The sequence below is a fragment of the Streptomyces sp. NPDC050439 genome (assembly GCF_040655335.1).
In the GTDB taxonomy this organism is placed as follows: domain Bacteria; phylum Actinomycetota; class Actinomycetes; order Streptomycetales; family Streptomycetaceae; genus Streptomyces.
In genome coordinates this window covers 179,208-292,411 of sequence record NZ_JBFAJT010000002.1, presented here as the reverse complement: position 1 = coordinate 292,411, position 113,204 = coordinate 179,208, and the positions used below count along the sequence as shown (strand labels likewise).

Below are 113,204 nucleotides of genomic sequence, written 5' to 3'. Positions count from 1 at the left end.
CCCGCTCGTAGAAACGGTCCGACAGCTCGTCACTGATCGCCCGCAGCCTCTCGGCCGTGTCCTGCGCTTCCGGTGCCCCCACCAGTTCCCCTTCACTTTCCGTACGGCCCGTACGGCCCGTACGGCCCGTTCGCCCGAGCACGATAGCCGTGTAGATCTCTCCCAGTGGGAACCCGGGGGCGTTGAACGTGCGTCCGGCCGACTCCGGGAGGCGTGTGGTCCTGCGCGCCGTTACGTTGAGCGTGGCCGGTCATCTATCGGAAGGAACAGCCATGGGCGACCCCGAGGTGCACCCGGCCTCACCCGCCGAACCACCCTCCGACGCCGAACTGCAGGAGCTGGCACGGTACTGGCGGGCGGCGAACTACCTCTCGGTGGGCCAGATCTACCTGATGGACAACGCCCTCCTGCGACGCCCCCTCGCCGTCGAGGACATCAAGCCACGCCTCCTCGGCCACTTCGGCACCTCGCCCGGCCTCAACCTCGTGCACGCCCACCTCAACCGGGTCATCAAGGCGCGGAACCTGGACACCATCTGCGTCTGGGGCCCCGGACACGGCGGGCCCGCCGTCCTGGCCAACTCCTGGCTCGACGGCACGTACACCGAGACCTACCCCGACATCACCCGCGACGAAGAGGGGATGACCCGCCTCTTCCGCCAGTTCTCGTTCCCCGGCGGAGTGCCGAGCCATGTCGCCCCCGAGACGCCCGGCTCCATCCACGAGGGCGGCGAGCTCGGCTACTCCCTCTCGCACGCCTATGGAGCCGCTTTCGACAACCCGGACCTGCTGTCGGTGTGCGTCATCGGCGACGGAGAGTCCGAGACCGGGCCGCTGGCCGCCTCCTGGCACTCCAACACCTTCCTGGACCCGGTGCACGACGGCGCGGTGCTGCCCGTCCTGCACCTGAACGGCTACAAGATCGCCAACCCGACGATCCCGGCCCGGCTGCCCCAGGAGCAGCTCGACGACCTGATGCGCGGCTACGGGTACGAGCCCGTGCACGTCACCGGCGACGACCCCATGGCGGTCCACCGCGACTTCGCCGTCGCCCTCGACCGCTGCCTGGACCGCATCGCGGCGATCCAGCGCGAGGCCAGGGCCGCCGGGGACGCCGAGCGAGCCAAGGACGCCCCCGCACCCCGCTGGCCCATGATCGTGCTGCGTACCCCGAAGGGCTGGACCGGCCCCAAGACGGTGGACGGCAAGCCGGTGGAGGGCACCTGGCGCGCGCACCAAGTGCCGCTCTCCAACGTCAGGGAGAGCGCCGAACACCGCCGGCAGCTGGAGGAGTGGCTGCGCTCCTACCGCCCCGAGGAACTGTTCGACGCCCAGGGGCGCCCGGCGGCCGGACTCGTCGACATCGCCCCGTCGGGCAAGCTGCGCCTGGGCGCCAACCCGCACGCCAACGGCGGGCTGCTCCTGCGCTCGCTGCCGCTGAAGCCGCTCGAGGAGTTCGCGGTCGACGTGGAGAAGCCGGGCGCCACCCTGAACGAGCCGACGCGGGTACTCGGCGGTTATCTGCGCCAAGTGATGGCCGACACCGCAGAGCGGCGCGACTTCCGGCTCGTCGGCCCGGACGAGACGGCGTCCAACCGGCTCGACGACGTCTACGGGGCGTCCGGAAAGGCCTGGCAGGAAGAGATCCACGACGTCGACGAACACCTCACCCGGCACGGGCGGGTGATGGAGATCCTCTCCGAGCACACCTGCCAAGGCTGGCTGGAGGGTTATCTGCTGACGGGCCGTCACGGGCTGTTCTCCTGCTACGAGGCGTTCGTGCACATCGTCGACTCGATGGTCAACCAGCACATCAAATGGCTGCGCACCACCCGCGAGTTGCCCTGGCGGGCACCGATCGCCTCGCTCAACTACCTGCTGACCTCCCACGTGTGGCGCCAGGACCACAACGGCTTCTCGCACCAGGACCCGGGCTTCATCGGACACGTCCTCAACAAGAGCCCGGAGGCCGTACGCGTCTACCTGCCCCCGGACACCAACACGCTGCTGTCCACCGCAGAGCACTGCCTCGCCTCACGTGACTACGTGAACGTGATCGTGGCCGGCAAGCAGCCCGGCTTCGACTGGCTGAGCCTCGACGACGCACGCGCCCACTGCGCGCGGGGCGCCGGGGTGTGGACCTGGGCCGGCACGGAAGCCCCCGACCAGGAGCCGGACGTCGTCCTTGCCTGCGCCGGGGACGTGCCCACCCTGGAGGTGCTCGCCGCCGCGAGCCTGCTGCGCAGCCACCTGCCGGAGCTCGCGGTGCGCGTGGTCAACGTGGTGGACATCGCGCGGCTGATGCCGGAGGGCGAGCATCCGCACGGCATGCCGGACGCGGAGTTCGACGCGCTGTTCACCCGCGACAAGCCGGTCATCTTCGGCTTCCACGGCTACCCGTGGCTGGTGCACCGCCTTGCCTACCGTCGTGCGGTCCACCCCCACCTGCATGTCCGCGGCTACAAGGAACGCGGCACGACCACCACGCCCTTCGACATGGTCGTCGCCAACGACCTGGACCGCTTCCGCCTGGTCATGGACGTCGTCGACCGGGTCCCTGGCCTGGGCGTGCGCGCGGTCGAGGTACGCCAGCGGATGCAGGACGCGCGGCTGCGCCACCACGCCTACGTCCGTGCGCACGGCGTGGACCTGCCGGAGGTACGGGACTGGTCCTGGCAGGACTGACGAGGTCGCTGCCCGGCTGATGGAGGATGGGGCGGGTCGGCATCGGCATCGGCGTCCGGTGCGACGGGGCGAGGGGTACATCAAGCATGCGAAGAGCCACGCGCACAGTGACGGCTGTCGCCGTCGTCGGCCTGCTGGCCGGCTGCTCGGCTCAGGACTCCGACTCCGCGCGGAACGAGGAGCGGCGGCACACCTACTGTTCCGCGCTGGGGAGTTGGCAGCAGGAGAAGGGCGAGGCGGCAGGCAGCGAGGGTTTCGGCGGCCCCACGGTCGTCGCCGCCGCCAAGCAGCTGAACCAGAACGGGCTCGACCGGGACGGCAGCCGCATTCTCGAAGACACCACGCGGGCGGTCGGCGGCGACACGGACGCCGAGTGGCGCGCCGTCTCCTATTGCGACGACGTGGGCTACGAGACCTTGATGAAGGCGGGCCGGGCAGGCTGATCAGCCGTCGAATATCGCGTGCCGTGGCGTCGACGACGGTGCAGACTCGCCCCATGGCTGACATGGGGGCGTTCCGGGATGCGGTCACCGACTGGGCGGCCGGCGGGCCCGGCGAGACGGCGCGTGAGCTGGCCGTGCGGGCCGGGGTGCGGACGGCGGTGCTGCTCGAGGGCCCGAGCGACCGCGAGGCCGTCGAGGCACTGGCCTCGCGGCGCGGTCGCGACCTGGCCGCCGAGGGGGTGTGCGTCATCGCGATGGGCGGCGCGATGAGCATCGGCCGCTACACCGAGCTCCTCGGGCCGCCCGGTCTCGGCCTGCGCTTGGCAGGACTGTGCGATGTGGGCGAACAGGGCTTCTACGACCGCGGTCTCGAGCGGGCCCGCGCGCCGCGCCAAGGTTTCTTCGTCTGCGTGGCGGACCTGGAGGACGAACTCATCCGCGCGCTGGGCACGGCGAGGGTCGAGGACATCGTCCGGGACGGGGGCGACCTGCGGGCCTGGCAGACCTTCCTGCGCCAGCCGGCGCAGCACGACCGCCCCCGGGAACAGCAGTTGAGGCGCTTCCTCGGAACGAAGAAGGGCCGAAAGATCCGCTACGGCCGCCTCCTCGTCGAGGCCCTCGACCCGGCGCTGACACCAGCCCCGCTCGACGACCTCCTGGCGAGCTTGTGAGCCGGGTCAGAAGGGCATGCGGCCGCGGGTCCGTCGGCCGGCCGAGCCACTGCGGCCCACGGCCTTGGAACTGCTGCGGAACGGCTTGCTGAAGATCCGGCCCAGGATGCCGGGAGCCTTGCTCCCGGCGCGCGAACCGGCTCCCAGAGTGCGCTGGGTTCCCCGCTCGGGGTGCCGGGAAAGACGCGGCACGAAGAACGCGAGAACGGCCAGAACGATACAGACAGCGACTATGCCGACAATGATCACGAAAGGCTCCCTGTGTCGAGGCGTGAGTGCCGTGTGCCCGGCAGGGCGCGGTGTATGCGCGGGGGCCCGACCGGCCCGGCGCGGCGACCGGTACAGTCGGCTCGCCGCTCAGCCCGTGCCGGACCGGGCGCGGCCTGATGACTCCCTTCGCGTACCGGCCAGGTGACACCATGACCAGCACGCAGGAACCGCCCGAGCTGACCCCGGACACGCGGGGTGAGGCAGGCGCGCCGTCCGTGGAGGACCGCGTCACGCGCATACGACGGCGCCTCGAGCGGCTGATAGGCATCGCGGCGACCGAGGGCAACTCGCTCACGCCCCTGCGCAACGGCGACGAGATCTTCGCGGCCATGCTCGCCGGTATCCGCCGGGCCGAGCACACCGTGGACATGATGACCTTCGTGTACTGGAAGGGTGACATCGCTCACCAGTTCGCCGAGGCGCTCGCGGAGCGGGCCCGTGCCGGGGTGCGGGTGCGGTTGCTCCTGGACGGGTTCGGCAGCCGGCTGATCGAGAGCGAGCAGCTCGAGGAGATGGACCGGGCGGGGGTGCAGGTGGCGTGGTTCCGCAAGCCGCTGTACCTGTCCCCGCTCAAGCAGAATCACCGCTGCCACCGCAAGGTTCTCGTCGTCGACGAGGAGAGCGCGTTCACGGGCGGTGTGGGAATCGCGCAGGAGTGGTGCGGCAACGCGCGCAACGAGAACGAGTGGCGCGACACCCATGTCGAGGTCCGCGGGCCCGCGGTGGATGGCATCGCCGCGGCGTTCGCGCAGAACTGGGCGGAGAGCCACGACGAACTCTTCGACGAGCGCGACCGGTTCATCGAGCAGCGCCCGCAGGGCGACGCCATCGTGCAGGTGGTGCGCGGCTCGGCCAGCCTCGGCTGGCAGGACATGCAGACCCTGATCCGGGTGATGCTGGAGTCGGCCGAGGAGCGTGTCCGGCTGTCCACCGCGTACTTCTCCCCGGACGCGTACTTCATCGAGCTGCTGTGTGACACCGCGCGGCGCGGCGTCGTGGTGGAGATCCTGCTGCCGGGACCGCACACCGACAAGAGGGTGAGTCACCTCGCCGGCCAGCACTATTACGAGGACCTCACCGCGTGCGGGGTGAAGATCTTCCAGTACCAGCCGACGATGATGCACGCCAAGATCATCACGGTGGACGGCGTCGCCTCGCTCATCGGCTCGACGAACTTCAACCGCCGCTCCCTCGATCACGACGAGGAAGTCATGCTCGCGGTCCTCGACCCGGAGGTCACCGCGACGCTCGACGGGCACTTCGACGACGACGTGACGGTCAGCGACCTGATCCGGCCGGGCCGCTGGAAGAGACGCTCGGTGCTGCAACGGGCCCGCGAACTCTCCGTACGCCCGATCCGCCGCTTCCTCTGACGAGCCCGAATCAGGGCGCCGGGGTGCCGCGGGCCCGCCGCTTCAGGTCAGCCGGTGATGGCTCCGGTGTACTCCGGGAAGTCCAGGTTCGCGGCCTCGCTGCTGCGCTGCACCGTGACGATGATCTTCTTGCCGTACTTCGTCTCCAGCACGTTGTCGTTGGTCTTCGTCGCGGAGACCCCCGGGGCCAGGCGCCCTTCGAGCGGTTCGGCCCCCTTTTCGAACGCGGTCTGCGCGGCCTCGCCGCCCTTTGTGGCGCCCTCGACGATGAGGGAGATGTCGTCGAGGGCGACGGCCGACTTGCCGGAGTTCGTCAGCTTCAGCCGCACGCGGAAGTCGGTGTTGCCGGGCTCGGCGGACTCCATCAGCTCGGCGTCGTGGTCCGTGAACACCTTCGCCTCGGTGACGGACACCTTCAGGCCGTCGGGCCACGTGTAGGACTCGCCGAACTCCAGGCCCGTCGCCTTCTTTTCGGCTCCGTCCGCTTCGGCGTCCGCGCCCTCGTCGGAGCAGTGCTTCGTCCAGTCGGCCTGACTGATGTTCTCGTCCGCGCAGTCGACCTTCTCGGCGGCCGAGTCCTTCGAGCCGTTCACCGACTTCGAGTCGGCCTTGTCGCCGTCCCCGCCGCCGCACGCGGTCAGAGCGGCCAGCAGCATGGCGGCCACAGCCGCAGTAGCGCGAACGCGCATATGTCCCCCCAAAGTTGTGCCAGGCGGAACACGGTAGATCACCCGCGGTTGAAACGTGGAGTACGTGATCAGGTCGTGACGCGTGTCGCCGTAGCCTCGAGGAGGCAGAACGGTTCCGCCCGCGTCAGCGGGGTCACCGAGGTGAGGGTCAGGTCCGCCCTGCGGCACAGATCCTCGAAATCGCGTCGTGTCCGCTCCCTGCCGCCCACGTTGACCATCATGTTGAGGTCGGTGAGATACGTGAGGCCGGCGGTCTCCGCGTCGACGACCTCGGGCAGGACCGGCTCCACGATCAGCACGCGTCCCGAAGGCGGCAGCACCTCGCGGCAGTGGCGCAGGATCGCGACCGCCTGCTCGTCGGACCAGTCGTGCAGGATGCTCTTGATCAGAAAGGCGTCGGCGCCTTCGGGAACCGAGTGGAAGAAGTCCCCGGCCACCAAGGAGCAACGCCCCGCGACCCCTTGGCGCTCCAGCGTCGCCGGAGCCTGCGCCAGACCCTCCTCCGTGTCGTAGATGACGCCGGTCAGGGAGGGGTGCTCGCGGAGCACCGCGCTCAGCAGGGTGCCGTCTCCGCCGCCTACATCCGTCACCGTGGTGAAGCGCCCGAAGTCGTAGGCGTGCGGCAGGACGGCGGCGGTCGCCCGGACGGCCTGGCTCATGGCCGCGTTGAACTCCGCGGACAGGTCGGGGGAGTCCTTGAGGTGGGCGAAGAAGTCCTTCCCGAAGATCGCGTCGAACGCGACGTCTCCGGTGCGGACGCTGTCGTCCAGGTGCTCCCAGGCACGCAGCATCGTCGGCTCGGTGAACATCCGTACCAGCGAGGTGATCGAGTCGGGGCGCCCGGGGTCCAGCGTCGCGCCCGCCGGGGTCACCGAGAACGAGCCCGCGGTGTGTTCGCGCAGCAGCCCGAGGCTCGCCAGGGCGCGCAGCAGCCTGGTCATGGGCTGGGGGCGGGCCCCGGCCTCGGCGGCCACTTCGGCTGCCGTCCGCTCCTTGTCGCCGATCAGTTCCATCACCCGCAGCCGGACGGCGGCGCGCACGGTCTGCGCGGCGAGGCTTCCGAACACGAGCTGGGCGACCAGCTCCCGGGCGCCCTCGTCCCGGACGCCCTCGGAGTCGCTGTCGTTCGTCGTGGTGTCGTCGTACGCCATCGTTGCTTCCCTTCGACTGATGCTGACGCCCCTTGGTCGTGCGCCCTCAGCCTCGCCGAAGCGGGAAGCGGCCGTATTGGACGAATGTTCCCTCCGGCGCACGACCGGAAGTGATGTCCGGATGCGATGTCCGGATGTGACAGAGAACCGTCATTGCGGCCATCGGCCGGCGCCGTGAGGATGGGGGCATGCCCACTCCGCACCGTGTCGTCATCGCGGTCTTCCCCGATGTCGACCTCCTCGACGTCACAGGACCGGCCGAGGTCTTCGCCCTGGCCGGCCGGGAGACCGCGGGCCGCGCCGGCTACCAGGTCCGCCTCGCGGGGCCGGTCGCCGGTGAGGTCCGTACGTCGGCGGGGGTGCGGCTGGTGGCCGACCTGGGTTTCGACGAGGTCCGCGGGCAGGTGGACACCCTTCTGGTGCCCGGCGCGGTCGACATGACCGACAAGGGCCCGGTCGCCCGCATCGACGCGGACGTCGTGGACTGGGTGAAGGCGACCGCTCCGCAGGCCCGCCGGGTGGCTTCGGTGTGCGTGGGCGCGCACGTGCTCGCCGCAGCCGGACTCCTCGACGGGAAGACGGCGACGACCCACTGGTCGACGGCCGCCCAGCTCGCCGCCGAGCACCCGGCCGTCGTCGTCGACCCCGACCCCATCTTCGTGCGCACCGACCGGGGCCGGTTGTGGACCGGGGCCGGGATCAGTGCCTGCCTGGATCTCGCCCTGGCGCTCGTGGCCGAGGACCAGGGCGAGGAAGTGGCCCTCGCGGTGGCCCGGCAACTGGTCATGTACCTCAAGCGCCAGGGCGGTCAGAGCCAGTTCTCCGTGCCCCTCAGCCGCCCCGCCTCCGCCCGCCGTGACATCGACGAACTGCGGCTTTGGATCGCCGAGCACCTCGACGGGGATCTGTCGGCGGCGGCACTGGCGGCCCGGATGTGCCTGAGCGAACGGCACTTCGCCCGGGTGTTCAAACAGGAGACGGGCACCAGCCCGGCGGACTACGTGGAAGCCGCCCGCGTCGAGGTGGCGCGCCGCCTCCTGGAGACCACCGACGGACCGCTCGACCACATCGCGACCGCCGCCGGGCTCGGCTCGGTGGAGACGCTGCACCGCGCGTTCAACCGGCAGCTCGCCACCACCCCGGCGGCCTACCGCCGCCGCTTCCGCATCCAGCCCACCTGATCGCACCACCCCTCAGGCACACCAACACACAGGCACACCAACACACAGGCACACGGGCGAGCCCCGCGGCTTCGCCATGCCTCATTCACGAAAGGTTCCGCACCTCATGAGCACACACACGAACCAGCCCTCCACCACCCTGCGCGCCGTGATCGGCCTGGACGTCCAGCCGCCGCGGCTGAGCGAATCCGCACTGATCCTGATCGACTTCCAGAACACCTACCGCACCGGCGTCATGGCTCTGCCCGGCGCCGAGGAGGCCCTCGCGGCAGGGGCCCGCCTCCTGGAGCGGGCCCGTGCCGCGGGCACCCCGGTCGTCCACGTCCTCAACGACGGGGGCGAAGGCACTCCCTACGACATCCGCGCGGACATCGGGGCCATCAGCGACGAGGTCGCCCCGGTGGAGGGCGAGGCAGTCGTGGTCAAGCAGTTCCCCAACTCCTTCCACGCCACCGACCTGGAGAAGACGCTGACCGATCTGGGCATCGCCCCGGGCAGCGGCAAGGACCTGGTCCTCGCCGGCTTCATGACGCACATGTGCGTCAACTACACCGCTCAGGGCGCCTTCAACCTCGGCTACCGCCCCACGGTGGTCGCCGAAGCCACCGCCACCCGCGCGCTCACCGCCCCGGACGGCACCGTCCTGCCCGCCGCCGCGCTCCAGAGTGCCGCGCTGACCACCATCACCGATCTGTTCGGCATCGTCGTGCCCACTGTCGAGGCGCTCCCCGCCTGAGTGCGGGGCCTGCGGGGCGCGGGATGACACAGGGGGTTCACATCGTGTCGTAGGACACGTCATTACCCGGCTTCGTCCTGGGTAGGGAGTGCGTGATCGCCTGGGCTCGCGCCCGGGAAGCAACACCGGAACCACGGAGGTACCCATGTCCTCGAAGCGACGTCGCAAGAAGAAGGCCCGCCGCAAGAACGGCGCGAACCACGGCAGCCGCCCCCAGTCCTGACGACGGGCGCGGCGATCGGGGGCGGCACCCTTTGGTGCCGCCCCCGAAGCATGTCCTGACCAGGCCGACCACGACCTGACCGCGGACCGGACCGGTCAGGAATCGAGAAGCGCCGGCCGTCGAGCCCCGCCTAGCGTGAACTCCATGGACGTCACCATTCACGCGAGCTTCCTCCCGCACAGCGACCCGGACGCCTCCCTGGCCTTCTACCGCGACTGCCTCGGCTTCGAGGTCCGCCACGACATCGGATACGACGGGATGCGCTGGATCACCGTCGGCCCCGCGGACCAGCCCGGCACCTCGATCGTCCTGCAGCCCCCGGCCGCCGACCCCGGCATCACCGATGCCGAGCGCCGCACCATCGACGAGATGATGGCCAAGGGGACCTACGCCGGCATCCTCCTGACCACCGCCGACCTGGAAGGCACCTTCGCCCGGCTGCGGGCCGAGAACGCCGAGATCGTCCAGGAGCCGACCGAGCAGCCCTACGGCGTACGCGACTGCGCCGTCCGCGACCCCGCCGGCAACATGCTCCGCATCCAGGAGCTGCGCTGAGGGCGGCGGCCCCGCGATCGTGCGGCCTCCGATCGCGCGGCCCCGATCCGGCGCCGCAAGCGGAAGGGCAGCGACCCGTTGCCGCGATCACGCCGACGAAGTAGAACCTGACGTAGTGCTCGACGAAGATCGGATCGAGCCAGGCGACAACGACGGAGACCGCGCGGGCGGCTCCGCCCGACAGATGGAGAGACCATGAGCCCGGCCAAGAGAAAGACCACGCAGTCGCCTGCGCTCCACGCCGCCGACAGCCACGACTTGATCCGTGTGCACGGCGCGCGTGTGAACAACCTCAAGGACGTCAGCATCGAGCTCCCCAAGCGGCGCCTGACGGTGTTCACCGGCGTCTCCGGGTCGGGCAAGAGCTCACTGGTGTTCAGCACGATCGCCGCGGAGTCACAGCGGATGATCAACGAGACGTACAGCGCCTTTGTGCAGGGCTTCATGCCGACGCCGGCGCGCCCCGAGGTCGACGTACTCGACGGTCTGACGACGGCGATCATCGTCGACCAGCAGCGGATGGGCGCCGACCCCCGCTCCACGGTCGGCACCGCCACCGACGCCAACGCGATGCTGCGCATCCTCTTCAGCCGGCTCGGCAAGCCGCAGATCGGCCCGCCCAGCGCGTACTCCTTCAACACCGCGTCGGTCAGGGCGAGCGGCGGGATCACCGTCGAACGCGGCGACGCCAAGACCAAGACCGTGAAGGCCACCTTCAACCGCACCGGCGGCATGTGTACGCGCTGCGAGGGCCGGGGCAGCGTCTCCGACATCGACCTCACGCAGCTCTACGACGACTCCAAGTCGCTCGCCGAGGGCGCGTTCACCATCCCCGGCTGGAAGTCCGACAGCCAGTGGACCGTGCAGGTCTACGCCCAGTCCGGCTTCGTCGACCCGGACAAGCCGATCCGCAAGTACACCAAGAAGGAACTGCGGGACTTCCTCTACGGGGAGCCGGTCAAGGTCAAGGTCAACGGCGTCAACCTCACCTACGAGGGGCTGATCCCCAAGATCCAGAAGTCGTTCCTCTCCAAGGACAAGGAGGGGATGCAGCCGCACATCCGGGCCTTCGTGGAGCGCGCGGTCACCTTCACGACCTGTCCCGAGTGCGATGGCACCCGTCTCAGTGAGGGGGCCCGGTCCTCGAAGATCAAGAGAATCAGCATCGCCGACGCCTGCGCCATGGAGATCCGCGACCTCGCCGAGTGGGTCCGCGGCCTCAAGGAACCGTCCGTGGCGCCGCTGCTCACCGCGCTGCAGCAGACCCTCGACTCGTTCGTGGAGATCGGCCTCGGCTACCTCTCGCTCGACCGGCCCGCGGGCACGCTGTCGGGCGGCGAGGCCCAGCGCGTCAAGATGATCCGCCACCTCGGCTCCTCGCTCACCGACGTCACGTACGTCTTCGACGAGCCCACCATCGGCCTGCACCCCCATGACATCGAGCGAATGAACAAGCTGCTCCTCCGTCTGCGGGACAAGGGCAACACGGTGCTCGTCGTCGAGCACAAGCCCGAGGCCATCGCGATCGCCGACCACGTCGTCGACCTCGGGCCCGGCGCCGGCACGGCGGGCGGAGCCGTCTGCTTCGAGGGCACCGTCGACGGGCTGCGGGCCAGCGACACCGTCACCGGCCGTCACCTCGACGACCGTGCGTCCCTCAAGGAAGCCGTCCGGGAGCCCACCGGCACGCTGGAGATCCGCGGTGCCACCCGCCATAACCTGCAGGGCGTCGACGTCGACATCCCGCTCGGGGTGCTGTGCGTGGTCACCGGCGTGGCGGGCTCCGGCAAGAGCTCCCTGATCCATGGCTCCGTCCCCGCGTCGGCGGGGGTGATCTCGGTCGACCAGGCGCCCATCAAGGGCTCGCGGCGCAGCAACCCGGCGACGTACACCGGGCTCCTGGAGCCGATCCGCAAGGCCTTCGCCAAGGCCAACGACGTGAAGCCGGCGCTGTTCAGCGCCAATTCCGAGGGCGCCTGCCCGACCTGCAACGGCGCGGGCGTCATCTACACCGACCTGGGGATCATGGCCAGTGTCGAGACCCCCTGCGAGGACTGCGAGGGGAAGCGGTTCCAGCCCGCGGTCCTCGAATACACCTTCGGTGGCCGGGACATCAGCGAGGTGCTCGCGATGTCCGTGGCCGAGGCGGAGGAATTCTTCGGCGCGGGTGAGGCGCGCACCCCGGCCGCGCACAAGATCCTGGAGCGGCTCTCCGACGTGGGGCTCGGCTACCTCAGCCTCGGCCAGCCGCTCACCACGCTGTCCGGCGGCGAGCGCCAGCGGCTCAAGCTGGCCACCCACATGGCGGAGAAGAGCGGGGGGCAGCAGATCTTCGTGCTGGACGAGCCGACGACCGGCCTGCACCTCGCCGACGTGGAGCAGCTGCTCGGGCTGCTGGACCGTCTCGTCGAATCGGGGAAGTCGGTCATCGTCGTCGAGCACCACCAGGCGGTCATGGCGCACGCCGACTGGATCATCGACCTCGGCCCCGGCGCGGGACACGACGGCGGCAAGATCGTCTTCGAGGGCACGCCCGCGGATCTCGTCGCGGAGCGCTCCACGCTCACCGGCGAGCACCTCGCGGCTTACGTCGGCTGACGGCTGACGGCTGACACCCGGGCCGGGCGCAGAGTATGGACCGGCGAGCTGCCGCGCGGCCGACTCGCACCGATCTGTCACTCAAACGTGTGCCGCACTTTCAAGAGCGACACTGACGCCGAAGGTCGGCGTTGAATGGGTGCGAGCACCAATTCGAGGACCGCGCCCAGACGATCCATGGAGTCAGTGACCTGCCTCCGACGCTCCATTAAGCCCGTGGCATAGGCATGCCGCGGGCTTAATGCCGGACACGGGCGCATTCCTGAAGTGCCGGGAGCGGAAAGGATCGTTGGACTGCGCATGAGCGATGCGGGGAACGGGGTCCCTTCGCCGCGGCCGCCCCGTGCCGAGACCAGGACCGGCGGCGGCGGGGAGCCTGCTTCGCAGTCCCCGATCTATGACGCGCTGGTACGTGAGTGGCAGGCCCAGAACCGTGAGGTGCCGCGTGCTCCCGCCCCGCGCTCACGCTGGGAGCGCGTCGACCCGCAGGACCTCTTCCACCGGGGCTGAGCGGCTGTGCTGTCGTCGCCGGGGGCGGGGCGCGATGAACTGCCGTGCCCCGTCACGTGAGAGGCGTCGCCGGCTGGGCATGGGTGCTGAGCCAGCGGCAGATCGCGAGGGCGACGGTGTCGTCGAGCGTGCTCAGCGCGTCGATGGCCTTGGCGTCATCGGGGTGGGGAGGGATGCCGGCCGTGGTGAGCGTCGCGTGCAGGCTCAGGCGGTGTCGGTCGCGGGGCGTGAGAACGGTCGGGGCGGCCATGTCCAGGCGCTGCGCCGGGTCGGGCGGCGGCAGCAGGAAGTCGGCCTCCGCGTCCCAGTCGACGGTCGGCAGGATGGTGGCGGGTGAAGTCATGGCGGCTTCCTCACGACGTGCGGGCAATGCCTGTGCCGGTGAGGAAGCGGTCGGGCGGCCATCTGGTTGCACCGGGCCCCTCACGACACCCGAACGCGGTAATCGCCGGGCGCCGGGCCATATGAACTGCTCGCGAGGTCCGTTGAGCACTCCTACCAACGGAGTAGACACAAGTCCCCTACATGGCACGTGAGTTGGAGACGTTCGGACCTTCCGGATGAGTCGCGGGCAGGGCCCACCAGGACAAGATCGGTCACGTCCCGCAATGCCGCATTGTCCATCGGAAGGATCGTCCGCATGCAAAGACGACCGCTCGTACCGCTGTTGGCGGTGAGCGTGATGGCGGCTCTGGCGCCCGGCCTGGCCGCGACCCCGGCAAGCGCGAGCCCATCGGCCCGCTCGGCACCCGCCGCCGCGGCAGCCGAGGCCCTGCGTCCGTACACCCGGCAGAAGCTGGTCTGGAAGGCGTGCGGCGACGGCGCCCCCGCCGCCCTGCGGTGCGCGACCCTGAAGGTTCCGCTGGACTACCGCGCCCCCGGCGGCCGGCAGATCGACGTCGCGATATCCCGGCTCAGGACCAGCGCCCCCGGCAAGCGCCACGGCGTACTGCTCTCCAACCCGGGCGGCCCGGGCGGCCCCGGCCTGGAGATGCCGCTCGAACTGGACCGGCAGCTGCCCCAGCGGGTGAAGGACCGGTACGACCTCATCGGGTTCGACCCCCGGGGTATCGGCAGGAGCACACCCGTCCGGTGCGGGATCAGCGCCGAGGAGAACACGCTGCTGCGCCCGCTGCGGACGTTCGACAAGAACGTCGTATGGGCCAAGACCGTGGCCGACAAGTGCCGTTCGAAGGCGGGGGACACCCTTCGGCACATCACCACCCGCAACACCGCGCGCGACATGGACGTCCTGCGGGCAGCCCTGGGCGAGCGCAGGATCTCGTACTACGGAGTCTCCTACGGCACCGCCCTCGGCGCCGTCTACACGCAGCTCTTTCCCCGGCGCGCCGACCGCTTCGTCCTCGACAGCGCCGTCGACCCCGAGCGGATGTGGCGCGAGATGTTCCGGGTCTGGACCACGGAGGCGGAGCGGGCGTTCGCGCGGTGGACGAAGTGGACCGCCGCGCGCGACGCGACCTACGGCCTGGGTGACACGCCGGCCGCGGTGAGCAAGACCTTCTGGGACGTGGTCGACAAGGCCGACCGGGACCCGATCGTCGTCGACGGGATCCCGCTCGACGGCGCCGGTGTGCGGGACCTGGTGCGGGCGGAGTTCTTCACCGTCCGCGACGCGGCCGAGCGGGTCGTGCGGCTGAAGGAGGCAGCCGGTGGCGGCGCGCAGGGCGCGGACCTCGCCGAGCCTCCGGAAGAGCCCGACATCTCGGCCACCCTGGCCGTGGTGTGCGGTGATGCGTCCTGGCCGAGCGACCCCGAGACGTACCGCGCGGACTCGGTCCGGGACGCGGCGCGGTATCCGCTGTACGGGGACTTCGCGGCGGGCGTCATGCCGTGTGCCTTCTGGGGCAAGCCAGTTGAGCCCGCCACCGAGGTGAACAACAAAGTCCCGGCGCTGATCGTCCAGAACGAGTGGGACTCGCAGACCCCGCTGGTCACCGCCCGCGCCATGCACCGCCAGCTGAAGGGCTCGCGCATGGTAACGGTCGACGAGGGCGAGGGTCATGGCGTCTACTCGACGAATCCGTGCGCGGATGCCACTGCCGACACCTATCTGGCCACCGGTAAGCTCCCGGCTGCCGACGTGACATGCCGGGCGACCCCGGGCGAGCGTCGCGCCGCGTCCTCGCTCCCGGCTCCCGGGCCCCTCGGCTGACCGCCGAAACCGCGTTCTGACAACGCCCGGAGCGGACGGCGGCGATTGTCTTCCGCTCCGGGTTATTTTGCCTGTTCCGGTGGAATTGTGGTGCGTGGAGCTGCGGCGGAATGAATCATTCCATGCCTATTCGACTAAAGCTTTACTTGTGAGTTAAATCACATCTCGCCAAGCAAATGATCATGATTTTGCATATCCACACGGCTGTGACCCGTGTGACAGGATGCGACGAGTTGCTTGGCTAGCTTTATTTCGGGGAGACAAGCATGCCGACGATGATTGTCATCGGTTACAGAGATGACCTGGACCAAGTTCTCCGGCGCAGGGGATTGGATCCCTGCTATATCGTGCAGGCGCCTTTCGGTGCTCCGAAGGGGCGACGCTTCAAGCGGGTCGCCGACATCGAAAACATCCAGGAAGTATGGCGTGCGGTACTTTCCGCGCAGGTCGACGATGTGGCGGGAGTGCTCACCGTCCACGAAATGGGCGTATTCAGTGCCACCTATTTGCGGCAGCAGCTGAATCTCCCCGGTAACATCGACTCGCGGTCCGCCCTGAATTTCCGGGACAAATATCTCCAGAAGAGCATGCTGCCGCCGCACGTAAAGCGGGCCCGCTGTCGGTACGTATCGAAGGACACTTCATTCCTGGAGCTCTCCAGGGAACTGGGTGACGTCTTCGTCATCAAGCCGGCGATCGGCGCCGGATCGCTGCGCACGAGCATCGTGCGATCTCCGGAAGAGCACGCGCGAGCCTTGGAACTCTTCCCGGGCCAGTCGGACGTCGAGATCGTCGCCGAGTCCTTCGTCGATGCCCCCGAGGTCTACATGGACGGCATCTGGCGAAACGGCCGTCTCCAGTGGTCGTCCATGAGCAGCAACCACATTGCGCCGCTCAGCGCCGTGCAGGGCGGCATCCTGTCCGCGCACATCCTGGACCGCAGACTGCATCCGGACCTGTTCCGGCAGGCCGAGCAGCTCGCCGGGGAAGCACTTGGCGGCCTCGGCGCACCGGACTGCGTGTTCCACATGGAGGCCTTCGCGCGGGAAGCCGGGCTGACGTTCGGCGAGTGCGCCATCCGGCTTCCGGGGGCGCTGTCCCCGCAGGTCAATCAACTGACCTTCGGTGTCGACCTCTTCGACGTGGAAATCAGCCTCGCGCTCGGCGAGGAGCCGGCGCGGATCCCGGACGGCCGGGTGCCCGACCGGTTCTATGGATACATTCTCCTGCGCCGCTCCGGCGACGGCACATTGACCCAACAGGATTTCGAGCGCAACTTCTCCTTCGACGAAATTACCTACCCCTTGTCGCCCGACGCGTCGATCGGCCCGTACGGCCGATACGGGCAGGCGATCGTCTCCGACCCGGACGAACTGAAGCTGCAGAAGACGATCGACGAGATCGTGCGCTTCAACGAGGTCGGCGCCTGACGATATCCGCCCACAGTCATGGTGATTTTCTCTGATCGGAGGTCGTCATCCCCATGCCGAAACCTATGTCGGAACCAATGCCGCAACCTATGCTGGATCAACGTCATGCTTCGACGCTCCCGCAATTGCTCGAGAGTGCGGCGCGGGACGCATCGCGAGGCATCACCTTCATCGGCGGGTCATTCCTCTCGTACGCCGAGTTGCGGGAGTGTGCTCGCCGGATCGCCCAAGGACTGCGCGACCATGGCACCGCACCGGGCGAGAGGGTATTGATTTCCGCCCACGATCCCGAGAATTTCTTCCGCGCTTTCTGGGGGTGCGTCCTGGCCGGTGTCGTGCCCTGCCCGGTCGCGCCGCCCGCCGACCCCGCCCGGTGGCGTACACAACTGGAGCACCTCCGCACGCTGTTGGCCGACCCGCTGGTGATCCTCTCCAAGGAGTCCCAGGGCGACCTGCCCGAAGTCGGGCTGCGAGCGCTGACGGTGGAGGAGCTGAGCCATGCCGCCGCCGACGACGACCAACCCCACGCGCCCGCCCCGGACGATCTCGCCGTACTGATGCTCACCTCCGGGTCCACCGGATCGAGCAAGGCGGTCAGGCTCACCCACGCCAACCTCCTCGCCGCGCAGGCCGGGAAGGCGGGGGCGCTGGACCTGGGGCCCGAGGACACGTCACTGAACTGGATATCGGCCGACCACATCGCCGCGATCGAGGCGAACCTGCTGCCGATGTTCAACGGAGCCGACCAGGTCATGGCGACTCCGGCCACGGTGCTCGCGAACCCCGTCGAATTCCTCCGGCTGCTCGCCGCCCACCAGGTGAGCGTCACGTTCACGCCCAACTTCCTGTTCGGGCAGATCAACCAGGCCCTCGCGCAACGCCCGCTCCCGCCGGGTGAGTTGGACCTGTCACGGGTGCGGCACATCATCTCCGGCGGCGAGGCCACCGTGACCGGTACCGTCCGGGCGTTCCTCGACGCCCTCGCGCCGCACGGCCTGCGCCAGGACGTGATCGTGCCCGCGTTCGGCATGACCGAGACCTGCGCGGGCAGCGTCTTCAACCGTAAGTTCGCCGCCCGCGACCTGGACACGGAATTCCCTCCGCTGGGCCGTCCCGTACGGGGCCTGCGCATCCGCGTCGTGGACGGCGACGGCACGGTCCTTTCCTCCACCGACGGGCCCACCACGGACGGGTCCGGCGAGGTGCAGCTGCGCGGCACGATGGTCACCGACGGCTACCACGGCAATGCGCAGGCCACCGCGCAGGCCTTCACCCCCGACGGCTGGTTCCGCACCGGGGACCTGGGCCGCCTGGACCTCGAGGGACGGCTGACGCTGGTCGGCCGGACGAAGGACTCCGTCATCGTGAACGGCGTCAACTACTACAGCCACGACCTGGAAGCGGTCATCGACGAACTGGACGGCGTGCGGCGCGGCCAGGTCGCCGCCTTCCCGATCCGGCCCGAAGGCGCCGATTCGGAGCAGCTCGCCGTCGTGTTCGTCCCCGCGGGCGACCCCGCCGACGACTCGGCCGTCTACCGGGCCCTGGTCGCGATCCGCAGCTCCACGGTGATGCACTGGGGCTTCCGACCCCAGCTGATCCTGCCCGTCGCCGAGGCAGAGATCCCCCGCGGCAACCTCGGCAAGATCCAGCGGTCGAAGCTGCGGGCCGCCGTCGAGGCGGGTGACCTCGACGCCGCCATGCGCCGCTCAGAGCAGGTGAGCACCCGCTTCCTCGGCGCATACGTGGCGCCACGGGGCGACGTCGAGATCACCCTGGCCGACGTCTACGCCCGCGTCCTGAACACCCGGAGGGTCCCGGCGACCGCCAGCTTCTTCGACCTGGGCGGCACCTCGCTCGACGTGCTGCGGCTCAAGCTGGAGATACAGACCGAGTTCGGCATCGACGACGTACCGATGTCCACGCTCCTGCAGGCCCCCAGCGTGCGGGCGCTGGCCGGCCGCCTGACCGCCGCACGCGGCGCCGGCGGAGACTCCGCCTACGACCCGTTGGTGCCGCTGCAGGTCACCGGGGACGGCACGCCGCTGTTCTGCGTCCATCCCGGCCTGGGGGAGGTGCTGGTGTTCGTCAACCTCGCCAAGTACTTCACCGGCGAGCGGCCCTTCTACGCGCTGCGTGCCCGCGGATTCGGGCAGGGCGAGAGCCACTTCGCCTCCTTCGACGAGATGGTCACCACCTATGTGGAGGCGATCCGGAGGACCCAGCCGAGCGGGCCGTACGCCGTGGCCGGCTACTCCTACGGCGCGGCCGTCGCCTTCGAGATCGCCAAACGCCTCGAGGCCGACGGCGACGAGGTCAAGTTCGTGGGCGTCTTCAATCTGCCGCCGAGCATCTCCGGCCGCATGAACGAGATCACCTTCACCGACGGCGCGATCAATCTGGCACTGTTCCTGGAACTCATCGCCCCCGCCGACATCGAGGGCCTGACCGCCACCCTGCGCCCGCTGCCCGAGGCCGACCAGCTCGCCCACCTCGTCGACCACGCGCCCAAGCGGCGCCTGATCGAACTCGACCTGACCGTCCAGCAGTTCACCACCTGGGTGCACCTGGCGCAGAACATGGTGCACCTGGGCCGCACCTACGAACCCGCGGGAACGGTCCAGGACGTACGCGTCTTCTACTGCACCCCGCTCAAGGGCACCAAGCAGGAGTGGCTGGACGACCAGCTGCGTCACTGGGACGACTTCACCCGCGACCCCAACCGGTACATCGAGGTCGACGGCGAGCACTACACGCTGATGAGCCCGCAGCACGTACAGACCTTCCAGGCAACCTTGCGGCACGAACTGAGCCAGGCGCTCGGCTAAGGACGGACACAGGAATGCACGGCAAGAAGATTCTCGTCACGGGTGGCACCGGGCAGGTCGCGATGCCTGTCGCCGAAGCGCTCGCAGCGGACAACGAGGTGTGGTGTCTGGGCCGGTTCGGTGACCCGGACGCCCGCAAGGCCCTGGAGGAGATGGGCGCGCACACCTTCACCTGGGACATGGCCACCGATGAACTGACCGGTCTGCCCGGCGACTTCACCCACGTACTGCACTCGGCGGTGCACCGGGGCGACGGCAAGGACTTCGCGGAGACCGCGCGCGTCAACGCCGCGGGCACCGCACGCCTGATGACCCACTGCGCCACCGCCGAGGCGTTCTTGTACGTCTCGTCCGGAGTGGTCTACAACCGGGCCGACCGCACCCATCGCTACCGCGAGGACGATGCCGTGGGCGGCGCGGTGCCCTGGCTGCCGACGTACCCCGTCGGCAAGCTCGCCGCCGAAGGAGTGGCGCGGGGCCTGGCCGAAGCGCTCGGACTGCCGACGGTGATCGCACGGCTCAACATCGCCTACGGGCCGTACGGCCACGGCGGCGTCCCCATGATCCTGTTCCGGCAGATGCGCGCAGGGCAGCCGTGCGCGGTGCCGCGGCAAGGGCAGAACCACTGCAATCTGCTGCACACCGATGACCTCGTCCGGCAGGTGCCACTGCTGTGGGGCGCGGCGCGGACACCCGCCCGGGTGGTGAACTGGGGCGGGGACGAGGAGGTCGGCATGACCGACCTGCTCGAGTACATGTCCGCGCTCACGGGCGTGCCGGTCCAGCTGGACCGCAGCGACTACAGCCGCGAGACCGCGATCTTCGACCACGAGGTCCGCCGGAGTCTGATCGGCGACTGCTCCGTCGACTGGAAGGCGGGCATCGCCCGCACCCTGGCCGAGCTGTTCGAGGAGTACCGCGACCGCGTCGAGGCCCACGTCGGCCCGCACGCGACGGAGCGAGGAGGGGAGCACTGACATGCGCAGGCCCACAGACACGGAGGCACTCCAAGAGGCGCTCGGTGCCGCCCTCGGAGGCCGCGAACCGGTGGGGGCCCTGGCCCGACTGGCCGGAGCGAACGGCGCCTTCGGCACCTTGAGCGCCGAGATCATGGAGCGCCCCACCCTGATCGGCGGCTCGGCCCTCTACCACCCGACCAGCCCCGCTCCCTCCGCCCACGCCGTCGAGGAGCTGGTGCGCCGCGCCGAGGCGCTGGACGTGCGGCAGATCCTCGTGCCCAACGTGCGCCGCACCGACGACTCCCGCACGCTGCGCGCAGCCGGCTTCGTGCCCCTGGCCGCCGATTCCGAGTGCGTCGTACGGCTGACGGGGGACGTGGACGACGTGCTGCGTGCCCGTCTGGGCGGCGGGCGACAGCGCGCCCTGCGCCGCCGCCATGAGGCGCTCTCCCGCGACCTCACCTGGGAACGCATCCGCCTGAGCGAGCTCGGCGGGGCGCTGTGGGCGCGCGATGCCTTCGTGGAACTGCACCGGCGGCTGGCGGAACGCAACGGCGGCGGCCACAACCCGTACGACACCGGGGCCCTCGACGCCCTGGCGGGCGGCGCGTTGGCCGACCGCACGGAGATGCTCGTGCGCCGCCGGGGCACCACCGTCGTCCAGGTCGCACTCACCACCAGGTCCCACAACGGCCGTGGGCTCTACCACCTGACCCAGGCCACCGATCCCGACGCCTATGCTGCCGCGCCGAGTGATCTCCACGCCGCGGCCCTGTACGGGCTGTACCTCGACGCCAGACGTGCGGGCCTGCACTGGGTCCACCTCGGCCCGGGGGATGCCGACGACAAGCGCGGCCTCGGAGCCGACCTGTTTGTGCCCCTCGACCATTGGCTGCTGGCCGAGAACAGCAAGGCCCCGGAGGCGGCAGGGGCGGAGCCGGCTCTGTCGCGCTTCGCGGCTGCGCCCGTCACGACCGTGCCGGTCCCGGGCCCGGCCCGCGCCCGCCGTCAGCCGCGGTTCGACACCATCGACCTGTCGAGCAACACCAACCCGTTCCTGGGCGCCACGGGCCAGTACCCCCATCTCGACACGGCGGAACTCGCCCGCACCTACCTGGACACGGTCTCGCAGCTGCCCGGCCACGCGGGCACGGACACCCTGACAGCGGACCATCTGCTGTTCTCCAGCGGTTCGGTCGACGGCGTCATGCTGCTCCTGGCGGCCCTCGCCTCGCCCGGTGAGAGGGTGTGCGTCACGCCGCCCACCTTCCCGCTCTACGCCCACTTCGCCCGCCTGCTGCGCCTGCCGCTGGTCGAAGTGCCGCTGCGCGGCGACGACTTGTCCGAGCTCGACACGGAGCGAATCCTGGCCGCCGATCCGCGGGTCACCATCCTGTGCGATCCGAACAACCCCGTGGGGACCAGGCTCGACCCGGAGCGGGTGCGGGCACTCGTCACCGGCACGCGAGGCCTTGTCGTGATCGACGAGGCGTATGTCGAGTTCAGCGAGAAGCCCTCGTACGCCGGTCTCGTCGCCGAGCACGACAACCTCATCGTGCTCAGAACGCTCTCCAAGGCCTGGGGGCTCGCCGGCGCGCGGTGCGGGATCGCCCTGGCGCACCCCGGGATCATCGAGGCGCTGCGGCGGGTGCAGGTGCCCTTCGGGTTCACCGACGCGTCGCAGGCCGCCGTGCGGGACCGGCTGACCCACACACGCCGGGTGCTCGCCAGCATCCGGCACATCCGGGCCGAGCGCGACCGGATGGCCGGGAGGCTGGCCGAACACCCCGCGGTGGAGCGGGTGTTCCCCTCCGAGGCCAACTTCCTGCTGGTGCGGCTGCACAAACACCAGCGGGTCATGGAGCAGTTGCACCACGCGGGGATCGTGGTCGCCGACGTCGGTTTCCTCATCCCCGACACCTGCCGCGTCTCCATCGGCAACCGGCGCGCGAACGACGCGCTGCTCGCCGCGCTCTCTGCCGCTCTGTGAGCCGGATCAGGCGTCGGCGAGACCGTCCGTCAACGGAAGGGGCTTGTTGGCCCCCTCCTTTATCTCGACGACAAGGAACGACAGAACAGATTCGCCGATGTTCTTCAGGTCATGGAGGTGATGGCGCTCCTCGGCAAAGCTGAAATGCTGGGTCTGCCCGCGGACATACGAGATCTCCCGGCTGCTGCCGTCGCTCGCGTGTTGGCGGGCCAGACCATCGGTGAGTGCTGTCCAGGAATAGTCAAGTACATGCCGGTGAACAGGAATGCGTTCTCCCGGCTGGAGATGCGTTTCCCAGATGCGCGCCGATTCGGTCTCTTTCACCAGCGTCTGGCCCACGTGTCCGTTCTGGGTGTTGGTCTCGAATTCCTTGTGCAGCGGAGGGCTCCAGCGGTCAAAGCCTTCGGCAACGACAGTGCTGGTCAGAGGGGTTGCAGAAGCATTGTTGCCCACGAACGGATCCTTTCGGTCACGGGTGTCCGGCCCAGGTTATGACCGCCCGAATTGCAGTGGCAAGGTGTTTCGACAAGGAGGATGAACGCCCGTGATCGTGCTCGGTTACAACGGATTCACCAGAGGTGCGGAACTCTTCGGACGTCTCTACGGGGCGACCGGTGTCGGCCGTAATCTCCTGGTGGGTCACGACGCGGCGGCTGCCCTGTCCATCGACGGCGAAGTGGTTGCCGCCGTCGAGGAGGAACAGCTGAGCCGGGTCAAGAAGACCTCCGATTTCCCGGCCAACGCGATCAGATGGTGCCTGGAATCCGCCGGAGTCGTACTCGACCAGGTCGACGTCGTCGCTTTCCCCTGGCGCTTCACGCCGACCGTGGCGGAGGAGATGATCGCGAAGATATCCGACTCCGACCTGCCGGTCGCGGAGAAGTTCGACTCACTGCGGCGCACGGGCGAGCTCTACACCGGGATGCTCAGCCGCGACGCGGTGTACGGCGACTTCGTCCGGCGCACCGGCCACGCGCTGGACCCCAACAAGCTCACCCTCGTGCCGCACCACCTCGCCCACCTCATGTGCGGCGCCTACCTGGCAGGCGGGGGCGACGCCGCCTTCCTGGTGAGCGACGGCCGGGCCGAGACCCTGTCCTCCGTCATGGGAGAGCTCCGCGACGGCGTGGTCCACCTCTTCGACGAAGCCACCGTCGACATGGCCAGCTCGCTCGGCGTGGTCTACGGAAGGATCACCCGCTACCTGGGCTTCGTGCCCAACAACGACGAGTACAAGGTCATGGGCCTGGCCGCCTACGGCCCGCCGCCCCAGCACAACCCCCTGCTCGAACACGTCGTGCGCCTGCACGAGGACGGCTCGTACACCCTCTCCGTCCCCGCGGACGTCGCCGCCTATCACGCGCTCTTCGACGAACTGTTCGGCGGCGACAGCGAGAAGCGCGAGGAGTTCGACTTCCGGGTCAAGGTCGCCGGGCTCGCCCAGCACATGGTCGAGGCCGTCACCGCCCACCAACTGCGGAAACTGACCGCAGCCTCCAGCCTGGACAATCTCCTCTTCGAGGGCGGCCTCGCGCTCAACTGCGTGGCCAACACGAAGATGCTTCAGCGCTCGTCGTTCACCGGCATGGAGGTCAGCTTCGGGGCCAGCGACCCGGGCGTCGCCATCGGCGCGGCCGTCCACGGCGCCGGCCTCAGGAACCGGCCCGCGGACGCGGTCACCACGCCCTACCTGGGGCCTTCGTACGACGAGCGGCAGATCCTCGAAGTACTGGGGGAGTACGCGGACCGTGTGGAGTGGCAGGAGGAGCCCGATGTCTCCGCCGTCTCGGAGAGGACGGCAGAGCTGCTGGCCGGGAAGAACGTCGTGGGCTGGTTCCAGGGCCGCGCCGAGTTCGGACCGCGCGCCCTGGGCAACCGCAGCATCCTCGCCAACCCGGCCTTCCCCGACATCAAGGACATCATCAACCTCCGGGTCAAACACCGGGAACCCTTCCGCCCGTTCGCCCCGGTCGTCCTCGCGTCCGAGGCACCCCGCGTCTTCGAGATGGGCAAGAAGACCTCGTCCCCGTACATGACGTTCGTCTTCCCGGTGCGCAAGGAGTACCAGGAGCGAATCCCCGGGGCCTGCCACGTGGACGGCACGGCACGCGTCCAGACGGTCGACGACCGGCAGAATCCCGCGCTGGCGCAGTTGCTCAGCGCCTTCACGGCGAGGACGGACGTGCCCTGTCTGCTCAACACCTCGTTCAACGTGGCCGGAGAGCCCATCGTCTGCTCGCCGCGGGACGCTCTGGAGTGCTTCCTCGCCACCGAGATCGACTACCTGGTCATCGACCGGTTCGTGGTGACCAAGAAGTCCCGCTGAATGGCGGCCATGATCCCAGAGGAATGACACGCCCCGCTTCTGACCAGGAGGTCGCGTACAACCCTTGTGCCTCATCCGGTGTCGAACAGGGCGCCGGACAAGGAACGGGCCCTTTCCGGACACCCTCGCGCCTGCCCGGCCACTTTCCTTCTCAGGAGCCGCTCGTGCGCAAGAACCGTTCGGCCGCCCTCGCCGCGGCCTCATTCCTTCTTCTCTCCGGAGCGGGCATCGTTGCCGCCCCCTCCGCCGTCGCCGGCACCCCCGGGGGTACGCACGCCGACGACCGCAACAGTGACTTCAACGGCGACGGATACGAGGACGTGCTGGTCGGAGCCCCTGGGGCGACGGTGAGCGGCCAGAAGGGCGCCGGTCTCGTCACCGCCCAGTACGGCTCCTCCAGAGGCATGAACACCACCTCCGTCGACCGGTTCAGCCAGTCGACGGGCGGTGTCGCGGGCGCCGCGGAGGCGGCCGACGGCTTCGGGACGGCCGTCGCCACCGGTGACCTGGACGCCGACGGCTTCGACGACGCGATCGTCGGCATCCCCGGCGAGGACATCGGCGACACGGTGGACGCAGGTGGGGTGGCGATCCTGTGGGGCTCGAAGGACGGCCTCAGCGGTGACGCCAGCGACTGGCTGGAGACCCAGGAGCCCACCAAGGGCGAGCAGTTCGGCCTGAGCCTCTCCGCCGCGCGCCACACCGACGAGACGCCGGGCGACATCCTCGGCGTACTGGACCGCGACGACCTGGAACTCTTCGCGTACGACGCCGCGCCGCAGGCCGACGGGCAGGCCCCGCTGCGGCGCCAGGAGACCAAGCGGCTCTCCGCGGCGGCCGAGGAGCGCGACATCACGCCGAAGTCGCTCACCACCGGCGACTACGACAACAACGGATACGCGGACCTCGTCGTGTCCGGCGTGACCGTGGGCGAGGAGCCGGGGCACGGCTGGTCCGCGTACTTCTCGGGCAACGCCGACGGCCTCAAGTACGAGCACGACCTGCGCGGCGGACCCGTCGCCGCGTCCGGCGACATCAACCACGACGGCTTCGACGACCTGGTGACCGGCGAGCCCAACTCCCCGGACGACGGGGGCGAGACCATGACCGGCGGCCTGGTCGGCGTCCGCTACGGCGACGCGGGCGGCCTCAAGGACGAGGCCAAGTGGTGGACGCAGGACAGCGTGGACGTGCCCGGCGTCGCCGAGCGCGGTGACGGCTGGGGCGCCGACCTGTCCGTGGCGGACACGAACGGAGACGGCTACGCGGACGTCGCCATCGGCGCACCCGGCGAGGACATCGGCACGGTCGCGGACGCCGGGGCGGCCTGGGTGCTGCGCGGCTCCGAGCACGGCCTGACGGGGGTCGGCGCCAAGTCGTGGGACCAGAATTCCACGGACATTCCCGGCGCGGCCGAGAAGGGTGACAAGTGGGGTGCCCAGGTGCGTCTGACGGACCCGAACCGCGACGGCCGCTTCGGTCTCCTGGCCGCCGCACCGCGCGAGAACGCCGGTGACGGCATCGTGTGGGTCCTGTCCGCGGGGTCGGGCGGCATCACCGCGTCCGGGTCGTGGACCTACGGCGCGGACTCGCTGGGCGCGCCGGGCACGGGCGCGGCGTTCGGCGCGGCGATCGACGAGTAAGGGCCGACGGCCCGCGAGGGCCTTCGGGCAGGTCGACCGAACGCGGTCGTGAGCGGCCTACGTATGATCGCCGCCAAGTGCTCACGACCGCCTTCGGAGGCTGAACAGACATGACGGAGAGCCGAGTTGTCGTCGTCACGGGCGGCGGGACGGGCATCGGTGCCGCCACCGCCCGGCAGTTGCGTGCTGCCGGGCATCGCGTCGTCGTCTCCGGACGGCGCCCCGAGCCGTTGCGCCGCATCGCCGAGGAGACCGGGGCGCTGGCCCATACCGCGGACACGGGTGAGCCCGCGGAGGTCGCCGGACTCGTCGCGGCGGCCGTCGAGGCCTACGGCCGCATCGACGGGCTCGTGCTCAACGCCGGGGTCGGGCGCAGCGGCGCGGTCGGTGACCTGTCCGACGAGGACTGGGACGCCGTGCTGCGCACCAACCTGACGGGCCCCTTCCTGCTGATGCGGGCCGCGCTTCCCCATCTCCTTGAGGCGCGCGGCTCGGTGGTCGCGGTCGCCTCGGTCGCCGCGCTGCGCAATGGCGTGGCCAACGCGGCGTACGCCACGTCCAAGGCGGCGCTGCTCCAGCTGTGCCGCTCCCTCGCCGTCGACTACGGCAAGGCCGGTCTGCGCGCCAACACCGTGTGCCCCAGCTGGGTGCGCACCGAGATGGCCGACCGGCGGATGACCCGGTTCGCCGAGGAGGCGGGCCTGGGGGACGGCGGGGCCGACGCGGCGTACGAGGAAGCGACGCGGCTCGTCCCCGCGGGCCGGCCGGGGCAGCCGGAAGAGGTCGCCGAGGCGATCTCCTGGCTGCTTTCGCCCGCCGCCTCCTTCGTCAACGGCGCGTCGCTGACGGTCGACGGCGGGGTGACGGCGGTGGACCCCGGCACCTCCGCCTTCGACTTCGGCATCACGCCGAGAGGCTAGGGCCCTTCTCCGAAGCGTTCCACGCGGAGCTGGGCGGGTGGGTATGGCGAGAAGGAGGTCGTGCCCACCGACCAGTGACCGCCGTCCGTGCCGGGGATCGGGGCGATGGCCTGGGGCAGATAGGTGGACGGCGTCTCCGGCCCGCGCTCGCTGAGCCAGGCCGCCCCGTCCCAGCGCAGGTAATGGGCGCGCTTCTGGTCCCAGAAGTCCCAGCCGCAGATCCGGTCCGGCCGCCCGGCGGCGTCGCCCGCGATGCCGCTCAACAGGCCGACGGTGAACGGCGCCCGGACGTTGTTCCACTGGGTGCCGTCCCAGTGCTGCAGGGTGACGCCGGGCGGTTTGCCGGGCGGCCCGCCCACGCCGTACGCGAATCCGGTGAGCCAGATGTCGTCGTGCGCGACCGGGAGCAGTCCCGTCACCGAGGCACGGATGCCGAGCGTGCGGGGCACCACCGTCCAGGCGCCGTCCCAGCGGGCGATGATGTCGCCGTAGACCCACACCTCGCCGCCGGGCGTCACATGGACGCCGGTCGGCGTGGGCGCGGTCTCGTCCGGCAGCGGCCGGCACCAGCGCCACGTCGTGCCGTCGGTGCGCATCAGGCCGGCGCGGTCACCGTGCCGCCCCGAGACCCAGAACCGGCCGTCGGGGGCAGCGGTGACGTCCGTCAGCTGTGTCCCTGCTGCACCCCGCCCGGGAAAGTCGGTCTCGCGCCAGGTGGCTCCGTCCCACGCGAGGAGCTGGTCGTGCCCGGCGGTGTCCGTGCCGATGGCCCAGGCGGAGCCGTTCGCCGACGTGCCGTCCGGTGAGGCGGCGACCGCGCGGAGTCCGCCTCTGTACGTCAGGTGGGAGAGGTCGGTCCGCGACCAGGCGGAGCCGTTCCAGCTGAGGGCGAGTGGGGTGCCGAGCGTGCCTCCATAGCGGCCCTGTTCGCCCACGGCCCAGGCGAGTTGCGGGCCGGCGGCGGTCACCGCGAGCAGGTGGGCGGCCTCCTGGGCGGCCGGTGCGGCGACTTGGTGCCAGGCTGCGGCCGCGGTGGCGGTGGCGGATCGTGCGGTGGCGGCGCCGGATAAGGGGATGGGCAGGGTCAGCCCCGCGCCGGTGATGGCCAGACCGCGGACAAAGACTCGTCTTCGCATGAAGGAACCCTTCCTGAGGCTTGAGGCTTGAGGGTTGAGGTTTCAGGCTTGAGGCCTTTCGGGAGGCAACACCCTGAACCGGGCGTCGTGGGCCGTCAATGCACGGGGGTGCGCAATTCCCGGCGGGTTCGGCGGGGACCAGCGGGAAATCGGGATCGGCGGGAACCGATCACGCATTCGGTTCGTCGTCGTGGTGACAGCTGTGGCGCGAGGAGGAGCATGGCCGAGGAACCGTCCGCATGGGAGCTGCTCCTGCTCTTCCTCCTCATCGGGGGCACCGTCACTCTCGCGGGCGGGGCGGTGGTGCTGTCGCTGGTCGGGCTCGTGGTCTGGGTGAACCACCGTCTGCGCAGGCGGCGCCGGCTCGGCCCGGACACATCCACGAGGGGGAGACACGACACATGACATCGAGCACCTTCCGCATCGGCGGGGAAATCCCTGTCCACCGCATGGGATTCGGGGCGATGCGCCTCGCCACCGAGGCCGGAGAGGCCAGGAACGCCTCCATCAGGGTGGCCAGGCAGGCCGTGGAGCTGGGCATCACGCTGATCGACACGGCGTTCATGTACGGGTGGGGCGCCAACGAGGAACTTCTGGTCGAAGCGCTGTATCCCTACCCCGACGACCTGCTCATCGCGACCAAGGTCGCGATCGAGCGCCCGAGGCCCGGCGAGGAGGCGCGGACCAACGGCCGGCCGGAGTTTCTGCGTGAGCAGGTCGAGCAGGCGCTGCGCCGACTGCGCGTCGAGCGGATCGGGCTCCTCCAGATGCACCGTCTCGACCCGAAGGTGCCGCTCGCGGACCAGCTCGGCACGCTGCGGGAGTTTCAACTCGACGGCAGGATCGGTCACATCGGCCTGTCGGAGGTCACCGTCGACGAGCTGCACGAGGCGCGGCAGATCGTCGACGTGGCGAGCGTGCAGAACCGCTACAGCGTGCTGGACCGGGAGCACGAGGCCGTGCTCGACGCCTGTGACGCGGCGGGGATCGCTTTCCTGCCCTGGCGTCCGGTCCACCCGGCGGCCTCGACCGGGGCGGCCGAGATCGCGGCCGTCGCGGCCGAACTCGACGCCACCGCGGCACAGATCGCCCTGGCCTGGCTCCTTGACCGTTCGCCGGTCGTACTGCCGATTCCCGGCACCGCCTCGCTCGACCACCTGGCGGAGAACGTCGCCGCGGCCGGTCTCCGGCTGAGCGCGGAGCAGCGGGAGCGCCTCGACCGGCTCACGCTTCCCGCGCAGGGCTGAGCCGGGCCGTCCGCCCGTCCGCCCGCCCGTCCGTCCGCATCACGGTGCGGGCCGGTCGATCCGGTAGAGGTGGTGGGCGCGGTCGTCGAGGGGGTTGTCGGGTTCCAGCGACACCTCGGCGATCCGCCGCAGGCCCGCCTTCTCCAGGGCGCGCCAGGACGCGTGATTGCCCGCGTGTACGGGGACGAGTACCGCGGTGGCCTCCGGGTGATCGCTCCAGGTGGCCTCGATGACCGCTCGGATCATGCGCGTGCCGAGTCCCCGGCCGATGTACGAAGGCTCCCCGATCAGGTAGTCGATGCTCATGGCGCCCTCGGGAATCTCCGCCTGGCCGGCCAACTCGTCCCCGTACTCCGGGTAGTCGGCGAAGCGGCAGCGCTGGACGAGGCCGAACGGTGTGCCGTCCAGCAGCATGAGCAGGTCCTCCGACGGCTCCTCGCCACGCGCCGCCGGGCCGAAGTCGCGTGCCACGGCCTCGGGCGAGGTCTCGTGATTCCACCAGCGTGCGACGAACGGCTGCTCGAGCCACTGTCGCAGCAGGGGGAAGTCCGGTTCGTCGAGCCGCCGCCAGCTGATCACCCGCTCGTCGACCACCGTCCGCCTCCTGCCTCTCGCCTCTTGCATTCTGTCTTGCCCTGGCCTCAACCGCCGTACGTCGCCTCGGAGTCGTCGAGCACCGCGGCGAAGTCCGCGGCGAACCGAGCCGCGTCCGACACCTCTAGCGTGGCCGTCGTGATCCGTACGGCGGTGGGCGTGGCGATGCGGAAGCGTGCGCCCGCGGCCACCCACCACCCGTGTGAGCGAAGGCCGTTGACCACGGCGGACTCGTCCCGCACCGGGACCCACACGTTCATCCCGCTCGCGCCACGCGCCGCGATCCCGTGCCGCGCGAGCTCTGCGATCAGCGCCTCGCGCCGCTCGGTGTAGGCCTGTTCGGCCTGTCCGATCAGCGTCCGCGCGTCTGGGTCGTGCATCGTGCGCTCGACCGTCTCCTGCAGCAGATGACTGACCCATCCCGAGGTGAGCAGCATCCGGCCCTCGTGCCGGGCCAGCGTGGTCGCGTCGCACGCGAGTGCCGCCCACCGCAGGTCGACGCTCAGGTGCTTGGACACGGTCCGCACCTGCGCCCACCGCCCAAGTCCGCCGGCAGCCAGCGGGTACGAGGGTGCGCCCGCGATCTCCGCGTTGTGGTCGTCCTCGATGACCAGGACGTCAGGGAAGCCGCCGAGTGCTTCGAGGAGGGCGTCGCGTCGTGCCTCCGAGAAGCTGCCGCCCACCGGGTTCTGCCCGCGGGGGCTGCACACCACCGCTCTGGCGCCGGCCCGCAGCGCGACGGTCAGCGCGTCCGGTCTGATTCCCTCGTCGTCCACCGCGACCGGCAGCATGCGCAGCCCCAACGCCGGTACGAGATCCAGGAGATGGTGGAAGCCCGGGTCCTCGACGGCCACCGCGTCGCCCGGCTTCAGCTCCGTGGAGAGCAGCCGCGCCATGCAGTCCAGTGCCCCGTGCGCGAAGGTCACCCGGCCGTCGGGGATGCCGTCGCGGGCGAACCATTCGCGGGACAGTTCCTCGAGTCGCGTACGGCGCGGTGAGCCGCGGTGCGAACCGAGGACGGGGGCCACGCGCCCGGGCGGCAGCAGCACGGGCATCAGTGCCGGGTCCGGATGTCCGCCCGCCAGATCGCACACGCCGTGCGGCACTCGCGGGGGTCGGCGCGTGCCGATCGCGGGCGCCTGCGCGACCACCGTCCCGCCACGTCCCCGCGTCACCACGATGCCGCGCTGCCGGAGCTCCTTGTAGGCCGTGGCCACCGTCCCCGCGCTGACCCCGAGGTCATCGGCCAGTCTCCGTACCGGAGGCAGGGCGTCACCCGGGCCCAGACCGCCTTCGGCCACGGCCTGTTCGACCGACGAGGTAATGCCCTTGGCGGTCGTGCCCTTGATCGCATATTGTGCTGCCACGTAAACAACTATGTATCAGTACAAAAGTCGAAGTCAAGCGGGAAGTCGAGCGGGAAGTCGGGGCCAAGTGGGAAACCAAGGGGGAGTGGTGGGCATCAGCCGTCGGCGGGCCGCGCTGTACGCACGCATACCGGGGGGTCTCGACGGCCGCCGCATGCTCTGGATCGCCCTGATCAACAAGGTCGGGACCGGACTGTGGATGGGTGCGGCCGCCCTCTACTTCACCTTGGTCACCGGGCTCTCCGTCGCCGAGGTCGGCGTGCTCATGGGGGTCTCGGGCGCCGTCGGCATCGCGGGTGCGCCGCTCGCGGGTCACCTCGCCGACCGGTTCCCCGTCACCCGCGTCATCTTCGGCGCCCAACTCCAGCAGGCCGTCGCCCTGTTGGCGTTGCTGACGACGGACAACTTCTCCCTGCTCCTGCTGTACTCGTCCGTGAACAGCCTCGCCGACCGCGGGGCCAACGTCCTCACCAAGCTGTACGCCGCCCGCATCGCGGGCCCCGATCGCACCAAATATCAAGCCGTGCAGCGCACCGTGTCCAACGCGGGCTGGGCCATCGGCGGCCTTGCCGGGGCGCTAGCCCTCGCCGTCGGCACGGACCACGCCTACCAGGCCCTGCTCATCGGCAACGTGCTCAGCTTCCTCCTCGCCGCCTTCCTCACCCTGCGCTGCGCGGAACCGCCGTCCCCCTCCCGGGTGGTCACCGATTCCACGGCGTCCGAGCGCCCTGCTCCGCCGTCGAACCCCTGGCGCGACCGTCCCTACCTGCTGTTCACCGCCACCGAGGCGGCACTCTTCCTCGACGACGCCGTACTCCAGGTCGGCATGCCCCTGTGGATCGTGCACGCCACGGACGCCCCGCACGGTCTCGCGCCGCTGCTCATGGTCCTCAACTGCGTGCTCGTCGTCTGCTGCCAGGTCCCGCTGTCCCGCTTCGGGGGCACACCGGACGCCGCCCGCGCACTCCTCGTCCCACTGGCCGCCTGCTTCGTGGTCGGCTGCGCCGCGATGACCGTATCGGTGGCGGGCGGCACCTGGCTGGCCGTCACCGCCCTGGTGGCCGCGGCGATCGCCTTCACCTTCGCGGAGATCCTGCACGCCATTGCGTCCTGGGAACTCTCCATCGCGCTCGCCCCCGATGACGCCCAGGGCGCCTACCTCGGCGTGCACGGCCTTTCGTCATCGGCCCAGCGCAGCGGCGGACCGCTCCTGGTCACGGCCGTGATCGCCGCGGGCCCCCTCGCCTGGCCGGTGCTCGGCGCGGGGGTGATCGCGACCGTCGCGGCGCAGAGTCACCTCGTACGCAAGAGGCTGGTGCGTACGAGCGGTCCGGTGGACGCGCCCGGCGCGGCCAGTGACCGCGGTCAGCGGCTCACCTCGTGACCCCGTCGCCGCGTACGCGGACGCCCCGCCCGCCACGGTCGAGTGGCGGGCGGGGCGTCGAGTGGTTCGCGGCGTGGGCGCGGGCTCAGCGGCCGATGCGGATGCGGTGCGCCTTGTCCTGGCCCTCGGGGCCGGTGCCGGACTTGTCGACCACGAAGGCCGTACCGCCCGTCACCTGCACGTGGTTGGGGTTGGCGCCGGTGGCCAGGGTCTCGACGACGGCGCCCTTGGCGGGGTCGACGACGGTGACGGTGCCGGGGGTCCGGTTGGCGACCAGGACCTTGCCCGAACGCCGGTCGGTGGCGACGGACAGGGCGCCCGCGCCGGTCGGCACGGACTTCGTCACGGTGCCCTTTTTGAGGTCGACGACCGAGAGGCCGCCCGCGGCCTGGTCGGCGGTGTAGGCGGTGCGGCCGTTCTTGGAGAGCGCGATGGAGATCGGGCCGTCGCCGGTCGGGATGAGGCGCGGGCTCCCGCCCTTCGGGGTGATTTCGATGATCCGGTCGCCGTTGAGGTCGGCGGCGTAGAGGGCGCCGGTCCGCGCGTTCAGGGCGAGGCCGGTCGGGCTGGACCCCTCGACCGTGACGCGCTTCTTCTCCTTGAGCGTGCGGGTGTCGAAGGCGACGACGGTGCCGTCGCCGAAGCCGCTCGCCCACGCCGTGTTGTGCTTGGCGTCCACGACGACCTCACGGGCGTGGTTCACGCCGGGCAGCGAGGTGAGGTGCTTGCCGGTGCGCTGGTCGTAGACGGCGACGGAGTTGTCGCGGGTGTTCGTCGTCCAGACGGTGTTGTGCTCGTCGTCTACGGCGACGCCGTAGACGGCCTCGACGGCGCCGGTCGTGGCGTTGGTGACGGGAGGCGTGAAGGTGGCCTTCACCTTCAGGGTGCGCGGGTCGACCTTCAGCAGGCTGGAGTTGGTGACGGGCGGCCGGCCCACCGCGGAGGTGGCCCACAGCACGTTGTTCCGCTCGGAGTACGCGGACTGGTAGAGCCCCTTCACGAGCGGCGCGGACTCGACGGTCGAGCCCGACGCTTTGCCGGAGGCCTTGCCGGGCTGCGCGGAGGCGGTACCGGTCAGGGCCAGCGCACTGCCGGCGGCGAGGGCCACGGCGACTGCGGCGGTACGGCGGATGCGGCAGGTGAGTGAGGACATGCTGCGTCAATCTCCTTGACTGAGGCGCCTCCAAGAGAGGCGATCAGTCGCTAACTTAGCTTAGGCTTGCCTAAGTCGCACATCGTGAATCGTGTGGCGCCCGCCACATCCGCCCCTCCGTCCCCTAAGGGGAAGGAGGGGGTAAACCCCCACCCGCATCGGCCAGTTGGCAGGATGTGGCGGCCGTTCGCGATCGGCGAGGCTCTTCCCCATGACTCAGATCAAGCGCAACGCAGCCCTGCTCGCCGCCTCGGCCGCCGCCCTCAGCCTCACCGCCCCGCTGGCCGCGACAGCCGCGACTCCCGCCGTTCCCCGTACTTCCTCCGTCGCCGAACCCCTGAACTGGAAGCCGTGCGAGGGCAGCCGTCTCGACCCCCGCCAGGAGTGCGCCACCGTCGAGGTCCCGATGGACTACGCCGCCCCCACAGGCAGACAGATCGGCATCGCCGTCTCCCGCATCCCCAGCGAGAACCCCGAGGCACGCCGCGGCGCCCTGTTCCTGATCCCGGGCGGGCCCGGCGGCCTCGGCCTCGACACCCCCTCGGGAAAGGGCCAGAAGCTGCCGCAAGCGGTCCGCGACACCTATGACCTGATCGGCTTCGACCCCCGCGGGCTCGGCCGCTCCACCCCGGTCAGCTGCCGCTTCGAACACGCCGACCTCGCCACGACGAGACTGCGGCCCTGGCCGGCCCCCGACGGCTCCATCAGCGAGAACATGACCACCGCGCAGCGGATGTCGGACGCCTGCGCGCGCAACGGCGGCGACCTCATCCGCCACATCAGCACCGCCAACGAGGCCCGTGACATCGACCGCGTCCGGGCGGCGCTCGGCGAGCGGAAGATCTCCGCGTGGGGCGTCTCCTACGGCACATACGTCGGGGCGGTCTACAGCCAGCTCTTCCCGCACCGCACCGACCGCGTCGTACTGGACAGCAACGACGACCCCGACCCCACGCGTGTCTCCCGCGCCTGGGTCGCCGGGCACGAGCAGGGAGTCGAGGACACCTTCCCCGAGTTCGCCAAGTGGGCCTCGGCACCCGGCAATCCGAAGCGCCTGGCCCGGACGGCGGCCGAAGTGCGCCCGCTCTTCCTGCGCCTGGCCGCCGACCTCGACCGCGAGCCGATCCCGTGGCCCGGCGCCAACCCCGAGGAGCTCAACGGCAACGTCCTGCGCCAGACCCTGCTGAACACGCTCTACGACCCCGACAACTTCCCCGCGCTCGCCGAGCTGATCCTGGCCGCGCGGAACGGCACGGTCCCACCTGCACCGCAGGCTCCGCCGGAGGCCATGATGCAGAACGCCGTCGCGGTGGGTTCCGCCGTCCTCTGCAACGACGTCGAGTGGCCCGAGGCGGCGGCCGCGTACGAGAAGGGGGTCGCCGAGAGCCGGGCCAAGTACCCCCTGACCGCGGGGATGCCACGCAACGCGATGCCGTGTGCCGCCTGGCCCTACAAGCCGAAGGAGGCCCCCGTGCGGATCACCTCGCGCGGCCCGTCCAACATCCTTCTCGTCCAGAACGAGCGCGACCCGGCGACCCCGCTCAGCGGCGCCCTCAAGCTCCGCACAGCCCTGGGCAAGCGCGCCACCATGGTCACGGTCGACTCGACCGGCCACGACGCCTATCTCGCCAACGGCAACGAGTGCGGCGACCGCACCGTCTCCCACTACTTGGCGACGGGGGAGCGGCCCGGGCGGGACACCTACTGCGACTGAGTCGGGGATCGAGGGCAGTGGGACGGTGACCTAGGGCAGCGGCCCGCCCCGGGCGGTGATCCACAGGTCGTACCACTCCTCGTGGGTGAGTTCGGGTTCGCGGTGCACGGCGTCGCGGCAGGCCAGGATGCGGTCCGGGCGGCTGGTGCCGATGACGGGGGCGATCCGTGCCGGGTGCCGTTGCAGCCACCACAGGAGGATCGTCTCCGGGGTCGTCCGCTTGCGTGCGGCGAGGTCGGCGACGAGCCGTGCGGTCGGGGTCTCGCCGCCGCCGGTGAAGCGGCCCCGGGCGAGGGCTCCCCAGGCCTGCAGTTGGATGCCGTTGGCGGTGCAGTATTCGAGCGTCCCGTGCGGGAAGCCGCTGTCGGCCGCGGCCGGGGTGTTGACCAGTACCCCGGCCTCCACCCAGTCGCGGCACTCCAGGCTCATCTCCAGCTGGTTGGCGACGAGCGGCACGTCCAGGTGCGCCCGCAGGTGCGCGATCTGCGCGGCGCTCATGTTCGACACACCGAACCGGCGCACCAGGCCCTGTCCGTGCAGCGAGGCCAGCGCCTTCGCGATCTCCTCCGGCCCGGTCAGCGGGTCGGGGCGGTGCAGGAGCAGTACGTCGATCACGTCGGTGCGCAGCCGGGTGAGGCTCTCCTCGACCCGCTGGACGATGTTCGGCCCGCGCAGGTCGTACAGACCGGGCCGGTCACCGTCGGCCAGCCGGATGCCGCACTTGGTCTGCAGGACGATGCGCTCGCGCAGCCCGGACGCCCTGGCGAGCACCTCGCCGAACACCGCCTCCGACTTGCCGTGCCGGTAGATGTCGGCCTGGTCGAACACCGTGATGCCGGCCTCCAGCGCGGCCTCCACGGCGGCCTCGGCCGTGGCGATGTCCTCGGCGGCGTACGGCGTGGTGTCCCAGGAGCCGCCGAGCCCCATGCATCCGTACAGCACCCGACCGGTGCGCACGTCGGTCCGTGATGCCATTTCTCTTCCTCCGTGTCGCTGTGGGGTGGACCCGGCCATCGTCGCTCAGGCCCGCGGTGGTGCGGTGGGCGGTCCGCCCGGGGACTCGGCGGCCAGGGAGAGGAGTTGTTCCCTGGTGATGACGTCGGTGCCGGTGGCCGGGACGGTGCAGGCGTACGCTCCGGCGATCGCGCCGTAGCGGGCGCACCGCAGGGGGGACTCGCCGGCGAGGTGGCCGAAGAGGTAGGCGGCGGCGAAGGCGTCACCGGCGCCGTTGGAGTCCACCACGGGCGCCGGAGGCGTGACGGGCGGCACGTGGGACAGCTCGCCGTCGACGAGGAGGTGGGCACCCTGGGCCCCGGCCGTCGCGACGACCGCCTCGGCCCGGCCTCGCGCGGCGATCTGACGCATGGTCTTCTCCGGGTCGGCCAGCGCGGTGGCCGAGAGGAAGACGATGTCGGCCTCGTAGGCGAAGGCCTCGTGGTAGGGCTCGGTGCCGTCCCAGTCGTGCAGGTCGGTCGAGATGCTCACACCGGCCGCGCGCAGCGTGGGCAGGGCGAAGGCGCAGGGATGGGTGAGGGAGACATGGGCGTGCCCGCTCACCGCGGCGAGGGCCTCGACCGTCGCCGTGGGCAGCCGGTCCGTGTCCTGTGCCCGGCTGTTGTCGTACAGCGAGAGGCGCCGCCCGTCGGGGCCGACCAGGTTCACCGCGCGTTTGGTGCCGCGACGCTGGAGCACCTCGGTGAAGGGGATCGCGCGCTCGCGGTGCAGCGCGCGGACCAGGTCGCCCTCGTGGTCGTCGCCGATGAGGTCGATGTGATGGGTGCGCAGCCCCAGCGCCTGCACGCCCATCGCGACGAAGTCACCGGTCTGCCCGGCGCGCATGTCGATCGCGGGCACCATGTAGCTGTCGGCGTAGGGGAGCGGCAGCTCGGGGACGTACACGATCGAGTCCACGCCTGCGCCGCCGAGCACCAGGACGTCGATCTCGGTCTCAGTGGGCACGGGTGCTCCTGCTCGTCAGTGCTGGTCCGAGGGCCGGTCCGGTCGGCCGGACGCCGTCGAGCCGCGGACGACGAGCTCCGGCATGAAGAGGAACTCGCTGTGCGGGGCGGGAGTTCCGCCGATCTCCTCCAGGAGCGTGCGCACGGAGGCCTGTCCCATTGCCTGGACCGGCTGGCGGATGGTGGTCAGCGGGGGGTCGGTGAAGGCGATGAGCGGCGAGTCGTCGTAGCCGACCACCGAGATGTCGTGCGGCACCCGCAAGTCCCGTTCCCGCGCGGCGCGGACGGCGCCGAGCGCCATCATGTCGCTGGCGCACACGATCGCGGTGCAGCCGCGGCCGATCAGTGTGCCCGCCGCGGCCTGACCGCCCTCCAGGGTGTAGAGGGAGTGCTCGATCAACTGCTCGGAGTCCGCCGACGACATCCCGAGGCGTTCGCGCATGCCGATCTGGAAGCCCTCGATCTTGCGCAGGACGGGCACGAAACGCTTGGGGCCCACCGCGAGCCCGATGCGGGTGTGCCCCAGTGAGGCGAGGTGGGTGACGGCGAGCCGGGCCGCGGCGCGGTCGTCCGTGGAGACGAAGGGGCCCTGCACCTTGGGGGAGAAGCCGTTGACGAGGACGAAGGGCACGCCTTTGCCGCGCAGCACCTCGTAGCGCTCCATGTCGGCGGTGGTGTCGGCGTGCAGGCCCGAGACGAAGATGATCCCGGAGACGCCGCGGTCCACCAGCATGTCGGTGAGCTCGTCCTCGGTGGAGCCGCCGGGCGTCTGGGTGGCCAGGACGGGCGTGTAGCCCTGGCGGGTCAGGGCCTGGGCGATGACCTGGGCGAGGGCGGGGAAGATCGGATTGTCCAGCTCGGGCGTGATCAGGCCGATCAGTCCGGCGCTGCTGCGCTGCCGCAGCCGCGAGGGACGTTCGAAGCCGAGCATGTCCAGGGCGGCCAGGACGGATTCGCGGGTCGCCGCCGCCACACCGGGCTTGCCGTTGAGGACGCGGCTGACGGTGGCTTCGCTCACCCCCGCCTGCGCTGCGATGTCGACGAGCCGTGCGGTCATGCGGGGACTGTACCGGTGATCCGCCGTATTGCACACCAGTTGTGAAAGCTTGCAGAAAGTTCCGGTTCTGCAAGGACCTTGCGGGACATCTGAGGTCAAGCAGGGGCGACTCGTGCCACCTCAAAGGCCTGTCAAGCGCAGCAAGAGCAACCGTAAGGACACACGGCGGTAACGATCAGCAGCCCTTGCAGAAATTTCCCGCAAGGTCTTTCGGGCGCTTTTCAATCCTGTTACGTTCCCTGGCAACCCGGCGCCGCGTCGAGTGCGGCTCGTAGGAGGCAGCCCTGTCGGGGGTTCCGCCTCTCCTTGTTCCGGGATCAGTTGAAGGAGTTCACATGCGGCGTGGCATAGCGGCCACCGCACTGGTCGCGACCCTGTCCTTGACGGTGGCAGCGTGCGGTGGCGATGACGGTGACAGCGGCAGCAAGGGTTCGGGCAAGCTGTCCGGAACCGTCACTTTCTGGGACACCTCGAACGACGCCGAGAAGGGGACCTACGAGAAGCTCGCCAAGGGCTTCGAGAAGCTCCACCCGGACGTCAAGGTCAACTATGTGAGCGTCGCGTTCGGCGAGGCCAACGCCAAGTTCAAGAACGCCGCGGGCGGCAACTCCGGCGCCCCCGACGTGATGCGCACCGAGGTCGCCTGGGTCGCCGACTTCGCCAACCTGGGCTACCTCGCCCCGCTGGAGGGCACCCCCGCCCTGGACAAGGCGGACGACTACCTCCCGCAGGCCGCGGCCAGCACCAAGTTCAAGGGCAAGACCTACGCCGCCCCGCAGACGATCGACACCCTGGCGCTCTTCTACAACAAGAAGCTGCTCAAGGAAGCCGGCGTCGAGGCCCCCAAGACCTTCGACGAGGTGAAGACCGCCGCCAAGAAGATCAAGTCGAAGTCCGGCAAGACCGGCCTCTACCTGCGCGGCGACGACCCGTACTACTACCTCCCGTACCTCTACGGCGAGGGCGGCGACCTCCTCGACACCAAGAGCAAGAAGATCACCGTCGACGACCCCGAGGGCGCCGCAGCCTTCAAGGTCATGAAGGACCTGGTCGACTCCAAGGCCGCCACCACCGACGCGAGCGACGGCTACAACAACCAGCTCAACGCCTTCAAGGACGGCGACGTCGCGATGGCCCTCGACGGACCCTGGTCCATCGAAGGCGCGCTGCAGGGCAAGTCGTTCAAGGGCGACAAGGGCAACCTCGGCATCGCCCCGGTGCCCGGCGGCAGCGACCGCCAGGCCTCCCCGCAGGGCGGCTGGAACCTCGCGGCCTACGCGGGCTCCAAGAACCTCGACGCGAGCTACGAGTTCATCAAGTACATGAGCTCGGCCAAGGTGCAGCAGCAGACCACCGAGAAGCTGAGCCTGCTGCCCACCCGCACCTCGGTGTACGACGTGCAGTCCGTCAAGGACAACCAGATGGTGCAGTTCTTCAAGCCGGCCGTGGACAAGTCCGTGGAGCGGCCGTGGATTCCGCAGGCCAACGCCCTGTTCGAGCCGATCCGGCTGCAGATGGAGAAGGTGCTCAGCGGCAAGACCTCGCCCGAGAACGGCGCGAAGGGTGTCGGCGACGCCTACCGCAAGCTGCTGAAGGACTACAAGTAAATGGCTGTTGACAGCAGCCAGTCTCTGGCCAAGGCCGCGGACGCCCAGGGCGCCCGCGGCCGCGGCCGGCGGACCGGCGACACCGGCAAGACCCCCGGACGGCTGCGCAGGTCGCTGTCCACGCACTGGTACGCCTGGGCCATGGTCGCCCCCGTGGTGGCCGTCATCGGCGTGATCATCGGATACCCGCTGGTGCGGGGCCTGTACCTGTCGACGACCGACGCCAACGAGGCGAACGTCGAGCGCACCATCGGCATGAACCACATCCCGGCGACCTACAAGTCCGTCGGCCTGGACAACTACACTGCGGTCCTCCAGGACGGCGTCTTCTGGGACCGCCTGACCTGGACGATCATCTGGACCGTCTCGTGTGTCGCGATCTCCTTCGCGCTCGGCCTGGTCCTGGCGAACATGCTCAACCGCAAGCTGGCGGGGCGCTCCCTCTACCGGATGGCGCTGATCCTGCCCTGGGCGGTGCCCGCCTTCGTCTCCGTCTTCACCTGGCGGCTGCTGTTCAACGAGAAGAACGGCATCCTCAACAAGATCCTCGCCGGTGGCGGCATCGACGCGATCCCGTGGCTCAACGACCCCACGTGGGCCAAGCTCTCGGTGATCACGGTCAACGTCTGGCTCGGCGTCCCGTTCATGCTGGTCGCCATGCTCGGCGGACTCCAGTCCATCCCCGGTGAGCTCTACGAGGCCGCCGAGATGGACGGCGCGAACGCCTGGCAGCGCTTCCGGCACATCACCCTGCCGGGCCTGCGGACGGTCAGCAGCACCGTCATCCTCATCAGCGGCATCTGGACCTTCAACATGTTCCCGGTGATCTTCCTGCTCACCCGGGGCGGTCCGGGAGACGCCACCGAGATCCTGGTGACGTACGCCTACCGGCTCTCGTTCGTCGTGAGTCCGCGCGACTTCGCGGGATCCGCGGCCTGGGGCGTCATCATTCTGCTGCTCCTTTCGCTCTTCGCGGTCGTCTACCGCCGCGCGCTCCGCAAGCAGGGAGAAGTGTGGTGACCACCATGACCGACGAGAAGACCTCGGCGACCGGCGGGAAGACCCCGCCCCCGGCCCGGCCCAAGAAGGTCAGGGAGCGCGGCGAGCGCGGCCCGCTGGCCTCGGTCGGCCTCCACATGGGCCTCCTGATCGCCTCCGCCACCGCGATCCTGCCGCCGCTGTGGCTGCTCATCACCTCGTTCAAGCCGACCAGCGAGGCGTTCTCCACCGACCTGGTCAAGGACTTCACGCTCCGCAACTACGACCACGTCGTCAACGACACCGAGTTCCTGAGCTGGCTCGCCAACTCACTGCTCGTCGTCGGCCTCACCACCGTGATAGGCGTCTTCATCTCGGCGACCACCGGATACGCCGTCAGCCGCTTCAAGTTCCCCGGCATGCGGCCGCTGATGTGGCTCCTGCTGATCACCCAGATGTTCCCCGTCGCGGTGCTCATCGTGCCGCTCTACAACCTCCTGGCGAGCCTGGGCCTGCTCAACCAGCCCGTCGGCCTCGTCGTCACCTATCTGACGATCGCCGTGCCCTTCTGCGCCTGGATGATGAAGGGGTACTTCGACACCATCCCGGTGGAGATCGACGAGGCAGGCCGGGTGGACGGACTCAATCCGTTCGGCACGTTCTGGCGGCTCATCGTGCCGCTGGCCAAGCCCGGTCTGGCCGTCACGGGCTTCTACAGCTTCATCACCGGCTGGGCCGAGGTCGCCTACGCCTCCGCCTTCATGACCGGCGAGGAGAACCTCACCCTGGCGGGCGGCCTGCAGACCTTCGTCAACCAGTACACCAGCGACTGGGGCTCGCTGACGGCCGCGGCGGTGATCGTCGCCGTGCCCGCCGCGGTGATCTTCGGCTTCGTGCAGCGCCACCTCGTCTCCGGTCTCACGGCCGGCGCGACGAAGTCCTGACACGCGGCCCCGCCACCGCGCACACCCCCCTCGCACTCGACCTCTCGATCTCAGGGAAGACATGACCCAGCATCTCGCTGCCCCTGCAGCCCCCGCCTCCGGCACCCACACGGACTGGTGGCGTGGCGCGGTGATCTACCAGGTCTACCCGCGCAGCTTCGCCGACGGCAACGGTGACGGAATGGGTGACCTCGACGGCATCCGTGCCCGCCTTCCCTACCTACGGGACCTCGGCGTCGACGCCGTCTGGCTCAGCCCCTTCTACTCCTCGCCGCAGGCCGACGCCGGTTACGACGTCGCCGACTACCGCGCGATCGACCCGATGTTCGGCAGCCTCCTGGACGCCGACGCCCTGCTGCGCGACGCCCACGGCCTGGGCCTGCGCGTCATCGTCGACCTGGTGCCCAACCACTCCTCCGACCGGCACGACTGGTTCCGGCGCGCCCTGCGCGAGGGCCCGGGATCGCCCCTGCGCGAGCGCTACCACTTCCGGCCGGGCAAGGGCGAGAACGGTGAACTCCCGCCCAACGACTGGGAGTCCGTCTTCGGCGGCCCCGCCTGGACGCGGACCCCGGACGGCGAGTGGTACCTCCACCTGTTCGCCCCCGAGCAGCCCGACTTCAACTGGGAACACCCCGCCGTCCACGACGAGTTCCGCTCGATCCTGCGCTTCTGGCTCGACATGGGCGTCGACGGCTTCCGCGTGGACGTCGCCCACGGACTGGTCAAGGCCGAGGGGCTGCCCGACATCGGCCGCAGCGACCAGCTCAAGCTGCTGGGCAACGATGTCATGCCGTTCTTCGACCAGGACGGCGTGCACGAGATCTACCGCAGCTGGCGCAAGGTCCTCACCGAGTACGCGGGTGAGCGCATCCTCGTCGCCGAGGCGTGGACCCCCACCGTCGAGCGGGCCGCCGCCTATGTGCGCCCGGACGAGATGCATCAGGCCTTCAACTTCCAGTACCTGGGCACCCACTGGGACGCCGCGGAGCTGCGCGAGGTCATCGATGTGTCGCTGGCCGCGATGCGCCCCGTCGGCGCCCCGGCCACCTGGGTGCTCTCCAACCATGACGTCACCCGCCACGCCACGCGGTTCGCCAACCCGCCGGGGCTCGGCACGCAGCTGCGCACCGCGGGCGACCGCGAGCTCGGCCTGCGCCGGGCCCGCGCGGCCTCGCTCCTGATGCTGGCGCTGCCCGGTTCGGCGTACGTCTACCAGGGCGAGGAACTGGGCCTTCCGGACGTCACCGAGCTGCCGGACGAGGTGCGCCAGGACCCCTCCTTCCTCCGCGCGAACGGCCAGGACGGGTTCCGTGACGGCTGCCGGGTGCCCATCCCGTGGACCGTCGAAGGCTCCAGCCACGGCTTCGGCGCGGGCGGCAGCTGGCTGCCGCAGCCCGAGGGATGGGGCGAGCTCAGCGTCGAGGCGCAGACCGGCGACCCCGCGTCCACGCTGGAGCTGTACCGCAGGGCGCTCGCCGTGCGCCGGGAGCTGCCGGGGCTCGGCGCCGGCGACTCACTGGAGTGGCTGGAGGCCCCCGAGGGTGTCCTCGCCTTCCGGCGCGTGGGCTTCGTGTGCACGGCCAACACCACCGGTGAAGCGGTGCGGATTCCGGCTCCCGGCCGGATCCTGCTGGCCAACGCCGAGGTGGAGACGGCGGACGGCAAGGTCGAGCTGCCCGCCGACACCACCGTCTGGTGGGCGGTGTGACCCTTTCCCTGCCGCGGTCCGCCGACCGGGGAGACGGGGGAGACCGGGGCGTCCCGCGGCTCGCGGACATCGCGGCCCAGTCCGGCGTCAGCGAGGCCACCGCGAGCCGGGTGCTCAACGGCAGGCCGGGGGTGGCCGCCGGCACCCGGCGCCGGGTGCTCGCCGCCCTGGACGTCCTCGGCTACGAGCGGCCGATGCGGCTCAAGCGGCACAGCGCCGGTCTGGTCGGTCTGGTCATCCCCGAGCTCAGCAACCCGATCTTCCCCGCCTTCGCGCAGGTCGTCGAACAGGTCCTGTCCGGGCACGGCTACACGCCGATGCTGTGCACCCAGATGCCGGACGGGGCCAGCGAGGACGAGCTGGTCGAGCAGCTGGAGGAGCGCCGGGTCAGCGGCATCGTCTTTCTGTCCGGGCTGCACGCCGACACCACGGCCGACCCCACCCGGTACCTCGAACTGCACGCCCGCGGCGTGCCGTTCGTCCTGATCAACGGCTACAACGAGCACATCCCGGTGTCCTTCGTCTCGCCCGACGACCGCGCGGCCGCGCGGATGGCGGTGCGCCACCTCGTCGACCTGGGCCACCGGCGGATCGGGCTCGCCATCGGCCCCACCCGCTACGTCCCCTCGCTGCGCAAGGCGGAGGGGTTCACGGCGGCACTGCACGCGCTGCTCGGCCTGGAACAGGGGGAGGCCGAACAGCTCGTGCAGCGCACGCTGTTCACGGTCGAGGGCGGGCACGCGGCGGCCGGCGTCCTGCTCGACCAGGGGTGCACGGCGATTGTCTGCGGCAGCGACATGATGGCGCTCGGGGCCGTCCGGGCGGCGCGTGAGCGCGGCCTGTCGGTGCCCGACGACGTCTCCGTCGTCGGCTTCGACGACTCGCCCCTGATCGCTTTCACGGACCCGCCGCTCACCACGGTGCGCCAGCCGGTGCAGGCGATGGCTAGCGCCGCGGTGGGCGCGCTCCTTGAGGAGCTGCACGGAAACCCCGTACAGCACACGGAGTTCGTCTTTCAGCCCGAGCTCGTGGTGCGTGGCTCGACGGCGCAGGCGCGGCGCTGAGAGGGAGGCCCCCGGTGCCGGCCCCGGTCGGGGCAGCGGGGTGATGACGTGGCGCCGGGGCCTCTCCGTCCCACGACTCCGGTCCGGGCGGCCGGGCGCGTGGGGCCCGTTGCCGGGTCCCCCGGCCGTCCGGACCGGAGTCGTGGTTGAACGTAGCACCGTCGCAATGTCTTGCGAAAGGTTTTGCGGGGCGTGAACTGCCGGGATCGCGCATCTGACGCCAGAGTGTGCGCCGAGGGTTGACCGGGGTTCTTGAGGGTCGTACGGTCTCGACCGAAAACGGCGTTGAAATGTTTCTGCAACATCCTTCAACGGCCTTACGGGCACGGCGCGTTGCCGGACAAGGTCACCCTCACTCAGGCAAAGGTCACACCTCACTCATGCAGGAGGCCCCCATGACTGGCCGGAAGTCCAGAGTCCGCAGACCCGCCCGCAGACCCCTCGCCGCCGCTCTCGCCCTGGTCGCGGGAGCAGCGGGAAGCATCGTCGCCGGAGCCCCGCAGGCGCAGGCCGCGCCGCCCGGCGGCAAGGACGTCACCGCCGTGCTCTTCGAGTGGAAGTTCGACTCGGTGGCCAAGGCGTGCACCCAGCAGCTCGGCCCCGACGGCTACGGCTACGTCCAGGTCTCCCCGCCCCAGGAGCGCATCCAGGGCGAGGCATGGTGGACCGGCTACCAGCCCGTCAGCTACAAGATCGGCAGTCGCCTCGGTGACCGCGCCGCGTTCAAGAACATGGTGGACACCTGCCACAAGGCCGGGGTGAAGGTCGTCGCCGACGCGGTCATCAACCACATGACGAACGCCAACGGAACCGGCTCGGCGGGATCGTCCTTCACCAAGTACGACTACCCGGGCACGTACTCGGGCGCCGACATGGACAACTGCCGCTCGAACATCAGCAACTACCAGGACCGCTGGAACGTCCAGAACTGTGAGCTGGGCGGCCTCGCCGACCTCGACACCGGCGAGGACTACGTCCGGGGGCGGATCGCGGCCTACCTGAACGACCTGCTCTCCCTGGGCGTCGACGGCTTCCGGGTCGACGCGGCCAAGCACATTCCCGTGGACGACCTGAAGAACATCAAGTCCCGGCTGACCAACCCCGGTGCCTACTTCAAGCAGGAGACGATCTACGGGGCGGGCGAGGCGGTCTCCCCGAGCGAGTACATCGCGACCGGCGACCCCCAGGAGTTCCGCTACGGCTGGGACCTCAAGCGGGTCTTCAACGACGAGGAGCTCGCCTACCTGAAGAACTACGGCGAGGGCTGGGGCTACCTGCCCAGCGGCTCGGCCGCCGTCTTCGTCGCCAACCACGACACCGAACGGCACGGCCAGACCCTCAGCTACAAGGACGGCGCGAACTACACCCTCGCGCACGTCTTCATGCTGGCTCTGCCCTACGGCGCCCCCGACGTGCAGTCCGGCTACGAGTTCAGCAACATCGACGCAGGACCGCCCAACGGCGGCCAGGTCAACGCCTGCTACAGCGACGGCTGGAAGTGCCAGCACGCCTGGCCCGAGATCAAGAGCATGGTCAAGTTCCGCAACACCGCCCGCGGGACCGGCATGACCAACTGGTGGGACAACGGCAACGACGCCATCGCGTTCGGCCGCGGCGACAAGGCCTACGTGGTCATCAACCACGAAGGTTCCTCGGTCGACCGGACCTTCCAGACGTCCCTCGCCGCGGGCAGCTACTGCGACATCCAGAGCGGCAGGAGCGTCACCGTCAACGGCTCGGGCCAGTTCACGGCCTCCGTCGCGCCGAACACCGCGCTCGCCCTGCACACCGGGGCCAGGAGCTGCTGAGCTCCGCACCGCGCGGCTGACCTGCCTGCTGCACGGGCCGCCCGGCATTCGCTTCCCCGCCCGCCGGGCGGCCCACCCCCGACGCGGGACTCCGCCCCGGACCCCGCTCCTCAAACGCCGGAGGGGCTCGTATTAGCCCCCGGCGCGCTCACCTCCCGCACCCCGTAACGCACAAGGAGAAGTTCCCCTTGACCGGCTCCCCCCGCCGCACCTTCGTCACCACGGCCCTCGCCCTGCTCGCCGCGGTCGCGCCCCTGACGCCCTCGGCCGTCGCGGCACCCCGGACGTCCGCCGCCGCCGACGCCCCGGCCGCGCTGGACCTGTCCGCGTCCCGGGCCCAGTGGATCGACAAGAACACACTCGCCTGGGAGGTCCAAGGCGATGCCGCCTCCCAGGAGCTGGTGTACGCCCGCGACGGAAAGCTCGCCGTCAAGGACGGCGCACTCACCGGCGAGGGACGGCGTATCCGCCTCACCCCGGCCGAGGGCGGCCTCACCGACGCCCAGCGCAAGAAATACCCGCACCTCAAGAGCTACGCCGCCTTCACCGTCGATCCGCGCGACCGCGACCGCGTCCGCCACGCCCTCACCGGCCAGGTAATCGCCACCCGGACCGGCGCCGACGGCACCCTGCTGACCGCCACCGGCGTCCAGACCCAGGGCATCCTCGACGACCTCTACAGCGCCACCGCGACCAAGGCCGCCCTCGGCCCGCGGTTCCGCGACGGGCGCCCCACGCTCGCCCTGTGGGCCCCCACCGCCCAGTCCGTGAGCCTCGAACTCGACGGCAAGCGCGTGGCGATGCGGCGCGACGACGCCAGCGGCGTGTGGTCCGTCACCGGCGCCAAGAGCTGGGCGGGCAAGCAGTACCGGTACGTCGTGAAGGTGTGGGCGCCCAGCGTCCAGAAGGTCGTCACCAACAAGGTCACCGACCCCTACTCCACGGCGCTCACGGCCGACTCGCAGCGCAGCATCGCCATCGATCTCGACGACCCGAAGCTCGCCCCCAAGGGCTGGGAGCAGCTGAAGAAGCCGAAGGCGACCCCGCTGCGCGACGCGCAGATCCAGGAGCTGCACATCCGTGACTTCTCCGTCGAGGACAAGACGGCGCGCCACCCCGGCAAGTACCTGGCCTTCACCGACACGAAGTCCGACGGCATGAAGCACCTGCGCAAGCTGTCCGAGGCAGGCACCTCCTACGTCCACCTGCTGCCCGCCTTCGACATCGGCACCATTCCCGAGCGCGAGGCCGACCAGGCCACGCCCGACTGCGACCTGACCGCCCCCGCCCCGGACTCCGACGAGCAGCAGGCCTGCGTCGCCAAGACCGCCGCCAAGGACGCCTACAACTGGGGCTATGACCCGCTGCACTACACCGTTCCGGAGGGCAGCTACGCGAGCGACCCCGCCGGGACCCGGCGCACGGTCGAGTTCCGGCAGATGGTCCAGGGCCTCAACGGCTCCGGCCTGCGGACCGTGATGGACGTCGTCTACAACCACACCGTCGCGAGCGGCCAGGCCGACAAGTCGGTCCTCGACAAGATCGTGCCGGGCTACTACCAGCGGCTGATGGCGGACGGCACGGTCGCCACCTCCACGTGCTGTGCCAACACCGCGCCCGAGAACGCCATGATGGGCAAACTCGTCGTCGACTCACTGGTCACCTGGGCCAAGGAGTACAAGGTCGACGGCTTCCGCTTCGACCTGATGGGCCACCACCCCAAGGCCAACATCCTGGCCGTCCGCAAGGCCCTTGACGCACTGACCCTCAAGAAGGACGGCGTCGACGGGAAGAAGATCGTCCTGTACGGAGAGGGCTGGAACTTCGGAGAGATAGCCGACGACGCCCGCTTCGTCCAGGCCACCCAGAAGAACATGGCGGGCACGGGCATCGCCACCTTCTCCGACCGCGGCCGCGACGCGCTGCGCGGCGGCGGCCCCTTCGACGAGGACCCCGGTGTCCAGGGCTTCGCCAGCGGCCTGTTCACCGACCCCAACGCCTCCAAAGCGAACGGCACACCCGCCGAGCAGAAGGCCCGCCTCCTGCACTACCAGGACCTGCTCAAGGTGGCCCTCACGGGCAATCTGTCCGCGTACACCTTCACGGACTCCTCCGGCCGCAGGGTCAAGGGCTCCGAGGTCGACTACAACGGCGCACCGGCCGGCTACGCGGACGCTCCGGGCGACGCCCTTTCCTACTCCGACGCGCACGACAACGAATCCCTCTACGACGCCCTCGCCTTCAAGCTGCCCGCCGACACCACGGCCGCCGAGCGCTCCCGCATGCAGGTGCTCGCGATGGCCACCTCGACCCTGGCCCAGGGCCCTTCCCTGTCCCAGGCCGGCAGCGACCTGCTGCGCTCGAAGTCCCTGGACCGCAACTCCTACGACAGCGGCGACTGGTTCAACGCCCTGCACTGGAGCTGCGAGGACGGCAACGGCTTCGGACGCGGCCTGCCCCCGGCCGCCGACAACAAGGACAAGTGGGCGTACGGAAAGCCCCTGTTGACGTCCGCGAACCTGACCCCGGGCTGCGCCGAGATCAACGGAACCTCGGCCGCCTACCAGGACCTGGTGAGGCTGCGCGCGACCGAGCCCGCGTTCTCCCTGGATTCGGCCGACCGGGTTCAGTCCCGGCTCTCGTTCCCGCTCTCGGGCACATCCGCCGAGACGCCCGGCGTCATCACCATGGAGCTCGGGAACCTCGTGGTCGTCTTCAACGCGACCCCGCAGGCACAGGAGCAGCAGGTGACGGGCCTCAAGGGCACCGCGTACGGGCTGCACCCGATCCAGGCGAAGGGCGCCGACCCGGTGGTCAAGTCGGCCTCGTACGAGCGCGGTTCAGGAACGTTCGATGTCCCCGCCCGCACGGTCGCCGTCTTCGAACGGGGCTGACCCAAGGCCCTGACACGGGAGCCCGCCACCCGCCCCCTCAGGAGACCGGCACGAGCCGGTAGGAGTCGCCGTCGGCGATCACGTGGCCTGCCGTGGGGGGCGGGAAGTGGCTGCCCAGCAGGAGAGTCGAGGTGCCGGAGATTTTGCTCAGGAGTTCGCGACGTGTACGGGTCGCCGCCGCGGGGTCGATGTCCACGCAGCTGCCCAGGTCGGGGTGGATCAGCTGGACGGGGTGGTGGACGCAGTCGCCGGTGATGAGGGCGCGCTCGCCGCGGCTGCGCAGTTCCACCGCCACCTGGCCCGGCGTGTGACCCGGGGTGGGGCGCAGGCGTACACCCCGGGCGATGTCGGTGCCCCCGGAGGGGACGTCGACGAGGTCGAGCAGGCCGGCCTCCTTGATGGGGTGCACGGAGTCGCGGAACATCTGGCGTCGAGGCTCGTCCATGTCGACGCCGGCCCAGTAGTCCCATTCGGAGCGGGCCGTCAAGTAGCGGGCGTTGGGGAAGGTGGGCACCCAACTGGCGCCGTCGGCGCGGGTGTTCCAGCCGACGTGGTCGGCGTGCAGATGCGTGAGGACCACGAGATCCACCGTTTCGGGGGCGAAGCCGGCCCGCGTCAGGCGCGTGAGGTAGTCGCTGTCCAGGTTGTCCCACGCGGGGTTGGCCCGCTGCTTGCCGTTGCCGATGCCGGTGTCCACGAGCACGCGCAGCCCGTCGACCTCGATCGCGAAGCTGTGGCTCGCAAGCCGCAGGACGCGTTGTTCGTCCGCGAAGTCCGGTTGCAGCCAGGGGGAGCGGGCGACGATCTCCGGGGTTGCTCCCGGCAGCAGCCACGGGCCCGTCTGTGCGGGGAGGTGTACCTCGTCGACGCGGTGGACGGTGAGATCTCCCACCGTCCAAACCGGGGCGCTGGGGGAGGGGTCGGGGGTGGCGTGGTGTGCGGCTGGCGTGGCCATGCGGTGATCCATCCTTCGGTCGGCCGGGTGGCTGCTGCGATTCCGGAGCTAAAAGCAATGGGTTTGCGTTAAAGCAGCGTAGGTCCTATCGTCTCGTTAAAGCAAACCGTTAGCTTTTGAGCTGCGCCGAGGGCGGGCCGTCGTCCCGGCGCGGCGTCACGAGGCGAAAGGCCGCACGTGGACACCGTCATGAACACCGCCGAACTCACCCCCCAGGAGGCCGCCCGGGGCGCGCTCCGGGCGGGCCTGCCCCTGGGGAACGACCGTCACGAGGTGGTGGCGACGACCGCCACGTACATCCAGTCCGTCATCGCCACGCTGCGTGAACTGGACTTCGGCGACACGCCGCCCGCGATCTCCTACACGGCGGGACAGGAGGACATCGATGCAGCCGTTTGAGCTGTCCCTGGCGGATGCCGCTCGTGCCATGGCCGCGAAAGAGCTCTCCCCGGTGGAGCTCACCGACTCCGTCCTCGATCGCATCGAGGCTGTGGAGGAACGCCTCCAGGCGTACGTCGGCGTCGCGGCGGACTCCGCCCGGGCGGCGGCGGTCCGGGCCGAGCGCGAGATCGCCCAGGGGGAGTCGCGCGGTCCGCTGCACGGGATACCCATGGGCCTGAAGGACCTGATCGATGCCAAGGGCATGCCCACCACGGCGAGTTCACGCGTCAGGGCGGGCCATATGGCCGCGCGTGACAGTGCCGTCGCCGCGCGCCTGTCCGAAGCCGGCGCGGTCCTGCTGGGAAAGACCCACACCCACGAGTTCGCCTACGGGCTGACCACCCCGCAGACGAACAACGCCTGGGACCACGGCCGCGTCGCGGGCGGATCGAGCGGGGGCTCGGCCGTCGCCGTCGCGGCGGGGGAGGCCACCTTCGCGCTGGGCACCGACACCGGCGGATCGATCCGCGTGCCCGCGGCACTGAACGGCGTGGTCGGGCTCAAGCCGACGTACGACCTGATCTCCCGGCAGGGGGTGACATCCCTGTCCTGGTCGCTGGACCACGTGGGCCCCCTCACTCGCACGGTGCAGGACGCGGCGCTGGTGCTCGGCGCCTTGACGGGACGCAAGGGACGGGAGCGGTACGACCCCGCCGCCCACGGAGCCGAGGCTTTCCCGGAAGGTGACCTGACGGGGCTGCGGGTGGGCGTGCCCCGCAACCACTACTTCGAGCGGATCAGCCCGGAGGTCGAGGCAAGCGTGCGCCGGGCCATCGGCCGGCTCCAGGAGCTCGGGGCCCGGCTCGTCGAGGTCGAGATCCCCCTGGCGCGCTACATCCAGGCCACCCAGTGGGGGCTGATGGTCCCCGAGGCGACCGCGAACCACGAGCGGACACTGCGCACGGTGCCTGATCTGTACACGGCGGAGGTCCGCGTGCTCCTGGAGGCGGGCGAGTTCGTGTCCGCCGGTGACTACCTCAGGGCCCAGCGCGCGCGGGCGCTGATGCGCGAAGCCTGGGCGGAGATGCTCGGCCGCGTCGACGTGATCGCGGCCCCGGCGGTGCCGATGACGGCCGCCAAGGCAGGTCAGGAGAGTGTGCAATGGGCGGACGGCACGGCCGAGGCCGTCTCCGACGCTTACGTCCGTCTCTCCGCACCCGCCAACATCACGGGAGTCCCTGCGCTGACGCTGCCCGTGGGCAAGGACCGCGCGGGCCTGCCGATCGGCATGCAGCTGATGGGGCGCCCGCACGACGAGGCGACCGTACTGCGGGTCGGGCGCGCCTACGAGGTGTCTGACTCCGGTGCCGCAAGCGGTGTGGGGGCGGGTCGGCTGGCCCCCATCGCGGCGTGAGCGGCGGCCCCAGCTAGAAGCAACGAATTCGCGTTAAGGGGATAAGGTGGGGTCATGAGTCCCAAGCCCATGGTTCGGCCGGGAGGGCGCAGCGCCCGGGTCCAGGAATCGGTGCACGCGGCGGTCCGCGAACTGCAAGCCGAGCTCGGGCGCGAGGCGCTGACCGTCCCCCTCGTCGCGGCGCGTGCCGGGGTGACGCCCTCGACGGTCTACCGCCGGTGGGGCGACCTCCAGGAACTCCTGTCCGACGTCGCGGTGGAGCACCTGCGCCCCGAAGCGCTCCCGGCCGACCTCGGCGCCCTGCGTGCCGACCTCGGAGCGTGGGCCGAGCAGTTCCTCGACGAGATGGCCTCCCCGCCCGGACGCGCGTACATCAGGGACGCCCTCCTCGGGGACCCGGACGGGAGCAACGCCGGCCAGTGCTCCGCCTACGCCGCCGAACAGATCAGCGTCGTCCTGGCGCGCGCGGCGGAGAGGGGCGAGGCCGCCCCGGACACGGAGTGGGTCATGGACCAGGTCGTGGCGCCGATGATGTACCGCATCCTCTTCCGCCCCAGCCAACTGGACGCCGTCTACGCACGCGCACTCGTCGACCGGGCCCTCGCGCCATCCTGAGCCCATCCGACGATCAAAACCCGCACCCAAGGGGTCGTCCGGACGCATTCCCGGTCGTCAAGAGAGTGCGCCTCGTCAGCTAACTGTCGCCCTTCGGTGGAATATGCCGCCGTGAGGTACGGACCGCTACGGTGTGGCCCGCAGTTGTTCCCGTCGGGTCGTCGTCTCGGCCCCGGAGGTGAGAGATGGCGGATGCCGCTTCGGCGTCGGTCGGAACAATCCCGGTCCAGCATCTACGGGCGGGGGACCATGCTTTCGTCAGCTACGAGGACGACGATGCGGGACGCGACGTGGTGTCTGCCTTCGCGTGGGCGGGGCTGGTCAAGCGCGAGAAGGTGATGGTCTTCGCCGCTCCGCACATGGACGACGAACAGGTGTGGGGCCGCATCGACGCCCCGGGCGCACTGCTGGGATCCGCCCGTGACCACGGGCAGTTGGTGCTCAGCAGCATGCGCGCCCTCATCCACCCCCAGGACGCGTTCACTCCCCTCCGGCAGTGGGAGCGCATCACGGAGGAGACCGACCGGGCCTTGGCCGAGGGTTTCAGCGGACTGCGGACCTATATCGACATGCACTGGGTGGGGCACCTGGGCGCCGATGTCGAGGTGATGATGCACCGCGAATCACACGCCCAGCATCTGTTCACCGACCGCCCCTACACCGAGATCTGTGCCTACGACCGCCGCTGGTTCGACCCCGACGTCCTGACCGCGATGCACGAGGCGCACCCCTGCCGGCTGCTGCCCCGCCTGGGCGCTCTGCACACGGAACAGGCGGAAGGGCGGGTGCGGTTGGTCGGTGAGGCGGACCTGGCCACCCGCGAGGAGTTCATCGCCGCCGTGCGCCAGGGGCTCAGGTACGGCGCGGACTCCCGAGGGCTGCTCGTCGTGGACCTGACCGGACTCGTGTTCCTCGGCGTCGCCTGTGCCGTGGACCTGCTGCGGCTGGTCCTTGAACATCCGCACGGCCTGGTCCAGGTCACCTGTCCGCCGACACCGGCCCGCATACTGCGCCGAGCAGGCGCCGACCAGGTGCCCCACATGGTGATCAGCGAGGTGGAGCGCTGATGACGAACACGTCGGACCCCCACGAGGTCCCCCCCGTCACCCTCCTGGAATCGCGCTTCACAAAGGACGATCTGCCCCGGCTGCGCATGCTCGTGGACCAGTACGCCGATCATCAGGGGCTGGCCGAGCCGCGGCGCAGCGATTTCATCGTGGCCCTGGACGCGGTGGCGGTCAACGCGGTCGAGCACGCGGGCGGCGGCGGCACGCTGATCCTGCAACGCACCAACGGCCATCTGGCCTGCCATATCCACGACTTGGGCCCCGGCTTCAGCGCCGACGTCATCCCCGAGCTGGCTCCCGGCCTGAACGGTCACCCGGGGGGCCGCGGTCTGTGGCTCGCGGGCCTCCTGACCGACGGGCTCACGATCTCGGCGGGCCCCGGCGGGAGCAAGGTGACACTGACCGTGCGCCTGCCCGAACACGCATATTGAGGGGACAGAGATCACCCCCTGTCCTACAGTCGACCGACGCGCGAACGACGCGACCACCTGCGGCGAGGGAGGTTGATGAATATGGCCCGCCAGGCGATTCATCAGCATGCCCTTGTCCGGGCCGCGTGAGGTTGTCGAGCGGCCCGGTCGTCTGAAACGACCAGGAGTATCGCGTGTCTTCTTCTTTTGCCTCGTCCTCGTTCTCGACGTCCGGTACGGACGTGACCACTGAGCGCCTCGTGCTGCGGCCCTGGCCCGCTCACGAGATCACCGCCGTCCTCGGCGACCGCCGCCTGGCGCACTGGGCGGAGGACTTCCCCGCCGACGAGGGCCGAGTCATCGCCGGTTTCATCGCCGACCGGCCGGACGCACTGGGCCCGTACGGGCAACGTCAGGTCATCGAGCGGGCGACCGGTCTGGTGATCGGAGCCATCGGGCTGTTCTGGCCGCCGAGCGACGGCAAGCTGGAGATCGGGTACGGCATCGTGGCCTCGCGCCGCGGCCGGGGCTACGCCTCCGAGGCCACCCGGGCCCTCACGGCGTACGCCCTGACCTCGCCGGACGTCCACACCGTGTACGCCGACGTGGAACTGTCCAACCCGGCCTCGGTCCGCGTGCTGGAGAAGGCCGGGCTGCGACGCTGGAGCGCGGACGCCACCACGGCGCGCTTCGGCACCCCGGTGGGCTGACCGTCACCCGTCGGACCGGCGCCGCCGCAGCTTGACGGTGTAGTTGGTCCGCGTGGAGGGCTCGCCGTCGGGGGCTGTGAGGGCGTGCTCGTGCGTGTCGCAGACGAGTACGTCCCACTGCCCGGCCGGCAGGTCGAGTGAGGCCAGGACCTTCTGGGGGCTGGGGAAGTCCACACCCGGGTGCGCTGCGGTCTCCCAGGCGGGAAAGCCCATGTGGCCGACGATCAGGAGGGTGCCGCCCTCGGTGACGGCCGCGGCGGCGTCGCGCAGGATCTGCTCGCGCGGCATCTCGTGCAGGGAGTGCAGGAACTGGGCGGAGACCAGGTCGTAGGCGCCGGTCGGGAAGGAGGTGCCCAGGTCGTGGTGCTGCCAGTCGACGCGGTCGGCGACCCGGGCCCGGTCCGCGTGCTCGGCGGCACGGCCGAGGGCGACGCGGGAGATGTCGGTGGCGGTGACGCGCCAGCCCTGGCGTGCGAGCCAGATCGCGTCGCCGCCCTCTCCGCAGCCCAGGTCCAGGGCACTGCCCGGGACGAGTCCCTCGGTCTCGCGGACGAGTGCGGCGTTGGGCTCGCCGCTCCACAGGCGGCCGCTCTGGTTGTAGCGCTCGTCCCAGAACGCCGCGGCTGAATCCGCGGCGGGGGCGATGGTGTGGTCGGTGGTGTGCTCGCTCATGCGGGGCTCCTTCTGCTCTGCGGCAACCCTGCGCGCGGCGACACCGGCTTGACAAAGTTATTTGCCGCCCCGGCAAATGAAGGGATGAGCGACGACTCCCCCCTCACGGATGTGCTGACCGCCGTCGGGCCGCGGCTGCGGGCGCTGCGGAAGGCGCGGGGCGCCACCCTGGCCCGGCTGAGCGAGGAGACGGGGATCTCCCTGAGCACTCTCTCGCGCCTTGAAGCCGGTCAGCGGGAGCCCACCCTGAAGCTCCTGCTGCCGCTGGCCAAGGCGTACGGCGTACCGCTCGACGAGCTGGTCGGCGCGCCGCAGACGGGCGACCCGCGCATCCACCCGCGGCCGTTCAAGCGCCACGGCAACACGTGGGTCCCCCTCACTCGCCACCTCGGCGGAATGCATGCCTACAAGCAGGTCATGCCGGTTCCCAGAACCGGCACCCGACAGGCCGCACGCCCCGAGCAGGGCATGCACGAGGGCTATGAATGGCTTTACGTCCTCTCCGGGCGGCTGCTGCTCGCCCTGGGCGAGCACGACCTGGTGCTCACCGCGGGCGAGGCCGCCGAGTTCGACACCCGCACCCCGCACGGCTTCGCCAACGCCGGTGACATCCCCGTCGAGTTCCTCGCCCTGTACGGGGCCCAGGGCGAGCGCATGCACGTACGCGTCAGGCCGGGCAGCGCCGAGGAGGAGGGCGGGGTCTAGCGCGCTGCCGGGGGACGCGGTCAGCCGGTGCGGAGCGCGGGGTCGCTGGCGCCGGACTCGCCCGTCTCGACATGCCCGGCGAACCTGCGCAGGTAGGCGCTGTCGCTGTCGGACCGGACACGCAGGTCGTACCAGCGCTTGCTGTGGCCGAGGTCGACCGATCGGGACTGCCGACCGCCTGCCGGGACGGTGAGTTCGGTGCTCTTGCCGCCGTAGGCGTTGGTGATGGTCAGGCGGCAGGCGGCCTTGGCCGGGTTGGTGACGGTGAGCTTCACGCGTCCGGTGTCCTGGTCGTGGCGGCAGGTGATCTCCGGGCCCGGGGTGGCGGCGGTGCCCGCGTACGTCCGCAGGTAGCCGTTGGGGCCGTGCACGCTCAGCTCGTACGCCCCGTCGGAAGGGCCCGTGCTCCAGGTGTCGGAGATCTTCTTGCCCGCCGCGGCGGTGTAGGTCCAGGGCCCGTCGTCGCGGTTGCCCGAGGTGACGAGGAAGCAGGCGCCGGTCTCGTCGCCCGGTGCGAAGGTGAGCTCGATGGTGCCGTCGGAGGGCTGCACGGCCGCGGTGACCAGCGGCGTGTAGGGCAGGGGCCGGGTGGGCCGCGCGCCCTTCTCCTGCTTGGGCAGGGCGGGGGAAGCGGGCGGCGAGGGGGTGTAGCTGTCGTGCCGTTCCTGGTCCGGCGGCTCATAGCCGTCGGTGCTCGGCAGGTCCGCGCGCCCGGTGTGCTTGCGGCCGAAGTCGAAGGCCGAGGTGAGGTCGCCGCAGATGGCCCGGCGCCAGGGGGAGATGTGCGGTTCGTGGACGCCGAAGCGGCGTTCCATGAACTGGATGACGGAGGTGTGGTCGAAGACCTCGGAGCAGACGTAACCGCCGGTGGACCACGGGGAGACGACGAGGGTGGGGACCCGCATGCCGAGGCCGTAGGGGCCCGCGCTGTATTCGCCGTCGCCGGGGAAATGGTCGAGCTCGGTGTCGACCGTGGAAGCGCCCCAGGAGGAGTCGGCCGGAGGGTAGGGCGGCGGCACGTGGTCGAAGTAGCCGTCGTTCTCGTCGTAGGTGATGAACAGGGCGGTCCTGCTCCATACCTCGGGGTCGGACGTCAGTGCGTCCAGGACCTGCGAGATGTACCAGGCGCCGTAATTCGCGGGCCAGTTGGGGTGTTCGCTGAACGCTTCCGGAGCCGCGATCCAGGATATCTCCGGGAGTTTCCCGGACTTGACGTCCGCGCGGAGGTCGTCGAGGAGGTGGCCGCTCTTCTTGATGTTCGTGCCCTTGCGTGCCTTTTCGTAAAGGGGGTCACCGGGCTTCGAGTTCCGGTACTTGTTGAAGAACATCAGCGAGTTGTCGCCGTAGTTCCCGCGGTAGGCGTCCTCCAGGACACCCCACAGCCCGTCCTCGGTGAGTCCGTCGCCGGTGTCCTGATAGATCTTCCAGGACACCCCGGCCTTCTCCAGGCGCTCGGGATAGGTCGTCCAGTCGTAGCCGACTTCCTCGTTGCCGAGGACCGGTCCGCCGCCCTTGCCGTCATTTCCGGTGTGACCGGAGTAGAGGTAATAGCGGTTGGGGTCGGTCGCGCCGATGAACGAGGAGTGGTAGGCGTCGCAGACCGTGAAGGCGTCGGCCAGCGCGTAGTGGAACGGTATGTCGTCCCTGGTCAGGTGGGCCATCGTGCCGGAGGTCTTGGCTGCGATCCAGTCGTCGTACTTGCCCTTGTTCCACGCCTGATGGCCGGTTTCCCAGTCATGGCTCAGCCCGGCGATGAACTGCATTCCCAGGTCGTCGGCCTCGGGGTGGTAGGGCAGGACTTCCTCGCCGCCACCGGACTGATGCCATACGGGCTTTCCGCTCTCCAGGATCATCGGACGGGGGTCGCCGAATCCCCGGACACCGCCCAGCGTGCCGAAGTAGTGGTCGAAGGAGCGGTTCTCCTGCATGAGGACCACGATGTGCTCGACGTCTTCGATCGATCCCGACCGGGTGGAGGCGGGGATGTCGACGGCGCGCATGATGCTGGCGGACAGAGCCGCGACGCCGGCGGTGCCACCCGCTGCCTGGAGGAAGCGCCGACGGTTGAATGCGGGCATGTGGCAGAACCTCTGAAACGTGGGGGATAGAGGGCGGGCCACCGTAGACCGGCTTGCCCACAAGCCGTCAAATAGTGAGAAGAAAAAGTGAAGGAGCAGCTATGCCGGACGCAGTCGAAGCCCCCGTCATCCTCAGTGACGCACCCGGCTCCTTTCCCAGGAGCGTGCTCGCCGAGCGGCACCCCGCGCTCATCAAGAAGGTGCGCGACGCCTTCCCCTACGGGCCCCGGCAGCATCGCGCCCTCGACGCCCTCCTCGCCCAGGCCACGCAGGGCGTGATCGAGCCGCCGGACCCCGGGGCACACGACCGTCACCTGTGGGAGGAGTGGGGGCGTGAGTACGTCGGTCTGTCCTGGTTCGACGTGCCCTTCCTGTGGTCCGAGAGCTACTTCTACCGCCAACTCCTCGCTGCTGTCGGGTATTTCGGGGACGGCCCCTGGCAGGGAATCGACCCGTTCCGTCCGTTCAAGCAGGCGGAACTGCACATCGGTGAGGCCGACGAGGAACTGGCCGCGCTCGACCGGCTGGCGCCGCGGCCCCTCGACGAGCAGCGTCAGGCCCTGCTCCTGGGCTCGCTGTGGGGCAACCGCGCCGACCTGGGCTTCGCCGTGGGCGGCGGCTCGGCCGGGGCCGCCGACTCACGCCTCGTCGCCGACGACTCCGGGCTGCTGTGGTCCCTGCTGCCCGAGGGCGGCGCGGCCACGCTGTGCCTGGTCGCGGACAACGCGGGGCGCGAGCTGCTGCCCGACCTCATCCTCGCCGACCACCTCCTGCGCCATCGGCGAGCCGAGCGGGTCGTGCTGCACGTCAAGCCCTATCCGTACTACGTCTCGGACGCCATGACCGCCGACGTCATCGACTGCCTGCGCCGCCTGACCGGCGCACGGGGCGCTGCGGCGAAGGTGGGTGAGCGCCTGTGGTCGGCCATGGGCAGCGGCGTGCTCACCGTCCGCGCCCACCCCTTCTCGTGCGCCCCGCTGCCGTACGAGCGGATGCCCGACGACCTGCGCAAGGAGTTCGCCGAGGCCGACGTGACCGTCATGAAGGGCGACCTGAACTACCGGCGTCTGGTCGGCGACCGGCTCTGGCCCGCCACCACACCCTTCGAGGAGCCCACCGCGTACTTCCCCGGCCCGGTGGCGGCCCTGCGGACGCTGAAGTCCGACGTGATCGTCGGACTCGACGAGCGGACCGAGGCGGAGCTGAACGCGGCACACGGCCAGGGCTGGCGCACCAGCGGCACCCATGCCCTCATCCAGGCGCGACGGTGATCACAAAGCTTTGCCATTCCCTCGCGCGGTCGTTATCGTTTCCAGGGTCCTGTTGTCTCCGATAGAGGTGGACGTTGCGCATCTGAGGTTCGCGATCATCGCGCCGTACGGCCTTCGCCGTACGCCCGTCACGCCGCAGCCGGCCCTGCCGTCCTGCCCGTGGCCCCGCGTGGATGCGACCTCGGTGCATGAGCCGTCCCTCTGTCTCCCGGACCGCCGCACCCCTCTTTATCCGGTCGGTCGCCGCGTGGTGCTCGCATACGACGCCCCCTGCCCGCGCCTGCGACTGCGAGATCCATCATGTCTGTACCCACCACCCCCAGCGTCTCCCTGACGTGCTCCGCCCTGTCGTTCCAGTGGCCGGACGGCACGAGCGTCTTCGACGGCCTTTCCGTCAGCATCGGCCGGGGCCGCACCGGGCTCGTCGGCACCAACGGCACCGGAAAATCCACCCTGTTGCGCCTCCTTGCCGGGCAACTGCGCCCGTCCCAGGGGTCGGTGACCGTCGGCGGCAGCCTCGCCTACCTGCCGCAGAACATCACTCTCGACACGAGCCTGCGCGTCGACCAGGCCCTGGGCATCGCCGGACGACGTGACGCCCTGCGTGCCATCGAGTCCGGAGACGTACGCGAGGAGCACTTCGAGACGGTCGGCGACGACTGGGACGTCGAGGAGCGGGCCCTGGCCCAGCTGGGGACCCTCGGCCTCGGCGACATCGGACTCGACCGGACCGTGGGCGAGATGTCCGGCGGGGAGACCGTGCTGCTGCGTCTGGCGGCGCTGCTCCTGGAGCGCCCGGACGTACTCCTCCTCGACGAACCGACCAACAACCTCGACCTGTTCGCGCGCCGCAGACTCTACGAAGCCGTCGACTCCTGGCGCTCCGGCATCCTGGTCGTGGTCAGCCACGACCTCGACCTGCTCGAACGCGTGGACCGCATCGCCGAACTGCGCGCCGGGTCGGTGAACTGGTACGGCGGCGGCTGGTCCGCCTACGAGGAAGCGCTGGCCGCCGAGCAGGAAGCGGCGGGGCGGATGCTGCGGGCCGCCGAGGCCGACGTACGCCGCCAGAAACGCGAACTGGAGGAAACCCAGGTCAAGGTGGCCCGCCGCCAGCGGCACAGCAAGAAGATGGACGCCCAGCGGCGCGCCCCACGCATCGTGGCGGGAGAGAAGAAGCGCTCCGCGCAGGAGTCGGGGGACAAGCTCCGGGGCCTGCACGAGGAGCGGCTCAACGAGGCGCGCGAGCGGCGCGAGGAGGCCGCCGACGCGATCCGCAACGACGCCGAGATCCGCGTCAGCCTCCCGCACACCGCTGTCCCCGCGGGGCGCACCGTGCTGAGCGTGGACGAACTGCGCCCGCAATTCGGCAAGTTGAAGGAAGGCAGCCTGCAGGTGCGGGGGCCCGAACGGATCGCCTTGGTGGGGCGCAACGGCGCCGGCAAGACGACGCTGCTGCGCACCCTCACCGGGGAACTGGCTCCTCTGTCGGGCGAGGTCAGGACATCAGTGCCGCTGCGGTTCCTGCCGCAGCGCCTGGACGTCCTGGACGACGGCCTGAGTGTCGCGGCGAACGTCGCCCGGCTGGCTCCCGGGCTCACCGACAACCACATCCGCTCGCAGCTGGCGCGCTTCCTCTTCAAGGGGGCCCGCGCCGAGCAACTGGCCGGCACGCTCTCGGGCGGCGAGCGGTTCCGCGCCGCGCTCGCGGCGATGATGCTTGCCGCACCGGCCCCTCAACTCCTGATGCTTGACGAGCCGACCAACAACCTGGACCTGGCCAGCGTGCGTCAGCTGACCGGCGCCCTGGAGTCCTACGAGGGTGCGCTCCTGATCGCCAGCCATGACCTGACCTTCCTGGAGTCGGTCGGCGTCACCCGCTGGGTGCTGGTAGCGGAGGAACTGGTGGAGACCACCGAGGAGGAGGTACGCGACCTTCTGGCGGCGCCGGGCCAGGGGGAGGCGGGGGAAGTGTCGGCGTAGGCCAGGGAAGAGGATCAGCGGGCGGCGCGGATCACGAACGAACGGTCCGACGCCGCACGCGCACTCCGACCGCGTCCTGCTGCTCCACATCGCTGTCGGTCGCCACGTGCAGAGGAACGAAGGCGATCATCCAGTAGAAGCCGAACAGCCAACGGCCGGTGAGCCGGACGAGGCCGGGGCGCCGGCCGTCGGAGGCGCGTACGACACGCAGTCCCGTGATCAGCTTCCCGAGACTGACCCGGGCCGCCTGCGTGAGCAGGACGTGGTTGACGAAGGACACTCCGACGGCCACGCCGAGCGCGAGACCCCACACCGCGGGGGACTGCGGCCGCAGTTCGACCACCCCGTCACTCACTTGCACACCGGTCGCCGCGCCGGCCGCGATGCCACACACCAGGGCGAGGAGCGCGTCGACGACCGCTGCCGTGACTCTGCGAGCCTGCGAGGGAAGCACGGCACGGGCGGGGGTGTGGGTGGCGGTGTGGGTCGGGGTGGGGGTGTGCTGCTGATCGACCACGGCTCTGTTTCCGGTCTCTTCCCTGTCCAGTGTCCGAACGGGCCGGCAACCGCCGCGCCCGGCCCGCACGCTACTGTCCGAGATCGCGCAGCCGCCCAGCGGGGTGCTCGTCGCGCGTGCGGAGCGGGGGACACATGCAGGACCGGGACGACCCCCACCGGTACGGCCAAAAGCCCGTCCCGGTGGGGACCGTACGGGACTTCTTACCGGTCAGTCGTGCAGGGCCACCAGGACCACGACGGCCGATACGGCGCCGAGGGCCACCGCGGCGATGCCGTGGGAGAGACGGTGGGTGCGCGGGACCGGCAGGACGTGGTCGACGGCGAACCTGCCGGGGCCGGCCACGGCCAGGCTCACGGCAGCGGCGAGCAGGACCAGGTCGTACTCGATGCCGGCCGGGTTGAAGAAGCCGTTGCCCCACTTCATGGCGATGGCGTTGAGCATGATGCCGACGATGCCCGCCCCGGCGAGCGGGGTGAGCAGGCCGATGGCCAGACCGAGGCCGCAGAGCGTCTCCGTCAGACCGGCGACCGTGGCCATGGCCTTGGGGGCGGAGTAGCCGTCACTCGCGAAGAAGCCCGCGGTGCTGTCGAGGCCCGCTCCGTTGAACCAGCCGAAGAGCTTCTGGCTGCCGTGCACGGCCATGGTCAGACCGACCGCGCAGCGCAGCAGGAGCAGGCCGATGTCACCGCCGTACTGCGCGGAAGCATGCGGGGAGTTGGGGCTGGCCGGAGTGGCGGTGTAGGTGTGCGTGGAAGCGGAAAGGGGCATGCGGATCTCTCCTGGTGTCGATGAAGGCGATGTGGTGCTGCCGATCGGTCCTGTCGGCGGGGTGCGGGCGGAGAGATCCCGTCTACGTTCTGATGACCTGGGTTCTGTAGAGGTCGACGGACGTCGTGCCCGGGGGAGAGGTGCCGGGCAGGGCGGAGGCCTGGTCCGGCGGTTCGTACGGCGCGGTGGCCGCCTCGAAGGCCGGGGAACTGGTCCGCTCGGGAGCGGGCAGCGCCCCGCGCGGCGTCCTGTTGTCGCCCTCGTGACACCCGCGGCCACCGTCCCGGGACCGGTCACGGCCGCCGTCACGGCTGTCGGCCACGCGCTCGGCGTACGGACCGAAGGCGACGGCGGTTGCGCCGCGGTCCTCGGTGACGGCGGCGACGGCGGCGACGGAGGGGCCCGACGGACCGTCGATCCCGAGCAACGGGACGAGGAAGAGGAAGGCCATGGCGAACAGGGCCGTGCGTACCGCACTGCCCTGGGGTCGCGTCTCCCGTGTGGCCATGTCCGAGTGATGGTAGGCCAGAGTCGGCGGCGCCACTACTGCCCCTACCGCCTCTACCGTCGGGTGCAGTCGATGTCCCGGGCGGGCAGGACGCCGGTGCGCAGGTAGTCGTTGACCGCGCGGTCGGCGCAGGGGACGGGGCGAAGGCCCTCGAGCCCACGGCCGTAGACGCCGTGGGATCGGATGTCCGCGGTGATCAGGCGCGAGCCGGTCAGCTTGCGGTGCAGGGCCAGGGCCCCGGCATAAGGGGTGTTGTTGTCGCGGCGGGCCTGCAGCATCAGGACGGGTACGTCATTGGCGATGGCGGTGCCCGCTTCGCGTGGCGCGGCGGGCCAGAACGCACACGGCGCGATCATGCCGTTGACGTAGGGGCCGAACACGGGCTGGGTGCTGCGGCTGCGCTCGCTGTTGTGCCAGTACGTCTCCGGGTTCTTGGGCCAGCCGCCCGCGGGCCAGCCGCCGTCGCCGCACATGAAGAGCGCACCGCCCACCATGCTGTCCGCCAGGTCGGGCGAGGCGAGCAGCTCCAGCCACGCGGCGAGCTCGGGGCCCGGCTCGATGGGCTTGCCCGCGGCGGCATCGACCAGGTCGCGCACGATCGCGGCCAGCGTCGGGTCGTTCTCCTCGTGCTGAACGGGCTGCTTCACCAGCAGCCGCAGGATGGGCGCGTTGAGGCGGTGCCCGTCGACATCGACCGGCCGGCGCTCGGCCTGTACGAGGAGCCGCTCGACGCGCGTCCGCACGTGAGAGGCCGTGCGGCCGAGACCGTAGGTGTCGTGGCGGCGGGCGGTCCAGGCGGCCCATTCGTCCAGCGCTTCCTCGGCCGGTTCGCCGGAGCTCCGGAACAGTTCGTACTGGGTGGCCGCCGGGTCCGTCGAGGAGTCGATGACCATGCGGTCGGTGCGGCGGGGGAACATCTGGGTGTAGACGGCGCCCAGGTCGGCGCCGTAGGAGATGCCGTAGTACGAGAGCTTCCGCTCGCCGAGGGCTGCCCTGATGACGTCCATGTCCCGGGCCACGTTCCGAGTGGACGCGTGGGGCAGCAGCTCCGCGTTGTCCCCGTGCTCGTGGCAACGCCGCGCCGTGTCCCGCGCGCTGCGCACCGACGCGTCGAAGTCCGCGCGGGGTGTGGTCGAGGGCCCGGGCGGGGCCGGCGGAGCGGCCGGTGCGCAGGTGATCGGGGAACTCTCGCCGAGGAACCGCGGGTCGAACCCGATGAGGTCGTAGCCGTCCGCCACGCCCTTCAACGCGGGCCGCAACGCGAGGGTGTTGGCGATCCCGCTGCCACCGGGCCCGCCGGGATTGGACAGCAGGATGCCGCGACGCTGCGAGGAGGCCTTGGCCTTGATGCGCGAGACCGCGATCTGAAGGGTGCGCCCGCCGGGGGCGGAGTAGTCGAGGGGGACGGTCACTTCGGCGCACTGCGCCCCGGCGGCGTTCAGCTCCTCCTGCGCCTTCGAGCACGGCCCCCAGCTGAGCCGCTGCGAGTGGTGGGCGGAGAGGGAGCCGGTTCCAGAGGAAGGCTGCGCCACAGAAGGCACCGCTGCGGCAAGCAACCCGGCCAGGCCGAGACCGGCCGTGAGTAAGGGGGTGAGGCGGCGCATCGTGCTCCTAGAGATCAACTGGCGCGTAAAACAGGGACGGGGCCGACGCTATGAGCACGGAAGGCGGCGGAACATCTGGGCACCCGGCCGATGGCTGCGGGGGTTAGCCCCCGCCCCCGCGAAGCCCGGACCGCACCCCCGGAGAGTGACCCGCGCCACCTGGCCGGGCACGGGCGGGCCATTGCTTTGTATCCTCGGCGGGCAGTGCCGATGCCCCCGGCGCGCGCCCGTGCAGCTCACAGGCCCGGGCAGTGCCGACAACGTAAGGACACATGATGACCACCGAGCTGAGCCCCGACGCCGTGACCGGGCTCCTTGAGCGGGCCCGCCAGGACTACCAGGACCTCGCAGGACGCGGGCTCTCGCTCGACCTCACGCGCGGCAAGCCGTCGCCGGAGCAGCTCGACCTCTCCGAGGACCTGCTGAGCCTGCCGGGCGGGCGGCACACCTCCGCCGACGGCACGGACGTACGCAACTACGGCGGTCTGCAGGGCCTGGTCGAGCTCCGGGAGATCTTCGCCGACGTGCTCCAGGTCCCGGCGGACCAGCTCCTCGCGCTCGGCAACTCCAGCCTCGAGCTGATGCACGACTGCCTGGTGCACGCGCTGCTGAGCGTGGTGCCGGGTGCCGAGTCGCGCTGGGTGGACCAGGAGCGGATCGCCTTCCTGTGCCCGACCCCGGGTTACGACCGGCATTTCGCCCTCTGTGAGCGTTTCGGGATCGACATGATCCCCGTGCCGATGACCGCGGAGGGCCCGGACATGGACGTCGTGGAGCGGCTCGTCGCCGAGGACCCGTCGGTCAAGGGCATCTGGTGCGTCCCGAAGTACAGCAACCCCGACGGCGTCTGCTATAGCGACGAGACCGTCGCCCGGCTCGCCTCGATGCAGGCCGCCGCGCCCGATTTCCGGATCTTCTGGGACAACGCGTACGCCGCCCACCACCTCACCGATGAGCCCGTCGAGATCGCCGACCTGCTCGCCGCCGCCGCGGCTGCCGGGAACGCGGACCGTGTCTTCGTCTTCGGCTCCACCTCGAAGATCACCGCGGCGGGCGCGGGCGTCGCCTTCTTCGGCTCGTCGCCCGCGAACCTGAAGTGGCTGCTGGCCAACAACGCCAAGCGGTCGATCGGCCCGGACAAGATCAACCAGCTGCGGCACGTCATGTTCCTGCGGGACGCCGAGGGTGTGCGGGCCCACATGGAGCGCCAGCGCGCCCTGCTCCAGCCGAAGTTCGAGGCCGTGGCCCGGATCCTCGAGGCGGAGCTCGGCGAGACCGGTCTCGCCCGCTGGACCGACCCCAAGGGCGGCTACTTCGTCACGCTCGAAGTGACCGACGGCTGCGCCAAGGAGGTCGTACGCCGTGCCGCCGAGGCGGGCATCGTGCTGACCCCGGCCGGCGCCACCCACCCGTACGGCGACGACCCGCGCGACGCCACCATCCGCATCGCGCCGAGCTACCCGAGCCTGGCGGAACTGGAGCAGGCCATCGCCGGCCTCGCCGTGTGCGTACGGCTCGTCGGCCACGAGCAGCAGGCCGCCTAGCTCCGAAGGCGCCCCAGCTCCGCGGACCGTCCGTTCCCGGTCCTCGGCCCTGATCACACCCGTCCGGTTCCGGCCAGTAAACTGCGCGCGCTCAGAAGCGTCGCAGGAGGCAAGGGGGAACCGTGGCACACGGGGGACATCAGGGCTGGGGCCCGGCGAACGGCCATCCGCAGGGCGGCGGCCCCTACCCGTACGACCCGCAAGGAGGCGGCGGCCCGCATCCGTACGGGCCGCCGCAGCCCGGGCCGTACCCGCCCCCGCAGCCGTATCCGTACCCGCCGCAGCCCGTCCGGCGGCGGCGATCCGGGTGCGCGCTCTTCTTCGTCTCGCCGCTCATCCCGTTCATCCGCTCGGCCCGCCGCCGCGCCGAGGCGATCTTCAACCAGCCCGGCGCCGGTCACGTCGCGGACCCGCTCGTGTCGAAGGTGCAGCTGGGGCGCGCGATCGTCGGTGCGGCCGCCAGCTTCGGCCTGATCTACGCCTACGGCGCGGACGACGGCTGGAGCGGCGTCGCCAACGACGGCGTCGTGAAGCTGATCCTCGCCCCGCTGCTGCTGATCTTCACCGGCCCGCTGGTCATCCTCGGCTTCATCCGCTACGCGCCCGCCGAGCAGCGGCGTGTGCTCCGCTCCCGGCTGCGTGCGCCGCTCAAGGCCGTGGGCTGGTACGTCGGCATCCTGGCGGGGGTCGGGCTCCTCCTTGCGGGCAGCGCCCTGGTGCTCAAGCAGAACCACGGCACGCTGGTGAACGGACTCATCGCGCTCGCGCTGCTCATCGGTCTCGTCTGGCTGCTGCCGTTCCTGCTCTTCGCCTCCGCGTACGCCGCCCGCTACGCCTTCAACACGTCCAACGTGCACGCCGCTCTGCCGGCCGCGCTCACCGTCGTACTCGTCTGGGAGCTGATGCTGTTCAGCGTCGCGCTCGACGGCGGCCTGCCGCACGGGCCGCCGGCCGCGCAGTGGTGCGCGGTACTCGGCGGCCCCGTGACGGTGACCGCGGTGGCCCTGTGGGAACTGCGCCGCATGCGCATCCGCCACGGCGTTCGCATCCGCCCCTGAGGAGCTAGCGGCCGGCCGGGTGCAGGACCATCTCGTGCTCCCTCTTGGAGGGATCGCCCTTCATCGGGACGGTCGCCCCGGAGGGCACGAATCCGTAGCGCCGGTAGAACCGCTCGGCCCGCGCGTTGTCCTCGTGCACGTACAGGCGCACCCGCGCCACGTCCGGCACCGACCATGCCCACGTGACCGCCGTCGTGAAGAGCGCGTCGATCACTCCGCTGCCGCGGTGCTCGGGGCGGACGAAGACTCCGATGACATGCGCCTGGCGCTGCTCGATCGCCCCGCCGAACACGTCCTCGGTGTGCGCGTCCTCGATGAGCACGGTCACCGTGCCGCTCCAGGTCCCGTCCGGGGCCTCGGCCACGAACTGGCGCAAACGCGTCCCGTCGGCCGCGCCCTCGGCCCGCTTCTGCCAGTAGGAGTCCGGTTCGGCGGCGGCCTGTTCGTACGTGTCGAGAAAGGCGATCGAAGCCACCGGGTCCTCGAGCGCACGCAGCCGCAACTCCTTGACCTTGGCCCACTCGTCGGCGCGTATCGGACGGACGGCATCACCGGAAACCTGATTCATGACGCCGCACCTTACGCGACCTTGGTCGGAGGTGCCGCTTTATTTCTGCAGGTCACCGCTCCGCGGGCGCAGCTATCGGTTGGAGTTACGAGGGCCGCCGTACTGCTCGTCGGTGACGGGTTCCGCCCACTGGGTCTCGGGGGTGTCGTCGCCGGTGCCCTCCCACATGGCGATGTGTTCCATGAACCGGTCGGGGGCGGCGCCGTGCCAGTGCTCCTCGTCGGGCGGGCAGCTGACCGTCTCACCGGGGTGAGCCTCGAGGACGGTGCCGTCGCGGGTGCCGATCAGGGCGACACCGGAGACCACGTGCAGGGTCTGGCCCACGGCGTGGGAGTGCCAGTTGGTGCGGGCGCCGGGGGAGAAGCGGACGAGGTTCGCGCGCATCCTCGACGGTTCCTGACCGGCGACGATGACGTCCCACCAGACGTCTCCGGTGAACCACTCGGCCGGTGCCTTGCTGGTGGCCTGGGGCTTGATGAATTCCATGGGACTTCCTGTCGATTCGTTGGCGGCGTGTGTCACGGCTTGAGGAGTGCCTTGATCGCGCGTCGTTCGTCCGTGGCCCGGTAGCCCTCGGCGACCTGGTCGAGGGGGAGGGCGAGGTCGAAGACCTTGCCGGGGTCGATGCCGCCGGTCAGGACGCGGTCCTAACGTGCTGGGGGCGGGCTGTTCGAGCCCGGGTGCGGTCGGCTCGGGCGGACCCCGGGTTGGGTTGCCGGGGTGTGCCACGTCTTCCAGGGAACCGCGCATTCCCGCGCGCAGCGAGTTACGGACGAGGGGTGTACCGGCAGTACATCGTGCCGGGCCTGCGGCGCAGCGAGGCGACATGAGCGTCGAGTACTACGCCAAACTTGAGCGCGGCAACCTCGCGGGCGTCTCTCCGGGCGTCCTCGAAGCGGTGGCCCGGGTGCTGCGACTGGACGAGGCCGAGCGCGCCCACCTGCAGAACCTCGCACAGGCAGCCGACGGCTCCGACGCCCTCGCCCGCCCCCGGCGCCGCCGGGGAGCCAGGGACCAGTGGAAGCCGCACCGCAGCCTGCAGTGGACGCTGGACGCGATCACGGCGGGGCCCGCGTTCGTCCGCAACGGCCGCATGGACATCCTCGCGAGCAACCGGCTCGCCGACGTGGCCGTCGCCATCCTGCGCACCGAGGCCGGGCGCAATCCGTACGACAAGGACAAGGACCCGCACGACCTCGTCGGTGAACTCACCCTTGCCTACGAGGGCCTGGAGCTGGCCGCAGAACCGGGCCTGACCCTGACCGTCTACGCCGCCGAGCCCGGCTCCCCGTCCGAAGAGGCCTTGCGCCTGCTGGCCTCCTGGGCCGCGACGGACGAGACCCCGGCGCCCTCGCGACGGTCCACGTAAAGGTTGGGAGGACATGGTGCGAGACTGAGGCCATGTTCGTTCAGCTTCTCGCCGCAACCGGTGTGCTCGCCGTCCTGACCGTGGTTCCCGGCCCGGACATGGCCGTGGTGACGAAGCGAGCCATCGCCGCCGGGTGGCGGGACGGCCTGCGTACGGTCGGGGGCATCACCGCGGGGCTGCTCATCTGGGGCGTGCTGACCGTGGTCGGCTTGGCCGCGGTCCTGGCGGCATCCGCCACGGCGTACACGGTCGTCAAGTTCGCCGGCGCCCTCTACCTCGGGTTCCTGGGCATCCAGGCACTGCTGCAGAGCCGGCGCAGCCGTTCGGCGGCATCGGCATCGCCGACGGACGCCCCAACCTCGTCCCCGTCCCCGTCCTCATCCCCGTCCGGAAACCCCTGGCGCACGGGGCTGATCAGCAACGTCTTCAATCCGAAGATCGCGGTCTTCTACACCGGGCTGCTGCCCACCCTCGCGCCGTCCGGCGTCTCGCCGCACCTGGGGATGACCGTGCTGGTCCTGATCCACGCGGCCCTCACGCTCGTCTGGCTCGGCAGCTACGTGCTGGTGCTCGCCAAGGCCCGGGCGTTCTTCGAGAGGCCTGCCGTGCGGCGCGGCATGGACCGCGTCACCGGAGTCGTCCTGATCGGTTTCGGGGTCAAGGTCGCCACCTCGCAACCCTGAGGCGCTGCGGCGCTGCCCGCCCACTTCTGAGGCGCGGCCTCGCGGCATCGGGCGACGACCCGGCCCCGGGGTCAGGTGACCTTCCAGGCCGCCTCGATCATCATGAAGATCTCGTCCACCGCGGCCTCCGGCTCGGCCGCCTCGCGGGCCACCGCGTAGGCGTCGATCACGAACCTCGCGATCGCCCTGCAGGCCGTCGTGGACCGTGCCAGGCCGGGATCGGCGGCGATGGCCGCCGCCAGCGACTCCGCGTGGCGCAGCCTCATCGAGTCCTCGTACTCCCGCAGCGCGGGCGAGCCCTCGATCATGTGCCACATCGGGGCGGAGCCCGGCGCCGTGCAGTGCTGCACCAGGGCCAGGATCTCGCGGCGGAGCGCGGGCATGAGCGGGTCGTGCGGCTCCCGGTCGGTGACCGCGCGCGTGAGGCGCTGCTCGAAGTCCTCGTCCTGCTCGAACACCAGGGCCTCTTTCGAGGCGAAGTGGGAGAACAGCGTCGTCACGGCCACGTCGGCCTCGGCGGCCACGTCCCGGATGCCGACCGCGTCGTACCCGCGTTCCAGGAAGAGCCGCAGGGCGGCGTCGGCGATCTTCTGGCGGGTCGCTGCTTTCTTGCGCTCGCGGCGTCCGGACGGCTCGGTCATGGCGTGACGCTATCAAATACAAAGCCGTAATCGCTCCTAAAAGCTAACTGTTCTAAAACACTAACGGTTAGTGTTACGGTCTGCCGCATGAAGAAAGTGAGCTTCGCCGAGTTCGGCGGTCCCGAGGTCCTGCAACTCCTGGATGTCGAGGAGCCCCACGCGGGCCCCGGCCAGATACGCGTCGTCGTGCGGGCGGCGGGGGTGAACCCCGTCGACTGGAGAATTCGCGAAGGCCAGGTCCTGGGCGCGCATCCGACCGTGTTGCCCTCCGGGGTCGGGCTGGACGCCGCGGGGGTGGTGGACGAGGTCGGTGAGGAAGTCCAGGGGGTCGCCGTCGGCGACCACGTGTTCGGCGAAGGGGCGAGCACCTATGCCGAGTTCGCGGTCCTGTCGGCCTGGGCCCGCATGCCCGAGGGCCTGACGTTCGAGGAGGCGGCCGGGTACCCCTCCGTCGTGGAAACCGCGCTGCGCGTCATCAGCGAGGTCGGCGTACGGCCCGGGCAGACGCTGCTGGTCAGCGGCGCGTCCGGGGGAGTCGGATCGACGGTCCTGCAGATAGCCCGGGACCGCGGCATCACGGTGATCGGCACGGCCGGAGTCGCGAACCAGGACTATCTGCGTGGCCTGGGTGCCCACGCCACGACGTACGGCGATGGCTGGGTCGCGCGGGTGCGGGAGCTCGGGCAGGTCGACGCGGCCCTCGATCTGGCCGGCTCCGGCGTGCTCCGCGAACTCGTCGAGCTGACCGGGGACCCGAGCAAGGTGATCTCCATCGCGGATCTCGGTGCGCCCGAGTTCGGCGTCCGGTTCTCCGGCGTGGCCGGCAGCGTGCCGGACGCGCTGACCGAGGCCGCCGCCCTCATCGCGGACGGAAGGCTGCACATCCCGGTCGAGAAGTCCTACACGCTCGCCGAGGCCGCGGCGGCGCACATCGACAGCCGTGCGGGGCACTCGCGGGGCCGACGGGTCATCGTGATCTGACCCGTCGACCCTGTATATCCGTCAGTCAGCCGTCGGGCCTCACCGCGCGGTGACGTTCAACGCCGTCAGGGAACCCCCGGAGCGGGCGGTGATACGCAGTGCCACATAGCGTGCGGTGCGGTCGACGCGCAGGGTGCCGCGCTTCGACAGCCGGGCGGAGCCCTCGTACGTACGGCCGTCCAGGCTGAACTCCACCTGCGAGGACGGGACATGGCCGCCGCGCCACCGGGTGCGGATCTCGCTGATGTGCTGCTCGCTGCCGAGGTCGACGACCATGCGGTCGTCCTGGCCGGCCTGCCACGCGGTGGTCTCGTCGCCGTCCACGGCGGCCCGCGGGTCCGTCATGCCGGGCGGCAGCGGCGAGGTCGGGAAGGTGTTGCGGCCCAGCGCCAGGTCGCTGCTGGGGTACGGCGTTGCGCGGGGCACGGTGACCGTGGTCGTGCGGCCGGCGCGCACCGTGGCGCCGACCCTTCTGCCCTGCGCCGAGACCGTGACCCGGCAGGCGGGACCGCTCAGCCGCACGGTGCCGCCGTCGACGACCTCGGCCCGCAGGCCGACGGGCAGGCGGTTCGCGGACAGGGTGATGCGGGGCGGCGCCAACACGGCTGCGGCGGCCGGGAGTTCGATGCGCAGAGACGTGCCGGACGCCGTAAGGGTCTGCGTTCCCTCGTAGAGCCGGACCTCCCGGGAGAAGGGCGCGCGAGGGATCGTCACCGTCGTGGTCACGGCCTCGGCGGAGAGGTTGAAGAGGCTCAGATGGTGCTCGGTGAGGGCCGCCTTGACGCTCCCGGAGTCCGTCGAGGGCGTCTTGCGGGCGGCCGCCGCGCGCAGTTCGTCCGTCGTCGCGCCCGGGAGCCCTTCGATCAGCAGACTCTCGGCCGGGCCGTCCGAGAGGACGACCGTGTCGCCGTACACCGCGATCGGATGGGCTCCGCCGCGCACGACGAGACCGGCGCGGCCGTCGATGTCCAGCCACCGCCCGCGGCTGGTCAGATCCGGTCGCGGCCAGGCGACCAGGTCACTCCACTCCTGCCCGTCGGCCGACCCCTGGAGCCGGTAGGCGCGCCCGGCCGCGGCCTCCCAGCGCAGCGTCACGCGGTCCACGGACCGGGAGGAACCGAGGTCGACGGCGATCCAGCTGTCGGCCCGTGGCCGGTCCGCGCGCGACACCGCCCAGCGGCTGGAACCGTTGCCGTCGATCGTGAAGGCGGGTTCCCTGCCCGGCTCGAAGGAGGAGGCGGACGCCTTCGCCCCGCCCTCGCGGGCCAGGTCGTCGCCCGAGGCGCCGTCACGTATCTCGAAGGCGTAAAGCGAGTAGCCGTACGACGGGTCGGGGCGCACCCCCAGCATGCGCAGGTGCCGGAACTCTCCCCGAGGGAAGCTGAGTTCGTCGGTGCGCGCCCCGGCTGACGACTGGTCCCCGGACTTCGCCTTGACGGTGGTACTTCCCTCGGCGGCGCGATACGTACGGCTGCCGTCCAGTCCCGGTACGCCGTCCATGGACAGATTGCGCACCTCCAGGTGGCCCTCGCCGTCCGCCGTGCCGGACGTCGCGTAGACCACTGCGCCCGACGGCAGCGTGGTGAACCCCGCGAAGCCGTGGTCCAGGGTCAGCAGGCTCGCGCTGCCGTCGAAGCCGTCCCGCAGTCGCGTGTATGTGACCGCGGACCGTTCGACGACCTTCGCCCGCGTGCTCGGCAGGAACATGGGCGTCGGACCGCTGAGCGCGAACAGCCAGTCGTCGTGGGCCGGTTGCCAGGCGAACTTCACGAGGCCCGGCTTGGTGACGGCGCCGGCCCAGGCGCCGGGGGACTGGTGGGATACGAGGCCGGGGCCCACGCCGTGGTCGGTGACGCCGCGGGCCTGCTCGAAGAGCTCGCCCTGGGAAAGGGGACGGACGCGTCGCTGCCCCGACCGGTCCCGCCACTCGTGGAGGAGGTAGCTGATGGCCAGCTCGGCGCGCGCCTCCGGCTCGTACTTGGGCTCGCCGGAGAACTTCGCGATGCGGTACTGCGGCGGATACTGCTGATACCCCTCAAGGCGTTCGGCGAGCGCGCGTTCGCAGGCGGCCGCGGCCCGGTCGCCGACGACCTGGGCCAGGAAGGCGAGCGGGATGATGTCGCGGCCGTAGAGGTGTTCGCGGTCCGCGACCATCGGCATCAGGGGCTCGCCCGCGTCGCTCATCACGCCGAGCAGCGTGCGCCACAGCGGAGCGGCGTTGGGCTGGGCGGTCAGCACTTCGGGCAGGGGCCGGCCCGCCGCGAGGAAGTGGGCGGAGTTGCGGCCGGACGTGCGCCAGAGCTCTTCCTGGTAGTGCGGGCCGAAGGACCCGTGGTTCTCGACGATGAAGGTGTCGTACAGGTTCTGCGCGGTGTTCTCGCTGACGGCGACACCGTCCACCCGGGCGGGGTTCGCGAGATCGGCCGCGGGCAGGCCCGCCTCGTTGCGGCTCCACCGGCCGAAAGCGGCACGCCATGCGTCCTGCCGCCGGTCGTCGCTCGCCCAGGCCAGGGCAGGGGCGAGCGCCTGGGCGTAGATGCCCATCTCCTCGAGTTTGGTGTCGCCCTTGAAGCCGCCGGTCAGCCCGTGCGGAGACCAGTCACCGGAGTCAGGGTCGTCGTCCGTGCCCAACGCCTCGGTGTACTGGGCCTGTTCGCGGACGATGGTGTCGACGTTCCGCCGCGTCGCCTCGTCGAGATCGTCCCAGAGCAGACGTGCCGCCAGGACGAAATAGGACTGGAAGGTGGTGTCGAAGAAGAGCTTGCGGCCCCACTGGCTGCCGCCCGTCAGCCGGTTCGAGGCCGCGAAGTGCTTCAGCGTGGCGAGCGTACGGGTGCGCAGTGTGTCCTTGGTGACTCCGGCGCGCTCGGCGTCGTAAGGGCCGCGGGTCAGCAGCACCGCGTTGCCGAGCACGACGGCGAAGCCGAAGTCCTTGTTGGTGTAGTGACCCTGGGCGGCGTCCCACTGGGTCTCGGACCAGCGCGTGTGGGAGAGCAGGACTCGGTAGTACGTGTCCGCGACGGCGTCCGCCTCCGTCGCCGTCTCCGGCTCCGCTCGTGCCTCCGCGGCGGCCGCTGCCGGTCCTGTGCCGAGGGCGAGCGGGAAGGCCGCCGCGGCACCGGACACCCCGAGCAGCTGCAGAGCTTGACGGCGTGTGGTTCCCCAGGCGTGCTGCGGCATCGTGCGCGACCTTCCCGTAGACAACGTTGTCAGAGTGCGATCATTGTTCGGGGGCCTCGCGGGCACGTCAAGGGTTGTGCCGCGAGTGCGCATGAGCCGAAGTGCCCAGGAACCGAGTTGCTCAGGAACCGAGCGGCGGGGAATCGGTCGGCTTGCCGTCCGAGCGGGGTGCGGGCGTGGGCGGCCACGTCGGGCGGTGCGCGGGCGGCAGGGTCAACAGGGCCTGGCCGACCGTGAGATAGCGGGGGAAGATCTCCGTGCTGCCGGTCACCGTCAGCAGTTCGGCGAGATGCCGCCCCGCTCCGGCCAGCAGCAACTGCCCCTCGCGGCGCCGCAGCAGCCACCGCACCCCGAGCAGGCAGTTGAGCCCACGGGAATCGCAGAACACCAGGGCCGTCACATCGAGCACGAGATGTCGATGACCCGCCATCACGGAGGCGCCGAGAGTGCGCAGGAAGAACTTCTCGCCGCTCCGGTCGAGTTCACCGCTCACACGCAGCACAGCACACTCTTCGCACCGTGCGAGCTCGTGGATGATGAGGCGATGGGTCTGCGTCGACATCGCGCCTCCCTGTGGTCGTCGCGGAAGCCCGTGTGCATGCCGGCACGTTCTGCCTCGGTCCCGAGCGGCACACAATCTGCCTCGGTCCCGAGTCCCCCGTCCATCCCTCTCTACGCCTGGCTGCCCGTCTCATTGGCCTGACGGACCGTGTCCCAGCAGGGCGAGCACAGGTCGAGTACGCGATCGTCCGCGGGGGAGTGGACGATGACGGCGCAGTTCGCCGGGCGGCCGCAGGCCAGACAGGGGTGGTGTTCGTCGCGGGCGCGGTGCAGCAGGATCTCGTCGGGGGTGCCGGGCGGCGCGGCGGCGAGCAAGGTCGGCTCGGCGGCGATCAGGTGCAGCAGGCCGGTGGCGGCGTCGGTGTTCACGGCTGTGCCTCCCGGGCCGTGTCGAGCAGGTGGTGAGAAGGGTCGTCCTCGGGCCGGATCTGCCCGGGCCTCCTGGCGTACTGGTGGCAGAACTCGACCGCCTCGTCGAAGGTGAGCGCCGGCACGGCATCCGCTCCCGGTAGAGGCGCGGCCGGTTCGATGACGAACCGGTGGCGGGTGACGTCATCCACCTGCGTGGTCGACTCCACCCGGGAGAACGCCGGCGGGCCGGGGCCGTCGACGAGTGTCCCCTCCACGATCCACTGCGCGCGCAGCTCGACGATTCCCGGCTCCGGGCACCTCCAGACAAGGCGCGTGACACACAGCGCCTCGAAGTTGAACCACGAGCTCCAGCCCCGGCCGTCGCCGAGCAGACCCAGTTCGGAGGCTTCCATGACGCCGTAGGAGAACGGGAGGCTGCTCCAGTGGCCGACGAGGGAGTGGGCGAGGTTCATTCATGCATCTTCGCGCAGCGGCTGCCGGTGTCAGCCGAGAGGGTTGTCCTTGTCGCGCAGGGCGGTCAGGGCGGGCGCGTACATACGGGTCTTGATGGTGCCGAGAGTGGGACCGGCCTTGCCGACCAGGGCTTGGGCCATCTCCATGGCGGTCCGGCGTACGGCGTCCTCCTCCACCGCCCGGTCGACCAGCGCGGCGGCCAGGGCGTCGTGGCCGCCGTAGCGCCGGGCGGTCGTCATGGCCTCGTGTGCGGTCTGCGGGGTCAGCCTGGCCTGGATGAGCGCGGACATGCCCGGGGTGAAGGGGATGTTGATGTCGGCCTCCGGCAGGCACCAGAAGCCGCGGTCGGCACGCATCACGCGGAAGTCGTGTGCCAGGGAGAGCATCGCCCCGGCCGCGAAGGTGTGCCCCTGCAGCGCGGCCACGGTGACGACCGGCAGGGACAGCACACGCGCCAGCAGGGCCTGGACGGTGGTGACGTAGTCCTGGTGCTGGTCGGCGTGGGCGAGGAGCCAGTCCAGGTCGAGGCCGTTGGAGAAGAACTTCCCCGTCGCGGCGGTCACCAGGGCGCGCGGCCCGTCCGCCTTCTCCACCTCGTCGAGCGCCGCGTCGACGGAGGCGAGCCAGTCGGGGTGGAAACGGTTCTCGCCGTCCCCGAGGTCGAGGACGAAGACGTCGTCCTGGCGGTCGAGTGTGGGCATGGTGGCTCCCTCGGATCGATTGGGGTCGATTGGGCCGACTAGCGCCGCTCTTGAGGCGGCAAAGAGGGGCCGCGGACCGGGCGACCGCCGATACTGATCGGTAACTTATGGGGCATGGCATAGAACATTCAAGGGGTCGCACCGTTCGCGTGGCCTCGACGCCGATGACCGACTCCGGGCGACCGGAAGTGAGGGGGCAGCGCTCATGGCGCTCACCAGCTGGGGCTTCATCTACACCGCGGCAGGCAGCGACGCGAAGGGCGACGTGAACGTCGTCGACACAGGGCAGTGCCGCACGGTGTTGGTGGGGGTGGCCAAGCCGGAGGAGGGCATCGCGGCGGCGCGCCGCCTGGTCGACGAGGGGGTTCAGCTGATCGAGCTCTGCGGTGGATTCGGACCCGTGTGGGCCGGGCGCATCATCGAGGCGATCGATGGTGCGGTGCCGGTGGGCGTCGTCGGTTACGGGCCCGAAGCGGTCGACCAGGTCCACGCGATCTTCTCCTGAGTACGTGAGGCCCGGGGCGGGGAGTCCTGGCCCGCCCCGCGCCCGCGTCCCGCGCGCCACGTGGCCGAAAGCGACCGGATGATAAAATCGTCGGCGTTCGTGTGTTCCGGATCGAGGATGTAGGGAGTTGGGGCTGATGACCGCGCTCGAGGCCACTGCCGTGCGCACCGCCCGGACCGCCCTCACGTCCCGGGTCGTGGCCTGACCCCAGCCGGATTCGCCTCGCCGGGAGCGTGAGCTCGCGAGGCACCCACCCACACGAACCCACCATGAAATGGATCTTCTTCCATCATGAGCAACAACCCGAGCACCAACCTGACCAACACCTGGATCACGCGCGCCGAGACCAGCGCCGACATCCCCGCCGTCCGCGCCGTCGTCGTCGCCGCGTTCGACACCCCGGCGGAAGCCGACCTCGTCGACGCGCTGCGCGCCGACCCCGCGTGGATCGACGGACTGTCCGTCGTGACCACCGACCAGGACGGCAAGCTCGTCGGACACGCGCTCCTGACCCGCTGTCACATCGGGGACACCCCGGCGCTGTGCCTGGCCCCCGTCGCCGTACTCCCCGAGTACCAGAAGACGGGCGCGGGTTCCGCCGCGATCCGTGCCGCGCTCGACGCGGCCAAGGACCGGGGCGAGCGCTTCGTGACCGTTCTCGGGCACCCGGAGTACTACCCGCGGTTCGGCTTCACCCGTGCCTCGACGCACGGCATCGGCATCAGCATCGACGTCCCGGACGAGGCCATGATGGCCCTCGCCCTCGACGCCGGTCACCCGCTGCCCGGCGGCATGGTGCGCTACGCGGCGCCCTTCGGCATCTAGTACCTGGCCGAAGCCGGCCGTGCCGGGCCCCTCGCGGTCCCGGTACGGTCCCGGCGTCCCCGAAAGTCCGTTGCGGACCCACTCCCAGGCGTCGGAGAGTGGCTCCCATGACCACTTCCGCCACCCTCCCTCCCGGCGTGACCGTCCGCCCCGCGACGTTCGATGACGCGGCGGCGGTGTGCGCGCTGCTCAATGAGATCGACCTGCTGCAGATCGGTCGTGCCGACACCGAACTCCCCGAGGTCCAGGCCGACTTGAAGCACCCGGAAGTCGACCTGGAGCACGACTCCTGGCTGCTGTTCGAGGACGGCCGGCTGATCGCGTACGGCCTGCTGTGGGATGAGTCGGGCGGCGAACAGATCGAGACGGAGTACTTCACGCTGCCCGGCCGGCCCCAGGCCTCTCAGCACCTTCTGGAGCTGATGGAGGCGCGTGCCGCCGAGCGGGCCGCAACCAACGGAGCCGACCGGGCGGTGGTGCGCCTGCACCTCAACATCGCCCCCACGGTGGACCTGCGCGCGCTGCGCGGACGAGGCTGGACACCGGTCCGGCGCTACAACTCGATGGTCCGCCCCCTGTCCAAGGACACGGACCAGGTGCCCGAGCCGCCGCCCGGTGTGACCCTGCGACCGTGCCTGGCCGACGCTGACCGCAGGCGCGCGCACGCGCTGGTGCAGGAGAGTTTCACCGACCACTTCGACTTCCACCCGCGCACGTACGAGCAGTGGCTGGACGACATCGACGCCGAGCGCGCCGACTGGTCCCTCGTCTGGATCGCGCACGTCGAGGGCGTGGGTGACGCGGCGGTGCTGCGCACGCGCAACGACCGCACACCGATGGCCTGGATCGGCCACATCGGCGTGCTGCGCCAGGCCCGCGGCCACGGCCTGGGCAGCTACCTCTTGCGGCATGCCTTCGGGCACTACGCGGCGCTGGGGCGTGACCGGATCGGCCTAGGCGTGGACACCGACAACAGCAGCGGCGCGCTTGCCCTGTACGAGCGCCACGGCATGACCCTCGACTTCGCCCTCCAGGCATGGGAGTTGATCCGCCCCAGCCACCGCTGAGAGGTCACTCCGGGAGGCTAGGTGGTCGCCTCCGGACAGTTATACGGCGGCCGGGAACGCGAACCGTACGTCGGTGAGTTGCTCCGACAGTTCCCACAGGCGCCGCCCGGTCTCCTCGTCCGCCGCCACGGGGGCCAGCCGCACCCGTGTCGGTGCGCCGCGCAGCTCGGCCAGGCCGCCGGGGCCGATGAACTGGCCGCTCTGCACGTCCGGTTCGGTCGCCGCGTACAGCTGGGGCAGCGCGCCATCGGCCGGGCGCTGGGCGAACAGCGGGTTGCCGATGCGTCCGAGCAATACCCGCCACAGACCGGTCGGTGTGCCCATCTGGAGGTTGGTGGCGGTGTAGCCGGGGTGGGCGAGCACGCTGCGCACCGGGCTGCGGGACTCGGCGAGGCGGCGGTGGAGTTCCTTGCCGAAGACGGCGTTGGCGAGCTTCGACTGGTTGTAGTTGCCCATGGGTTTGTAGCCGCGCTCGCCGTGCAGGTCGTCGAAGCGGAGGCGCGCCTGGCGGTGGTTGATCGAACTCACCGTCACCACGCGGGGGTCGTTCCCGGCGGTCAGCAGGTCGAGCAGCAGACTGGTGAGCGCGAAGTGGCCGAGGTGGTTGCAGGCGAACTGCAGCTCGTGGCCCTGCTTGCTGAGCGTACGAGGCGGCGCCATCACCCCCGCGTTGTTGATGAGCACGTCGAGGTGTGGACGGTCGGCGCGCAGTCCCTCGGCGAAGCCGCGGACCGAGTCGAGGTCGGCCAGGTCGAGGCGGCGTACCTCCAGGCTCGCGGCCGGGTGCTCGGCGGCGATCTCCGCGACCGCTCGGCGGCCCTTCTCCTCGTCACGCACCGCCAGGATCACGTGCCCGCCCCGCCGGGCGAGCGCCCGGGTGGTCGCCAGACCGAGGCCGCTGTTGGCCCCGGTGACGACGAACACCCGCTTGGTCTGGTCGGTGATCTGGTCGGCTGTCCAGCGCTGCTGCTGCGTCATGCGGCACATGTTGTCGCGCGTGGCACTCAGTGTCAAGGGGGATTCTGAGTGTCATGCAAGGCATGGCGTGTACCATGGCGCGGTGAGCTCCCGTCCCGAAGTGACCATGGCCGAGCGCAAACGACAGCTCGTCTCGAACGAGTTGACCGAAGCGGCGCTGCAACTCCTCGCGCGCAAAGGGTTCGACGCGGTCACCATCGACGAGATCGTGACCACCGCGGGGGTCTCCCGGCGGACGTTCTTCCGGTACTTCGCCTCCAAGGAGGACGTGGTCGTCCAGTTCCTGGCCGACATGGGCGTCGGTATTCACGCGGAGCTGGCGTCCCGCCCCGCGGGCGAGCGGCCTTCCGTGGCGCTGCGGCACGCGGTGTGGGTTCCGCTGGCCGCCTGCGGTGATCACTCCGAGCGCGTGCTGCCCGTGGTGCGGCTGATCCTGCGTACGCCGGCGCTGCGCGCACGCTTCCTGGAGCACCAGGCGCAGTGGGGCGACGACCTGACGGGAGAGGTGGCGCGCCGTGTGGGGCGTGACGCGGGCGTGGACCTGTATCCGCGGCTGGCCGCGAGCATGGCGCTGTCCGCCTTCGACGCCGTGCTGCGACGCTGGAGCGACAGCGACGGCGTGGAGGACCCGGCCGAGCTGACCGACCGGGCCTTCGCGGTCATCGCCCCGGCGCTGGACGCCCCCGAGATCCGGGGCCCGGTGCCGGAGGGGCGGTGACCTTCGCGTCTCCCGGGGGCTGGCATCATCGAGGGATGTCTGACTTGATCATCGCCGCCTGTGACGGAGCCGCGAAGAAGAATCCCGGGCCCGCCGCCTGGGCCTGGGTGGTCGCCGACGCCGACGAGCGCCCGCAGCGGTGGGAGGCGGGGCCGCTCGGTGACACGACCAACAACGTGGCCGAACTGACCGCGCTGGCCGAGCTGTTGGAGTCCACGGACCCGGCCGTGCCGCTGGAGGTCCGCATGGACAGCCAGTACGCGATGAACGCCGTCACCAAGTGGATCGCGTCCTGGAAGCGCAACGGCTGGCTGACCGCCGCGAAGAAGCCGGTCGCCAACAAGGAACTCGTCGTGCGCATCGACGCGCTCCTGCAGGGCCGCGCGGTCACCTTCCGGCACGTCGCGGCCCACCAGGCGGACGGCGACCACCTCAACGCGATCGCCGACGTCGCGGCCAGCGACGCCGCCACGACACAGCAGCCCGCGGGCACCGTCCACGGGGCGGTCACGATCCCGGAACCGCGGCCCGAGCGCATGACGGCCTCGCCCGCCGCCCGGCCGCGCAAGAGCTCCGGTGCGGCCAAGAGCTCCGGCGCGAAGGCGGGCAAGGGTGGCTCGGGCGGCGTCATCAAGGCCAAGTTCCCCGGCCGCTGCCACTGCCAGAAGCCCTACGCGGCCGGTGAGAAGATCGCGAAGAACGCCCACGGCTGGGGTCACGTGGAGTGCCGGGACTCCTGAGGCCCGCGGCAGGCGCTCGCATGCCCTGGGCGCGCAGGGCGGGCCGGGTACGGAGGGCGAGCCGGGCGGCGAGGATGCCCGGCGTGAACCGCGAGACGCGAGCCGCGGGCCGAAGGCGGCCGCGGCCGGCCAGGCCTGCGGACCCGGCGGCGGCCCCCGCGAAGGCGCGGAGGCCCTGGCCGTGATCACGCCGCCAGCCGCCAGTCGCCGACCGTCAGCCGCTACCGTCGGCCCGGAGGCGGACGGTGAACGCGGGTCTCGTGGCGTGGCGCTGTTCCGGCAGCCGGACGCGCCACCCGTCAGGACGGATCGTCGGGCACGGCGCCGAGGAGATCGCGTACGACGGGCCCGGCCGACGCGCCGCCCGTGACGCCCTTCTCGACGACGCAGGCCACGGCGACATTGCCGCGGTACGCGACGAACCAGCCGTTGTTGGGGGCGTCCTCGGAGACCTCGGCCGTACCCGTCTTCGCCCCCACCTCGCCGGGCAGGTCGGCAAGGACCGAGGCCGTGCCGTCGGTGACCGTGGTGCGCATCAACTCGCGCAGCTGCGTGACGACTTCGCGCGGCAGCGGGGTGGTGGTCGTCGTGTCCTTGGCGCCGCTGGTCAGGCTGGGCTGGTGAAAGGTGCCGGACACGGCCGTCGCGGTGACCGACGCCATGATCAGCGGGTTGGCCTGCACCCTGCCCTGCCCGATCATCGAGGCGGCCTTCTCGGTCTGATCCCGCGGGGTCGGCACCGACCCGTCGTACGAGGGGATGCCGACGCCCCATTTCTGCCCGACCCCGAAGTACTTCCCGGCGACATCGCCCAGCTCCTCGTCACCGACCTTGTCGCGCAGGCTGATGAAGGCGGTGTTGCACGAGGTGGTGAAGTCCTTGCGGAAGGTGGCGCCCCGGTGTTCGGAGGTCTCCACGTTCTGGAACCGTTTGCCGACGGTGAGGTACTTGGGGCAGTCCACGACGTCGTCGGGAGCGACCGCGTCCTTGAGGAGCAGGGCGCTGGTGGTGACGATCTTCCAGGTGGAGCCCGGCGCGTAGGTGCCCGAGACGGCGCGATTGAACCCGGACGAGGGGGAGTTGGCGACGGCCAGGATCTCGCCGTCGTCGATCCGCAGGGCGACGAGCGCGGCGTCCTTGCCGTCGGCCCCGTCGGCGAGTGCCTTCTCCGCGGCGGCCTGCCAAGTGGCGTCCAGGGTGGTGGACACGGGACGATCGGCGGGACGGTCGGACTTCTTGCCGAAGGAGGCTTCCGTGCCCTTGACCTCGCCGGAGGCCCGGTCGACGAGCCGCACCGCGCCGCGCGGACCCCCGCCTGCGCCCCCGGCGATCTGGGGGAGGAGCGGCCCGAGGGAGGGGTGCGTCTTGCTCGACAGGGCGTTCCCGTCCCGGTCGTTGATCTCGGGCCCGGCGGTGTCCTCCCGCTCCAGACGGAACTTCTCCGTGCCGCTCAGCTTTGGGTGCACGAGGGACAGCGCCCACTCCACCTTCCAGGTGCCGTCGTCCTGCTTGCGCAGCGGCAGGGCGGAGGCGTACTTCCAGGTGCCGAGGCCGGTGACGGGCATCTTCGCGGTGAAAGCCACGGTCACGGTGCCGTCCTCACCGGCCTTGGCCGCACCCGGGGTCAGGTCCGGCTCGCTGATGTCGAGCCCGGCGGTGAAGCTGTTCAGGACGCGCTCCGCCTGCTCGGGGCGCGAGGTCAGCGCCGCCGCCCGTGACATGCGGCCCGCCTCCCAGTCGGCGAGGAACGCATGTGCCTGCCGGGTCGCCTCCGGGTCGGGTATCGCGGGCCCCGGGTCGAAGGGGCCGAGCTCCGCGGCGTACCCGATGCCCGCGGCCAGCGCGAGCGTCAGGCCCGCCACGACCACCACGCGGGTGGCTTTCCCGGCGGGACCGCGGCGGGGGCCGGCGGGTCTGTGGCCGTGGTCGGTGAGGGGTGCGACATCCGTCATCGAGGGCTCCTTGTCAGGGCTTTCCGCTGCGGGCAGCGGTGCGTTCGGAAGGGGGCGGGGAGGGGGACAAGGCCGGGGCGGCGGTTCGCGCGGACTGCCGCGCCCGGCCGGCCGGTCCGGTGCTCGGTCGCCGGGGGCACGGGCCGGTGCCGTACCTCTCCTACGGCCGCCGGGCGGGCTCCCGCTGACGACCGCGAGGCGCGCGTCCCGCTAGCGCAGTGCGTCGACGGCCACCGAGGCTGCTTCCGCGACCAGCTTGTCGGAGGGCTCCGCGTCCTTCTTGCCGCGGTTCGACAGGATGGCCATGACGATGGGGGCGCCGTCGGGGGGCCACACCACGGCGATGTCGTTGCGGGCGCCGTAGTAGCTGCCGGTCCCGGTCTTGTCGCCCACCACCCAGTTCTCGGGCACACCGGCCCTGATGGTCTTGTCGCCGGTGGTGTTGGTCTTCAGCCACTTCGTGAGCTGCGCGCGTTCGCCCTTGCGCAGGACGTCCCCGAGCACGAACGCCCGCAGATCCTTGGCGAGCGCCCGCGGTGTGGAGGTGTCGCGCTTCTCGCCGGGGACCCAGGTGCTCAGGTCGGGCTCGATGCGGTCCATCCGCGTGACGTCGTCGCCCATCTTCTCCAGGACGGCGTCCAGGCCCTTGGGGCCGCCGAGTTGGTCGAACAGCAGGTTGGCCGCGGTGTTGTCGCTGTAGCGGACGGCGGCGTCGCACAGTTCGCCCAGTGTCATCCCGGTGTCGACGTGCTTCTCGGTCACGGGCGAGTTGGCGACCAGATCGTCCGTGGAGTACGTGATCTTCCGGTCGAGGCCGCCGAGCGAGTACTTGCGCAGCACGGCTCCGGCGGCCAGCGCCTTGAACGTGGAGTTGAAGGCGAAACGCTCCCCGGCGTTGTGGGTCACCTCGCGTCCGGTGCCGGTGTCGACGGCGTAGACGCCTAGGCGGGCGTCGAACTTGCGCTCAAGGGCCTTGAAATCGCGGGTGGCCGGCTTCGAGGACCCGGCGGGTTTCGTGGTCCCGGCGGGCTTCGTGGCCGCCGTGGACGGTGACGACGAGGACGACGAAGCCGAGGACTCACCGTCCGCGCAGGCGACGAGCGGGACGACGAGGAGCGTGGCGAAGGCTCCGAGAGCGGAGCGGCGGGCGCTGGTGCGCCGCAGACGGGCTCGGGTGTGCTGCATGGGCAAAACCTCCGGGCGCCCCGAGGGCAGGGCGCATAGGGGACGGGGCGGCACGGCTCCGTCCCGGTACGTGGTCGTGAGTGCCGCAGCCACCCTCGCCGTCGGGTGCGTATGCGGTCCAATACGCTCATGCGTGGTTCCATGCTGATCTGGCATAGGATCCGGGGCGTGGATCTGGTGGGAGCGTGTCGCGCGTTCGTCAGCGTCAGCGAGTACGGCAGTTTCACCGACGGAGCGGCCGCGGCGCGGATGTCCCAGTCGGTGGCCAGCCGTCGCGTCGCCGCGCTGGAGGAACGCTTCGGCGAGCCGTTGTTCGAGCGCACGTCGCGGCGCGCCGTCCTCACCCCCTTCGGGCGGGACATGCTGCCCACGGCCCGCCAGCTGGTGCAGGCGGCGGACGTGCTCATCGACGAGGCCGAGGCCGTCAAGCGCAAGCCCTGGCGGCTCGCGGTCCCCGGCATCTGCTCCACCGTCGGTCTCGCCCGCCTCGTCGCCGAGGCGCGCGGCCACGGTGTCACGCTCGACCTGCGGGTGGCCGCGCCGACGCAGCGCAGGGAGCTGCTGCACGCACAGCAGGTGCGCGCCGCGCTGCTCGCGGTGCCCGCGGACGAGGCGACGTGGTCCGTGCCGCTGGGGCTCGCCGCTGCCCATGATCCCGGCGTGCGGCGCGTCTACCTCGAGACGCTGCGGGTCGGCCGCGCCTCTTCGGGCCCGGCCCGCCGTGTGTGGATCCAGCCTGAGGACGACGTGCCGCACATCCGCGACCCCCTGACGCGCCTGCGCGACGCGCTCGGCCTGCGGCCCGCGCAGCTCGTCGCCGCGCCCGACCTGACGAGCGCCGCGGCCGAAGTCCTGTGCTCGGGCGACCTGTTGCTGTGCTCCCTCGCGCAGGCCGAGGAACTCGCCCTCACCTGGCGGCCCATCGGCGAGGTCGCGCTCGGCCGGGGGTACGCCCTGGCCGCCGCGGCGGACGGCAATCCGCAGCACATCGAAGCGCGCCTGGGCGACGCCATCGGCCGCTGCCTGGGCGCGAGCGCCCAGACCGGGGCCCTGGCAGGAGCGGCGCGATGATCGGGGGCGACAATGTCGGCATGGAGGTGGGGGAGGCATGAGTGGTTACTTGCGCGGTGGTGTGAGCACCGAGGCATTGCTGCGTGAACTGCGTCAGCAGTTGCGCGACGGAGGCCTGCGCGGCTGTCTGCTCGTCCGCGACCTGCACACGGGGGATGAACTGGGGATCGACGCGGACACCCACCTGCCGTCGGCCTCCCTGGTCAAGGTCCCGCTCGCGCTGGCGACGCTCGAGCGGATCCGGCGGGGCGAGCTCGACGGGGCGACGATGCTCGACGTGCGGCCGGGGCGGGTCACCACGCCCGGACCCACCGGGCTGAGCCGCTTCCGTCACCCCGCCCGCATCGCGATCGACGATCTGCTCTACCTGAGCACCTGCCTCAGTGACGGGATGGCGGCCGACGCGCTGTTCGAGCTCACCCCGCCCGCCCAAGTAGCCGCCATGCTGCACGAGTTCGACATCCGTGGCATCGCCGTGCGGCACATCGTGGACGAGCTGTCCGACACCCCGGTGGAACGCTTCGACGCCGATCAGGTCCACCTCGCCCACGCCCTCGCCATCGACGCGGGCACCAGCGGCCGCGGCCACCGGGTGCCGCAGCTCGACACCACCCGGGCCAACACGGGCAGCGCCCGCACCTTCGTCGACCTGCTGCAGGCCCTGTGGACGCCGTCGAAGGTCCACCCCGACGTGGCACAGCGGCTGCGTGACCTCATGGCCCACAACGTGCTGAGGCACCGGCTCACCCCGGACTTCAGCTCCGACGCGAGCACGTGGTCCTCCAAGACCGGCAGTCTCCTCAACCTGCGTCACGAGATCGGCGTCGTCGAGCACTCCGACGGCCAGACCTTCGCCGTCGCGGCCCTGACCGAGTCCCTGGTGCCGGCCGGCGCGCAGCCCGGCGCCGATGCCCTCATGGCGCAGGTCGCGCGCAGCCTGCGCGACCATCTCCGGCAGCTCTGACCGTCGGCGCGAGCAACTCTTCGACCAGCCAGAACAGTTGACCTCGTGGCCTGTAGGGTCGGAAGATCCTTGCCTGGCGGGTCAGACACGTAGGGGAGCCACGCATGACAGCAGACGACACACAGGTCCCCATCGACACCAGCAGGCCGCACCCCGCGCGCGTCTACGACTGGCTGCTGGGCGGCAAGGACAATTACCTGGTCGATCAGGAGCTGGGCCAGAAGCTGCCGCCCGAGGCACGCGCGAACGCGGCGCGGAACAGGGCGTTCATGCAGCGTGCCGCGGCCTGGCTCGCTGACAACGGTGTCAGGCAGTATCTCGACATCGGCACCGGAATTCCCACCGCGCCGAACCTGCACCAGATCGTCCAGGCGATCGCGCCCAGCTCCCGGGTCGTGTACGCCGACAACGACCCCATCGTGCTGCGGCACGCCGAGGCCCTGCTGGTCAGCAGCCCGGAAGGCGCCACGGACTATGTGCAGGCGGATGTGCGCAGGCCCGAGGCGATCCTCGACCATGCGCGCGAACTCCTGGACTTCGAGCGGCCCATCGCGCTCTCCCTCATCGCCCTGATGCACTTCATCCCCGACGAGGAGGACCCCTACGGCCTCACGCGCACCCTGGTGAACGCTCTGCCGTCCGGGAGTTTTCTGGTGCTGTCCCACGGCACCACCGACGAGCACCCCAAGCTCGCGGACTCCGTCACCGACACCTACAAGAAGGGTCAGGTGCCGCTGCGGATGCGGCGCCGCGCGGAGGTCGAGCGCTTCTTCGAGGGGCTGGAACTGGTCGAGCCCGGCCTGGTGACGGCGACGCACTGGTACAAGGATTCGCCGGCACCGAAGGCCGAGTTGAGCGGTTTCTACGTCGCGGTCGCCCGCGTGCCCTGAGCGCGGAATGCGCACGGACCGGTCAGGAGAACAACACCGATCGCATCTTCAGCCGCTCGCTCGCGCCGCCGGTGTGCGGGCGCATGGTGAACTGCTCGCCGGTGCAGTCGGCGTTCGTGAAGGCGATCGCGTACGAAGCGGTGCGGTTCCTGGGGGAGTGGGCCGGCGGCTGGTCGTACTCCCGGGCCGCCTCGTCGAACGTGACGCACTCGCCGCTGCTCGGGTCGTGGAGCGTGGCCTGCCCCTCTTCGCCGGTGCTGTCGACGTACGTGTAGGTGAAGTCGCCCTCGGTGGCGTGGGCGGAGGCGGGCACGGTCAGGAGAAGGGCGGCGGCACCGGCCACGGCGGCCAGTGAGTGACGAAGACGCATGGATCGTTTCCTTTGCTGGATCTTGCCGGAACAGGGACCGGCACGTGAACGCATCCCGGCATTCCCGCGCTGACCAGCAGTGATACCTGATTGGACAGCAATCAGCCGCCGAAACGATCCTCCCTCACCCGTTCGGTCCTGCCCGGTGTGCTGCGCACATCACCCGCGGCCTCCGAAACGGATTCAGCAAGCACGCAAACAGAACGCAAGAATTGCAGTATTCTTGCGCGCATGACGCGACGACTAGCTCAGGTGGCGCGGAAGGTCGGGGTCAGCGAGGCCACGGTCAGCCGGGTGCTCAACAACAAGCCGGGGGTCTCCGACGCGACCCGGCAGTCCGTGCTCTCGGCCCTGGACGTCCTGGGGTACGAGCGTCCCACGCAGCTGCGCGGCGAGCGGGCCCGGCTCGTGGGCCTGGTGCTGCCCGAGCTGCAGAACCCGATCTTCCCGGCCTTCGCGGAGGTGATCGGCGGTGCGCTCGCCCAGCAGGGGCTGACCCCCGTGCTGTGCACGCAGACCAAGGGCGGGGTCTCCGAGGCGGATTACGTCGAGTTGCTGCTGCAGCAGCAGGTGTCCGGCGTCGTGTTCGCCGGCGGGCTGTACGCGCAGGCGGACGCCCCGCACGAGCACTACAAGCGGCTCGCCGCGCGCAAGATCCCGGTGGTCCTCGTGAACGCGGCGATCGAGCGGCTCGGTTTCCCGGCGGTCTCCTGTGACGACGCGGTCGCGATCGAGCAGGCCTGGCGGCATCTGTCCACGCTCGGCCACCGCCGGATCGGCCTGGTGCTCGGCCCCGCCGACCACATGCCCTCGCAGCGCAAGCTCGCCGCGGCCCGTGCGCTCGCGGAGCAGGCCGGTGAAGAGCTGCCCGAGCGGCATGTCTCGCGGGGGATGTTCTCGATCGAGGGCGGCCAGGCCGCCGCCGCGCGGCTGCTGGACGAGGGGGTCACCGGCATCGTCTGCGCGAGCGACCCTCTCGCGCTCGGCGCGGTGCGCGCCGCCCGCCGCCGCGGCCTGGGCGTCCCGCAGGACGTCTCGGTGGTGGGCTACGACGATTCCGCGTTCATGACCTGCACCGATCCCCCGCTGACCACGGTGCGTCAGCCGATCGAGGCCATGGGCCGCGCGGCGGTCGAGCTGCTCACGCTGCAGATCGCCGAAAGCGCGGTGCCCACCGAGGAGTTGCTCTTCGAGCCGGAGCTGGTGGTCCGGGGCTCGACGGGGCAGCCGCCGCAGGCGTAGGCGAAGGAGCCCGCAGGAGCCCGGAGCTCGCAGGAGGGCCGGGTCGGCCGACGGGAGATCATCGCGTTTCCGCTGTCAATTTCTTTCAATCATCGCGCGAGATATTGCGCTGTTCTGTCGACGGTGCTTGAGTAAGCGCCGCCACACAGTCCGCGCAGCTGTGGGCTTCCCAGCTCCTGCCATGCCGTCCCTGCCTCCACGGGCAGGCGGCGCTGTCCAAAGGGGTCCACCGATGAGCAGCTCCCGGATGCCACTTCGCCGTATCCGCCGCCGCACCACTCTCCGTACGACCGGCGCCCGCCGCCGTACGGGCACGATCGCCGTAGCCTCCGCGCTCGCCCTCACCGCCCTGGCCGCCTGCGGCACCAGCAGCAGCAGTGACGGCGACTCCGACGGGGACAACGGTGCCGACGCGGCCAACGCCGCGGCTCCGCTGGACCCGAAGACCAAGGTGACGCTCACCATCGACTGCATGCCGCCGGCCGCCGAGAAGGCCGAGCTCAAGCAGTGGAAGGAGGACGTCAAGGCGTTCAACGAGAAGTACCCGAACGTCACGATCCAGGGGAAGCAGACCGACCCCTGCCTGGAGCCTCCCCGCTTCACGGCGATGCTGAAGGCGAAGTCCCAACCGGACGTCTTCTACACCTACTTCACCGATCTGCAGCAGGTCCTGGACAATGACGGAGCCCAGGACATCAGCGCGTACGTGAACGAGAAATCCGTGCCGGCGCTGAAGGACATGGACCCCAACGTCCTCAACGTCATGAAGAAGGACGACAAGCTCTACGGCCTGCCCTACAGCAACTACACGATGGGCCTGCTGATCAACCGCAAGCTCTTCGAGAAGGCCGGACTCGACCCCAACTCGCCCCCGCAGACCTGGGCCGAGGTCCGCTCCGCCGCCAAGAAGATCGCCGCCCTGGGCGACGGTGTCTCGGGCTTCGGCGAGTACAGCGCGGGCAACAACGGTGGCTGGCACTTCACCGCCACCACCTACGGCCTCGGCGGCGACATCGTCACCGAGGACGGCACCAAGGCCGCGTTCAACAACGACACCGGCAAGCAAATCGTCGACAACCTCAAGGCCATGCGCTGGGACGACAACAGCATGGGCAAGACCCAGCTTCTCAAGTGGGGCGACCTGCAGAAGCAGATGGCCTCCGACAAGCTCGGCATGTTCCTCGCCGCGCCCGACGACATCACGTACATGGTGCAGAACCTCGGCGCGAAGTACGACGACTTCGGGATGGGTCCGATACCCGGCCAGAAGGCCACGCTCTTCGGCGGCAACGACTACATGATCAAAAAGGGCAGCTCGCCCGACCAGATCAAGGCCGCCGTCGCGTGGATCAACTTCAAGTTCCTCAGCGTCGGAAAGGGCCAGTTCGACTGGGCCCGCACGAAGGCGGACGGCCTGCCCGTCGGCCTGCCGCAGCCGAACTTCTGGACCGGTGACAGCAGGGCCAAGGACGACAAGGCCCGCAAGGAGAGCTCGACGATGCCCGTCGAGAACTTCCAGGCGTTCACCGACAAGCCGGTCACGGGCAAGGCCGAGCCGCCCAAGGCGCAAGAGGTCTACAAGGTCCTCGACACGCTGATGTCGGCCGTCCTCACCAACAAGGACGCCGACGCGGACAAGCTCCTGAAGACCGCCGAACAGCAGGTCAACCAGGTCCTGGCCAACCAGTGATGTCCGCTCCCACCCTCTCCGAGAAAAAGGCCCGGCCGTCCCTCCCGACGGGCGGCCGGGCCCCCGGCCCCGAACACGGCGCGTTCCGCCGGGCGTTGAAGCGCAACCTCACCGCCCACGCCTTCCTGATCGGCGCTCTCCTGTGCTTCTCGGTCTTCTCCTGGTATCCGATGGTCAGGGAATTCATCCTGGCCTTCCAGAAGACCGAGAACGGCGAGACGGTCTGGGCCGGCTGGTCCAACCTCACCTACATCTTCAACGACCCGGCGTTCTGGCAGGCGTGGCGCAACACCTTCCTGTTCACCGGGCTCGCGCTTCTCCTCGGCTTCGCCGTGCCCTTCGCCATCGCCCTGATACTCAATGAGTTCCGGCACGGACGCGGCTACTTGAGGCTGCTCGTCTATCTCCCGGTGATGCTGCCGCCGGTGGCATCGGTCCTGCTCTTCAAGTACTTCTACGACCCGGGATACGGCCTCTTCAACCGCATCCTGGAAGCCGTGGGCCTGCCCGGACAGGCCTGGCTGCAGGACACCGACACCGCGATGCTCTCCGTGGTCATCGCCGCCACCTGGATGAACATGGGCGGCGCGACACTGATCTACCTGGCCGCGCTGCAGTCGATCCCCGGAGAGCTGTACGAGGCGGCCGAGCTGGACGGCGCCGGCATCTTCCGCCGCATCTGGCACGTCACCATCCCGCAGACCCGGCTGATCCTCTCGCTGATGCTGCTCATGCAGATCATCGCCACGATGCAGGTGTTCGTGGAGCCGTTCCTGCTCACCGGCGGCGCGGGCCCCGAGGGCGCCACCCTGACCGTCGTCCACCTCATCTACCAGTACGCGTTCACCTTCAACAACTACGGCAGCGCGGCGGCGCTCGGCCTGGTCCTGCTCGTACTGCTCGCCGGATTCTCGGCGGCGTACGCGCGACTCAGCCGCGCCGGCAGCGAAGACTAGCCGGGGGAGACGACGGACATGAGCACACGCACCCTGATCTCTCCGGCCCAACTGGCCCGGCCGCGAGGCAAGTTCCTGTACTGGACGGCCTTCACCGTGGTGACGGTCCTCTTCACCCTGGTCTTTATCGGCCCGCTCTACTGGATGGTCACCAGCGGCCTCAAGTCCCCGCAGGAATTCGCCCAGACACCGCCCACCCTGGTCCCCGACGCCGTCCACCCGCAGAACTACGCGGACGCCTGGGGCGTGATGGACCTGGCCAGGCTCCTGTTCAACACCCTGTACTACGCGTTCGGCGCGCTCGCCTTCCAGCTGATCTTCGACGTGGCCGCCGCCTACTCGCTCTCCAAACTGCGGCCCGTGTTCGGCAAGGCCATCCTCGGGGCGATGCTCCTCACCCTGATGATCCCGGCCACCGTCCTGGTCGTACCGCAGTATCTGACCGTCCTCGACGTGCCCGTCGTGGAGCGCAACCTCATCAACTCGCCCTGGGCGATCTGGCTTCCCTCGGTCACCAACGCCTTCAACATCTTCCTGCTCAAGCGGTTCTTCGACTCGATCCCGCGCGAGCTCCTGGACGCCGCCGCCATCGACGGCGCCTCGACCCTGCGCACCCTGCGCTCGGTGGTCCTGCCGCTGTCCCGGCCGATCCTCGGCGTCGTGTCCATCTTCGCGGTGGTCGCGGTCTGGAAAGACTTCCTCTGGCCGATGCTCACCCTGCCCGACCCCGGCAAGCAGACCGTCAACGTCGGCATCTACTCCCTGGCCGCCAGCGTCTCCGAGAACTGGCTCCTGGCCGCCCTGGCCATCGCCTCGCTGCCGACCCTGATCATCTTCCTGATCTTCCAGCGCAACATCATGAGCGGCCTGACCGCCGGCGGCCTCAAGGGCTGACCCCCGCGCCCGTCCCACGCACCCACCCCGCCACCGCTCCAAGCCACGGCGGCGGGGTCCCACCTGCCCGAAAGGAACCCTCACGTGGCAGTCACCTCCCCGACCGATGCCTCCTGGTGGCGCTCGGCCGCCATCTACCAGGTGTACGTACGCAGCTTCGCGGACGGTGACGGCGACGGCACCGGCGACCTCGCGGGCGTCCGGGCCAAGCTGCCCTACCTCGCCGAACTCGGCGTGGACGCCCTGTGGTTCAGCCCCTGGTACCTCTCGCCCATGGTCGACGGCGGCTATGACGTCGCCGACTACCGCGTCATCGACCCGGCCTTCGGCACCGTCGCCGAAGCCGAGAAACTGATCGCCGAGGCCCGCGCGCTCGGCATCCGCACCATCGTCGACATCGTCCCCAACCACGTCTCCGACCAGCACGTATGGTTCAAGGCGGCACTGGCAGCGGGCCCCGGCGCGCCCGAACGCGAGCTCTTCCACTTCCGTCCCGGCCGTGGTGCCGACGGGGAACTGCCGCCCAACGACTGGCCCTCGCAGTTCTCGGCGACCGCGTCGACCTGGACCCGCGTCGAGGACGGCGAGTGGTACCTCCACCTCTTCGCCCCCGAACAGCCCGACCTCAACTGGGCCCACCCGGCGGTGCGCCAGGAACACGAGGACGTCCTGCGGTTCTGGTTCGACAGGGGAGTGGCGGGCGTACGGATCGACTCCGCCGCGCTGCCCGCCAAGGACCCCGCCCTGCCCGACTTCACCGAGGGCGTCGACCCGCATCCCTTCATCGACCGCGACGAACTGCACGACATCTACCGCTCCTGGCGGGCCGTCGCCGACGAGTACGACGGTGTCTTCGTCGGCGAGGTCTGGCTCCCCGACGCCGAGCGCTTCGCCCGCTATCTGCGTCCCGACGAGATGCACACCGCCTTCAACTTCAGTTTCCTGTCCTGCCCTTGGGACCCGGCCAAGCTGCGTACATCCATCGAGGACACGCTCGCCGAGCACGCCCCGGTCGGCGCCCCCGCGACCTGGGTCCTGTGCAACCACGACGTGACCCGCACGGTCACCCGCTACGGCCGCGCGGACACCGGCTTCGACTTCGCCACGAAGGTGTTCGGCACCCCCACCGACCTGGCGCTCGGCACCCGCCGTGCCCGCGCCGCGGCCCTGCTGGCCCTGGCCCTGCCCGGAGCGGTCTACATCTACCAGGGCGACGAGCTGGGCCTGCCCGAGGCCGACATCCCCCGGGAGCACATCCAGGACCCCATGCACTTCCGCTCCGGCGGCACCGACCCTGGTCGCGACGGCTGCCGGGTGCCGCTGCCCTGGACGGCCGCCGAACCGCACGCGGGCTTCGGGGCAATGACCGGCCCCTGGCTGCCCCAGCCCGACGGCTGGCCCGCGTATGCCGCCGACCTTCAGGCGGCGGACGCCGGTTCCATGCTCACGCTCTACCGGAGCGCCCTGCGCCTGCGCCGCATCGAACCTGGCTTCGGCGACGGCCCGCTGACCTGGTTGCCGGCGGACGACGGTGTGCTGGCCTTCGTACGTGAGCCGGGCCTGGCCTGCGTCGTCAACCTGGCCCCCACGCCCTGCGAACTGCCCGCCCATTCCCGCCTCCTGCTGGCCAGCGGCCCCCTGGACGAGTCGGGGCGCCTCCCGCAGGACACGGCGACCTGGCTGCGCATCTGAACACCTGGGCCTCCCCTCGGCCCCCTCCCCAGTCCGAGCACTGACCTCCCCACCCCCTTAAGGAAGGTGCACCACCCATGACCAGACATGACAGGAGCACTACAAGAGCCGCCCGCAAGTGGTACGCCGCCGTGGCCTCCGCCGGCCTCGTCGGCACCCTCGTCACCGGCCTCGCGGCCCCCGGCGCACAGGCCGCCGAAGCAGCCGCGGGCGCCACCCTGCCCTTCACCTCCGTCGAGGCGGAAGGCGCGGTCTCGAACGGCACCAAGATCGGCCCCGATCACACCCAGGGCACGGTCGCCTCGGAGGCCTCGGGCCGGCAGGCGGTACGGCTCGCGGCGGGCCAGAGCGTGGAGTTCACCCTCCCCAAGGCGGCGAACGCGCTCAACGTCGCCTACAACGTGCCCGACGGCCAGTCGGGCTCGATGGCCGTGTACGTCAACGGCCAGAAGATCTCCAGGACCCTCGCCGTCACATCGAAGTACAGCTACGTCGACACTCCCTGGATCGCGGGCTCCAAGACCCACCACCTCTTCGACAACGCACGGCTGCAGCTCGGCCAGAACCTGCAGTCGGGCGACAAGGTGAGACTGGAGGCCGTCTCCACCCAGGTCACCGTCGACGTGGCCGACTTCGAGCAGGTCGCGGCGGCCACCGCCAAGCCGTCGGGCGCGCTCTCGGTCACCGACAAGGGCGCCGACCCCACCGGCCAGGGCGACTCCACCCAGGCCTTCCGCGAGGCCATCGCGGCGGCCAAGGGCGGCACGGTCTGGATACCGCCGGGCGAGTACAAGCTCACCCAGTCGCTCAACAACGTCGACAACGTCACGATCCGCGGCGCGGGCAACTGGCATTCGGTCGTGCGCGGTTCGCGCTTCATCGACCAGTCGAACGCGCCGACCGGCAAGGTGGGCCTGCGCGACTTCGCGGTGATCGGCGAGGTCACCGAGCGGGTCGACAACAACCCGGACAACTTCGTCAACGGATCACTCGGCCCGAACTCCACCGTCTCCGGCATGTGGCTCCAGCACCTCAAGGTCGGCCTGTGGCTGACGGGCAACAACGACAACCTCGTCGTGGAGAACAACCGCATCCTCGACATGACCGCCGACGGCCTCAACCTCAACGGCACGGCCAGGGGCGTCGACGTACGCAACAACTTCCTGCGCAACACCGGCGACGACGCCCTGGCGATGTGGTCCCTCAACACCACCAACAGCGACTCGACCTTCGAGGGCAACACCATCTCGCAGCCCAACCTCGCCAACGGCATCGCGATCTACGGCGGCCGTGACATCACCGTCAAGGACAACCTGATCCTCGACACCAACGCCCTGGGCAGCGGCATCGCCATCTCCAACCAGAAGTTCCTGGACCCGTTCTTCCCGCTGGCAGGCACCATCACCGTCTCCGGCAACACCCTGGTACGCACCGGGGCCATGAACCCCAACTGGCAGCACCCGATGGGCGCGTTGCGCGTGGACGCGTACGACAGTGCCATCGAGGCCACGGTGAACATCACCGACACGACCATCACCGACAGCCCCTTCAGCGCGTACGAATTCGTGTCGGGCAGTGGTACGGGCAAGGCGGTGAAGAACGTCGGCGTCGACCGCTCGACCATCGACAAGGTGGGCACGGTCGTCGTCCAGGCGGAGACGCCCGGCGCGGTGAAGATGTCGAACGTCAAGGCCACCGGGGTCGGCGCGGCCGGCATCTACAACTGCCCCTACCCCTCCGGCTCGGGCACCTTCACCCTCACCGACGGTGGCGGCAACTCCGGTTGGAACAGCACCTGGGACGACTGCTCGACGTGGCCGAAGCCCGGCGCCGGCAACCCGGACCCCGACCCGGACCGCAACCTCGCCAAGGGCCGACCGGCGACCGCGACCGGCTCCGCCGACGTCTACACGCCCGGCAAGGCGGTCGACGGTGATGCGGCGACGTACTGGGAATCCACCAACAACGCCTTCCCGCAGTCGATCACCGTGGACCTCGGCAAGGCGGAACCGGTGCGCAGGGTCGTCCTGAAGCTGCCGCCGCCCGCTGTCTGGGGGGCGAGGACCCAGACCCTCTCCGTCCAGGGCAGCACCGACGGCACCGGCTTCAGCACGCTGGCCGACTCGAAGGGCTACCGCTTCGATCCGGCGAGCGGCAACAAGGTGACCGTCACGCTGCCCGCCTCCGCTCCCGACGTCCGTCATCTGCGGCTGCGCGTCACGGCCAACACCGGCTGGCCCGCGGCGCAGTTCAGTGAGGTGGAGGCCTACCTGTCCTGACCTGCCGCGCCCGCCCGCCTCGCTCGCCCACCGCTGCTGCCGGGGGCGAGCGAGGCTCTGGGTCATGCGGCCTCGGTCTCCATACGGGGTTGGGCGGCGGGCCGGGAGCGCAGGATTCCGGCGGTGCAGGCGGCGAGGACGCAGAACGCCACGGGCAGGAAGAACGTGAGGTTGAGCGGGACGACGTGCGTGAGCGGCCCGATGACTGCGGGACCGGCGAGCATGCCGAGGTAGCCGAGGCCCGCGACGCGGGAGACGTTGGCGCCCGCGGCGTCCTGATCGGCGTGGCCCGCGGCGCTGAAGAGCTGCGGGATGCAGCCGGAGAGTCCGATGCCGAACACGGTCCAGCCGAACAGGGCCAGGGGTATCCAGGGGGAGAGCGCCGCCACCGTCATGCCGACGGCTGCCGCCGACGCGCCGTACCGGAGTACGGCCACCGATCCGTGGCGCGCGGCGACCCGGTCCGCGAGCAGCCGGCCGATGGTCATGGCCGTGGCGAAGGCGCCGTAGGCCAGGGCGGCGGTGGCGGCGGGGGCATCGAGGGTGTCGCGTAGGTGCAGCACGCTCCAGTCGTTGGCGACGCCTTCGCAGAGCATGAGCATCAGGGCGAGCGCGGCCAGTATCCAGATGCGCCGGGGTGTCCCGCGCCGGACCGCGGTCTCGGTGGCGGTGGGCTGCCCGGTGGGGCGCGCCTCGGGCCGCAGCAGCGCGGGTGCGGCGAGCGCGGACACGACGAGCCCGAAGAGCGCCACCACACCGAGGGTCAGGGCCGGGCTCAGGTCCCAGCTGAGGGTGCGGGCGCCGACCAGCGCGGCCAGGACACCGCCGATGGAGAAGGTCGCGTGGAAGGCGGACATGACGGGCCGTGCGTAGCCGCGCTCCACCTGGACGGCGTGGGCGTTCATGCTGACGTCCAGGCAGCCGTTGCCGAAGCCGAGCACCAGCAGGGCGGCGCCCAGGGTCCAGGTGCTCGATGCCAGGCCGGGCAGGATGACCGCCGCGCTGCACAGCGCCGCGCTGACCGGTACGACGGTGCGGGCGCCGAAGCGGTCGGTGAGCGGGCCGACCAGTTGCATGCCGGCGAAGGCTCCGGCGCCGAGGAGCAGCAGGAGCCAGCCGAGTACGGCATGGCTGATGCCGACGTGGTCCTCCACGGCCGGGATGTGGACGATCCACATCCCCATGAGGAAGCCGTTGAGGGTGAAGTAGACGAAGGTGGCCAGTCGGCCGAGACGCAGCGATCTTTCCATGCGAACGAACCTAACGAACAAGGTCGATGTTCGGAAGATTGCGTGTCGCACACGATTCATGTTCTATGACGGCATGGCGAGCGCAGACAGACTGAGGCAGATCACCGAAGCCGTACGCGAGGCGGGACGCATGGGCGTCGCGGATCTCGCGGAACTGACCGGCGCCTCGGAAATGACCATCCGTCGCGACCTCGAGAGCCTCGCGGACCAAGGGGTCCTGGAGCGCTTCCGCGGCGGCGCGCGAAGCCTGCTGCTGCGCGGCGAGGAACCGCCCTTCGCGCTCCGGGCCCAGGAGGGCCTGGAGGCCAAGCGCCGCATCGCCGCCGAGGTCGCGGGCCTGATCGCGGACGGCGAGTCCGTCGTCCTCGACAGCGGCACCACCTGCCTGGAAGTGGCACGCGCGCTCGAAGGCCGCCGCCTGACCGTGCTGCCGCTGTCCCTGCACGCGGTGAACGCCCTGACCGGAGCGCCGCGGCTGACACTCCTGGTCCCCGGCGGACGGCCGCGCCCCGGTGAACTGGCCCTGACCGGCCCCCTGGCCGAGGCGTCACTGGCCGCCCTGCGCTTCGACACCGCCGTCATCGGCTGCTGCGGCCTGAACGCGACACACGGCCTGACCGCCTACGACCTGGACGACGCCGCGGTCAAACGCGCCGCGATCGCCTCGGCCCGCCGCGTCATCGCCGTCGCGGACGCGCCCAAGCTCTCCCGCACGGCCCTCGCCTTCGTCGCCCCCGCCGCCGCCCTGCACGCCGTCGTCACCGACGAGGACGCGGACCAGGACGAGACCGACGCGCTGGCCGCCGCGGGCGTCACTGTTCGGCGGGCGTGACCCCATCTCCGGGACGGCTGCGGGTGGCTCGGACAGCCGTACGACCAGGGCGAGTTGACCGAAACCGCCTGGACTGGCCAGAACTCGGTGGGTTGTTCGGATAAACCCCACACCGAACAAGATCACTGCTTCGAGTGCTGCCGACGGCCTTATCGGGCAAGCCGGGCGCAGCGGCCGTTAAATGGTCTGCGGATCTGGACGAAATCCCTGGGATTACGCCTCTACTTCCACTTTCGCCGGTTGGCACGCCTATGCCGGTTACCACCCCCGCGAAGGAGAGCTCGCCCGATGACCGTTGAGACCGGCCCGGAAGCACGACTGGAGCCGCCCCGGCAGACCAGCCTGGGCACCGCGGCTGCCAGGAACCTCGCCCACACGACCAAGTCCGCCCCGCAGATGCAGGAGATCACCTCGCGGTGGCTGCTGCGGATGCTCCCCTGGGTGGAGACCAAGGGCGGCGCCTATCGAGTCAACCGCCGCCTGAGTTACACCGTCGGAGACGGGCGCATCGAGTTCGTCCAGGACGGCGGCGACGTCCGCGTGATCCCCCGGGAACTCGGCGAACTGGCCCTGCTGCGCGGCTTCGACGACGTGGAGGTGCTGACCGCGATCGCGGGCCGCTGCGTCCAGCGCGACTTCCGCGCCGGAGAGGTCCTCGTCGAGCGCGGCACCCCCGCCGAGGAACTGCACCTGATCGCCCACGGCAGGATCAGCCAGAAGTCCGTGGGCAAGTACGGGGACGAGGTCGGCGTCGCCGTGCTCGCCGACGGCGACCGCTTCGGGGAAAGCGCCCTTCTGGACACCGACGCCAGATGGGACTGCACCGCCACCGCCGAGACCGCCGGCACCCTGCTCACCCTGTCCCGCGCCGACTTCGCCACCGTGCTGTCCACCGCGCCGAGCCTGCGGACCCACCTGGACGCGTTCAGCAGAATCCCGCAGCAACGCCAGAACAAGCACGGCGAGGCCGAGATCGCGATGTCGGCCGGCCACACCGGCGAAGTCGCACTGCCCGGCGCCTTCGTCGACTACGAACTCAAGCCGCGCGAGTACGAACTCTCCGCGGCCCAGACCATTCTGCGGATCCACACCAGGGTCACCGACCTCTACAACGGCCCGATGAACCAGATGGAGGAGCAACTCCGGCTCACCATCGAGGCGCTGCGCGAGCGCCAGGAGCATGAGCTCATCAACAACCGCGAGTTCGGCCTCCTCCACAACGCCGACTTCAAGCAGCGGATCCAGCCCCACTCGGGACCGCCGACCCCGGACGACCTCGACGAGCTGCTCTGCCGCCGCCGCGGCACCCGGCTCCTCCTGGCCCACCCCAGGACGATCGCGGCGATCGGGCGCGAGCTCAACTCCCGCGGGATCTACCCCGATCACGTGGACCTCGGCGGCCAGCAGGTTCCGGCCTGGCGCGGCGTCCCGATCCTGCCCTGCAACAAGATTCCCATCACGAAGGAACAGACGAGCTCGATCCTCGCCATGCGCGTCGGCGAGGACAACCAAGGCGTCGTCGGCCTGCATCAGACCGGACTGCCGGACGAGTACGAGCCGGGCCTCTCGGTGCGCTTCATGGGCATCAGCGAGCAGGCCATCACCTCGTACCTGGTCAGCACCTACTACTCCGCCGCCATCCTGGTGCCCAACGCCCTCGGCGTGCTGGAGAACGTGCAGATCGCCCGCAGGTCCTAGCAGAGCCAGGTCCCGGATTCCGCCGCCCACTCATCTCATCAAGGAGCCACGGATGCCCGAACCCGGGTCTTCCCCTCTGCTGCCGAGCCCGCCTGCCGTCGCGGACCTCCTCGGGGCCCCTGCCACCCAGGCGGCCGACGTGGTGAGACAGGCGAGCCCGGCGCTGGAACGCATCCTGCGCGGCCCCAGCGGCCTGGGCACGGCGGGCCTGCACCTGGGCCGGCACGAGGAGCCGCCGACGCCTCCGGAGACCGAGGCGCCGGCGGAGCGCCTGCAGATCCCCGGCCTCTACTACCACCCGGTGGCGGAGCCGGACCCGGTGCGGGTGGAGGAGGTCAGCCGCAGGATCAAGGACTGGGCGGTGGAGGAGGTCGAGCTGTACCCCGAGGAGTGGGAGGGCCAGTTCGACGGCTTCTCCGTCGGGCGCTACATGGTCGCCTGCCACCCGGACGCCCCGACCATCGACCACCTGATGGTCGCCACCCGGCTCATGGTCGCCGAGAACGCGGTCGACGACTGCTACTGCGAGGACCACGGCGGCTCGCCCATCGGCCTCGGAGGACGCCTTCTTCTGGCACACACGGCACTGGACCCCCTCCACGCACCGAAGGAGTACCAACCGCAGTGGGCGGAGTCGCTCCACGCGGACGCCCCGCGGCGCGCGTACCGCTCCGCGATGGAGTACTTCGTCCAACAGGCCACCCCCTCCCAGGCCGACCGCTTCCGGCACGACATGGCCCGCCTGCACCTGGGATATCTCGCGGAGGGCGCCTGGGCCCAGACGGACCACACCCCCGAGGTGTGGGAGTACCTGGCGATGCGGCAGTTCAACAACTTCCGCCCGTGCCCCGCCATCACCGACACCATCGGAGGCTATGAACTGCCGGCGGACCTGCATGCCCGGCCCGACGTGCAGCGGGTCCTGGCGCTCGCCGGCAACGCCAGCACCATCGTCAACGACCTGTACTCGTACACCAAGGAACTCGCCAGTCCAGGGCGGCACTTGAACCTGCCCGTGGTGATCGCCGATCGCGAGGGCGTCTCCGACCAGGAGGGCTATCTCAAGGCGGTCGAGGTCCACAACGACCTCATGCGCGACTTCGAGGCCGAGGCAGCCGCCGTGGCCGCGGCCTGTCCCGTCCCCAGCGTGCTGCGCTTCCTGCGGGGCGTGGCCGTATGGGTCGACGGCAACCACTACTGGCACCAGACCAACACCTACCGCTACAGCCTGCCCGATTTCTGGTAAGGACGGAATCATCTGTGACCAGCACTGAAATCACCACCCTCAGCGGTGCCTCCGCGTTCGTCCCCGCCCCGGCGACGCCCTACCAAGGCGACATCGCGCGCTACTGGAACAACGAGGCGCGTCCGGTGAACCTGCGCCTCGGTGACGTCGACGGGCTCTACCACCACCACTACGGCATCGGTGACATCGACCACGAGGCCCTGGGAGACGCCGACGACAGTGAGCACGAGAAGAGGCTGATCGCCGAACTCCACCGCCTGGAGTCGGCACAGGCCGAAGTGCTCCTGGACAACCTCGGCTCCCCGGGAAGCGACGGCACGCTCGTCGACGCGGGCTGCGGCCGTGGCGGGTCGATGGTGATGGCCCACCAGCGCTTCGGCTGCAAGGTCGAGGGGGTCACCCTGTCGGCCAAACAGGCCGACTTCGCCAATCAGCGCGCCCAGGAACTGCGGATCCAGGACCACGTGCGCGCCCGCGTGTGCAACATGCTCGACATGCCCTTCGAGACCGGCCGGGCCGCAGGCTCGTGGAACAACGAGTCGAGCATGTACGTCGACCTGCACGACCTGTTCGCCGAGCACTCGCGGATCCTTGAGGTCGGCGGCCGCTATGTGACCATCACCGGCTGCTGGAACCCACGGTACGGCCAGCCCTCGAAGTGGGTCTCCCAGATCAATGCGCACTTCGAGTGCAACATCCACTCCCGCCGCGAGTATCTGCGCGCCATGGCCGACAACCGTCTCGTGCCGCAGGCCGTCATCGACCTGACGCCCGAGACCCTGCCCTACTGGGAGTTGCGGGCTACGTCTTCGCTGGTCACCGGCATCGAGGAGGCGTTCATCAACTCGTACAAGGACGGCTCGTTCCAGTACGTCCTGATCGCGGCTGACCGCGTCTGACCACCTGTCGACGGAAGGGGCCGGGCCAGCCACCAGGCGGCCCGGCCTCTTCTGTTCGCCAACCGTCGCCGCCAGGCGCCCTGTTGCGCGCGGCCCCCGCTCACCTACAGTGCGTGCCGCCCGCTTCCTTCCGTCCGAAACGACGACCATCAGCCGCCGACCAGGAGCAGCCCTGTGGCCACCCGCCGCGTCCCCGAGCTCGATCCCGCCCTCGTCGCCCAGTGGCAGGCCGGGGGAGGGGAACTCGTCGATCTCCTCGCCCGGGCGCGCGAACTGCACGGCGGCCTCGTCGCGTTCAGGCTGGGCCCGCGTCCGACCGTCCTTGTCACCGACCCTGATGCCGTGCAGCACGTGCTCGCGCTCCAGCCCGGCCGCTACGTGAAGCGTTCACACCGGGCTCGCCTGCTGATCGGCGACGGAGTCCTGGCGGCGACGGGCGAGGCGTGGCAGCGTCAACGGCGGCTGCTGCAGTCCCAGTTCACCGGCAAGGGCATGCGCCGCTTCGAGCAGCGGATCACCGACTCCGCGCGGACCGCGGCGGCGCGCTGGTCCGGGTACGCCCGTACCGGCGAGGTCTTCGACGTGGGCGACGAGATGCGTCGCTTCGCCCTCGACACCATCTGGCGCTCCCTGACCGGGCATCCCCTCGACCCGGCGACGGAGCGTGAACTGGCCGCCGTGCCCGCCGTGGTGGCCGCTCTGCCCAGCCTGCCCGCCGACAGTGCCGCGGCCCAGGAGGTGGTCGCCGCCGAGCTGGCGCGGATCGACGCCGTGGCGAGCCGCGCCATCGCCGCCGCGCGCGACGGTGAGGCGGGACCCGACGGCCCTGGCCTGCTGCACGTCCTCCTGGAGGCGTCCACGACGCGCCCCGAGTACGGCGACGGACTGATCCGCGACGAGCTCGTCACCCTCCTTGTCGCCGGGCACGAGACCACGGCCACCACCCTGACCTGGCTCTACCTCCTCCTTGACAGCAACCCGCAGGCGCGGGAACAGGCTCTCGCCGCGGGCGCCGACGGTTCGCCCGAGCGGCGCCAGGCCATCCAGGCACTGGTCCATGAAGCCCTGCGGTTCTATCCGTCCGCCTGGATACTGCCGCGCAGCGCGGCACAGGACGACATCCTCGCCGGGTACGAGATCGAGGCCGGCACCGACGTACTGGTCTGCCCCTACCTCACGCACCGCGACCCCGACCTCTGGGACGACCCGGCCCGCTTCGACCCGACACGCTTCACGGTCCCGGGCCGACGCCCCGCCCATCCGGGCAGCTACTTCCCGTTCGGCATCGGCCCCCGGGCCTGCCTGGGCCTGCAGTTCGCCCTCCGCGAGTCGACCGCGCTCCTCGAACTCCTCCTGCCCGCCCACACCCCGACGTTCCGCTCCACCCCGAAGGGCACCATCCACAGCATCACGGTCCGCCCGGACGGCCCGACACCGGCGGTGCTGGACGGCTAGACCGATGGGGCGGCCTGCCGGTAGTGGTCGAACTGCGTCACACCGCCATAGCCGTAGCTCTCGGGATGCAGTTCATGCAGGGCGACCCCGCAGCGGGCGAGCGGCCCGAGGACGTCGGCCAGCAGGTGATCGGCCCCGGCGATGAAAGCAGACTTCTGGGCGGCGCTGTTGGTGCCCAGAGTGATGCTGACTTCGACGTGCGCGTCGAGTGCGCCGGTCAGAGGCATGCCGTCGACGAAGTACCGGGCGGCGGGCACCAGGTCGATGTGCACGATCGTGCGTGCACGGGACTTGTCCAGGGCCGAGACCGCGAGGCCGGTGAACCCCTCGGCCAGCGCGCGCTGAGTCGGGACGGGAAGGCCGGGGTCAGTGACGGTGACGCGGATGTACGGCATGGCTCTCCTCGGACTGCCGGGCAGGTGCCGGCCGGGGCCGGCGGTACGGAGCAAGCCTCGCCAACCTGGGACGATGGAGCCAACGCACCGAAGTCATAGCTCTATGAGGCCGCCGCATGACCGTGAATCTTCCCCAGCTGAGGGCTTTCCTGGCCGTGGTCGAAACGGGCGGCTTCAGCGCGGCCGCCGACGAGTTGGGCATGAGTCAGTCAGCGGTCTCGCACGCCGTCGCCTCCCTCGAACGCGAGCTGACGGCTCCGCTGCTGGTCCGCGCCGCGCCGGTGCGGACCACGACGCTGGGCGAGCGGATCCTGCCGCACGCCCGCACCGCTCTGTCGGCGGCTCGCTCCGTGGAACAGGTCGCGGCCGAAGCCGCGGAGACGATGACCGGCACCGTGCGGCTGGCCTGCACGCCCACGGTCTGCCGGGGGTTGATCCCGGGTCTGCTCCGGCACTGGGCCGATGACCAGCCTCGGGTGACGGTCAAGGCCTTCGAGGGCGACAGCACGGAAGTGACCGCCTGGCTGGCGGACGGCGTGGCCGACGCGGCCATCGTGATCGACCCGCCACCCTGGCCGGGCCTTCACCTGGCCGAGGACCACTACCGTGCCGTACTGCCCCAGGATCACCCCTTGGCGGGCGAACCGAGCGTGCACATGGGGGACTTGGCGGATGACCCGTTCCTGATCTCGCCCGACAACTGCGAGACCCGCATCCGCGCCCTCCACACCCGGGCCGGGCTGCCCTTCGCGCCCACCCATCGAGTACGCGACCTGACGACGCTGATCAGCATGGTGCAGGCGGGCATCGGCGTGACGGTCCTGTCCGAGGTCTCCCGCTCCCTGCTCCCCGCCGACCTGGCCCTGCTGCCGCTCAGACCCGCGGTCTCCCGCCGCCTCGTGCTGACCGGCCCCGCTGCCCGCCCCTGGCACCCGGCGGTCCACACCCTGGCCGAGTCAGCCGTCGCGCACCTGGCGCGGTCCTACTTCTGAGCGCTCTCCATCTCGTCGTGGTGGTGGCGCAGTCTGATGCTGACCAGGCCCGTGGTGAGCAGCACGCTGCCTGCCGCGGTCAGGGGGACGGATACCACCAGGGCCGCCAGGGGCTGGGGCCAGTTGCGGTCGGAGGCGCATTGCAGTGCGTCCCGGTGGGCGTCGCCGGAGTCCTCGTAGTAGAGGTCCCTGGGTTCGGCGTTGACCGGGGCGGGGCAGTCCACGGCGTTGTACGTGGAGTCGTACGACGAGAAGAGCTGCCACGCGGCGTAGATCCAGAGCAGCAGGGCGCAGGCCAGCAGCCCGATTCCCCAGCTCTGCAGCCGGGTGGCCCGCGCCCGGAAGTTCTGTTCGACCGCCAGTGGGTGCACGTGCGTCTCCTCGCGTTCGTCCGGGCAGAGAAAAGCCCCGGTCCCTGCTGGGGGACCGGGGCTGTCACGAGCGCTGGGCAGGCCTTGCACCTACATTTCCCCACAGGAAGCGGGGTGTCTTTCCTTGGACGACCAACGCGGGGCCCGTGGACCGGAGTTCCGTCCGTGGGCGCGTGATCGACTTTAGCGCATCGGGTGGGCCCGGCGCACATCGCGGCCGGGCCCACCCGATGCGATCGGTCACTGCACCCCGTGCGGCCGGAACTGGATGCTGATGCGACCACCGGCGGCCCGGGCCGACTTAGGGATGGCGTGCTCCCAAGTGCGCTGGCAGGAGCCGCCCATCACGATCAGATCGCCGTGCCCGAGCGGCCGCCGGACGACGTCGCCACCACCGAGAGGGCGGAGCACCAGGTCACGGGGCGCCCCCACGGAGAGGATGGCGACCATCGTGTCCTCGCGGGCGCCCCGGCCGATGCGGTCGCCGTGCCAGGCCACACTGTCGCGCCCGTCGCGGTAGTGGCACAGGTCTGCTGTCGTGAAGGCCTCGCCGAGCTCTGTGGCGTAGTGCTCGGAGAGAGCTCGCCGGGCCTCTTCGAGCACGGCGTGGGGGAGCGGCTCGCCTGCGCGGTAGAAGGCGAGCAGACGCGGGACGTCCACCACCCTCTCGTACATCTGGCGGCGCTCGGCCTTCCACGGGACATCCGCCGCCAGCCGCTCGAACAGGAGGTTGGCGCCGCCGAGCCAGCCCGGCAGGAGGTCGATCCACGCGCCGTCTCCGAGGACGGTCCGGTGGATTCCTTCCAAGGAGCCCAGGCGGACGTCGTCGCCCTGATCGAAGAGCGATCCCTGGAGCTGGTGCGTTGCCATGCGGCCAGTGTACCCATTGATTCGAACATTCGAGCTAATTCAGCGGGAGCGCCCCCCGGTGAGCAGGCGGTAGATGACCAGGACGACCACGGAGCCGAGAATGGCGGCGATCCAGGTCGACAGGTGGAAGAACCCGTTGATCGAGTGAACGCCGAAGATCACCTTCCCCAACCACCCGCCGAGCAGCCCTCCCACGATGCCGATCAGCATCGTCACCAGGCAGCCCCCCGGGTCCTTGCCGGGGGTGAGGGCCTTGGCGATGGCCCCCGCGATCAGACCGATCAGGATCCAGGCGATGATGCCCACGAGCATGGTCCTTTCTCTTGTGCACCTTGGTGTACGTGTCGCGGCATGTGCTGTGCCGTCTGATACTGGGACCAATGTCCATCCGCGGACATCGCACTCGGGACCAAGGTCATCAACCATGGGACAAAGGTCATTCCTCTGCCAGCCGACCGGGTGAAGGCAGCCCGGTCGACGCCTGGTCGCCGCCCGGACGCAGCCCGGTCCGCTCAGGAGATGTGAAGAGAGCGTTGCAGGCTCTCCATAGCTTCGGGGCCGTGGGCATGCCAGTCAGGGGCAGGCGAGAAGAGAAGCCGCGAGGAGGACGCTGCCGATGCTAGTTGTCGCTCTTTTGCTCCTGCCGGTCATGGGACTACTGATCATCGCCATGGACCGCATCGAGGACAGCCTGAACGAGGAAGCCGGGCCGAGAACCGATCGGCGCGTACGCCACCTGCGCCTCGTCCACGGGCATGGCCACGCGGGACGCCGCAACGCGGGACGTCATCGAGCGCCCGCCGCGGAGCGTCACGGCGACGCGGCCTGAGCCCGGTCCGACGCACCACGAAGGGTGCCGCGCACGCTGTTCGGCAGCGTGCGCGGCACCCTTTTCGTCGAAGGCCCCGCGGGAGCTAGTGCGCCGTCTTCTCGGCGAGCTTCTGGAATTCACCCAGGTCGTAGTTGGCCAGGGTGGAGTCGAGATTGGTGAGGGCGCCGAGGCGTTCGACGAAGCCCTTGGGGTCGTACTCGATCTGGAGCGTCACCCGGCTCGTGGTGTCACTCAGCCGGTGAAAGGTCACCACACCGGCGTGCTCCACCCCTTCAACGGTGTGCCAGGCGATCCGCTTCTCGGGCACCACTTCGGTGAGCTCGGCGACGAAGTTCTTCTCCGCGCCGGGGAGCTCCAGCTGCCACGCGAAGCGACGCTCGTCCATCGGCTCGACCAGCCGTACATGGCTGAGGAAGGAGGGCCAGCGGGCCACGTCGCTCCACAGCTGCCAGGCGACGGAAACCGGCGCCCGGACATCGACGGACTCGAGCAGGGACGCGGACATGGGCACCTCTTTCTGTCAGGCCTTCTGGCCGGACGCGGCGAGCTTCTGCAGGTCGACGGTCTCGTCGGGCGCGGGCGCCTCAGGGTTGACCGCCTTGCCGTAGTCACTGAAGGTGGCGGTGTTGGGTTCCTTGCCGCCCGTCGACGTGGAACGCAGGATGTACGGCTTGCCCTCGGTGGCCACGTACAGCGTGAGGGTCTCGCCGCCCGAGGTCTTCTTCGTCAGCCGAATGGTCTCGGTGCCGTCGACGTCCGTCGTCGACCCCTTCTTCATGCCCTTGCGTTCCGACTTGTTCTTGTCCATGGAAGCCATGAGCGCCTTCTTGTCGCACAGGCTCTTCGTCGTCTGGTCGTCGGCCGGCGCCTTCACCCACTTGTCGGCAAGCTTCGGCACGATCTTGTCGCCACCGGCCTGACCCTTGAGGGCGGTCCGCCAGTACTTCTCGTCACCCCGCAGGTAGAACGTCCCCTTGGTGTTCCGTACGTCCGCCGAGGTGCCTTCCGCCTCGATGCTGCCGTCACAGTTCTTGTTGTTGTCGACGGACAGGTCGACGGTCGTCTTGGAACCCGCCGACTGCTGCACGGTGCCCTTCATGTGCATCGAGTCGGCCTGCTCGGTGGCCTTGACCGCGTCGGCGGCGATCTGGTCGGCGCTCTTGCCCGCGAACGGCTTGTCGCCGGATTTCGAGTCCGAGCCCGAGTCGCCGCCGCATCCCGACAGGGCCACCATCGCCGCTCCGGCGACCACGGCCGCCATCTTTCTGCTGCCCTTCACCACGTCTGCTCCTTCCCGAGGACGCACCCGCGCCCCGTGCGCTGTCCCGCGGCCGTCGGGGCCGCGGAAACACCCGGTTACCCCGTTACCCGGAGAGATCACCGGAAGGTTGATCTCCACTTTCGGGAGGTCGCCGGCGCCGCGCGCCCGGGGCGCGTGGCGCTTATGGTGACCGAGCGGCATACGGAGACAGCCATGACCTCAGCCAAGAAGTCACACTTCGATCCGGAACAGTTCCTGCACCTGACCGGCATGGGCAGTTTCGACTGGGACCTGGACAGCGGTGAGCTCGGACTCGACGCCGGTGCGCTCGTGCTGCTCGACCTGCGGCCCGACGAGTTCCACGGTGCGGTGACTTCCCTGCAGGGGCGCGTGCCTCCCGAGGAGATGGTGCGGATCACCTTCGCCGTCACGGAGGCGACCGCCGCGGGGAAGGACCTCTACGGGGTCTACTTCCGCGTCCGCCACCGCGACGGCTCCCTGCACCTCAGTCACGCCCGTGGACGCATCCTGCGCAACGACGCGGGCCGGGCCGTGCGCGTCCTCGGCGTCCTGCGGACGGCCGCGGACGACGGGTCCCAGCTCGCCGCCACCGACCCCAGGGAGGAGCGCCGTCAGGGTGTCGCCCTGATGGTCCAGGGCACCACGCAGGCCCTCTCCCGGGCCGTGACGGTCGACGACGTGGTGGCCGTGCTCTCCGGCGCGAGCGGCCTCGACCGGTTCGCCGCCGACGGGCTGGTCCTCGGCCTGGTCGACGGGGAGAACCTGAAGATGATCGCCCTGGTGGGCCAGACGATGCAGGCCCTCGACGAGCTCAAGCTGCACAAGGTCGACGAGTCGCTGCCGCTGGCCGAGGCCGTCCTGACCCGGCAGCCCCGCTTCGTGGGTTCCCTGCCCGACCTCGGGCGCCGCTTCACCCGCCTCAGGCCCTACATCGAGGACATGAAGCTCGACTCGGCGGCGTTCCTGCCCCTGGTGGCGCAGGACCGGGCCATCGGCGGACTCGCCCTCTTCTACCGCGGCCGCAAGGACTTCACCGACGCGGACCGCAACCTCTGCATCGGTCTCTCCGGCATCGTCGCCCAGTCGCTGCAGCGCGCCATGCTGTTCGACGAGGAACGGGACCTCGCCAAGAGCCTGCAGGCCACGATGCTGCCGCGCGGGGTCCCCGACGTCGCCGACTCCGAGGTCGCCGTGCGCTATCACGCCGCCTGGGGCGGCCGCGACGTCGGAGGCGATTTCTACGACGTCATCACCCTGCCCCGCGGGCGCATCGGCGTGGTCGTGGGCGACGTACAGGGACACGACACCCACGCCGCGGCCATCATGGGGCAGCTCCGCATCGCCCTGCGGGCCTTCGCGGGGGAGGGGCACCCGCCCGCCACGGTGCTCTCGCGCGCCTCACGCTTCCTGGCCGAACTGGACACCGAGCGCTTCGCCACCTGCACCTATGCCCAGTTCGACCCCGCCACCGGCATCGTGCGCGCCGTGCGGGCCGGGCATCTGCCGCCTCTGGTGCGGCACGTCGACGGCCGCGTGGGCGTGCCCCGCGTCCGTGGCGGGCTGCCGCTGGGCCTTGCCACCGAGTTCGGCATGGAGGACTACCCCGAGGTGCGGCTCGACCTCGTGCCCGGCGAGACGATGGTCCTGTGCACGGACGGGCTCGTGGAGGACGCCGGTCTCGATCTCGACACCGGGATGCAGAACCTCGCCGAGGTGCTGTCCGCCGGCCCCGAGGGCGCGGAGGACCTCGCGGACCATCTCTCCCGCGCGCTGTGGAAGCGCTGGGGCAGCAGCGACGACGTGGCGCTCCTGGTCCTGCGCCGGCTCCCCGACCCCGGGACCCTCCAGGAGCCGCGCATCCACCGGTACGTCCACCAGGCCGACCCGGAAGGGCTCGCAGACGCGCGTGCGGCGCTGCGGGAACACCTCGCGTCGTGGGGCCTCGGCGCGGTCGCTGACGATGTCGAGGTGGCGGCGGGTGAACTCCTCGTCAACGCCCTGGTGCACACCGACGGGGGCGCCATCCTCACCCTGGAGGTGCTCACGGGGCCGCCCCGCCGCGTGCGCCTGTGGGTGAAGGACCGCTCCAGCACCCGGCCCCACATGAGGTCCCCGGTGGAGACCGCCACCTCCGGGCGCGGCCTGCTCCTGGTGGAGGCGGTCGCCACGCGCTGGGGCATCGAGCCGCGGGGCGAGGGCAAGGCGGTCTGGTGCGAGTTCGCGGTGCCGCCGGACTGACCGCATGCCGCCGCGCTGAACGCATGCGAAGGCCGGTCTCGCATGCGAAGGCCCGTCGGCCGCTGCCCCCCACGGGCAGCGGCCGACGGGCCGGTCGTACACAGTGGCTCAGGCCTTGTCGCTCAGGCCTTGTCCTGCATGCTGCTGCGCGCCGGGTTGGCCTGCTCGGCGGCCTTGGGGTCCTTCTCGCTCGCCTTGGCCCGCACACCCTGCTCGATGCGCTCACCGATCGACTTGTCGATGTTCGACCAGTACTCGAAGGCCCTGACCAGGACGGGTTCGGTCACGCCGTTGAGCAGGTGTCCCACCACGTTGTCCACGAGGCGGTCGCGCTCCTCGTCGTTGAGGACCTCGCGCACCATCGTGCCCGGCTGGCCCCAGTCGTCGTCCTCGGCGTGGTCGACGTAGGCGGCGCGGGTGATGTCACCGTCGGCGTGCCAGCTGGGCGGGGAGCCGTAGCGCGCCGTGTCGGCCGCCGGGCCGCCCTTGGAGTTCGGCGCGTAGACCGGATCCTCCGTGTTGCGGATGGCCATGGCGCCGTCCTTGGAGTACGTGTGGACGGGCACGATCGGGGCGTTGACCGGCACCTGCTGGTAGTTGCCGCCGATGCGGTGGCGGTGTGCGTCGGCGTAGGAGAACAGCCGCGCGAGGAGCATGCGGTCGGGGCTCGGGCCGATGCCGGGGACCAGGTTGTTCGGCTGGAAGGCCGCCTGCTCGATCTGGGCGTGGTTGTCCGTGGGGTTGCGGTCCAGCGTCATCTTGCCGACCTCGATCAGCGGGTAGTCGCCGTGCGGCCACACCTTGGTCAGGTCGAACGGGTTGAAGCGGTACGTCGCCGCGTCCTCGTACGGCATGACCTGCACGTACAGCGTCCAGCTGGGGTACTCGCCGTCCCGGATGTGCTCGAAGAGATCACGGGTGTGATAGTCCGTGTCGGCGGCGGCCATCTGGTCGCCCTCGTGCTGCGTGAAGTTCTCGACGCCCTGGTCGGTCTTGAAGTGGTACTTCACCCAGCTGCGCTTGCCCTCCGCGTTGATCCACATGTACGTGTGCGAGGTGTAGCCGTTCATGTGGCGCCAGCTGCG

Annotated in this window: 102 protein-coding genes and 3 pseudogenes (2 of these 105 cut by a window edge); 64 read left to right on the top strand and 41 right to left on the bottom strand. The window is 70.4% G+C overall.

Annotated features, from left to right (window positions below; translation table 11 throughout):
- Positions 1–82, bottom strand: partial view of an AAA family ATPase gene (locus AB0I66_RS08400; RefSeq protein WP_363206980.1) — the start only. 1,118 nt of this gene lie to the left of the window's left edge; 82 of the gene's 1,200 nt are visible here — the first part of the coding sequence; the start codon lies at positions 80–82; its stop codon lies beyond the left edge, outside the window.
- Between the two features lie 190 nt (positions 83–272).
- Between AB0I66_RS08400 and AB0I66_RS08395 the strand changes: the two genes are divergently transcribed.
- The 3 genes from AB0I66_RS08395 to AB0I66_RS08385 all read left to right on the top strand — a co-directional run bounded on the left by AB0I66_RS08395 (position 273) and on the right by AB0I66_RS08385 (position 3,798).
- The gene (locus AB0I66_RS08395; RefSeq protein ID WP_363206979.1) at positions 273–2,684 is read left to right on the top strand and encodes a phosphoketolase family protein; all 2,412 of its coding nucleotides are present in this window, start codon (positions 273–275) and stop codon (positions 2,682–2,684) included.
- 86 nt (positions 2,685–2,770) lie between these two features.
- Complete coding sequence (locus tag AB0I66_RS08390) at positions 2,771–3,127, top strand: hypothetical protein (protein WP_363206978.1); 357 nt, start codon at positions 2,771–2,773, stop codon at positions 3,125–3,127.
- 53 nt (positions 3,128–3,180) lie between these two features.
- Positions 3,181–3,798, top strand: a complete 618-nt coding sequence (locus AB0I66_RS08385; RefSeq protein WP_363206977.1) for a TOPRIM nucleotidyl transferase/hydrolase domain-containing protein — start codon at positions 3,181–3,183, stop codon at positions 3,796–3,798.
- 6 nt (positions 3,799–3,804) lie between these two features.
- On the opposite strand, the gene AB0I66_RS08380 is transcribed toward AB0I66_RS08385, so the two are convergent.
- Entirely contained in the window at positions 3,805–4,047 is a 243-nt protein-coding gene (locus AB0I66_RS08380) for a DUF6411 family protein (RefSeq protein ID WP_363206976.1), read from the bottom strand.
- A 170-nt stretch (positions 4,048–4,217) separates the two neighbouring features.
- Here AB0I66_RS08380 and AB0I66_RS08375 point away from each other — a divergent pair, with 170 nt between their 5' ends.
- The gene (locus AB0I66_RS08375; protein WP_363206975.1) at positions 4,218–5,441 is read left to right on the top strand and encodes a phospholipase D-like domain-containing protein; all 1,224 of its coding nucleotides are present in this window, start codon (positions 4,218–4,220) and stop codon (positions 5,439–5,441) included.
- Positions 5,442–5,488: 47 nt separating this feature from the next.
- On the opposite strand, the gene AB0I66_RS08370 is transcribed toward AB0I66_RS08375, so the two are convergent.
- Together AB0I66_RS08370 and AB0I66_RS08365 are read right to left on the bottom strand one after the other, a co-directional pair.
- Complete coding sequence (locus AB0I66_RS08370; protein ID WP_363206974.1) at positions 5,489–6,106, bottom strand: hypothetical protein; 618 nt, start codon at positions 6,104–6,106, stop codon at positions 5,489–5,491.
- A 92-nt stretch (positions 6,107–6,198) separates the two neighbouring features.
- Entirely contained in the window at positions 6,199–7,281 is a 1,083-nt protein-coding gene (locus AB0I66_RS08365; protein ID WP_363206973.1) for a methyltransferase, read from the bottom strand.
- A 188-nt stretch (positions 7,282–7,469) separates the two neighbouring features.
- Here AB0I66_RS08365 and AB0I66_RS08360 point away from each other — a divergent pair, with 188 nt between their 5' ends.
- The 5 genes from AB0I66_RS08360 to AB0I66_RS08340 all read left to right on the top strand — a co-directional run bounded on the left by AB0I66_RS08360 (position 7,470) and on the right by AB0I66_RS08340 (position 13,084).
- Positions 7,470–8,462 (top strand): DJ-1/PfpI family protein, encoded by a 993-nt coding sequence (locus AB0I66_RS08360; protein WP_363206972.1) that lies wholly within the window; start codon positions 7,470–7,472, stop codon positions 8,460–8,462.
- Positions 8,463–8,568: 106 nt separating this feature from the next.
- On the top strand, positions 8,569–9,198 hold the full coding sequence (locus AB0I66_RS08355; RefSeq protein ID WP_363206971.1) for a cysteine hydrolase family protein: 630 nt from the start codon (positions 8,569–8,571) through the stop codon (positions 9,196–9,198).
- Between the two features lie 367 nt (positions 9,199–9,565).
- The gene (locus AB0I66_RS08350; protein WP_363206970.1) at positions 9,566–9,976 is read left to right on the top strand and encodes a VOC family protein; all 411 of its coding nucleotides are present in this window, start codon (positions 9,566–9,568) and stop codon (positions 9,974–9,976) included.
- A 195-nt stretch (positions 9,977–10,171) separates the two neighbouring features.
- Positions 10,172–12,574, top strand: a complete 2,403-nt coding sequence (locus AB0I66_RS08345) for an excinuclease ABC subunit UvrA (RefSeq protein ID WP_363206969.1) — start codon at positions 10,172–10,174, stop codon at positions 12,572–12,574.
- Positions 12,575–12,874: 300 nt separating this feature from the next.
- Positions 12,875–13,084 (top strand): hypothetical protein, encoded by a 210-nt coding sequence (locus AB0I66_RS08340; protein WP_363206968.1) that lies wholly within the window; start codon positions 12,875–12,877, stop codon positions 13,082–13,084.
- Positions 13,085–13,136: 52 nt separating this feature from the next.
- Here AB0I66_RS08340 and AB0I66_RS08335 read toward each other — a convergent pair whose 3' ends face one another.
- A complete protein-coding gene (locus tag AB0I66_RS08335; RefSeq protein ID WP_363206967.1) occupies positions 13,137–13,427 on the bottom strand; it encodes a hypothetical protein in 291 nt (96 codons plus the stop codon).
- 297 nt (positions 13,428–13,724) lie between these two features.
- Between AB0I66_RS08335 and AB0I66_RS08330 the strand changes: the two genes are divergently transcribed.
- From AB0I66_RS08330 to AB0I66_RS08310, 5 genes are all read left to right on the top strand, one after another.
- The gene (locus AB0I66_RS08330; protein WP_363206966.1) at positions 13,725–15,257 is read left to right on the top strand and encodes an alpha/beta hydrolase; all 1,533 of its coding nucleotides are present in this window, start codon (positions 13,725–13,727) and stop codon (positions 15,255–15,257) included.
- A gap of 266 nt (positions 15,258–15,523) precedes the next feature.
- Positions 15,524–16,687, top strand: coding sequence for an ATP-grasp domain-containing protein (locus tag AB0I66_RS08325; protein ID WP_363206965.1), 1,164 nt, complete (start codon positions 15,524–15,526; stop codon positions 16,685–16,687).
- A 125-nt stretch (positions 16,688–16,812) separates the two neighbouring features.
- A complete protein-coding gene (locus tag AB0I66_RS08320) occupies positions 16,813–19,515 on the top strand; it encodes a non-ribosomal peptide synthetase (protein ID WP_363206964.1) in 2,703 nt (900 codons plus the stop codon).
- 14 nt (positions 19,516–19,529) lie between these two features.
- A complete protein-coding gene (locus tag AB0I66_RS08315) occupies positions 19,530–20,492 on the top strand; it encodes an NAD(P)-dependent oxidoreductase (RefSeq protein ID WP_363206963.1) in 963 nt (320 codons plus the stop codon).
- 1 nt (position 20,493) lies between these two features.
- Positions 20,494–22,464, top strand: coding sequence for an aminotransferase class I/II-fold pyridoxal phosphate-dependent enzyme (locus tag AB0I66_RS08310; protein ID WP_363206962.1), 1,971 nt, complete (start codon positions 20,494–20,496; stop codon positions 22,462–22,464).
- A gap of 6 nt (positions 22,465–22,470) precedes the next feature.
- Here the strand turns inward: AB0I66_RS08310 and AB0I66_RS08305 are convergent, their stop codons facing one another.
- On the bottom strand, positions 22,471–22,917 hold the full coding sequence (locus tag AB0I66_RS08305) for a hypothetical protein (protein WP_363206961.1): 447 nt from the start codon (positions 22,915–22,917) through the stop codon (positions 22,471–22,473).
- Between the two features lie 91 nt (positions 22,918–23,008).
- On the opposite strand from AB0I66_RS08305, the gene AB0I66_RS08300 reads away from it, so the two are divergent.
- From AB0I66_RS08300 to AB0I66_RS08290, 3 genes are all read left to right on the top strand, one after another.
- A complete protein-coding gene (locus AB0I66_RS08300; protein ID WP_363206960.1) occupies positions 23,009–24,790 on the top strand; it encodes a carbamoyltransferase C-terminal domain-containing protein in 1,782 nt (593 codons plus the stop codon).
- Between the two features lie 164 nt (positions 24,791–24,954).
- Positions 24,955–26,433: an esterase gene (locus AB0I66_RS08295; protein ID WP_363206959.1), complete on the top strand. Its 1,479-nt coding sequence runs from the start codon at positions 24,955–24,957 to the stop codon at positions 26,431–26,433.
- 110 nt (positions 26,434–26,543) lie between these two features.
- Positions 26,544–27,353: an SDR family oxidoreductase gene (locus AB0I66_RS08290; protein WP_363206958.1), complete on the top strand. Its 810-nt coding sequence runs from the start codon at positions 26,544–26,546 to the stop codon at positions 27,351–27,353.
- Here AB0I66_RS08290 and AB0I66_RS08285 read toward each other — a convergent pair.
- The gene (locus AB0I66_RS08285; protein ID WP_363206957.1) at positions 27,350–28,489 is read right to left on the bottom strand and encodes a hypothetical protein; all 1,140 of its coding nucleotides are present in this window, start codon (positions 28,487–28,489) and stop codon (positions 27,350–27,352) included. The genes AB0I66_RS08290 and AB0I66_RS08285 overlap by 4 nt on opposite strands.
- A 219-nt stretch (positions 28,490–28,708) precedes the next feature.
- On the opposite strand from AB0I66_RS08285, the gene AB0I66_RS08280 reads away from it, so the two are divergent.
- Both AB0I66_RS08280 and AB0I66_RS08275 read left to right on the top strand, forming a co-directional pair.
- Positions 28,709–28,894: a hypothetical protein gene (locus AB0I66_RS08280; protein ID WP_363206956.1), complete on the top strand. Its 186-nt coding sequence runs from the start codon at positions 28,709–28,711 to the stop codon at positions 28,892–28,894.
- On the top strand, positions 28,891–29,736 hold the full coding sequence (locus AB0I66_RS08275; RefSeq protein WP_363206955.1) for an aldo/keto reductase: 846 nt from the start codon (positions 28,891–28,893) through the stop codon (positions 29,734–29,736). Before AB0I66_RS08280 ends, AB0I66_RS08275 begins: the two co-directional genes overlap by 4 nt.
- Before the next feature lie 39 nt (positions 29,737–29,775).
- On the opposite strand, the gene AB0I66_RS08270 is transcribed toward AB0I66_RS08275, so the two are convergent.
- Positions 29,776–30,315 carry a GNAT family N-acetyltransferase gene (locus AB0I66_RS08270; protein WP_363207843.1) on the bottom strand — a complete coding sequence of 180 codons (540 nt, stop codon included), beginning with the start codon at positions 30,313–30,315 and terminating at the stop codon, positions 29,776–29,778.
- A 62-nt stretch (positions 30,316–30,377) separates the two neighbouring features.
- Complete coding sequence (locus tag AB0I66_RS08265) at positions 30,378–31,697, bottom strand: aminotransferase class I/II-fold pyridoxal phosphate-dependent enzyme (protein ID WP_363206954.1); 1,320 nt, start codon at positions 31,695–31,697, stop codon at positions 30,378–30,380.
- 88 nt (positions 31,698–31,785) lie between these two features.
- Here AB0I66_RS08265 and AB0I66_RS08260 point away from each other — a divergent pair, with 88 nt between their 5' ends.
- Positions 31,786–33,081, top strand: a complete 1,296-nt coding sequence (locus AB0I66_RS08260; RefSeq protein ID WP_363206953.1) for an MFS transporter — start codon at positions 31,786–31,788, stop codon at positions 33,079–33,081.
- A gap of 85 nt (positions 33,082–33,166) precedes the next feature.
- On the opposite strand, the gene AB0I66_RS08255 is transcribed toward AB0I66_RS08260, so the two are convergent.
- On the bottom strand, positions 33,167–34,234 hold the full coding sequence (locus AB0I66_RS08255) for a YncE family protein (protein ID WP_363206952.1): 1,068 nt from the start codon (positions 34,232–34,234) through the stop codon (positions 33,167–33,169).
- Between the two features lie 211 nt (positions 34,235–34,445).
- Between AB0I66_RS08255 and AB0I66_RS08250 the strand changes: the two genes are divergently transcribed.
- Entirely contained in the window at positions 34,446–35,948 is a 1,503-nt protein-coding gene (locus AB0I66_RS08250) for an alpha/beta hydrolase (RefSeq protein WP_363206951.1), read from the top strand.
- Between the two features lie 30 nt (positions 35,949–35,978).
- Here AB0I66_RS08250 and AB0I66_RS08245 read toward each other — a convergent pair whose 3' ends face one another.
- Genes AB0I66_RS08245 through AB0I66_RS08235 form a run of 3 tightly spaced genes read right to left on the bottom strand, consistent with a single transcriptional unit; the run spans position 35,979 to position 38,963 of the window.
- A complete protein-coding gene (locus tag AB0I66_RS08245; protein WP_363206950.1) occupies positions 35,979–36,923 on the bottom strand; it encodes an aldo/keto reductase in 945 nt (314 codons plus the stop codon).
- Positions 36,924–36,968: 45 nt separating this feature from the next.
- Positions 36,969–37,907, bottom strand: a complete 939-nt coding sequence (locus AB0I66_RS08240; RefSeq protein ID WP_363206949.1) for an adenosine kinase — start codon at positions 37,905–37,907, stop codon at positions 36,969–36,971.
- Positions 37,908–37,922: 15 nt separating this feature from the next.
- Positions 37,923–38,963, bottom strand: coding sequence for a LacI family DNA-binding transcriptional regulator (locus tag AB0I66_RS08235; RefSeq protein ID WP_363206948.1), 1,041 nt, complete (start codon positions 38,961–38,963; stop codon positions 37,923–37,925).
- 335 nt (positions 38,964–39,298) lie between these two features.
- Between AB0I66_RS08235 and AB0I66_RS08230 the strand changes: the two genes are divergently transcribed.
- The 7 genes and pseudogenes from AB0I66_RS08230 to pulA all read left to right on the top strand — a co-directional run bounded on the left by AB0I66_RS08230 (position 39,299) and on the right by pulA (position 49,969).
- Positions 39,299–40,570 carry an extracellular solute-binding protein gene (locus AB0I66_RS08230; RefSeq protein ID WP_363206947.1) on the top strand — a complete coding sequence of 424 codons (1,272 nt, stop codon included), beginning with the start codon at positions 39,299–39,301 and terminating at the stop codon, positions 40,568–40,570.
- Positions 40,571–41,590, top strand: coding sequence for a sugar ABC transporter permease (locus AB0I66_RS08225; RefSeq protein ID WP_363206946.1), 1,020 nt, complete (start codon positions 40,571–40,573; stop codon positions 41,588–41,590). It begins immediately after the preceding gene.
- Between the two features lie 5 nt (positions 41,591–41,595).
- Complete coding sequence (locus AB0I66_RS08220; RefSeq protein ID WP_363207842.1) at positions 41,596–42,492, top strand: carbohydrate ABC transporter permease; 897 nt, start codon at positions 41,596–41,598, stop codon at positions 42,490–42,492.
- Between the two features lie 61 nt (positions 42,493–42,553).
- Positions 42,554–44,203, top strand: a complete 1,650-nt coding sequence (locus tag AB0I66_RS08215; protein WP_363206945.1) for a glycoside hydrolase family 13 protein — start codon at positions 42,554–42,556, stop codon at positions 44,201–44,203.
- Complete coding sequence (locus AB0I66_RS08210; protein ID WP_363206944.1) at positions 44,200–45,267, top strand: LacI family DNA-binding transcriptional regulator; 1,068 nt, start codon at positions 44,200–44,202, stop codon at positions 45,265–45,267. The genes AB0I66_RS08215 and AB0I66_RS08210 overlap by 4 nt, the downstream gene beginning before the upstream one ends.
- 395 nt (positions 45,268–45,662) lie before the next feature.
- Positions 45,663–47,072, top strand: a pseudogene (locus tag AB0I66_RS08205) (alpha-amylase family protein); the annotation flags it as partial.
- Between the two features lie 236 nt (positions 47,073–47,308).
- Complete coding sequence (gene pulA, locus AB0I66_RS08200; protein WP_363207841.1) at positions 47,309–49,969, top strand: pullulanase-type alpha-1,6-glucosidase; 2,661 nt, start codon at positions 47,309–47,311, stop codon at positions 49,967–49,969.
- Positions 49,970–50,006: 37 nt separating this feature from the next.
- Here the strand turns inward: pulA and AB0I66_RS08195 are convergent, their stop codons facing one another.
- Complete coding sequence (locus tag AB0I66_RS08195) at positions 50,007–50,924, bottom strand: MBL fold metallo-hydrolase (protein ID WP_363206943.1); 918 nt, start codon at positions 50,922–50,924, stop codon at positions 50,007–50,009.
- Between the two features lie 189 nt (positions 50,925–51,113).
- Here AB0I66_RS08195 and AB0I66_RS08190 point away from each other — a divergent pair, with 189 nt between their 5' ends.
- From AB0I66_RS08190 to AB0I66_RS08165, 6 genes are all read left to right on the top strand, one after another.
- Positions 51,114–51,323: a hypothetical protein gene (locus AB0I66_RS08190; RefSeq protein WP_363207840.1), complete on the top strand. Its 210-nt coding sequence runs from the start codon at positions 51,114–51,116 to the stop codon at positions 51,321–51,323.
- Complete coding sequence (locus AB0I66_RS08185; protein ID WP_363206942.1) at positions 51,310–52,719, top strand: amidase; 1,410 nt, start codon at positions 51,310–51,312, stop codon at positions 52,717–52,719. Before AB0I66_RS08190 ends, AB0I66_RS08185 begins: the two co-directional genes overlap by 14 nt.
- A gap of 54 nt (positions 52,720–52,773) precedes the next feature.
- A complete protein-coding gene (locus AB0I66_RS08180; RefSeq protein ID WP_363206941.1) occupies positions 52,774–53,334 on the top strand; it encodes a TetR/AcrR family transcriptional regulator in 561 nt (186 codons plus the stop codon).
- A 185-nt stretch (positions 53,335–53,519) separates the two neighbouring features.
- The gene (locus AB0I66_RS08175) at positions 53,520–54,401 is read left to right on the top strand and encodes an MEDS domain-containing protein (RefSeq protein ID WP_363206940.1); all 882 of its coding nucleotides are present in this window, start codon (positions 53,520–53,522) and stop codon (positions 54,399–54,401) included.
- Positions 54,401–54,832, top strand: a complete 432-nt coding sequence (locus AB0I66_RS08170; protein WP_363206939.1) for an ATP-binding protein — start codon at positions 54,401–54,403, stop codon at positions 54,830–54,832. Before AB0I66_RS08175 ends, AB0I66_RS08170 begins: the two co-directional genes overlap by 1 nt.
- 173 nt (positions 54,833–55,005) lie before the next feature.
- Positions 55,006–55,521, top strand: coding sequence for a GNAT family N-acetyltransferase (locus AB0I66_RS08165; RefSeq protein ID WP_363206938.1), 516 nt, complete (start codon positions 55,006–55,008; stop codon positions 55,519–55,521).
- Between the two features lie 3 nt (positions 55,522–55,524).
- Here the strand turns inward: AB0I66_RS08165 and AB0I66_RS08160 are convergent, their stop codons facing one another.
- Positions 55,525–56,193 (bottom strand): class I SAM-dependent methyltransferase, encoded by a 669-nt coding sequence (locus tag AB0I66_RS08160; RefSeq protein WP_363206937.1) that lies wholly within the window; start codon positions 56,191–56,193, stop codon positions 55,525–55,527.
- A gap of 84 nt (positions 56,194–56,277) precedes the next feature.
- Between AB0I66_RS08160 and AB0I66_RS08155 the strand changes: the two genes are divergently transcribed.
- A complete protein-coding gene (locus AB0I66_RS08155) occupies positions 56,278–56,898 on the top strand; it encodes a helix-turn-helix domain-containing protein (RefSeq protein WP_363206936.1) in 621 nt (206 codons plus the stop codon).
- A gap of 20 nt (positions 56,899–56,918) precedes the next feature.
- Here AB0I66_RS08155 and AB0I66_RS08150 read toward each other — a convergent pair whose 3' ends face one another.
- On the bottom strand, positions 56,919–58,976 hold the full coding sequence (locus AB0I66_RS08150; protein WP_363206935.1) for a phosphocholine-specific phospholipase C: 2,058 nt from the start codon (positions 58,974–58,976) through the stop codon (positions 56,919–56,921).
- Between the two features lie 101 nt (positions 58,977–59,077).
- Here AB0I66_RS08150 and AB0I66_RS08145 point away from each other — a divergent pair, with 101 nt between their 5' ends.
- Together AB0I66_RS08145 and AB0I66_RS08140 are read left to right on the top strand one after the other, a co-directional pair.
- Positions 59,078–60,247, top strand: coding sequence for a damage-control phosphatase ARMT1 family protein (locus AB0I66_RS08145; RefSeq protein WP_363206934.1), 1,170 nt, complete (start codon positions 59,078–59,080; stop codon positions 60,245–60,247).
- A 300-nt stretch (positions 60,248–60,547) separates the two neighbouring features.
- Complete coding sequence (locus AB0I66_RS08140) at positions 60,548–62,230, top strand: ATP-binding cassette domain-containing protein (protein ID WP_363206933.1); 1,683 nt, start codon at positions 60,548–60,550, stop codon at positions 62,228–62,230.
- Between the two features lie 31 nt (positions 62,231–62,261).
- Here the strand turns inward: AB0I66_RS08140 and AB0I66_RS08135 are convergent, their stop codons facing one another.
- The 4 genes from AB0I66_RS08135 to AB0I66_RS08120 form a co-directional block, all read right to left on the bottom strand.
- Complete coding sequence (locus AB0I66_RS08135; RefSeq protein WP_363206932.1) at positions 62,262–62,747, bottom strand: RDD family protein; 486 nt, start codon at positions 62,745–62,747, stop codon at positions 62,262–62,264.
- Positions 62,748–62,957: 210 nt separating this feature from the next.
- Positions 62,958–63,518 carry a DoxX family protein gene (locus AB0I66_RS08130; RefSeq protein WP_363206931.1) on the bottom strand — a complete coding sequence of 187 codons (561 nt, stop codon included), beginning with the start codon at positions 63,516–63,518 and terminating at the stop codon, positions 62,958–62,960.
- A gap of 82 nt (positions 63,519–63,600) precedes the next feature.
- On the bottom strand, positions 63,601–64,026 hold the full coding sequence (locus tag AB0I66_RS08125; protein WP_363206930.1) for a hypothetical protein: 426 nt from the start codon (positions 64,024–64,026) through the stop codon (positions 63,601–63,603).
- Between the two features lie 53 nt (positions 64,027–64,079).
- Positions 64,080–65,630, bottom strand: coding sequence for an alpha/beta hydrolase (locus AB0I66_RS08120; protein WP_363206929.1), 1,551 nt, complete (start codon positions 65,628–65,630; stop codon positions 64,080–64,082).
- A 275-nt stretch (positions 65,631–65,905) separates the two neighbouring features.
- Between AB0I66_RS08120 and AB0I66_RS08115 the strand changes: the two genes are divergently transcribed.
- Together AB0I66_RS08115 and AB0I66_RS08110 are read left to right on the top strand one after the other, a co-directional pair.
- Positions 65,906–67,174 (top strand): aminotransferase class I/II-fold pyridoxal phosphate-dependent enzyme, encoded by a 1,269-nt coding sequence (locus tag AB0I66_RS08115; RefSeq protein WP_363207839.1) that lies wholly within the window; start codon positions 65,906–65,908, stop codon positions 67,172–67,174.
- 122 nt (positions 67,175–67,296) lie between these two features.
- The gene (locus tag AB0I66_RS08110) at positions 67,297–68,232 is read left to right on the top strand and encodes a hypothetical protein (RefSeq protein WP_363206928.1); all 936 of its coding nucleotides are present in this window, start codon (positions 67,297–67,299) and stop codon (positions 68,230–68,232) included.
- Positions 68,233–68,236: 4 nt separating this feature from the next.
- Here AB0I66_RS08110 and AB0I66_RS08105 read toward each other — a convergent pair whose 3' ends face one another.
- From AB0I66_RS08105 to AB0I66_RS08095, 3 genes and pseudogenes are all read right to left on the bottom strand, one after another.
- Complete coding sequence (locus tag AB0I66_RS08105; RefSeq protein ID WP_363206927.1) at positions 68,237–68,800, bottom strand: GNAT family N-acetyltransferase; 564 nt, start codon at positions 68,798–68,800, stop codon at positions 68,237–68,239.
- A 72-nt stretch (positions 68,801–68,872) separates the two neighbouring features.
- Positions 68,873–69,286: a cupin domain-containing protein gene (locus AB0I66_RS08100; protein ID WP_363206926.1), complete on the bottom strand. Its 414-nt coding sequence runs from the start codon at positions 69,284–69,286 to the stop codon at positions 68,873–68,875.
- A 32-nt stretch (positions 69,287–69,318) separates the two neighbouring features.
- Positions 69,319–69,447 (bottom strand): annotated as a pseudogene (locus AB0I66_RS08095) (IMP dehydrogenase); the annotation flags it as partial.
- A 176-nt stretch (positions 69,448–69,623) separates the two neighbouring features.
- Between AB0I66_RS08095 and AB0I66_RS08090 the strand changes: the two are divergent.
- Together AB0I66_RS08090 and AB0I66_RS08085 are read left to right on the top strand one after the other, a co-directional pair.
- Positions 69,624–70,169: pseudogene (locus tag AB0I66_RS08090) on the top strand (transcriptional regulator); the annotation flags it as partial.
- Between the two features lie 32 nt (positions 70,170–70,201).
- The gene (locus AB0I66_RS08085; RefSeq protein ID WP_363206925.1) at positions 70,202–70,852 is read left to right on the top strand and encodes a LysE family translocator; all 651 of its coding nucleotides are present in this window, start codon (positions 70,202–70,204) and stop codon (positions 70,850–70,852) included.
- Positions 70,853–70,923: 71 nt separating this feature from the next.
- Here the strand turns inward: AB0I66_RS08085 and AB0I66_RS08080 are convergent, their stop codons facing one another.
- Positions 70,924–71,493, bottom strand: coding sequence for a helix-turn-helix domain-containing protein (locus AB0I66_RS08080; protein ID WP_363206924.1), 570 nt, complete (start codon positions 71,491–71,493; stop codon positions 70,924–70,926).
- Between the two features lie 87 nt (positions 71,494–71,580).
- Here AB0I66_RS08080 and AB0I66_RS08075 point away from each other — a divergent pair, with 87 nt between their 5' ends.
- Positions 71,581–72,474: an NADP-dependent oxidoreductase gene (locus tag AB0I66_RS08075; protein ID WP_363206923.1), complete on the top strand. Its 894-nt coding sequence runs from the start codon at positions 71,581–71,583 to the stop codon at positions 72,472–72,474.
- 39 nt (positions 72,475–72,513) lie between these two features.
- Here the strand turns inward: AB0I66_RS08075 and AB0I66_RS08070 are convergent, their stop codons facing one another.
- The 5 genes from AB0I66_RS08070 to AB0I66_RS08050 form a co-directional block, all read right to left on the bottom strand.
- Positions 72,514–75,654, bottom strand: a complete 3,141-nt coding sequence (locus AB0I66_RS08070) for a discoidin domain-containing protein (RefSeq protein WP_363206922.1) — start codon at positions 75,652–75,654, stop codon at positions 72,514–72,516.
- Positions 75,655–75,775: 121 nt separating this feature from the next.
- Positions 75,776–76,216 carry an STAS domain-containing protein gene (locus tag AB0I66_RS08065; protein WP_363206921.1) on the bottom strand — a complete coding sequence of 147 codons (441 nt, stop codon included), beginning with the start codon at positions 76,214–76,216 and terminating at the stop codon, positions 75,776–75,778.
- Positions 76,217–76,326: 110 nt separating this feature from the next.
- Complete coding sequence (locus AB0I66_RS08060) at positions 76,327–76,584, bottom strand: hypothetical protein (protein WP_363206920.1); 258 nt, start codon at positions 76,582–76,584, stop codon at positions 76,327–76,329.
- A complete protein-coding gene (locus AB0I66_RS08055) occupies positions 76,581–77,039 on the bottom strand; it encodes a hypothetical protein (protein ID WP_363206919.1) in 459 nt (152 codons plus the stop codon). Before AB0I66_RS08055 ends, AB0I66_RS08060 begins: the two co-directional genes overlap by 4 nt.
- Before the next feature lie 30 nt (positions 77,040–77,069).
- Positions 77,070–77,741 (bottom strand): enoyl-CoA hydratase-related protein, encoded by a 672-nt coding sequence (locus tag AB0I66_RS08050; protein WP_363206918.1) that lies wholly within the window; start codon positions 77,739–77,741, stop codon positions 77,070–77,072.
- Between the two features lie 205 nt (positions 77,742–77,946).
- On the opposite strand from AB0I66_RS08050, the gene AB0I66_RS08045 reads away from it, so the two are divergent.
- The 3 genes from AB0I66_RS08045 (at position 77,947) to AB0I66_RS08035 (ending at position 80,138) form a co-directional block, all read left to right on the top strand.
- Entirely contained in the window at positions 77,947–78,246 is a 300-nt protein-coding gene (locus tag AB0I66_RS08045) for a DUF6506 family protein (RefSeq protein ID WP_363206917.1), read from the top strand.
- Between the two features lie 291 nt (positions 78,247–78,537).
- Entirely contained in the window at positions 78,538–79,071 is a 534-nt protein-coding gene (locus tag AB0I66_RS08040; RefSeq protein WP_363206916.1) for an N-acetyltransferase, read from the top strand.
- Positions 79,072–79,178: 107 nt separating this feature from the next.
- Positions 79,179–80,138, top strand: coding sequence for a GNAT family N-acetyltransferase (locus tag AB0I66_RS08035; RefSeq protein ID WP_363206915.1), 960 nt, complete (start codon positions 79,179–79,181; stop codon positions 80,136–80,138).
- A 39-nt stretch (positions 80,139–80,177) separates the two neighbouring features.
- Here the strand turns inward: AB0I66_RS08035 and AB0I66_RS08030 are convergent, their stop codons facing one another.
- The gene (locus AB0I66_RS08030) at positions 80,178–81,116 is read right to left on the bottom strand and encodes an oxidoreductase (protein ID WP_363206914.1); all 939 of its coding nucleotides are present in this window, start codon (positions 81,114–81,116) and stop codon (positions 80,178–80,180) included.
- Between the two features lie 106 nt (positions 81,117–81,222).
- Between AB0I66_RS08030 and AB0I66_RS08025 the strand changes: the two genes are divergently transcribed.
- Both AB0I66_RS08025 and AB0I66_RS08020 read left to right on the top strand, forming a co-directional pair.
- Complete coding sequence (locus AB0I66_RS08025; protein WP_363207838.1) at positions 81,223–81,834, top strand: TetR family transcriptional regulator; 612 nt, start codon at positions 81,223–81,225, stop codon at positions 81,832–81,834.
- A gap of 35 nt (positions 81,835–81,869) precedes the next feature.
- Positions 81,870–82,574, top strand: a complete 705-nt coding sequence (locus AB0I66_RS08020; protein WP_363206913.1) for a ribonuclease H — start codon at positions 81,870–81,872, stop codon at positions 82,572–82,574.
- A 299-nt stretch (positions 82,575–82,873) separates the two neighbouring features.
- Here AB0I66_RS08020 and AB0I66_RS08015 read toward each other — a convergent pair whose 3' ends face one another.
- Entirely contained in the window at positions 82,874–84,526 is a 1,653-nt protein-coding gene (locus AB0I66_RS08015; RefSeq protein ID WP_363206912.1) for a penicillin-binding transpeptidase domain-containing protein, read from the bottom strand.
- A gap of 210 nt (positions 84,527–84,736) precedes the next feature.
- Positions 84,737–85,711: a class A beta-lactamase gene (gene bla, locus AB0I66_RS08010; RefSeq protein WP_363206911.1), complete on the bottom strand. Its 975-nt coding sequence runs from the start codon at positions 85,709–85,711 to the stop codon at positions 84,737–84,739.
- A gap of 168 nt (positions 85,712–85,879) precedes the next feature.
- Between bla and AB0I66_RS08005 the strand changes: the two genes are divergently transcribed.
- The 3 genes from AB0I66_RS08005 (at position 85,880) to AB0I66_RS07995 (ending at position 88,636) form a co-directional block, all read left to right on the top strand.
- Positions 85,880–86,782: a LysR family transcriptional regulator gene (locus tag AB0I66_RS08005; RefSeq protein WP_363206910.1), complete on the top strand. Its 903-nt coding sequence runs from the start codon at positions 85,880–85,882 to the stop codon at positions 86,780–86,782.
- A gap of 61 nt (positions 86,783–86,843) precedes the next feature.
- Positions 86,844–87,746 carry a serine hydrolase gene (locus AB0I66_RS08000; protein WP_363207837.1) on the top strand — a complete coding sequence of 301 codons (903 nt, stop codon included), beginning with the start codon at positions 86,844–86,846 and terminating at the stop codon, positions 87,744–87,746.
- Positions 87,747–87,850: 104 nt separating this feature from the next.
- Positions 87,851–88,636 (top strand): SAM-dependent methyltransferase, encoded by a 786-nt coding sequence (locus AB0I66_RS07995; protein WP_363206909.1) that lies wholly within the window; start codon positions 87,851–87,853, stop codon positions 88,634–88,636.
- Positions 88,637–88,658: 22 nt separating this feature from the next.
- Here the strand turns inward: AB0I66_RS07995 and AB0I66_RS07990 are convergent, their stop codons facing one another.
- On the bottom strand, positions 88,659–89,006 hold the full coding sequence (locus tag AB0I66_RS07990; protein WP_363206908.1) for a hypothetical protein: 348 nt from the start codon (positions 89,004–89,006) through the stop codon (positions 88,659–88,661).
- A 231-nt stretch (positions 89,007–89,237) separates the two neighbouring features.
- On the opposite strand from AB0I66_RS07990, the gene AB0I66_RS07985 reads away from it, so the two are divergent.
- The 6 genes from AB0I66_RS07985 (at position 89,238) to AB0I66_RS07960 (ending at position 97,759) form a co-directional block, all read left to right on the top strand.
- Positions 89,238–90,248, top strand: coding sequence for a LacI family DNA-binding transcriptional regulator (locus AB0I66_RS07985; protein WP_363206907.1), 1,011 nt, complete (start codon positions 89,238–89,240; stop codon positions 90,246–90,248).
- 247 nt (positions 90,249–90,495) lie between these two features.
- Positions 90,496–91,938 (top strand): extracellular solute-binding protein, encoded by a 1,443-nt coding sequence (locus AB0I66_RS07980; protein ID WP_363207836.1) that lies wholly within the window; start codon positions 90,496–90,498, stop codon positions 91,936–91,938.
- Positions 91,938–92,894 (top strand): sugar ABC transporter permease, encoded by a 957-nt coding sequence (locus tag AB0I66_RS07975; protein WP_363206906.1) that lies wholly within the window; start codon positions 91,938–91,940, stop codon positions 92,892–92,894. The genes AB0I66_RS07980 and AB0I66_RS07975 overlap by 1 nt, the downstream gene beginning before the upstream one ends.
- A gap of 18 nt (positions 92,895–92,912) precedes the next feature.
- Entirely contained in the window at positions 92,913–93,788 is an 876-nt protein-coding gene (locus AB0I66_RS07970) for a carbohydrate ABC transporter permease (RefSeq protein WP_363206905.1), read from the top strand.
- Between the two features lie 84 nt (positions 93,789–93,872).
- On the top strand, positions 93,873–95,480 hold the full coding sequence (locus tag AB0I66_RS07965; protein ID WP_363206904.1) for a glycoside hydrolase family 13 protein: 1,608 nt from the start codon (positions 93,873–93,875) through the stop codon (positions 95,478–95,480).
- A gap of 77 nt (positions 95,481–95,557) precedes the next feature.
- Complete coding sequence (locus tag AB0I66_RS07960; protein ID WP_363206903.1) at positions 95,558–97,759, top strand: discoidin domain-containing protein; 2,202 nt, start codon at positions 95,558–95,560, stop codon at positions 97,757–97,759.
- 62 nt (positions 97,760–97,821) lie between these two features.
- On the opposite strand, the gene AB0I66_RS07955 is transcribed toward AB0I66_RS07960, so the two are convergent.
- Positions 97,822–99,009 carry an MFS transporter gene (locus AB0I66_RS07955; RefSeq protein ID WP_363206902.1) on the bottom strand — a complete coding sequence of 396 codons (1,188 nt, stop codon included), beginning with the start codon at positions 99,007–99,009 and terminating at the stop codon, positions 97,822–97,824.
- A 73-nt stretch (positions 99,010–99,082) separates the two neighbouring features.
- Here AB0I66_RS07955 and AB0I66_RS07950 point away from each other — a divergent pair, with 73 nt between their 5' ends.
- From AB0I66_RS07950 to AB0I66_RS07930, 5 genes are all read left to right on the top strand, one after another.
- Positions 99,083–99,841, top strand: a complete 759-nt coding sequence (locus AB0I66_RS07950; RefSeq protein ID WP_363206901.1) for a DeoR/GlpR family DNA-binding transcription regulator — start codon at positions 99,083–99,085, stop codon at positions 99,839–99,841.
- Positions 99,842–100,129: 288 nt separating this feature from the next.
- On the top strand, positions 100,130–101,539 hold the full coding sequence (locus AB0I66_RS07945) for a family 2B encapsulin nanocompartment shell protein (RefSeq protein ID WP_363206900.1): 1,410 nt from the start codon (positions 100,130–100,132) through the stop codon (positions 101,537–101,539).
- Positions 101,540–101,591: 52 nt separating this feature from the next.
- Complete coding sequence (locus AB0I66_RS07940; protein WP_363206899.1) at positions 101,592–102,785, top strand: family 2 encapsulin nanocompartment cargo protein terpene cyclase; 1,194 nt, start codon at positions 101,592–101,594, stop codon at positions 102,783–102,785.
- Positions 102,786–102,799: 14 nt separating this feature from the next.
- The gene (locus tag AB0I66_RS07935; protein WP_363206898.1) at positions 102,800–103,684 is read left to right on the top strand and encodes a geranyl diphosphate 2-C-methyltransferase; all 885 of its coding nucleotides are present in this window, start codon (positions 102,800–102,802) and stop codon (positions 103,682–103,684) included.
- A gap of 174 nt (positions 103,685–103,858) precedes the next feature.
- Positions 103,859–105,139: a cytochrome P450 gene (locus AB0I66_RS07930; protein WP_363206897.1), complete on the top strand. Its 1,281-nt coding sequence runs from the start codon at positions 103,859–103,861 to the stop codon at positions 105,137–105,139.
- Here AB0I66_RS07930 and AB0I66_RS07925 read toward each other — a convergent pair.
- Positions 105,136–105,534 (bottom strand): hypothetical protein, encoded by a 399-nt coding sequence (locus AB0I66_RS07925; protein WP_363206896.1) that lies wholly within the window; start codon positions 105,532–105,534, stop codon positions 105,136–105,138. The genes AB0I66_RS07930 and AB0I66_RS07925 overlap by 4 nt on opposite strands.
- A gap of 116 nt (positions 105,535–105,650) precedes the next feature.
- On the opposite strand from AB0I66_RS07925, the gene AB0I66_RS07920 reads away from it, so the two are divergent.
- Entirely contained in the window at positions 105,651–106,526 is an 876-nt protein-coding gene (locus AB0I66_RS07920; protein ID WP_363206895.1) for a LysR family transcriptional regulator, read from the top strand.
- On the opposite strand, the gene AB0I66_RS07915 is transcribed toward AB0I66_RS07920, so the two are convergent.
- The 3 genes from AB0I66_RS07915 to AB0I66_RS07905 all read right to left on the bottom strand — a co-directional run bounded on the left by AB0I66_RS07915 (position 106,517) and on the right by AB0I66_RS07905 (position 108,073).
- Positions 106,517–106,897, bottom strand: a complete 381-nt coding sequence (locus AB0I66_RS07915; RefSeq protein ID WP_363206894.1) for a hypothetical protein — start codon at positions 106,895–106,897, stop codon at positions 106,517–106,519. The genes AB0I66_RS07920 and AB0I66_RS07915 overlap by 10 nt on opposite strands.
- 240 nt (positions 106,898–107,137) lie before the next feature.
- Positions 107,138–107,767 (bottom strand): alpha-ketoglutarate-dependent dioxygenase AlkB, encoded by a 630-nt coding sequence (locus tag AB0I66_RS07910; protein WP_363206893.1) that lies wholly within the window; start codon positions 107,765–107,767, stop codon positions 107,138–107,140.
- Between the two features lie 39 nt (positions 107,768–107,806).
- A complete protein-coding gene (locus AB0I66_RS07905) occupies positions 107,807–108,073 on the bottom strand; it encodes a GlsB/YeaQ/YmgE family stress response membrane protein (RefSeq protein ID WP_363207835.1) in 267 nt (88 codons plus the stop codon).
- A gap of 310 nt (positions 108,074–108,383) precedes the next feature.
- Here AB0I66_RS07905 and AB0I66_RS07900 point away from each other — a divergent pair, with 310 nt between their 5' ends.
- Positions 108,384–108,596: a hypothetical protein gene (locus AB0I66_RS07900; RefSeq protein ID WP_363206892.1), complete on the top strand. Its 213-nt coding sequence runs from the start codon at positions 108,384–108,386 to the stop codon at positions 108,594–108,596.
- Positions 108,597–108,681: 85 nt separating this feature from the next.
- Here the strand turns inward: AB0I66_RS07900 and AB0I66_RS07895 are convergent, their stop codons facing one another.
- Positions 108,682–109,104 carry an SRPBCC family protein gene (locus AB0I66_RS07895; protein ID WP_363206891.1) on the bottom strand — a complete coding sequence of 141 codons (423 nt, stop codon included), beginning with the start codon at positions 109,102–109,104 and terminating at the stop codon, positions 108,682–108,684.
- 15 nt (positions 109,105–109,119) lie between these two features.
- Positions 109,120–109,878, bottom strand: coding sequence for a hypothetical protein (locus AB0I66_RS07890; RefSeq protein ID WP_363206890.1), 759 nt, complete (start codon positions 109,876–109,878; stop codon positions 109,120–109,122).
- A 195-nt stretch (positions 109,879–110,073) separates the two neighbouring features.
- On the opposite strand from AB0I66_RS07890, the gene AB0I66_RS07885 reads away from it, so the two are divergent.
- Positions 110,074–112,119 carry a SpoIIE family protein phosphatase gene (locus AB0I66_RS07885; RefSeq protein WP_363206889.1) on the top strand — a complete coding sequence of 682 codons (2,046 nt, stop codon included), beginning with the start codon at positions 110,074–110,076 and terminating at the stop codon, positions 112,117–112,119.
- Positions 112,120–112,241: 122 nt separating this feature from the next.
- On the opposite strand, the gene AB0I66_RS07880 is transcribed toward AB0I66_RS07885, so the two are convergent.
- Positions 112,242–113,204, bottom strand: partial view of a catalase gene (locus AB0I66_RS07880; protein ID WP_363206888.1) — the 3' portion only. 561 nt of this gene lie beyond the right edge of the window; the window shows 963 of its 1,524 coding nt (coding positions 562–1,524); its start codon lies off the right edge, out of view; the stop codon is at positions 112,242–112,244.

Excerpts from the sequence above, each read along its gene's own strand:
- AB0I66_RS08395 (WP_363206979.1), top strand. The coding sequence starts at position 273 with ATGGGCGACCCCGAGGTGCACCCGGCCTCACCCGCCGAACCACCCTCC.
- AB0I66_RS08390 (WP_363206978.1), top strand. The coding sequence starts at position 2,771 with ATGCGAAGAGCCACGCGCACAGTGACGGCTGTCGCCGTCGTCGGCCTG.
- AB0I66_RS08385 (WP_363206977.1), top strand. The coding sequence starts at position 3,181 with ATGGCTGACATGGGGGCGTTCCGGGATGCGGTCACCGACTGGGCGGCC.
- AB0I66_RS08375 (WP_363206975.1), top strand. The coding sequence starts at position 4,218 with ATGACCAGCACGCAGGAACCGCCCGAGCTGACCCCGGACACGCGGGGT.
- AB0I66_RS08365 (WP_363206973.1), bottom strand. The coding sequence starts at position 7,281 with ATGGCGTACGACGACACCACGACGAACGACAGCGACTCCGAGGGCGTC.
- AB0I66_RS08360 (WP_363206972.1), top strand. The coding sequence starts at position 7,470 with ATGCCCACTCCGCACCGTGTCGTCATCGCGGTCTTCCCCGATGTCGAC.
- AB0I66_RS08355 (WP_363206971.1), top strand. The coding sequence starts at position 8,569 with ATGAGCACACACACGAACCAGCCCTCCACCACCCTGCGCGCCGTGATC.
- AB0I66_RS08350 (WP_363206970.1), top strand. The coding sequence starts at position 9,566 with ATGGACGTCACCATTCACGCGAGCTTCCTCCCGCACAGCGACCCGGAC.
- AB0I66_RS08345 (WP_363206969.1), top strand. The coding sequence starts at position 10,172 with ATGAGCCCGGCCAAGAGAAAGACCACGCAGTCGCCTGCGCTCCACGCC.
- AB0I66_RS08340 (WP_363206968.1), top strand. The coding sequence starts at position 12,875 with ATGAGCGATGCGGGGAACGGGGTCCCTTCGCCGCGGCCGCCCCGTGCC.
- AB0I66_RS08335 (WP_363206967.1), bottom strand. The coding sequence starts at position 13,427 with ATGACTTCACCCGCCACCATCCTGCCGACCGTCGACTGGGACGCGGAG.
- AB0I66_RS08330 (WP_363206966.1), top strand. The coding sequence starts at position 13,725 with ATGCAAAGACGACCGCTCGTACCGCTGTTGGCGGTGAGCGTGATGGCG.
- AB0I66_RS08325 (WP_363206965.1), top strand. The coding sequence starts at position 15,524 with ATGCCGACGATGATTGTCATCGGTTACAGAGATGACCTGGACCAAGTT.
- AB0I66_RS08315 (WP_363206963.1), top strand. The coding sequence starts at position 19,530 with ATGCACGGCAAGAAGATTCTCGTCACGGGTGGCACCGGGCAGGTCGCG.
- AB0I66_RS08310 (WP_363206962.1), top strand. The coding sequence starts at position 20,494 with ATGCGCAGGCCCACAGACACGGAGGCACTCCAAGAGGCGCTCGGTGCC.
- AB0I66_RS08290 (WP_363206958.1), top strand. The coding sequence starts at position 26,544 with ATGACGGAGAGCCGAGTTGTCGTCGTCACGGGCGGCGGGACGGGCATC.
- AB0I66_RS08285 (WP_363206957.1), bottom strand. The coding sequence starts at position 28,489 with ATGCGAAGACGAGTCTTTGTCCGCGGTCTGGCCATCACCGGCGCGGGG.
- AB0I66_RS08280 (WP_363206956.1), top strand. The coding sequence starts at position 28,709 with ATGGCCGAGGAACCGTCCGCATGGGAGCTGCTCCTGCTCTTCCTCCTC.
- AB0I66_RS08275 (WP_363206955.1), top strand. The coding sequence starts at position 28,891 with ATGACATCGAGCACCTTCCGCATCGGCGGGGAAATCCCTGTCCACCGC.
- AB0I66_RS08255 (WP_363206952.1), bottom strand. The coding sequence starts at position 34,234 with ATGTCCTCACTCACCTGCCGCATCCGCCGTACCGCCGCAGTCGCCGTG.
- AB0I66_RS08250 (WP_363206951.1), top strand. The coding sequence starts at position 34,446 with ATGACTCAGATCAAGCGCAACGCAGCCCTGCTCGCCGCCTCGGCCGCC.
- AB0I66_RS08245 (WP_363206950.1), bottom strand. The coding sequence starts at position 36,923 with ATGGCATCACGGACCGACGTGCGCACCGGTCGGGTGCTGTACGGATGC.
- AB0I66_RS08235 (WP_363206948.1), bottom strand. The coding sequence starts at position 38,963 with ATGACCGCACGGCTCGTCGACATCGCAGCGCAGGCGGGGGTGAGCGAA.
- AB0I66_RS08230 (WP_363206947.1), top strand. The coding sequence starts at position 39,299 with ATGCGGCGTGGCATAGCGGCCACCGCACTGGTCGCGACCCTGTCCTTG.
- AB0I66_RS08225 (WP_363206946.1), top strand. The coding sequence starts at position 40,571 with ATGGCTGTTGACAGCAGCCAGTCTCTGGCCAAGGCCGCGGACGCCCAG.
- AB0I66_RS08220 (WP_363207842.1), top strand. The coding sequence starts at position 41,596 with ATGACCGACGAGAAGACCTCGGCGACCGGCGGGAAGACCCCGCCCCCG.
- AB0I66_RS08215 (WP_363206945.1), top strand. The coding sequence starts at position 42,554 with ATGACCCAGCATCTCGCTGCCCCTGCAGCCCCCGCCTCCGGCACCCAC.
- AB0I66_RS08195 (WP_363206943.1), bottom strand. The coding sequence starts at position 50,924 with ATGGCCACGCCAGCCGCACACCACGCCACCCCCGACCCCTCCCCCAGC.
- AB0I66_RS08190 (WP_363207840.1), top strand. The coding sequence starts at position 51,114 with ATGAACACCGCCGAACTCACCCCCCAGGAGGCCGCCCGGGGCGCGCTC.
- AB0I66_RS08185 (WP_363206942.1), top strand. The coding sequence starts at position 51,310 with ATGCAGCCGTTTGAGCTGTCCCTGGCGGATGCCGCTCGTGCCATGGCC.
- AB0I66_RS08180 (WP_363206941.1), top strand. The coding sequence starts at position 52,774 with ATGAGTCCCAAGCCCATGGTTCGGCCGGGAGGGCGCAGCGCCCGGGTC.
- AB0I66_RS08175 (WP_363206940.1), top strand. The coding sequence starts at position 53,520 with ATGGCGGATGCCGCTTCGGCGTCGGTCGGAACAATCCCGGTCCAGCAT.
- AB0I66_RS08170 (WP_363206939.1), top strand. The coding sequence starts at position 54,401 with ATGACGAACACGTCGGACCCCCACGAGGTCCCCCCCGTCACCCTCCTG.
- AB0I66_RS08160 (WP_363206937.1), bottom strand. The coding sequence starts at position 56,193 with ATGAGCGAGCACACCACCGACCACACCATCGCCCCCGCCGCGGATTCA.
- AB0I66_RS08155 (WP_363206936.1), top strand. The coding sequence starts at position 56,278 with ATGAGCGACGACTCCCCCCTCACGGATGTGCTGACCGCCGTCGGGCCG.
- AB0I66_RS08150 (WP_363206935.1), bottom strand. The coding sequence starts at position 58,976 with ATGCCCGCATTCAACCGTCGGCGCTTCCTCCAGGCAGCGGGTGGCACC.
- AB0I66_RS08145 (WP_363206934.1), top strand. The coding sequence starts at position 59,078 with ATGCCGGACGCAGTCGAAGCCCCCGTCATCCTCAGTGACGCACCCGGC.
- AB0I66_RS08140 (WP_363206933.1), top strand. The coding sequence starts at position 60,548 with ATGTCTGTACCCACCACCCCCAGCGTCTCCCTGACGTGCTCCGCCCTG.
- AB0I66_RS08130 (WP_363206931.1), bottom strand. The coding sequence starts at position 63,518 with ATGCCCCTTTCCGCTTCCACGCACACCTACACCGCCACTCCGGCCAGC.
- AB0I66_RS08125 (WP_363206930.1), bottom strand. The coding sequence starts at position 64,026 with ATGGCCACACGGGAGACGCGACCCCAGGGCAGTGCGGTACGCACGGCC.
- AB0I66_RS08120 (WP_363206929.1), bottom strand. The coding sequence starts at position 65,630 with ATGCGCCGCCTCACCCCCTTACTCACGGCCGGTCTCGGCCTGGCCGGG.
- AB0I66_RS08115 (WP_363207839.1), top strand. The coding sequence starts at position 65,906 with ATGACCACCGAGCTGAGCCCCGACGCCGTGACCGGGCTCCTTGAGCGG.
- AB0I66_RS08105 (WP_363206927.1), bottom strand. The coding sequence starts at position 68,800 with ATGAATCAGGTTTCCGGTGATGCCGTCCGTCCGATACGCGCCGACGAG.
- AB0I66_RS08100 (WP_363206926.1), bottom strand. The coding sequence starts at position 69,286 with ATGGAATTCATCAAGCCCCAGGCCACCAGCAAGGCACCGGCCGAGTGG.
- AB0I66_RS08085 (WP_363206925.1), top strand. The coding sequence starts at position 70,202 with ATGTTCGTTCAGCTTCTCGCCGCAACCGGTGTGCTCGCCGTCCTGACC.
- AB0I66_RS08080 (WP_363206924.1), bottom strand. The coding sequence starts at position 71,493 with ATGACCGAGCCGTCCGGACGCCGCGAGCGCAAGAAAGCAGCGACCCGC.
- AB0I66_RS08075 (WP_363206923.1), top strand. The coding sequence starts at position 71,581 with ATGAAGAAAGTGAGCTTCGCCGAGTTCGGCGGTCCCGAGGTCCTGCAA.
- AB0I66_RS08070 (WP_363206922.1), bottom strand. The coding sequence starts at position 75,654 with ATGCCGCAGCACGCCTGGGGAACCACACGCCGTCAAGCTCTGCAGCTG.
- AB0I66_RS08065 (WP_363206921.1), bottom strand. The coding sequence starts at position 76,216 with ATGTCGACGCAGACCCATCGCCTCATCATCCACGAGCTCGCACGGTGC.
- AB0I66_RS08055 (WP_363206919.1), bottom strand. The coding sequence starts at position 77,039 with ATGAACCTCGCCCACTCCCTCGTCGGCCACTGGAGCAGCCTCCCGTTC.
- AB0I66_RS08050 (WP_363206918.1), bottom strand. The coding sequence starts at position 77,741 with ATGCCCACACTCGACCGCCAGGACGACGTCTTCGTCCTCGACCTCGGG.
- AB0I66_RS08045 (WP_363206917.1), top strand. The coding sequence starts at position 77,947 with ATGGCGCTCACCAGCTGGGGCTTCATCTACACCGCGGCAGGCAGCGAC.
- AB0I66_RS08040 (WP_363206916.1), top strand. The coding sequence starts at position 78,538 with ATGAGCAACAACCCGAGCACCAACCTGACCAACACCTGGATCACGCGC.
- AB0I66_RS08035 (WP_363206915.1), top strand. The coding sequence starts at position 79,179 with ATGACCACTTCCGCCACCCTCCCTCCCGGCGTGACCGTCCGCCCCGCG.
- AB0I66_RS08030 (WP_363206914.1), bottom strand. The coding sequence starts at position 81,116 with ATGACGCAGCAGCAGCGCTGGACAGCCGACCAGATCACCGACCAGACC.
- AB0I66_RS08025 (WP_363207838.1), top strand. The coding sequence starts at position 81,223 with ATGGCCGAGCGCAAACGACAGCTCGTCTCGAACGAGTTGACCGAAGCG.
- AB0I66_RS08020 (WP_363206913.1), top strand. The coding sequence starts at position 81,870 with ATGTCTGACTTGATCATCGCCGCCTGTGACGGAGCCGCGAAGAAGAAT.
- AB0I66_RS08015 (WP_363206912.1), bottom strand. The coding sequence starts at position 84,526 with ATGACGGATGTCGCACCCCTCACCGACCACGGCCACAGACCCGCCGGC.
- bla (WP_363206911.1), bottom strand. The coding sequence starts at position 85,711 with ATGCAGCACACCCGAGCCCGTCTGCGGCGCACCAGCGCCCGCCGCTCC.
- AB0I66_RS07995 (WP_363206909.1), top strand. The coding sequence starts at position 87,851 with ATGACAGCAGACGACACACAGGTCCCCATCGACACCAGCAGGCCGCAC.
- AB0I66_RS07990 (WP_363206908.1), bottom strand. The coding sequence starts at position 89,006 with ATGCGTCTTCGTCACTCACTGGCCGCCGTGGCCGGTGCCGCCGCCCTT.
- AB0I66_RS07985 (WP_363206907.1), top strand. The coding sequence starts at position 89,238 with ATGACGCGACGACTAGCTCAGGTGGCGCGGAAGGTCGGGGTCAGCGAG.
- AB0I66_RS07980 (WP_363207836.1), top strand. The coding sequence starts at position 90,496 with ATGCCACTTCGCCGTATCCGCCGCCGCACCACTCTCCGTACGACCGGC.
- AB0I66_RS07975 (WP_363206906.1), top strand. The coding sequence starts at position 91,938 with ATGTCCGCTCCCACCCTCTCCGAGAAAAAGGCCCGGCCGTCCCTCCCG.
- AB0I66_RS07970 (WP_363206905.1), top strand. The coding sequence starts at position 92,913 with ATGAGCACACGCACCCTGATCTCTCCGGCCCAACTGGCCCGGCCGCGA.
- AB0I66_RS07960 (WP_363206903.1), top strand. The coding sequence starts at position 95,558 with ATGACCAGACATGACAGGAGCACTACAAGAGCCGCCCGCAAGTGGTAC.
- AB0I66_RS07955 (WP_363206902.1), bottom strand. The coding sequence starts at position 99,009 with ATGGAAAGATCGCTGCGTCTCGGCCGACTGGCCACCTTCGTCTACTTC.
- AB0I66_RS07950 (WP_363206901.1), top strand. The coding sequence starts at position 99,083 with ATGGCGAGCGCAGACAGACTGAGGCAGATCACCGAAGCCGTACGCGAG.
- AB0I66_RS07945 (WP_363206900.1), top strand. The coding sequence starts at position 100,130 with ATGACCGTTGAGACCGGCCCGGAAGCACGACTGGAGCCGCCCCGGCAG.
- AB0I66_RS07940 (WP_363206899.1), top strand. The coding sequence starts at position 101,592 with ATGCCCGAACCCGGGTCTTCCCCTCTGCTGCCGAGCCCGCCTGCCGTC.
- AB0I66_RS07925 (WP_363206896.1), bottom strand. The coding sequence starts at position 105,534 with ATGCCGTACATCCGCGTCACCGTCACTGACCCCGGCCTTCCCGTCCCG.
- AB0I66_RS07920 (WP_363206895.1), top strand. The coding sequence starts at position 105,651 with ATGACCGTGAATCTTCCCCAGCTGAGGGCTTTCCTGGCCGTGGTCGAA.
- AB0I66_RS07910 (WP_363206893.1), bottom strand. The coding sequence starts at position 107,767 with ATGGCAACGCACCAGCTCCAGGGATCGCTCTTCGATCAGGGCGACGAC.
- AB0I66_RS07900 (WP_363206892.1), top strand. The coding sequence starts at position 108,384 with ATGCTAGTTGTCGCTCTTTTGCTCCTGCCGGTCATGGGACTACTGATC.
- AB0I66_RS07895 (WP_363206891.1), bottom strand. The coding sequence starts at position 109,104 with ATGTCCGCGTCCCTGCTCGAGTCCGTCGATGTCCGGGCGCCGGTTTCC.
- AB0I66_RS07885 (WP_363206889.1), top strand. The coding sequence starts at position 110,074 with ATGACCTCAGCCAAGAAGTCACACTTCGATCCGGAACAGTTCCTGCAC.